The sequence below is a fragment of the Streptomyces lydicamycinicus genome (genome assembly GCF_000829715.2).
GTDB lineage: Bacteria > Actinomycetota > Actinomycetes > Streptomycetales > Streptomycetaceae > Streptomyces > Streptomyces lydicamycinicus.
Map to the genome: position 1 here is coordinate 380,982 of NZ_BBNO01000002.1, position 113,302 is coordinate 494,283.

General features: G+C 70.8%; 104 protein-coding genes, 1 tRNA gene and 3 pseudogenes (1 of these 108 running past the window's edge). 51 read left to right on the forward strand and 57 right to left on the reverse strand.

The window, feature by feature from the left end; translation table 11 throughout:
* Together TU31_RS07060 and TU31_RS40550 are read left to right on the forward strand one after the other, a co-directional pair.
* Positions 1-2,895 (forward strand): HAMP domain-containing hybrid sensor histidine kinase/response regulator (locus TU31_RS07060; protein ID WP_245698445.1); only part of this gene is annotated, 2,895 nt, incomplete at its 5' end.
* Positions 2,892-3,806 (forward strand): response regulator, encoded by a 915-nt coding sequence (locus TU31_RS40550; protein ID WP_042150763.1) that lies wholly within the window; start codon positions 2,892-2,894, stop codon positions 3,804-3,806. The genes TU31_RS07060 and TU31_RS40550, both read left to right, overlap by 4 nt.
* Before the next feature lie 72 nt (positions 3,807-3,878).
* On the opposite strand, the gene TU31_RS07070 is transcribed toward TU31_RS40550, so the two are convergent.
* From TU31_RS07070 to TU31_RS07080, 3 genes are all read right to left on the reverse strand, one after another.
* Positions 3,879-4,061 carry a hypothetical protein gene (locus TU31_RS07070; RefSeq protein WP_042150766.1) on the reverse strand — a complete coding sequence of 61 codons (183 nt, stop codon included), beginning with the start codon at positions 4,059-4,061 and terminating at the stop codon, positions 3,879-3,881.
* 16 nt (positions 4,062-4,077) lie between these two features.
* Positions 4,078-4,437 carry a hypothetical protein gene (locus TU31_RS07075; RefSeq protein ID WP_158894281.1) on the reverse strand — a complete coding sequence of 120 codons (360 nt, stop codon included), beginning with the start codon at positions 4,435-4,437 and terminating at the stop codon, positions 4,078-4,080.
* 248 nt (positions 4,438-4,685) lie between these two features.
* A complete protein-coding gene (locus TU31_RS07080) occupies positions 4,686-5,234 on the reverse strand; it encodes a YciI family protein (RefSeq protein WP_042150770.1) in 549 nt (182 codons plus the stop codon).
* Positions 5,235-5,336: 102 nt separating this feature from the next.
* Between TU31_RS07080 and TU31_RS07085 the strand changes: the two genes are divergently transcribed.
* The gene (locus TU31_RS07085) at positions 5,337-5,810 is read left to right on the forward strand and encodes an OsmC family protein (protein WP_042150772.1); all 474 of its coding nucleotides are present in this window, start codon (positions 5,337-5,339) and stop codon (positions 5,808-5,810) included.
* Positions 5,811-7,133: 1,323 nt separating this feature from the next.
* On the opposite strand, the gene TU31_RS07095 is transcribed toward TU31_RS07085, so the two are convergent.
* Positions 7,134-7,547 (reverse strand): ATP-binding protein, encoded by a 414-nt coding sequence (locus tag TU31_RS07095; protein ID WP_042150777.1) that lies wholly within the window; start codon positions 7,545-7,547, stop codon positions 7,134-7,136.
* Positions 7,548-7,660: 113 nt separating this feature from the next.
* On the opposite strand from TU31_RS07095, the gene TU31_RS07100 reads away from it, so the two are divergent.
* On the forward strand, positions 7,661-8,509 hold the full coding sequence (locus tag TU31_RS07100) for a helix-turn-helix domain-containing protein (protein WP_042150780.1): 849 nt from the start codon (positions 7,661-7,663) through the stop codon (positions 8,507-8,509).
* Positions 8,506-8,718: a DUF397 domain-containing protein gene (locus TU31_RS07105; protein ID WP_042150781.1), complete on the forward strand. Its 213-nt coding sequence runs from the start codon at positions 8,506-8,508 to the stop codon at positions 8,716-8,718. The genes TU31_RS07100 and TU31_RS07105 overlap by 4 nt, the downstream gene beginning before the upstream one ends.
* Position 8,719: 1 nt before the next feature.
* Here the strand turns inward: TU31_RS07105 and TU31_RS07110 are convergent, their stop codons facing one another.
* Positions 8,720-9,091: a cupin domain-containing protein gene (locus TU31_RS07110; protein ID WP_042150782.1), complete on the reverse strand. Its 372-nt coding sequence runs from the start codon at positions 9,089-9,091 to the stop codon at positions 8,720-8,722.
* Positions 9,092-9,140: 49 nt separating this feature from the next.
* Here TU31_RS07110 and TU31_RS07115 point away from each other — a divergent pair, with 49 nt between their 5' ends.
* Complete coding sequence (locus tag TU31_RS07115; protein ID WP_042150784.1) at positions 9,141-10,013, forward strand: helix-turn-helix domain-containing protein; 873 nt, start codon at positions 9,141-9,143, stop codon at positions 10,011-10,013.
* 84 nt (positions 10,014-10,097) lie between these two features.
* Here TU31_RS07115 and TU31_RS07120 read toward each other — a convergent pair whose 3' ends face one another.
* The 10 genes and pseudogenes from TU31_RS07120 to TU31_RS07160 form a co-directional block, all read right to left on the reverse strand.
* Entirely contained in the window at positions 10,098-10,370 is a 273-nt protein-coding gene (locus TU31_RS07120; RefSeq protein WP_078885595.1) for a peptidase inhibitor family I36 protein, read from the reverse strand.
* 113 nt (positions 10,371-10,483) lie between these two features.
* A complete protein-coding gene (locus TU31_RS39595; RefSeq protein WP_245698446.1) occupies positions 10,484-10,720 on the reverse strand; it encodes a hypothetical protein in 237 nt (78 codons plus the stop codon).
* 176 nt (positions 10,721-10,896) lie between these two features.
* Positions 10,897-11,337: pseudogene (locus TU31_RS40555) on the reverse strand (methyltransferase domain-containing protein); the annotation flags it as partial.
* A complete protein-coding gene (locus TU31_RS07130) occupies positions 11,312-11,848 on the reverse strand; it encodes a SigE family RNA polymerase sigma factor (RefSeq protein ID WP_042150786.1) in 537 nt (178 codons plus the stop codon). The pseudogene TU31_RS40555 and the gene TU31_RS07130, both read right to left, overlap by 26 nt.
* Positions 11,849-12,012: 164 nt before the next feature.
* Positions 12,013-13,179 carry a lipid-transfer protein gene (locus TU31_RS07135; protein ID WP_042150788.1) on the reverse strand — a complete coding sequence of 389 codons (1,167 nt, stop codon included), beginning with the start codon at positions 13,177-13,179 and terminating at the stop codon, positions 12,013-12,015.
* Positions 13,180-13,319: 140 nt separating this feature from the next.
* Positions 13,320-13,703: pseudogene (locus tag TU31_RS07140) on the reverse strand (MaoC family dehydratase); the annotation flags it as partial.
* Positions 13,700-15,175: an acyl-CoA dehydrogenase family protein gene (locus TU31_RS36575; RefSeq protein ID WP_042150790.1), complete on the reverse strand. Its 1,476-nt coding sequence runs from the start codon at positions 15,173-15,175 to the stop codon at positions 13,700-13,702. The pseudogene TU31_RS07140 and the gene TU31_RS36575, both read right to left, overlap by 4 nt.
* A gap of 1 nt (position 15,176) precedes the next feature.
* Positions 15,177-16,295: a bifunctional MaoC family dehydratase N-terminal/OB-fold nucleic acid binding domain-containing protein gene (locus TU31_RS07150; RefSeq protein ID WP_042150792.1), complete on the reverse strand. Its 1,119-nt coding sequence runs from the start codon at positions 16,293-16,295 to the stop codon at positions 15,177-15,179.
* Entirely contained in the window at positions 16,292-17,623 is a 1,332-nt protein-coding gene (locus tag TU31_RS07155; RefSeq protein WP_042150794.1) for an acyl-CoA dehydrogenase family protein, read from the reverse strand. Before TU31_RS07155 ends, TU31_RS07150 begins: the two co-directional genes overlap by 4 nt.
* A gap of 238 nt (positions 17,624-17,861) precedes the next feature.
* Entirely contained in the window at positions 17,862-18,170 is a 309-nt protein-coding gene (locus tag TU31_RS07160) for a hypothetical protein (protein ID WP_042150796.1), read from the reverse strand.
* A 433-nt stretch (positions 18,171-18,603) separates the two neighbouring features.
* Between TU31_RS07160 and TU31_RS07165 the strand changes: the two genes are divergently transcribed.
* Complete coding sequence (locus tag TU31_RS07165) at positions 18,604-19,764, forward strand: bifunctional DNA primase/polymerase (protein WP_078885598.1); 1,161 nt, start codon at positions 18,604-18,606, stop codon at positions 19,762-19,764.
* A gap of 32 nt (positions 19,765-19,796) precedes the next feature.
* Here TU31_RS07165 and TU31_RS36580 read toward each other — a convergent pair.
* A pseudogene (locus TU31_RS36580) lies at positions 19,797-20,656 on the reverse strand (IS5 family transposase).
* A 123-nt stretch (positions 20,657-20,779) separates the two neighbouring features.
* Here TU31_RS36580 and TU31_RS38480 point away from each other — a divergent pair.
* Complete coding sequence (locus TU31_RS38480) at positions 20,780-21,037, forward strand: hypothetical protein (protein WP_158894284.1); 258 nt, start codon at positions 20,780-20,782, stop codon at positions 21,035-21,037.
* A gap of 127 nt (positions 21,038-21,164) precedes the next feature.
* Here TU31_RS38480 and TU31_RS07180 read toward each other — a convergent pair whose 3' ends face one another.
* The 4 genes from TU31_RS07180 to TU31_RS07195 all read right to left on the reverse strand — a co-directional run bounded on the left by TU31_RS07180 (position 21,165) and on the right by TU31_RS07195 (position 24,902).
* Complete coding sequence (locus tag TU31_RS07180; protein WP_042150800.1) at positions 21,165-21,923, reverse strand: class I SAM-dependent methyltransferase; 759 nt, start codon at positions 21,921-21,923, stop codon at positions 21,165-21,167.
* A gap of 215 nt (positions 21,924-22,138) precedes the next feature.
* Positions 22,139-22,669, reverse strand: a complete 531-nt coding sequence (locus tag TU31_RS07185) for a GNAT family N-acetyltransferase (RefSeq protein WP_042150802.1) — start codon at positions 22,667-22,669, stop codon at positions 22,139-22,141.
* A gap of 204 nt (positions 22,670-22,873) precedes the next feature.
* Positions 22,874-23,338, reverse strand: a complete 465-nt coding sequence (locus TU31_RS35815) for a LysM peptidoglycan-binding domain-containing protein (protein ID WP_052718841.1) — start codon at positions 23,336-23,338, stop codon at positions 22,874-22,876.
* Positions 23,339-23,630: 292 nt separating this feature from the next.
* On the reverse strand, positions 23,631-24,902 hold the full coding sequence (locus tag TU31_RS07195; protein WP_245698467.1) for an SGNH/GDSL hydrolase family protein: 1,272 nt from the start codon (positions 24,900-24,902) through the stop codon (positions 23,631-23,633).
* Between the two features lie 340 nt (positions 24,903-25,242).
* Between TU31_RS07195 and TU31_RS35820 the strand changes: the two genes are divergently transcribed.
* Positions 25,243-25,752, forward strand: a complete 510-nt coding sequence (locus tag TU31_RS35820; protein WP_052718843.1) for a hypothetical protein — start codon at positions 25,243-25,245, stop codon at positions 25,750-25,752.
* A 202-nt stretch (positions 25,753-25,954) separates the two neighbouring features.
* Here the strand turns inward: TU31_RS35820 and TU31_RS07205 are convergent, their stop codons facing one another.
* Positions 25,955-26,293, reverse strand: a complete 339-nt coding sequence (locus tag TU31_RS07205) for a peptidase inhibitor family I36 protein (protein WP_042150803.1) — start codon at positions 26,291-26,293, stop codon at positions 25,955-25,957.
* A 750-nt stretch (positions 26,294-27,043) separates the two neighbouring features.
* On the opposite strand from TU31_RS07205, the gene TU31_RS36585 reads away from it, so the two are divergent.
* Genes TU31_RS36585 through TU31_RS07215 form a run of 3 tightly spaced genes read left to right on the forward strand, consistent with a single transcriptional unit; the run spans position 27,044 to position 28,787 of the window.
* On the forward strand, positions 27,044-27,724 hold the full coding sequence (locus TU31_RS36585) for a dual OB domain-containing protein (RefSeq protein ID WP_078885601.1): 681 nt from the start codon (positions 27,044-27,046) through the stop codon (positions 27,722-27,724).
* A 29-nt stretch (positions 27,725-27,753) separates the two neighbouring features.
* Complete coding sequence (locus tag TU31_RS07210; protein WP_219819188.1) at positions 27,754-28,353, forward strand: DUF488 domain-containing protein; 600 nt, start codon at positions 27,754-27,756, stop codon at positions 28,351-28,353.
* Entirely contained in the window at positions 28,350-28,787 is a 438-nt protein-coding gene (locus TU31_RS07215; protein WP_042150809.1) for a DUF488 domain-containing protein, read from the forward strand. The genes TU31_RS07210 and TU31_RS07215 overlap by 4 nt, the downstream gene beginning before the upstream one ends.
* Positions 28,788-28,977: 190 nt before the next feature.
* Here TU31_RS07215 and TU31_RS07220 read toward each other — a convergent pair.
* Positions 28,978-29,064 (reverse strand) — tRNA-Ser (locus tag TU31_RS07220).
* A 52-nt stretch (positions 29,065-29,116) separates the two neighbouring features.
* The gene (locus TU31_RS07225) at positions 29,117-30,583 is read right to left on the reverse strand and encodes a S1C family serine protease (protein ID WP_042150811.1); all 1,467 of its coding nucleotides are present in this window, start codon (positions 30,581-30,583) and stop codon (positions 29,117-29,119) included.
* Between the two features lie 585 nt (positions 30,584-31,168).
* Here TU31_RS07225 and TU31_RS07230 point away from each other — a divergent pair.
* The 3 genes from TU31_RS07230 (at position 31,169) to TU31_RS07240 (ending at position 33,840) form a co-directional block, all read left to right on the forward strand.
* On the forward strand, positions 31,169-32,029 hold the full coding sequence (locus TU31_RS07230) for a glycerophosphodiester phosphodiesterase (protein ID WP_045867298.1): 861 nt from the start codon (positions 31,169-31,171) through the stop codon (positions 32,027-32,029).
* Between the two features lie 53 nt (positions 32,030-32,082).
* Positions 32,083-32,757 carry an ATP-binding protein gene (locus TU31_RS07235; RefSeq protein ID WP_245698447.1) on the forward strand — a complete coding sequence of 225 codons (675 nt, stop codon included), beginning with the start codon at positions 32,083-32,085 and terminating at the stop codon, positions 32,755-32,757.
* 114 nt (positions 32,758-32,871) lie between these two features.
* On the forward strand, positions 32,872-33,840 hold the full coding sequence (locus TU31_RS07240; RefSeq protein WP_042150816.1) for a DUF5926 family protein: 969 nt from the start codon (positions 32,872-32,874) through the stop codon (positions 33,838-33,840).
* 249 nt (positions 33,841-34,089) lie between these two features.
* Here the strand turns inward: TU31_RS07240 and TU31_RS07245 are convergent, their stop codons facing one another.
* A complete protein-coding gene (locus TU31_RS07245) occupies positions 34,090-34,701 on the reverse strand; it encodes a hypothetical protein (protein ID WP_042150819.1) in 612 nt (203 codons plus the stop codon).
* 221 nt (positions 34,702-34,922) lie between these two features.
* Entirely contained in the window at positions 34,923-35,633 is a 711-nt protein-coding gene (locus TU31_RS07250; RefSeq protein WP_042150820.1) for a bifunctional DNA primase/polymerase, read from the reverse strand.
* 696 nt (positions 35,634-36,329) lie between these two features.
* Here TU31_RS07250 and TU31_RS07255 point away from each other — a divergent pair.
* Entirely contained in the window at positions 36,330-37,973 is a 1,644-nt protein-coding gene (locus TU31_RS07255) for a PP2C family protein-serine/threonine phosphatase (protein WP_063770778.1), read from the forward strand.
* A gap of 235 nt (positions 37,974-38,208) precedes the next feature.
* Complete coding sequence (locus TU31_RS07260; protein ID WP_042150822.1) at positions 38,209-39,672, forward strand: aminopeptidase P family protein; 1,464 nt, start codon at positions 38,209-38,211, stop codon at positions 39,670-39,672.
* A 37-nt stretch (positions 39,673-39,709) separates the two neighbouring features.
* On the opposite strand, the gene TU31_RS07265 is transcribed toward TU31_RS07260, so the two are convergent.
* Positions 39,710-40,462, reverse strand: a complete 753-nt coding sequence (locus TU31_RS07265; protein ID WP_042150824.1) for a TetR/AcrR family transcriptional regulator — start codon at positions 40,460-40,462, stop codon at positions 39,710-39,712.
* A gap of 443 nt (positions 40,463-40,905) precedes the next feature.
* A complete protein-coding gene (locus TU31_RS07270; RefSeq protein ID WP_042150826.1) occupies positions 40,906-41,403 on the reverse strand; it encodes an ATP-binding protein in 498 nt (165 codons plus the stop codon).
* 246 nt (positions 41,404-41,649) lie between these two features.
* On the opposite strand from TU31_RS07270, the gene TU31_RS07275 reads away from it, so the two are divergent.
* The 9 genes from TU31_RS07275 to TU31_RS07315 all read left to right on the forward strand — a co-directional run bounded on the left by TU31_RS07275 (position 41,650) and on the right by TU31_RS07315 (position 52,419).
* Positions 41,650-42,483, forward strand: coding sequence for a hypothetical protein (locus tag TU31_RS07275; protein WP_042150828.1), 834 nt, complete (start codon positions 41,650-41,652; stop codon positions 42,481-42,483).
* Between the two features lie 114 nt (positions 42,484-42,597).
* A complete protein-coding gene (locus TU31_RS07280) occupies positions 42,598-43,386 on the forward strand; it encodes a YcnI family copper-binding membrane protein (protein WP_181018558.1) in 789 nt (262 codons plus the stop codon).
* An 84-nt stretch (positions 43,387-43,470) separates the two neighbouring features.
* Positions 43,471-44,115, forward strand: a complete 645-nt coding sequence (locus TU31_RS07285) for an SCO family protein (protein ID WP_042150830.1) — start codon at positions 43,471-43,473, stop codon at positions 44,113-44,115.
* Positions 44,112-44,555, forward strand: coding sequence for a copper chaperone PCu(A)C (locus TU31_RS07290; RefSeq protein ID WP_042150832.1), 444 nt, complete (start codon positions 44,112-44,114; stop codon positions 44,553-44,555). The genes TU31_RS07285 and TU31_RS07290 overlap by 4 nt, the downstream gene beginning before the upstream one ends.
* A gap of 127 nt (positions 44,556-44,682) precedes the next feature.
* Positions 44,683-46,947, forward strand: coding sequence for a copper resistance CopC/CopD family protein (locus TU31_RS07295; protein WP_042150834.1), 2,265 nt, complete (start codon positions 44,683-44,685; stop codon positions 46,945-46,947).
* On the forward strand, positions 46,944-48,422 hold the full coding sequence (efeB, locus tag TU31_RS07300) for an iron uptake transporter deferrochelatase/peroxidase subunit (protein ID WP_042150836.1): 1,479 nt from the start codon (positions 46,944-46,946) through the stop codon (positions 48,420-48,422). The genes TU31_RS07295 and efeB overlap by 4 nt, the downstream gene beginning before the upstream one ends.
* A gap of 258 nt (positions 48,423-48,680) precedes the next feature.
* Positions 48,681-49,607: a prephenate dehydratase gene (gene pheA, locus TU31_RS07305; protein WP_042150838.1), complete on the forward strand. Its 927-nt coding sequence runs from the start codon at positions 48,681-48,683 to the stop codon at positions 49,605-49,607.
* Between the two features lie 695 nt (positions 49,608-50,302).
* Positions 50,303-51,592, forward strand: coding sequence for a serine--tRNA ligase (gene serS / locus TU31_RS07310; RefSeq protein ID WP_042150839.1), 1,290 nt, complete (start codon positions 50,303-50,305; stop codon positions 51,590-51,592).
* Entirely contained in the window at positions 51,589-52,419 is an 831-nt protein-coding gene (locus TU31_RS07315) for an HAD family hydrolase (RefSeq protein ID WP_042150841.1), read from the forward strand. The genes serS and TU31_RS07315 overlap by 4 nt, the downstream gene beginning before the upstream one ends.
* On the opposite strand, the gene TU31_RS07320 is transcribed toward TU31_RS07315, so the two are convergent.
* Both TU31_RS07320 and TU31_RS07325 read right to left on the reverse strand, forming a co-directional pair.
* Positions 52,407-53,153, reverse strand: coding sequence for a rhomboid-like protein (locus TU31_RS07320; protein WP_370682707.1), 747 nt, complete (start codon positions 53,151-53,153; stop codon positions 52,407-52,409). The genes TU31_RS07315 and TU31_RS07320 overlap by 13 nt on opposite strands.
* A complete protein-coding gene (locus tag TU31_RS07325) occupies positions 53,150-54,202 on the reverse strand; it encodes an Lrp/AsnC family transcriptional regulator (RefSeq protein WP_078885602.1) in 1,053 nt (350 codons plus the stop codon). Before TU31_RS07325 ends, TU31_RS07320 begins: the two co-directional genes overlap by 4 nt.
* A gap of 183 nt (positions 54,203-54,385) precedes the next feature.
* On the opposite strand from TU31_RS07325, the gene TU31_RS07330 reads away from it, so the two are divergent.
* Positions 54,386-55,933 carry an MFS transporter gene (locus TU31_RS07330; RefSeq protein WP_042150843.1) on the forward strand — a complete coding sequence of 516 codons (1,548 nt, stop codon included), beginning with the start codon at positions 54,386-54,388 and terminating at the stop codon, positions 55,931-55,933.
* A gap of 166 nt (positions 55,934-56,099) precedes the next feature.
* Positions 56,100-57,023: a LysR family transcriptional regulator gene (locus TU31_RS07335; RefSeq protein WP_042150844.1), complete on the forward strand. Its 924-nt coding sequence runs from the start codon at positions 56,100-56,102 to the stop codon at positions 57,021-57,023.
* 165 nt (positions 57,024-57,188) lie between these two features.
* On the opposite strand, the gene TU31_RS07340 is transcribed toward TU31_RS07335, so the two are convergent.
* Positions 57,189-58,109 (reverse strand): MerR family transcriptional regulator, encoded by a 921-nt coding sequence (locus TU31_RS07340; RefSeq protein ID WP_042150845.1) that lies wholly within the window; start codon positions 58,107-58,109, stop codon positions 57,189-57,191.
* A gap of 461 nt (positions 58,110-58,570) precedes the next feature.
* Between TU31_RS07340 and TU31_RS07345 the strand changes: the two genes are divergently transcribed.
* From TU31_RS07345 to mltG, 5 genes are all read left to right on the forward strand, one after another.
* Positions 58,571-58,885, forward strand: a complete 315-nt coding sequence (locus TU31_RS07345) for an SAV_915 family protein (protein WP_042150847.1) — start codon at positions 58,571-58,573, stop codon at positions 58,883-58,885.
* A 16-nt stretch (positions 58,886-58,901) separates the two neighbouring features.
* Positions 58,902-60,305, forward strand: coding sequence for a diaminopimelate decarboxylase (gene lysA, locus TU31_RS07350; RefSeq protein ID WP_042150849.1), 1,404 nt, complete (start codon positions 58,902-58,904; stop codon positions 60,303-60,305).
* Between the two features lie 310 nt (positions 60,306-60,615).
* Positions 60,616-61,326, forward strand: a complete 711-nt coding sequence (locus tag TU31_RS07355; protein ID WP_042150851.1) for a FadR/GntR family transcriptional regulator — start codon at positions 60,616-60,618, stop codon at positions 61,324-61,326.
* 131 nt (positions 61,327-61,457) lie between these two features.
* On the forward strand, positions 61,458-62,729 hold the full coding sequence (locus TU31_RS07360) for a CynX/NimT family MFS transporter (RefSeq protein WP_042150853.1): 1,272 nt from the start codon (positions 61,458-61,460) through the stop codon (positions 62,727-62,729).
* A gap of 171 nt (positions 62,730-62,900) precedes the next feature.
* Positions 62,901-63,701 (forward strand): endolytic transglycosylase MltG, encoded by an 801-nt coding sequence (gene mltG, locus TU31_RS07365; RefSeq protein ID WP_042150854.1) that lies wholly within the window; start codon positions 62,901-62,903, stop codon positions 63,699-63,701.
* A gap of 62 nt (positions 63,702-63,763) precedes the next feature.
* Here the strand turns inward: mltG and TU31_RS07370 are convergent, their stop codons facing one another.
* From TU31_RS07370 to TU31_RS07385, 4 genes are all read right to left on the reverse strand, one after another.
* Positions 63,764-64,483: an ABC transporter permease subunit gene (locus TU31_RS07370; RefSeq protein ID WP_042151825.1), complete on the reverse strand. Its 720-nt coding sequence runs from the start codon at positions 64,481-64,483 to the stop codon at positions 63,764-63,766.
* Between the two features lie 79 nt (positions 64,484-64,562).
* Positions 64,563-65,474: an ABC transporter ATP-binding protein gene (locus TU31_RS07375; protein WP_042150856.1), complete on the reverse strand. Its 912-nt coding sequence runs from the start codon at positions 65,472-65,474 to the stop codon at positions 64,563-64,565.
* A 103-nt stretch (positions 65,475-65,577) separates the two neighbouring features.
* A complete protein-coding gene (locus tag TU31_RS07380; RefSeq protein ID WP_042150859.1) occupies positions 65,578-66,489 on the reverse strand; it encodes an ABC transporter permease subunit in 912 nt (303 codons plus the stop codon).
* 4 nt (positions 66,490-66,493) lie between these two features.
* Positions 66,494-67,549 carry an ABC transporter ATP-binding protein gene (locus TU31_RS07385; protein ID WP_107070635.1) on the reverse strand — a complete coding sequence of 352 codons (1,056 nt, stop codon included), beginning with the start codon at positions 67,547-67,549 and terminating at the stop codon, positions 66,494-66,496.
* 207 nt (positions 67,550-67,756) lie between these two features.
* Here TU31_RS07385 and TU31_RS07390 point away from each other — a divergent pair, with 207 nt between their 5' ends.
* From TU31_RS07390 to TU31_RS36590, 3 genes are all read left to right on the forward strand, one after another.
* The gene (locus TU31_RS07390; protein ID WP_042150863.1) at positions 67,757-68,626 is read left to right on the forward strand and encodes a M24 family metallopeptidase; all 870 of its coding nucleotides are present in this window, start codon (positions 67,757-67,759) and stop codon (positions 68,624-68,626) included.
* Positions 68,627-68,814: 188 nt separating this feature from the next.
* A complete protein-coding gene (locus TU31_RS07395; RefSeq protein WP_042150865.1) occupies positions 68,815-70,545 on the forward strand; it encodes an SDR family oxidoreductase in 1,731 nt (576 codons plus the stop codon).
* Between the two features lie 304 nt (positions 70,546-70,849).
* Positions 70,850-72,142: a MerR family transcriptional regulator gene (locus TU31_RS36590; protein ID WP_078885604.1), complete on the forward strand. Its 1,293-nt coding sequence runs from the start codon at positions 70,850-70,852 to the stop codon at positions 72,140-72,142.
* A 142-nt stretch (positions 72,143-72,284) separates the two neighbouring features.
* Here the strand turns inward: TU31_RS36590 and TU31_RS07405 are convergent, their stop codons facing one another.
* Positions 72,285-73,634 carry a carotenoid oxygenase family protein gene (locus TU31_RS07405; protein ID WP_042150867.1) on the reverse strand — a complete coding sequence of 450 codons (1,350 nt, stop codon included), beginning with the start codon at positions 73,632-73,634 and terminating at the stop codon, positions 72,285-72,287.
* Positions 73,631-74,221 carry a hypothetical protein gene (locus TU31_RS07410; RefSeq protein ID WP_042150869.1) on the reverse strand — a complete coding sequence of 197 codons (591 nt, stop codon included), beginning with the start codon at positions 74,219-74,221 and terminating at the stop codon, positions 73,631-73,633. Before TU31_RS07410 ends, TU31_RS07405 begins: the two co-directional genes overlap by 4 nt.
* A gap of 117 nt (positions 74,222-74,338) precedes the next feature.
* Here TU31_RS07410 and TU31_RS07415 point away from each other — a divergent pair, with 117 nt between their 5' ends.
* Entirely contained in the window at positions 74,339-74,944 is a 606-nt protein-coding gene (locus TU31_RS07415; protein WP_052718844.1) for a PadR family transcriptional regulator, read from the forward strand.
* 160 nt (positions 74,945-75,104) lie between these two features.
* A complete protein-coding gene (locus TU31_RS07420; protein ID WP_042150872.1) occupies positions 75,105-75,647 on the forward strand; it encodes an RNA 2'-phosphotransferase in 543 nt (180 codons plus the stop codon).
* A gap of 24 nt (positions 75,648-75,671) precedes the next feature.
* On the opposite strand, the gene pspAB is transcribed toward TU31_RS07420, so the two are convergent.
* The 3 genes from pspAB to TU31_RS07435 form a co-directional block, all read right to left on the reverse strand.
* Positions 75,672-76,235, reverse strand: a complete 564-nt coding sequence (gene pspAB, locus TU31_RS07425; protein ID WP_042150874.1) for a PspA-associated protein PspAB — start codon at positions 76,233-76,235, stop codon at positions 75,672-75,674.
* A gap of 65 nt (positions 76,236-76,300) precedes the next feature.
* On the reverse strand, positions 76,301-77,200 hold the full coding sequence (gene htpX / locus TU31_RS07430; protein ID WP_042150876.1) for a zinc metalloprotease HtpX: 900 nt from the start codon (positions 77,198-77,200) through the stop codon (positions 76,301-76,303).
* 219 nt (positions 77,201-77,419) lie between these two features.
* Positions 77,420-78,319 carry an LLM class flavin-dependent oxidoreductase gene (locus TU31_RS07435; RefSeq protein WP_042150878.1) on the reverse strand — a complete coding sequence of 300 codons (900 nt, stop codon included), beginning with the start codon at positions 78,317-78,319 and terminating at the stop codon, positions 77,420-77,422.
* A 156-nt stretch (positions 78,320-78,475) separates the two neighbouring features.
* Here TU31_RS07435 and TU31_RS07440 point away from each other — a divergent pair, with 156 nt between their 5' ends.
* Positions 78,476-79,402, forward strand: coding sequence for a Cof-type HAD-IIB family hydrolase (locus tag TU31_RS07440; protein ID WP_042150880.1), 927 nt, complete (start codon positions 78,476-78,478; stop codon positions 79,400-79,402).
* 41 nt (positions 79,403-79,443) lie between these two features.
* Here the strand turns inward: TU31_RS07440 and TU31_RS07445 are convergent, their stop codons facing one another.
* From TU31_RS07445 to hisC, 5 genes are all read right to left on the reverse strand, one after another.
* A complete protein-coding gene (locus TU31_RS07445) occupies positions 79,444-81,123 on the reverse strand; it encodes a sensor histidine kinase (protein WP_042150882.1) in 1,680 nt (559 codons plus the stop codon).
* A 216-nt stretch (positions 81,124-81,339) separates the two neighbouring features.
* The gene (cydD, locus tag TU31_RS07450) at positions 81,340-85,011 is read right to left on the reverse strand and encodes a thiol reductant ABC exporter subunit CydD (protein WP_042150884.1); all 3,672 of its coding nucleotides are present in this window, start codon (positions 85,009-85,011) and stop codon (positions 81,340-81,342) included.
* A 39-nt stretch (positions 85,012-85,050) separates the two neighbouring features.
* Entirely contained in the window at positions 85,051-86,052 is a 1,002-nt protein-coding gene (gene cydB, locus TU31_RS07455; RefSeq protein WP_042150886.1) for a cytochrome d ubiquinol oxidase subunit II, read from the reverse strand.
* Positions 86,053-86,061: 9 nt separating this feature from the next.
* On the reverse strand, positions 86,062-87,570 hold the full coding sequence (locus TU31_RS07460; protein ID WP_042150889.1) for a cytochrome ubiquinol oxidase subunit I: 1,509 nt from the start codon (positions 87,568-87,570) through the stop codon (positions 86,062-86,064).
* A 231-nt stretch (positions 87,571-87,801) separates the two neighbouring features.
* Positions 87,802-88,881: a histidinol-phosphate transaminase gene (hisC, locus tag TU31_RS07465; RefSeq protein WP_042150891.1), complete on the reverse strand. Its 1,080-nt coding sequence runs from the start codon at positions 88,879-88,881 to the stop codon at positions 87,802-87,804.
* A 403-nt stretch (positions 88,882-89,284) separates the two neighbouring features.
* Between hisC and TU31_RS07470 the strand changes: the two genes are divergently transcribed.
* The 3 genes from TU31_RS07470 (at position 89,285) to TU31_RS07480 (ending at position 92,867) form a co-directional block, all read left to right on the forward strand.
* Entirely contained in the window at positions 89,285-90,385 is a 1,101-nt protein-coding gene (locus tag TU31_RS07470) for a LacI family DNA-binding transcriptional regulator (RefSeq protein ID WP_042150893.1), read from the forward strand.
* Positions 90,386-90,609: 224 nt separating this feature from the next.
* On the forward strand, positions 90,610-91,752 hold the full coding sequence (locus TU31_RS07475) for a metallophosphoesterase (protein ID WP_078885605.1): 1,143 nt from the start codon (positions 90,610-90,612) through the stop codon (positions 91,750-91,752).
* A gap of 224 nt (positions 91,753-91,976) precedes the next feature.
* Positions 91,977-92,867, forward strand: a complete 891-nt coding sequence (locus TU31_RS07480; RefSeq protein WP_042150896.1) for a DUF4126 domain-containing protein — start codon at positions 91,977-91,979, stop codon at positions 92,865-92,867.
* A gap of 96 nt (positions 92,868-92,963) precedes the next feature.
* On the opposite strand, the gene thiC is transcribed toward TU31_RS07480, so the two are convergent.
* Positions 92,964-94,742, reverse strand: coding sequence for a phosphomethylpyrimidine synthase ThiC (gene thiC, locus TU31_RS07485; RefSeq protein WP_042150898.1), 1,779 nt, complete (start codon positions 94,740-94,742; stop codon positions 92,964-92,966).
* Between the two features lie 221 nt (positions 94,743-94,963).
* On the opposite strand from thiC, the gene TU31_RS07490 reads away from it, so the two are divergent.
* Positions 94,964-96,382: a YibE/F family protein gene (locus tag TU31_RS07490; protein ID WP_042150900.1), complete on the forward strand. Its 1,419-nt coding sequence runs from the start codon at positions 94,964-94,966 to the stop codon at positions 96,380-96,382.
* 39 nt (positions 96,383-96,421) lie between these two features.
* Here the strand turns inward: TU31_RS07490 and TU31_RS07495 are convergent, their stop codons facing one another.
* From TU31_RS07495 to TU31_RS07510, 4 genes are all read right to left on the reverse strand, one after another.
* Positions 96,422-96,844: an SsgA family sporulation/cell division regulator gene (locus TU31_RS07495; RefSeq protein ID WP_042150901.1), complete on the reverse strand. Its 423-nt coding sequence runs from the start codon at positions 96,842-96,844 to the stop codon at positions 96,422-96,424.
* Between the two features lie 104 nt (positions 96,845-96,948).
* Positions 96,949-97,719 carry an IclR family transcriptional regulator gene (locus TU31_RS07500; RefSeq protein WP_042151836.1) on the reverse strand — a complete coding sequence of 257 codons (771 nt, stop codon included), beginning with the start codon at positions 97,717-97,719 and terminating at the stop codon, positions 96,949-96,951.
* 400 nt (positions 97,720-98,119) lie between these two features.
* Positions 98,120-98,344 carry a DUF5326 family protein gene (locus TU31_RS07505; RefSeq protein WP_042150902.1) on the reverse strand — a complete coding sequence of 75 codons (225 nt, stop codon included), beginning with the start codon at positions 98,342-98,344 and terminating at the stop codon, positions 98,120-98,122.
* Between the two features lie 223 nt (positions 98,345-98,567).
* Positions 98,568-98,885 (reverse strand): cupin domain-containing protein, encoded by a 318-nt coding sequence (locus TU31_RS07510; RefSeq protein ID WP_042150903.1) that lies wholly within the window; start codon positions 98,883-98,885, stop codon positions 98,568-98,570.
* A gap of 48 nt (positions 98,886-98,933) precedes the next feature.
* On the opposite strand from TU31_RS07510, the gene TU31_RS07515 reads away from it, so the two are divergent.
* The 5 genes from TU31_RS07515 to TU31_RS07535 all read left to right on the forward strand — a co-directional run bounded on the left by TU31_RS07515 (position 98,934) and on the right by TU31_RS07535 (position 102,803).
* Positions 98,934-99,311, forward strand: coding sequence for a phage holin family protein (locus TU31_RS07515; RefSeq protein ID WP_042150905.1), 378 nt, complete (start codon positions 98,934-98,936; stop codon positions 99,309-99,311).
* Positions 99,312-99,371: 60 nt separating this feature from the next.
* Positions 99,372-99,944 carry a low molecular weight protein-tyrosine-phosphatase gene (locus TU31_RS07520; protein ID WP_370682713.1) on the forward strand — a complete coding sequence of 191 codons (573 nt, stop codon included), beginning with the start codon at positions 99,372-99,374 and terminating at the stop codon, positions 99,942-99,944.
* Positions 99,941-101,068, forward strand: a complete 1,128-nt coding sequence (locus TU31_RS07525) for a cystathionine gamma-lyase (RefSeq protein WP_042150909.1) — start codon at positions 99,941-99,943, stop codon at positions 101,066-101,068. The genes TU31_RS07520 and TU31_RS07525 overlap by 4 nt, the downstream gene beginning before the upstream one ends.
* 310 nt (positions 101,069-101,378) lie before the next feature.
* Positions 101,379-102,275 (forward strand): LysR family transcriptional regulator, encoded by an 897-nt coding sequence (locus TU31_RS07530; RefSeq protein ID WP_042150912.1) that lies wholly within the window; start codon positions 101,379-101,381, stop codon positions 102,273-102,275.
* A gap of 48 nt (positions 102,276-102,323) precedes the next feature.
* Positions 102,324-102,803 (forward strand): NUDIX domain-containing protein, encoded by a 480-nt coding sequence (locus TU31_RS07535; RefSeq protein ID WP_042150914.1) that lies wholly within the window; start codon positions 102,324-102,326, stop codon positions 102,801-102,803.
* Between the two features lie 47 nt (positions 102,804-102,850).
* On the opposite strand, the gene TU31_RS07540 is transcribed toward TU31_RS07535, so the two are convergent.
* The 3 genes from TU31_RS07540 to TU31_RS07550 form a co-directional block, all read right to left on the reverse strand.
* Positions 102,851-103,786 carry a pyridoxamine 5'-phosphate oxidase family protein gene (locus tag TU31_RS07540; RefSeq protein ID WP_042150915.1) on the reverse strand — a complete coding sequence of 312 codons (936 nt, stop codon included), beginning with the start codon at positions 103,784-103,786 and terminating at the stop codon, positions 102,851-102,853.
* Between the two features lie 49 nt (positions 103,787-103,835).
* Positions 103,836-105,668, reverse strand: a complete 1,833-nt coding sequence (locus TU31_RS07545; protein WP_042150917.1) for a globin domain-containing protein — start codon at positions 105,666-105,668, stop codon at positions 103,836-103,838.
* Between the two features lie 448 nt (positions 105,669-106,116).
* Positions 106,117-106,752, reverse strand: a complete 636-nt coding sequence (locus TU31_RS07550) for an HAD family hydrolase (protein WP_042150919.1) — start codon at positions 106,750-106,752, stop codon at positions 106,117-106,119.
* Between the two features lie 196 nt (positions 106,753-106,948).
* Here TU31_RS07550 and TU31_RS07555 point away from each other — a divergent pair, with 196 nt between their 5' ends.
* Positions 106,949-107,506, forward strand: a complete 558-nt coding sequence (locus tag TU31_RS07555) for a hypothetical protein (RefSeq protein ID WP_042150921.1) — start codon at positions 106,949-106,951, stop codon at positions 107,504-107,506.
* 24 nt (positions 107,507-107,530) lie between these two features.
* Here the strand turns inward: TU31_RS07555 and TU31_RS07560 are convergent, their stop codons facing one another.
* Together TU31_RS07560 and TU31_RS07565 are read right to left on the reverse strand one after the other, a co-directional pair.
* A complete protein-coding gene (locus TU31_RS07560; protein ID WP_042150922.1) occupies positions 107,531-107,980 on the reverse strand; it encodes a GlcG/HbpS family heme-binding protein in 450 nt (149 codons plus the stop codon).
* A gap of 99 nt (positions 107,981-108,079) precedes the next feature.
* Positions 108,080-109,300 carry an MFS transporter gene (locus tag TU31_RS07565; protein WP_042150924.1) on the reverse strand — a complete coding sequence of 407 codons (1,221 nt, stop codon included), beginning with the start codon at positions 109,298-109,300 and terminating at the stop codon, positions 108,080-108,082.
* Positions 109,301-109,431: 131 nt separating this feature from the next.
* Between TU31_RS07565 and TU31_RS07570 the strand changes: the two genes are divergently transcribed.
* Positions 109,432-109,959 carry a MarR family winged helix-turn-helix transcriptional regulator gene (locus TU31_RS07570; RefSeq protein ID WP_042150926.1) on the forward strand — a complete coding sequence of 176 codons (528 nt, stop codon included), beginning with the start codon at positions 109,432-109,434 and terminating at the stop codon, positions 109,957-109,959.
* A gap of 95 nt (positions 109,960-110,054) precedes the next feature.
* A complete protein-coding gene (locus tag TU31_RS07575; protein ID WP_042150928.1) occupies positions 110,055-110,507 on the forward strand; it encodes a GNAT family N-acetyltransferase in 453 nt (150 codons plus the stop codon).
* 33 nt (positions 110,508-110,540) lie between these two features.
* On the opposite strand, the gene TU31_RS07580 is transcribed toward TU31_RS07575, so the two are convergent.
* From TU31_RS07580 to TU31_RS07590, 3 genes are all read right to left on the reverse strand, one after another.
* Positions 110,541-111,287 (reverse strand): TetR/AcrR family transcriptional regulator, encoded by a 747-nt coding sequence (locus tag TU31_RS07580; RefSeq protein ID WP_042150930.1) that lies wholly within the window; start codon positions 111,285-111,287, stop codon positions 110,541-110,543.
* A 497-nt stretch (positions 111,288-111,784) separates the two neighbouring features.
* Positions 111,785-112,930, reverse strand: a complete 1,146-nt coding sequence (locus TU31_RS07585) for a pyridoxal-phosphate-dependent aminotransferase family protein (protein WP_042150931.1) — start codon at positions 112,928-112,930, stop codon at positions 111,785-111,787.
* A 92-nt stretch (positions 112,931-113,022) separates the two neighbouring features.
* Positions 113,023-113,302, reverse strand: the end of a protein-coding gene (locus TU31_RS07590; RefSeq protein WP_078885606.1) for a serine hydrolase domain-containing protein. The gene runs 1,169 nt beyond the window's last position; the window shows 280 of its 1,449 coding nt (coding positions 1,170-1,449); the start codon falls outside the window, past its right edge — the gene reads right to left on this strand; the stop codon is at positions 113,023-113,025.

Here is a 113,302-nt window from a genome sequence, read left to right on the forward strand (position 1 = left end):
AACCTGGGCGGTCAGGCCCAGGTCAGGGGCGTATCCGGCGTCTGGAAGGACCTCACCGAGAGCGTCAACTTCATGGCGCTCAACCTGACGTCCCAGGTCCGCAACATCGCCCAGGTGACCACGGCGGTGGCCAACGGCGATCTGTCCAAGAAGATCGATGTGGACGCCCGCGGCGAGGTCCTGGAGCTGAAGGACACCGTCAACACGATGGTCCAGCAGCTGCGGGCCTTCGCCGACGAGGTCACCCGCGTCGCCCGCGAGGTCGGCACCGAGGGCCGGCTCGGCGGCCGGGCGCAGGTCCATGGCGTATCCGGCGTCTGGAAGAACCTCACCGACAACGTCAACTCCATGGCGGACAACCTGACCTCCCAGGTCCGCAACATCGCCCAGGTCGCCACCGCCGTCGCCAAGGGCGATCTGTCCAAGAAGATCGACGTGGACGCCCGCGGCGAGATCCTGGAGCTGAAGACGACGATCAACACGATGGTCGACACCCTGTCCTCGTTCTCGTCCGAGGTGACCCGGGTGGCCCGCGAGGTCGGCAGTGAGGGCCAGCTCGGCGGCCAGGCCCGGGTCGAGGGCGTCTACGGCACCTGGAAGCGGCTGACCACCAGCGTCAATGAGCTGGCGCTGAATCTGACCACGCAGGTCCGGGCGATCGCCGAGGTGGCCAGCGCGGTCACCCAGGGCGATATGTCCGGCTCGATCACCGTCGACGCCCAGGGCGAGGTCGCCGCCCTGAAGAACAACATCAACCTGATGGTCGCCAACCTCCGCGAGACCACCCGCGCCAAGGACTGGCTGGAGTCCAACCTGGCCCGTATCGCCAGCCTGATGCAGGGCCACCGCGACCTGGTCGAGGTCGCGGACCTGATCCTGCGCGAGCTGACCCCGCTGGTGAACGCGCAGTTCGGCGCGTTCTTCCTGGCCGAGGCGGGCGCCGAGCCGGGCGAGGGCCTGGAGCTGATCGCCGGTTACGGCACCGGCCAGCCCGAGGGCCGCCGCTCCCTGCCGCGGCTGCGGCTGGGCACCCCCGGCTGGGGCCTGATCACCCAGGCCGCCACGGAGAAGAAGCGCATCGTCGTCGAGGCCGTTCCGCCGGACTACATCACCATCAGCTCCGGACTCGGCGCCTCGGCCCCGGCCAGCATCGTCATCCTGCCCGTCCTCTTCGAGGACCAGGTGCTCGGTGTCATCGAGCTGGCCTCGTTCAGCCGGTTCAGCGAGGTCCACCTCGCCTTCATCGACCAGTTCGTGAACACCATCGGCGTCTCGATCAACACCATCATCGCCAACTCCCGTACGGAATCCCTGCTTTCGGAATCCCAGCGGCTGACCGCGGAGCTCCGGCAGCGCTCCGACGAACTCCAGCTGACGAACGCCGAGTTGGAGGAGAAGGCGGCCCTGCTCGCCACCTCCTCCCAGTACAAGTCGGAATTCCTGGCGAATATGTCGCACGAGCTGCGCACCCCGCTGAATTCCCTGCTGGTGCTCTCCCGGCTGCTCGCCGACAACCCCGACGGCCGGCTCTCCCCGCAGGAGGTGGAGTTCGCGGTCACCATCCACCGCGCGGGCTCCGACCTGCTCCAGCTCATCAACGACATCCTCGATCTGTCGAAGATCGAGGCCGGCCGGATGGACGTCCACCCCAAGACGCTGCCGCTGATCAAACTCCTCGACTACGTCCGCGCCACCTTCCGGCCGCTCACCCTCGACCGTGGTCTCAGCTTCGATGTCACGGTCGGCGAGAACGTCCCCAAGGAACTGTTCTCCGACGAACAGCGCCTCCAGCAGATCCTGCGCAATCTGCTGTCCAACGCGGTGAAGTTCACCTCCTCCGGCGGCGTGGAACTCATCGTCCAGCGCGTTCCGGGCTCGGATTTCGAGGAGGAGTCCCTGCGGGCCGCCGACGATGTCATCGCGCTCTCCGTCAAGGACACCGGGATCGGCATCTCGCCGGAGAAACTCGACGGCATCTTCGAGGCGTTCCAGCAGTCCGACGGCACCACCAACCGCAAATACGGCGGCACCGGCCTCGGCCTGTCCATCAGCCGCGATATGGCCGCACTGCTCGGCGGCCGGATCATCGCCGAGAGCGAGCCGGGCGTCGGCTCCACCTTCACCCTGTACGTGCCCGCGCGCTATACGGGCCCGTTCCCCGCCCCGAGCCCCACCGCCGCCACCCGCCCCGCAGACAGCACCGCCCAGTCCGGCCCCGTCCTGGCCGAACAGCTCACGGCCGAGCGCGAACCGCAGCGCAGCGCGCCGGCCGGTGACCTCTTCCCCACCCCGGCGGACCAGGAGCTGACGTCCCCCACGGGAGGACCCTCCCCCGACGGCGGCGCCGTCACCTGGCCCGAGACCACCCGCCTCAAGGACTGGCTCAGCGGACGCGCCGGCGAGGTGCTGGCCCAGCGCCGGATCCTCATCGTCGACGACGACATCCGCAATGTCTTCGCGCTCACGCATGTACTGGGCCGGGTCGGTATCAGCGTGAAGTACGCGGAAAACGGCCGTGAGGGCCTGGAAGTCCTCGACCGGACTCCGGATGTCTCGCTGGTGCTGATGGACATCATGATGCCCGAAATGGACGGCTACGAGATGATCAAGGCGATCCGGCACGCGCCTCGGTTCGCCGACCTGCCGGTCATCGCCCTCACCGCGAAGGCCATGCCCGGTGACCGGGAAAAGGCGATCGAGAGCGGGGCCAATGACTACATCCCCAAGCCGGTCGATGTGGACCGGCTGCTGTCCGTGATCTGCCGCCTTCTCGACCCGGAGCACGGTGATCCGTCGCCGCACCCCGAGCCCGGTGACCCCGATATCCCCCATGCCGCCGAAGGCAGCGGCGGCATCGGCCAGGACGACCAGGGAACGGCGGGGCAGGAATCATGACGACCACACCCGACACCTCATCCAGCATTCTCATCGTCGACGACATGGAGGAGAACCTCGTCGCGCTGGAGGCCGTTCTGGGCTCCCTCACGCAGAAAGTGGTCCGCGCGCGATCCGGCGAGGAGGCCCTCAAGGCCATGCTCCGCGAGGAATTCGCGGTGGTGCTCATCGATGTGATGATGCCGGGCATGAACGGTTTCGAGACCGCCGCCAATATCAAGGGCCTCGACCAGACCAAGGACGTCCCGATCATTCTCCTCACCGGTGCCTCGGTCGACCCGAACTACGCCTATCGCGGCTACACGGTCGGCGCCGCCGACTTCCTCATCAAGCCCTTCGACCCCTGGCTGCTGCGCACCAAGGTGAACGTCTTCCTGGACCTGCACCGCAAGAACCGTCAACTGGCCGCCCAGGCCGAGCAGTTGAAACGCCTGCTGACCTCGGACGAACAGCCCCGCGGCGAGAGCGCACCGGCCGCCCCGGCGCCGGGTGCCGCGCCCGCACCACCGCCCGCCACGACGGTCTCGGCCTCGGCCGCCCCTCCGCCGCCGGTTGCGCCCGAAGGCGCCCGGGAGACCGGAGAACCCGGGGAATCCGCAGAAGCCGGGGAAGTCGGAAGGGCCGGGGAAGCCGGGGAGGCCGGTGCCCCCGGGCAGCCCGCCGCGCCCCCTGTCACACCCTCCGTCACACCCCCCGAAAGCCCGGAATTCCGGGCGCATTCCGGGCCCGTGCCGCCGCCCGTTTCCCCCGGGGCCGGCGACGCCTCCCGGCTGGCGGATATCGCCGGTCAGCTCGCCGAGGTGGAACTCCTCCTGCGTGACGCCCAGGGCACCGACAAGAAACGCCTGGCCGACCGCATCGCGGAATTGGAACAGGCGGTGGGCAGGCTCCTGGTGAGCCGGGGCACCTGAATCCACGTGCCGCACAGCCGTGTCGGCGGCGCCCGGTGGACACCGCCGACACGACCTGCAACGCCAAGAACGCTACGCTCCTGGACCTTCTTGGGCGCTCTTGCCCCGGATCCCCGGAATCTTGTTGACAGTAAAGGCGTACATTCCCCCGAGGACGAATATCGCCAGATACTGAGCCCAGGTGATGTCATCGAGCACACTGTTCACCGCGACGACCACACCGGCCCAGAGAAGAGTGAATACGATCTTGGCCATCAGAATTCCCTAACCGTCAGGAGAGCGAAGCGAGGCAGCCGGTGGCTCCGGCGACCACGGTCTTCTTCGCGATGTCCGAGGCCACGTCCTTGCTGACGTAGCGGCCGACGACCAGCGCGCCGGCTCCGCCGATCGCCCCCTTGATCAGGCAGTTCTTCACCATCTTCTGCATCTTGGTGTGGTTCATGAGGTAGGCGCAGTCGTCCTTGCTCTTGGACATGGTGCACATCGAACGGGCTTCTTCGATGGGGTTCACCATGCTCGACTGAGCCGCTGGCCGCGGGTCCGACTCGGCGTGGGCCACTCCGGCGCCACTGGCGAGGACGATGCCTCCCACCATGACGGCCGACATCGCACCCGAGACAAGGCTCTTCATTGAATTTCCCCGATTCAACGTTCTTATGCGGCGCGGGTATGGGTCAGATACCGCGCTCTCTTTGCCACTCACAAACGTAGTTGCCGATATGCACTCAGGGAACCCTGTTGAGCCGATCTTGAGCTTGACGATTTTGTGAAACTCGCACGCGGCATTCGATGTTCACGTTTCGGTCGACTGATACGCAATGTCCAAACATCGGCGGACGCGGGAACATTGCGGCCGCGGCAAGCCGGATCCCCGGCTCCTCACGACCGTCCGCCGAACTGCCAGTTGTGCACTTCGATATCGGCGTACCGGTCCGCCGTCAGGACGGCGCGCGCCGTGTCCGGGTCCGTCGCCCGCACCAGCGCCGCCGTGCCCAGCCAGGCGGCGCCGTCGTCGGACAGCAGCGGCCCGTACGCGATCAACTCGTCCCGCGCGGGTGGCAGATCGAGGTCTCCGGCCGGCCCGGCGCCGAGGCCGAGCACCAGATACCGGTTGCCGCCGGTCTCCCCACCAGGAAAGTCCCACATGGTGCGGCCCAATGTGTTGCGCCACCGGCGCAGCATCACATCGCGGTACACACCCGCTTGGTAGCCGGGCTCACCGAAGGCGAAAGCGCGGGCCGCGGCCGGATCCGGCAGGTCGACGATGTGCACACTGCCGGTGGGCGTCTCGCCGTCGCCGGCGAGGGTCGGACCACGGGCGATCATCTCCGCCCCGTACCCGTCCATATAGGACCAGTGCTCTTCCAGCAGCTCATCACGCAGCGCCAAGGAATCGGACCGATCGCGGTGATAGCAGAAGAATTCCATGCGCACAGTCTTCATCACCGTGCGCCACTATCGCCCAACAGGCGCTGAGAGTCGCGGAGTTCGGCAGGTCCGCTGCGGCCCGGCTCTCCCCATCCTGGCCGCATGGCTGAGACGCACACTTATGACGTAGCGATCGAATGGACCGGCAACCTCGGCTCGGGCACGGATACCTACCGTTCCTTCAGCCGTGCTCATGAAGTCCTGGCGACGGGAAAGCCGCCCATCGCGGCCTCCTCCGATCCCGCCTTCCGCGGCGACCCGTCCCGCTGGAATCCCGAGGAACTGCTCGTGGCCTCGGTGGCCCAGTGCCACATGCTCTGGTACCTCCACCTCTGCGCGGTGGGCGGAGTGACCGTCGTCGACTACGAGGACCGCGCACACGGGGTCATGACCATGGACGCGAGCGGCGGCGGTGGCCAGCTCACCGAGGTCGTACTCCGCCCCGAGGTGACCGTTGCCGAGGCGTCGATGGTGGACACGGCTCGCGCACTGCACGGCGAGGTGCATGCGGTCTGCTTCATCGCTCGCTCGGTGAACTTCCCCATCCGGCACGAGCCGGTCATCCGGGTCCAGTAGGGAGGCGCTCCGCTGCCGTCGCCCTGCGGCGGCAGTCGCGGCAGCGGCCCGGGACGGGAGCGCGGAAGGCGCGGTCGCAGCCGTCGCAGGTCTGGAGCGGGGACGGGTGGTCGCGGGCGGGGGTGGCCGGGAGGATTGGCGGCACCAGGTCCGTGAGGCGGTGGGCGAGCAGGGCCGCCGGGTGGCGGAGGGTGTCCGGGAGGCCGGTCGTCAGGGCTCTGCGTACGGCGTCCGGGGTGGCCCCGCGTTCCAGCCAGGCGGCTACGGGCGGGGTGAGGCGGTGGATGTCCCGTACGGAGAGCAGTAGGCGGGGGTCGTCCTGCCGGAGGTTCGCGAGGAGGGCGGCGGCCGCGGTGTGGTGTTCGCGGGTGCGGGGCTCGGGCGGTGGCGGCGCGGGCTCGGCTCGTACGCGGGGAGTTTCGGCTCGTACGGGGGGGAGCCTCCGGTCGTACGGGGCGGGGGCTGGTTCGTGCGTGGGGTGGCTTCGGGGCCGGAGTGGGGGTGCGGGCCGGGTCCGGCGAAGAGCAGGGTGGTTCGACGGCGGTGCGGCGTTTGGCCTGCTCGGCGGTCTCGCGGGCGCGGCGGGCGCGGGTGGCTGCCGGGTTGTTGTACGAGATCGTCACCGTGACCATCCGCCCGTCGTCGGTGCGCTGCCGGACCCGCTCCAGGTAGCCGTACGCCTCCAACTCCCGTAAGGCGGCGGCGATCCGGTCCCGCCCCTCGGGGAAGCGCCTGGCCAGCGTACGGATGTCGGCCGGCGCGCCCTCGGGCAGCGACTGGATGTACGCGGCGAGCCCGATCGCCAGGCCCGACAGCGAGCGGTGCTGGGTGAGGTGGTTGCCGACGATCGTGTAGCCGGGGTCCTGGAACTCGGTGACCTGGTGGACACCGGCCGGGCGGGGCGACGGTGATCGGCGAGGCGACGGTGATCGGAGGGGCGACGGTGATCGGCGAATCGCGTACCGGTCGCGCGCAGGCGCATTAGGCTTCTCTTCAGCCATCGGGAAGGTCTCTTCTTCCTCGTTGGTCAGGCCCTCGATCGGGATGCCAGTCCCGGCCGGGGGCCGTCGCATGTGTGCGGGTTTTCGGGGGTGTTGCTGCCGAGAGTGCATGGGTGGAAGCAGCGGAAGCCAGTCCTCCGGTCATGGATCACCCAAGCGAGTGACGGCGGGTGCAGCGGGCCGGGTCGGGCTGGGTGGGTTCGGTTTCTGTACCTGGGGTTATGGGTTCTTTTACGGGCCGAACCCCCGGCTCTCGGCACACCGAAGTCCGGTGTCCCGGCCGCCGGTTGACGGGCGCCTGGTTGACGGGCGACCGGCCGCCTCAACGGCCCCACATCGGCAGATCGAATTCCGCCCAGACCGTTTTGCAGGGGACCGGCCCCGGCGTGGTCCCCCAGCGGTCGGCGAGCGCGTCGACCACTACCAGGCCATGGCCCGAGTCCCGTACGCCCGGCACGTACCGGGCCGGGAGCCGGTCGCCGCGCGCATCCGTTACCTCGATACGGAGCGTGTCCGCGTCAGACAACACGGCGAGCCGGAAGTCCCGGCCCGGTACGCGCCCGTGCGTGGCGGCGTTCGCGGCCAGCTCGGCGATGACATGGGCCGGCTCCTCGAACGACAGGCCCCAGGAGCGCAGCTCCTCCGTCGCGAGGAGCCGCGCCAGGCGAGCGCCCCGGCGAGTGGCGGACAGCTGGACCCTGAACTGGAGCTTGTACGCGGCGAATTCCTGATTCATGTCACTCAGCGTGGTCGTACGTGCCTACGCTGAAAAGTGATGAGGCCAGTACGTACGGTGACTGTCCCGTGGGCTGTCCAGGGACGTCCCCTGCTGTCCAGGAGGTGGAGCGGATGAGTGTTGACGGCGCGGACGAGGCCAGTTGGGACCTTGATCCGGAGGATGAGGCGCAGGCCCTAATCGAGGCGGTCGGTCGCCAGCTCAAACTGTGGCGGGAGGCGGCGGGACTACGTCCAGCCCAGTTCGGGGCGCTAATCGGCTACGGAGAGAACCTGATCTACAAGGTCGAGCGCGGTGCGCGCATTCCTCGCCCCGAGTTCCTCGACAAAGCGGATGAGGTGCTGGGTGCAGGCGGGAAGATCTCCGCGATGAAGAAGGACCTTGAGCAGGCCCGGTACCCCAAGAAGGTGCGAGACCTGGCGAAGCTGGAGGCCAAAGCAGTTGAGATTGGCACGTACGGCAACCACAACATCGCTGGGCTGTTACAGACAGAGGAGTACTCGCGAGCTCTGATCCAGACATGGCGTCCTGCCTACTCACAGGACGAGGTGGAGCGCATGGTGGCCGCCCGCATGGCACGAGGATCGATCTTCGAGCGTTCACCGGCGCCCACGCTCACGTTCGTCCAGGAAGAGGTAACGCTCTCCCGCCCCATTGGGGGCAGAATGGTTCTACGCCGACAGCTCGAACGCCTGTTGGAAGTTGGACAGTTGCGGAACGTCGAAATCCAGGGGATGCCGACCGACTGCGATGACCACGCCGGGATGGGCGGTCGGATCCAGGTCTTGAAGTTCGGGGATGGTTCAGCGGTAGGCCACGACGAGGGCCAGGTCACCAGCCGCCCGATCTCCGATCCGAAAGAGATCCGGATCCTTGAGCTGCGCTATGGCATCATCCGGGCCCAGGCTCTCACTCCACGGGAGTCCGTGGCCTTCATCGAGAAACTGCTGGGAGAGACATGATCTGCAAGCCCTCGGCCGGGAGTCCTTCCGAGCTGGAGTGGTTCAAGAGCAGCTACAGCGACAGCAGTAACGGCCACGACTGCATCGAAGTCGCCCCCACCCCCTCCACCATCCACATCCGCGACTCCAAGAACCCCGACGGGCCGCAGCTGCACCTGCGGCCCTCCGCCTGGGCCGACTTCGTCGCGTACGCCGCCGACCAGGGCTGAGTCAGACGAGGGGCTCGGGGGCCTTGGTCCTCGCCCCTCCCGCGTCGCCCGTGTTGGCCGTGCCCACCGGCTCGAAGAGCAGGATCGCGGTCTCCTCGTCCGCCACCGGGCAGTGTTCGACGCCTTGCGGGACCACGAACAGCTCGCCGGGCCCGAGCGTCACCTCGCCGTCCCTGAGCTGGAGGGTGAGCCGGCCGCTGACGACCATGATCAACTCATCGGTCTCGTCGTGCTTGTGCCAGACGAACTCGCCCTTCAGCTTGGCGAGCTTGATCTCGTAGTCGTTGAGCTGGGCGATCTTCTTCTGCGACCACAGGTCGCTGAACTGCGCGAGCTTGTCGGCGATATTCACGGGGACGGGCTGCTGGTTCATGCCTTGAGACTGCCGTGACCGGAATCCGGCGGTCTTGTACGTTCCTGGCATGACAGACGGCCCGCCCCGTACGACGGTCAGCGCCTGGCGCCCGTCCGTGCCGGGAATCGCCGAGGTCTTCCACGCGCACTTCACGGAGCACGCGTATCCGTCCCACACCCATGACACCTGGGCCCTGATGATCCTCAATGACGGCGCGGTCGACTTCGCCCTGGACCGCCACCGTCATGACGCGACCGGCTCCGGCACGGTCGTACTCCTGCCGCCCGGTGTCTCCCATGACGGCCGGACGGTCACCGCGAACGGCTTCCGCAAGCGCGTGCTCTACCTCGACACGAGCGTGCTCCCGGCGGAACTGACCGGCCGGGCGGTGGACGGTCCGGTGTTCGGGGACGAGCTGCTGCGCCACCGCATCCACCAGCTGCACACGACCCTCGGGCACCCGGGCGACGGGTTCGAGGCGGAATCCCGGCTGGCCTTCATCCGGGAGCGGCTGCACGGGCACCTGGACGCGCTGCGGCCGCCGCGTACACCGGGCCGGGAGGCGAACCGGCTGGCCGCCACGCTGCGCGAGCTGCTGGACTCCCGGCTGGCGAGCGGTATGTCGCTGGAGGAAGCCGCCGCGCTCCTGCACGCCCACCCCACCCACCTGATCCGCTGCTTCAAGCAGACCTACGGCCTGCCCCCGCACGCCTACCTGACCGGCAAGCGCATCGAACGGGCCCGGGGACTGCTGCTCGACGGCAGACGCCCGGCGGACGTCGCGGCCGCCGTGGGCTTCCACGACCAAGCCCATCTCCACCGCCACTTCACCCGGCACGTGGGCACGACACCGGGGCGCTACGCGGCCACGCGACGGCACCCCCGACGGAGCGGCCCCGACCCCGGCGTCCGCACCGCGGAGTCCCGCGACCAGCGCTAGTCGCGGGACTGCGGTTCTTCTCTTGTGCGCTTGGCATCGGACCGCCCGAACCGGGCCGGTGCGTCCGCCACTTGGGGTGGCGCCTCAGCGCCAGCTGACAGCGGTGAGGTTGGGGTTCTCCTGACCCGGGCTGAGGGTCACCTTCGCGCCACCGCACTTCTCGTGGTCGTAGAACGAGTAGACCTCGCCGGTGTGGTTGACGACCGACTTGGCGATGTTCGGGGTCGCACCGCATATCGGCATGTTCGCCGGGTCGACGTTCTCCGGCGTCCCACGGAAGTCGGACTCGGGGAAGAAGCACACATTGTGGACCGGGCAGGCCGCCTTGGCCCCCGGCGCGCTCCCGCATGACGGCAGATGATGTGGCCTGGGTCACCCTGCGGTGGCCGAGTGACGGATGCGAATGCCGACGGCGCAGGCGCCTCGGACGACGAAGCCGCCTCGCACCACACGAGTTGGGGCCACGGCCCTCAGCTCAGGGTCACGTGGTGGCGGGTCCCCGAACCGTCAGGGGAAATCCGCAGCCGGTGCCGTGGCACTCCCGGGCGGCCGGCGGCCACGTACCCCTCGTACGCAAGGGCCACCTCGTCCCACAGCCTCCTGGGGCCGTACTGAGCGACCGCGAACGTCGACAGCTGCCGGCCGTCGTAGTCCACACTGGCCCAACTCGTCGCCTCGACATCGGCCAGCCACAGCCGCGTATGCACCCCTTGCGCCCCTTGCGTCTCGGTGTCCCACGCATGCCACGTCCCCGGCACCCGGAGGCCGATGCGGTGCCGTCCGCACGCTTCGTGGCGATGAGCGTCCCGAAGTTGCACCAGGGGGTGTCCCACGGGATGACGAGGAGACCGCCGGTCACGGTCTGCTCCAGCCAAGGGAGCGGCATGGTGCGGACGGAGCAGGTGGCGATGATCCGGTCGTAGGGGGCGTTCGGCGGCCAGCCGCTCGCGCCGTCCGCGCACACCACGTGCGGCTGCTGTCCACCGGCCTTCAGCGCCCGCTGTGCGCGGCGCGTCAGCTCGGGGTCGACATCGAGCGAGGTCACGTTGTCCGCGCCGCAGAGGAAGGCGAGCAGAGCCGCGTTGAAGTCGGTGCCGGTACCGATCTCCAACACCGCATGCCCCGGGCGCGTGTTGAGCGCCATGAGCATCCGTACGACCACGCTGGGCATCGACGCGGAGGAGGACGGGGCACGGTGGCCGTCGGGGCCCTCCGCGAACTGGGTGACGAGGGGGGCGTCGCGGTAGGCGGCGCGCCACCAGCGGTCGGGCCCGTCCGGGGCCGCCCCGGCGTCCCGATCAGGACGAGAGCATCGCCAGCTCAGGGTCTTCCCGGAGTTTGGCCAGGGCGCGGGAGACTGCGCTCTTGACCGTGCCGATCGAGACCTCCATGACCTCGGCGGTCTGGGCCTCGCTGAGGTCCTCGTAATACCTGAGGACGACCATGGCCCGCTGACGGGCGGGCAGCCGCATCACCGCGCGCCACATCGCGTCGCGCAGGCCCTGGAGTTCGGCCGGGTCGGGGGCCGGCAGCGGGTCCGGCTCGGGGAGCTCGTCGACGGCGAATTCCTCGACCTTGCGCTTGCGCCACTGGGAGGTGCGGGTGTTGATCAGCGCGCGGCGGACGTAGCCGTCCAGGGCGCGGTGGTCCTCGATCCGGTCCCAGGCCACATAGGTCTTGGTCAGCGCCGTCTGGAGGAGGTCCTCGGCGTCGTTCGGGTTGGGGGACATCGACCGCGCGGCGCGCAGCAGGACCGGCCCCCGGGCCCGTACATAGGACGAGAACGTCGGGAACACAGCGGCGGTCGAAGCGCTGGTGCACACTGGCGTGGTCATGGGCACCACGCTAGGAGCGAGGGTGGGGTGAAGGGATCGCCCCCAGGTGCCGAAGCCCATCCGTCTGAAGTTGTACGGGTGAGGTCTGCCTCACCTCCTCTAGGGGGACAGGCAGGTCGTACCCGTCAGACCTCTGACCACGGTTCCGGCCCGCGACCGCCCCGTCAGCCGTCCGCGCCGAGAACCAGCCCCGAAGTCGGCACCCCCGTACCCGCGGTGACCAGCACATGTGCGGGTGTGCCCGCCTGGTTGACGGAGGTGCCGCGGAGCTGGCGGACGGCCTCGGCGATGCCGTTCATCCCGTGCAGATAGGCCTCGCCGAGCTGGCCGCCGTGGGTGTTCAGCGGGAGGGTGTCCGCGGCGACGAAGTCCGAGGCCTCGCCGGGCGCACAGAAGCCGAACTCCTCCAGCTGCATCAGCACGAACGGGGTGAAGTGGTCGTAGAGGATCGCGACATCGATATCGGCGGGGGTCAGTCCGGCGGTCCGCCAGAGCTGGCGGGCGACCACGGTCATCTCGGGGAGGCCGGTCAGACCGTCGCGGTAGAAGCTGGTCATCTGCTCCTGGGCGCGGCCCGCGCCCTGTGCGGCGGCCGTGATCAGCGCCGGCGGGTGCGGCAGCGTCCGGGCCCGCTCGGGCGAGGTCACCACGATCGCCTGGGCGCCGTCCGTCTCCTGGCAGCAGTCCAGCAGCCGTAGTGGTTCGACGATCCAGCGGGCGGCGGCGTGGTCGGCGAGGGTGATGGGCTTCTCGTAGAAGTAGGCGGCCGGATTGCGGGCGGCGTGGCGGCGGTCGGTGACCGCGACCGGGCCGAAGGCGTCCGGGGTCAGCCCGTAGGTGTGCAGGTAGCGCTGGGCGGCCATGGCGACCCAGGAGGCGGGGGTGAGCAGGCCGAAGGGGAGGTTCCAGCCGAGCGCCGCGCCCTCGGCGGACGGCTCCCGCTGCTGTACGCCGGAGCCGAAGCGGCGGCCGGAGCGCTCGTTGAACGCCCGGTAGCAGACGACGACTTCGGCGATTCCGGCAGCGACGGCGAGGGCGGCCTGCTGGACGGTGGCGCAGGCCGCGCCGCCCCCGTAGTGGACCCGGGAGAAGAACGAGAGCTCGCCGATACCGGCCGCCTGGGCGACGGTGATCTCGGGGTTGGTGTCCATGGTGAAGGTGACCAGCCCGTCGACGTCCGCGGGGGTCAGCCCGGCGTCGTCGAGGGCGGCGCGTACCGCCTCGACGGCCAGTTGCAGCTCGCTGCGGCCGGAGTCCTTGGAGAACTCGGTCGCGCCGATGCCGGCGATGGCGGCCCGGCCGCCCAGGGAGTCGGGGCGACGGACGCTCATGCGGTGACCTCCGGGGTCCCTTCCGGGGTCCCTTCCGGGGAGCCTTCCGGGACACCCTCCGGGATCCCTTCCGGGGAGCCTTGCGGGACGCCCGCCGGGATCCCTTCCGGGACGCCCTCCGGGACGCCGCCTTCCGGGACGCCCTCCGGGATGCCCACGGTGACGGTGCCGGTGACGTGGTGGCCGATGCCGTTCGTGCCGACGACCCGCACCACCGCCGTACCGTCCGTGACCTCGGTGACGGTGCCGCGCAACACCATGGTGTCTCCCGGGTAGTTGGGGGCGCCCAGACGGATGGCGACCTTGCGCAGGGTGCAGCGGGGGCCGAAGTGGTCGGTGATGTAGCGGCCGACCAGCCCGTTGCTGGTGAGGATGTTCATGAAGATCTCCGGGGAGCCCTTCGCGCGGGCCGCCTCGGCGTCGTGGTGCACGTCCTGGTAGTCACGGGAGGCCAGGGCTCCGGCGACGATCAGGGTGCGGGTCAGGGGGATGGTGAGGGCAGGGAGCTCGTCACCGGCTTTCACGGGGCCTCCGTCCGGGTCCGGGTCGGCTGGTCCGGGCGGGCGGCCGGCGTCGAGCGCTCCCCGGTGAGCAACTCCCCCAGATCCTCCAGGGCTTCGGCTCCCGAGCCCAGATATCCGGCGAGCTGTCGGCCCCAGAGGAAGTGCCGGTGAACGGGGTGGTCGAGGTCGGCGCCGATGCCCCCGTGCAGATGCTGGCCGGTGTGCACCACGCGGGTGCCCGCCTCGGACGCCCACCAGGCGGCGGTCAGCGCATGCGGTCCGGCATCCAGGCCCGCGTCCCGGCGCCAGGCCGCCTCGTAGGCGGTGAGCCGGATGGCCTCGATGTCCATGTGGGCGTCGGCGGCGCGCAGCAGCACGCCCTGGTTCGTGGAGAGCGGGCGGCCGAACTGCTCGCGGGTGGTGGTGTGGGCCACCGCGCGGGCCAGGGAACCGGCCGCGACTCCGGCCTGGAGACCGGCGAAGGCCGTCCGGGCGAGGGCCAGGATGTCGGCGTAGGCGTCGCGGACGGCGGGCCGGGCGGGGTGGGGGAGGGCGCTGGGGGCCGGGGCCAGGCATTCGGCTCGGGCGTCCGGACCCAGGCGTTCGGCCGGGGCATCCGGGCCCAGGCGTTCGGCCGGGGCGTCCGAGCCCAGGCGTTCGGCCGGGGCATCCGGACCCAGGCGTTCGGCCGGGGCATCCAGGCCCAGGCGTTCGGCTCGGGCATCCGGACCCAGGCGTTCGGCCGGGGCATCCGGGCCCAGGCGTTCGGCCGGGGCGTCGTCCAGGGTGAGGCGGCCCGCCGACCACGGTGCGGTGGTCTCGACCGGGTCCCACCGCACACCGGGAGCGTCGGTGCGTACGAGCCACAGCGTCCGCGTGACCCCGTCCGGCACCAGCACATGGGTGGCCGCGCACAACCACGGCACCACGGGCACGACGCCGGTCAGCCGGCCCGTCCCGTCCGCCGTCCTGTCCGCCGTCGGGTCCGCCGTCGGGTCCGACCTCCCGTCCTTCGTCCCGTCCGCCGTCGGGTCCGACCTCCCGTCCGACCTCCCGCCCGACCTCGGCACGTCCTTCGCCCCGTCCGCCGTCCCGTCCTCCGCCCCGTCCGCCGTGCCCTCGGCCCGTACGCCGCCGCGTCTCGCCGGGAAGGCCCCGGTGGCGACCGCCTCGCCGGTCCGCAGTGGCGGCAGCAGCCGCGCCCGCTGCTCCGCGCTGCCGTGGGCGCCGATCGCCAGCAGGCCGTACACACAGGTGGCGGCGAACGGCACCTGCGCCGTCGTACGGCCCTGCTCCTCCAGCATCAGGACGAGCCCGAGCAGACCGGTCTCCTCCGCGGCGCCTGGCAGGCCGGCCGCGCACAGCGCCTTCCAGAGGGCGGCATCGGTACCGCTGCCTCCTGCGGCGAGGCGCTCCGGTGTGGACAGGTCGCCGAAGATCTCCGCGGCCAGCTCACGGGCCGCCGCCTGTTCCGGGGTGGGCGTGAAGTCCATCTCACCCCTCACCACCCTCGGTCACCCGGAAGACCGGCAGCTCCAACTCCTCATCCGCGCACAGGAATTCGAGCCGTACGGGCATCCCGATCCGGACCTTGTCATACGGGACGCCGACGATGTTGCTGACCATCCGCACCCCCTCAGCGAGCTCGATCAGCCCGACCGCGTAGGGACTCGCCGTGCCGGAGTCCGCTGCGCCGGGGGCCGTTGCGCCGGGGGCCGTCGCGTCCGGGCCCGCCCCGTCGGCCGGGGTGTCGGCCACCGTGAACGCGGGGAACGGCGGATGGTGCATCACGACGTAGGAGAAGACCGTCCCCGCGCCGCTCGCCTCGACGGTGTCCCACTCCGGTGACCCACAGGTGTTGCACCCCGGCAACCAGGGGAAACGCAGCGTCCGGCAGCCCGTGCAGCGCTGGATCAGCAGCCGGTGCCCGCGAACGCCCTCCCAGAAGCCGGCGTTGTCGCGGTTGATGACGGGGCGGGGGCGGCGGGGCCGGGGGTGCTGGAGGGGCTGGGGCTGGGGCTGGCCGACCGTCTCGGGGGGCCGCTCGTCCGTCTCGGGAGGCCGCTCCGCCGTCTTTGAGGACCGGTCGACCGTCTCGGAAGGCCACTCGTCCGTCTTGGGGAGCCGTGCAGCCGGTGCGTACTTGAGGACCCGGAAGCGATGTGTCCCGGCCGGTTCGCCGTCCGCCCGGATATCCATCCGCGTCGTGATGAAGTGCCCGACACCCAGCTTCGTGGTCTTGCACTCCGACACCGATTCGATCACCGAGTCGAAGGTGATCCGGTCACCGGGCCGCAGCGGCCGCAGATACTCCTGCTCGCAGTCGGTGGCCACGATGGATGTGTACCCGGCGCTGTCCAGCAACCCGGACAGCTCGTCGTACGCCCCCGAGCGGTCCGCATGGCCGGACAGGCCGCCCATCGTCCAGGCCTGAAGCATGGTCGGCGGGGCGACGGCATCCGGCCCCTGGTAGGCGGGGTTGGTGTCACCCACGGCCTCGCACCAGTGCCGGATCATCGGCTCGTTGACCAGGTCCTTGCCCACGCCGGGAGCCGAGGTCGGCCGGCCCTCATAGGTCTTGAGCTGCTCGTATACGAGCCGCACCGGGTTCATCGCCGCCCCCTCCGCATCCCCAGCCGCATCGTCGCGACGAGCTCCCGCTGGACCTCGCTCACGCCGCCCCCGAAGGTGTTGATCTGCGCCGCACGGTTCATCCGCTCCAGCTCCCCGTCCCCGAAGACGCCCGGCGAACCGGCCCGTACCAGGGCGGCGTCACCGGCCACCTCCTGGCACATCCGGTAGACCTCGACGGTGCTCTCCGTTCCCGCGAACTTGACGCCGCTGGCGTCCCCGGGGCTGAGCGTCCCGGCGCCCACCTCGTCGACCAGCCGCCAGTTCAGCAGCCGGGTGGCGGCCAGCCGGGCGTGCGCCTCGGCGAGCCGGGACCGCACCCAGGGTCGGTCGGCGGGCCGCTCGCCGGTCTCCAGGTCCGGTGTACGGGCGTACGTCAGCGCCGCGTCCAAAGCGTCCTCGGCCTGCATACCGAGAGCGGCCAACGCGACGCGTTCATGGTTGAGCTGATTGGTGATCAGCTGCCAGCCGCCGTTCTCCTCCCCTACGAGGTTCCCGGCCGGGACGCGGATGCCGTCGTAGTACGTGGCGGTGGTCGTCAGCCCGCCGACGGTTTTGATCGGCGTCCACGAGAAACCAGGGGCGTCGGTCGGCACCAGGATGATCGAAATCCCCCGGTGCTTGGGCGCGTCGGGGTCGGTGCGACAGGCGAGCCAGATCCAGTCGGCCCGGTGGGCGTTGCTGGTGAAGCTCTTGGTGCCGTTGATCAGCCAGTGGGCGTCCTCGGGGCTGCCGCCGGGGCCCGAGGCGTCCTGGGTGGCGGCGCTGATGCTCGCGGCGCCCTTGGGGGTGCCTTCGGCGCCCGGGGCATCTTCGGTGGCGCCGGCGGTGCCCTCGGCGTCCTCAGTGGCGCCTCCTATGTTCTCGGCTCCCGTGGTGGCGCCGACGGCGCCCGGCTGCTTCACCGCGCGGGTACGGAGTGCGGCGAGGTCGGTACCGGCCTCGGGCTCCGTATAGCCGATCGCGAAGACGAGCTCGCCACTGAGGATGCGCGGCAGGAAGTAGTCCTTCTGCTGCTGGGTGCCGTACTTCATCAGGGTCGGGCCGACGGTGTTGAGCGTGACCATCGAGACCGGCGCGCCCGCACGATACGCCTCGGCGAAGAACACGAACTGCTCGTCGGGGCCGCGGCCCTGTCCGCCGTACGCGGTCGGCCAGCCCAGCCCCAGCATGCCGTCGGCGCCGATCCGGCGCAGCACCGCACGCTGCGCCGCGGCGTCCTCGACCGGCCCGTCCGGCAGCAGCTCCCGGAAGTACGAACGGAGTGCGGCGCGCAGCCGCTCCTGGCGCGCGGTGGGGGCGAGGTGCACGTCGGCGGCCTCCCCTTCTGGTGGCCGTACGCCCGGTGCGCTGGGTCCGGACGTACGAACGAGCGAGCGGGTTTCTGACTGTCCGTCAGAAACCCGCTCGCTGTCAAGGTCGGCGCAGTGAACCCCGGAGAAGCCCCATTCCCTCCGTGCCGCCCCTGACGTCTCCCCTACCGGACGGCCGCAGCACCCCCTGGCCGCCGCGCTCCCCGGGCGGCGGACCCCTGGGCGGCGGGCCGGATCACTCGAAGTTGTTGAAGGTGACGGTGGAGTTGGTCTGGTCGATGTCCGTGGGACCGGCGGAGCCGTTCACACTCGCGGTGTTGTTCTGATTGGAGGCGCCGGCACCGTTGGCGACCTGCTGGCCGGTGGTCGAGTTACCGAGGTTGTCGCCGCCGACACCGGTCCCCGTCTGGCTCGTCGCCGCCGAGCTCGACCCACTGGTCGCGAAGCCACCGTTGTCGGCCTGCGCGACACCGGTGAAAAGGGTGGCCGCAAAGGGCAGCGCGGCGGCAACGGCGAAGACGCGGGCGGTACGGATGCTTGCCATGTCTCTTCTCCTCCTACGGAACACGACTGTTGAACTCCGCTTTCTCATCCGGCAGTTGGCCGACCACCGCGATCCTTGCCTCGACGTCGCGAACTCAGCTTTGCCCATGAACCTCCGCCGAACCCGCCACGAGGCGTGATTCCCCCGCAAGCATGAGAAACCTCGGGTAAACCCCTGTCGCACGCGTACCGCCGGTCACACCCTTGCGGCGATGCCGAGCCTGGCGGGCAGGCCCGCCCGGGCGCGGCCGACGAGCCCCACCCCCGGCGCATCGACGCACCGGCGCGCGGGTCAATGCACACACGCCCCCCTTCCCTTCGTCGAACATTCGTACGAAAATAGAGCCATGGCCATGCACCGCCGCCATGCCGGAAGACCGACCGACCACCCGCCCGACCCATGGGCCAACAGCCGACCCCATCCACGGGGAGGCATGCCGCCTGCCCCATGGCGCGGCACGCCGCCCGATCCGTCGGGCGGCAAGCAACCCGACCCGTGGGCCGAGCGGCAACCCAATCCGGGGGCCAAGCGGCAACCCGATCCGCGCGCCGGGCAGCAGCGCGACGCGTGGGCCGAGCAGCAGTCCGACCCTTGGGCCGAGCCATGGGCCGACCTGCGCCGCCGCACCCTGCCCACGGAGGCGCCCAGCACCACACCGGTGGACCGGCCCGCCACCGCGCCCACGGACCCGTCCGCAACCACACCCACGGCCCCGCCCGCCACCAGGCCCATGGACGCCCCCACCGCGCTCACGGACCCGCCCGCCGCCGCGCTCACCCAGGCACTCCTCGCCGCCGAGGCCGGCTACCCCGTCATGCCGCTGACCCGCAGCAAGCTCCCCGCCATCCGGTCCCCGCACCGCGGGCACCCCGAGACCCCGACCTGCCGCGGCGCCTGCGGCCGGCTCGGGCACGGCGTACACGACGCGAGTACCGACCCGCTCACCGTCCGCCGTATGTTCGCCGCCGCACCTTGGGCCACCGGCTACGGCATCGCCTGCGGGCGGCCCCCGCACCACCTCATCGGCATCGACCTCGACACCAAGAACGGCGCCGACGGCCTGACCGCCCTCCGGTTCCTCGCCGAACAGCACGGCTTCCCGCTCCCGCCGACCGTCACGGTCCTGACCCCCAGCGGCGGCCGCCACCTCTGGTTCACCGGCCCGCCGTCCCCGCCCGTACCGAATTCGGTCGGCCGGCTCGCCCCCGGCATCGACGTCCGCGGCGCGGGCGGCTATCTCGTCGGCCCCGGCTCGCTCACCACCCACGGCCGGTATGTCCTGGCAGCGGACACACCACACCTCCCCGCCCCCGTGCCGGACACCCTGCTCACCCTGCTCACGGCCCCGCCCCCGCCCGCCCACCGCGAGCCGCCGTACGGCGTCCCGCCCCAGCCCGCCGCGGCGCTCATACGCTTCGTCCGGTCCTCCCCGCGCGGCCAGCGCAATGCCCGCCTCTTCTGGGCAGCCTGCCGCGCCCAGGAGTCCGGCCTCGGCCAGGAACTCGCCGCCAGGCTGACAGAGGCCGCCTGCCACACCGGCCTGTCCGCAGAGGAGGCCCGAGCAACGATCGCCTCGGCGGCCCGCCACGGCTAGCCCGCCGCGGCTAGGTTCTGTCTCTCTGGTCATTAGCGCCGTGTCCAGATGAGGATGGCGGCGAGGTGGAGAGCGGCTTGGTAGGCGATCGCGAGCTTGTCGGTCCGTGTGGCGAGGCCGCGCCACTGCTTGAGGCGGTTGATGCACCGCTCGACGGTGTTGCGCTGTTTGTAGGCGTCCGCGTCGAAGCCGGGTGGGCGGCCGCCTCGGCGGCCTCGCCGCAGGCGGTGGCCGATCTGGTCGGACGGCTGCGGGATGACCGCGCGGATCGTGCGGCGGCGCAGGTGGCTGCGGATTGAACGGGATGAATAGGCGCGATCTGCCAGGACCGTGACGAGGCGGGTCCGGGGCCGGCCGGGACCGGTTCTCGGCACGCGGATGCGGGCCATGACCGTCTCAAAGGCGGGCGCGTCACCGGCCTGGCCCGCGGTGACGGTCAGAGCCAGGGGTCGTGCACGGCTGTCCGCCGCCAGGTGGATCTTGGTGCTCAGCCCGCCGCGGGAGCGCCCCAGCGCGTGGTCGGCTGGCTCGTTGCGGCAGGCTGCCCCCTTTTGAGGGCTCCTGCGGCGTGTTGGTGGGCTCGGACAACGGTGGAATCGACCGACACGGTCCAGCCGATGTCGGCATCGGCGTCGGCCGCGGCCAGGACCACGGCGAGGATCTTCTCCCAGGTGCCGTCGACTGCCCACCTGATCAGGCGTTTGTGAGCGGTCTGGAAGGAGCCGAGTTCGGCAGGCAGGTCCCGCCATGGCGAGCAGGTGCGGTACTTCCACGCGATGGCTTCCAGCATGCGACGGTGGTCGGCTCACCGTCGGCCCCGGGGCGGATTGGCCGGCATCAGCGGCTCGATCCGGTCCCACATCGCATCACTGATTACTAGCCGGACGGACATATCCGATCAACCGTCCAGCCCACTGGAGAGACACGCGCCCCTCGCGAGTCCCGCAACAGCACCCGTTGACCCGTTCGCGTGACCCGACGAGTAGCTTTGCAACAGCCGCACTTGGGGGGAACGATGGCCTTCGGTGAACTCTTGACGCTTGCGCTCCTCGCCATGGCAGTTCTGGGGATGACCGGTGCAGGGCTCGGTATCTACGCCCTGATCTGCAACCGAGTCCCTGGACGATGGCTCGGCAAAACAGTACGCAACCCCAGACTTTGGGGAATCGGCATGCTGTTCATGGTCTCCAGCTTGGCCTTCGTCTCATGGACGCCCCTCATCATCGGGCTTGGGATCACTGTGACCGGACACGCCGTCAAGCCCACCGGGTGACCCAAGCTCGTCACTCATGCGACGGCGCCAGCGCCGCCAGAGCGGGTCAAAGAGACAGGCCCTAGGGGCCCGTCGGTCAATTGCCCGTCCAGAAGGGGAAGCCTGAGGAGAGAGGGCCCGGCGCGGCCTACCCCTTCCGCGCCTCGATCAGGAACCGGGTCGTCTGTGCCACGAACGGCCCTTCCTCGCGGATCTGCGCATCCAACTCCCGCAGCCGATCCCCGTATTGGGCGACCGTGAAGCCGGGCACCATCCACACCACCTTCCGCAGGAAGTAGATGACCGCCCCGATGTCGAAGAACTCGGTCCGCAACGACTCCGCGCGCAGATCGACCACCTCAAGGCCCGCCGCCTCCGCCGCCCGGCGCGCATCCTCGGGATGACGGCCCCGCCGTACGTGCTCCGGCTGCGGCCCCAGGAAGTACTCCACCAGCTCGAACACACTCGCCGGACCGACCTGTTGGGAGAAGTACGTGCCCCCGGGCCGCAGCACCCGGGCGATCTCCTCCCACCACACCGTCACCGGATGGCGACTCGTCACCAGGTCGAACGCCTCATCGGCGAACGGCAGCGGCGGCTCATCCGCATCGGCCACCACCACGGCACCGAGCGGATGCAGCAGCGCGGTGGCCTTGGCGACATTCGGCGGCCAGGACTCCGTGGCCACCATCACCGGCGGCAGCTTCGCCGCGCCGGCGAGCACCTCGCCGCCGCCCGTCTGAAGGTCCAACGCGGCCGACGCACCCGCCAACCGCTCACTCATCGCCCGCTGGTATCCCCACGAGGGCCGTTCCTCCGTGGCCCGCCCCGCCAGCCACGAGAAATCCCACCCCTCGACCGATACGGCCTCGGCCTCGGCCACCAAGTCCTCAAATGATCGCGCCATACCCCCACGATCACCGCAAGAGACCTACCCTGCCAGCGATTTTCCCCACCCGCCCCGCAACCTGCCATCCCGCCCCGCGAGCCCTGCACCCAGGCCCCGCGCCCCCGCCCCGCGCGCTGCACCCGGGTCCGCACCCCTGCCCCGAACCCACTGCACCCGGGTCCGCACCCGCCCCGCGACCACAGGGTCAGCGCTCCTCGCCGGGCTCCACAGGGTCAGCGCTCCTCGCCGGCCTCCACCAGGAAGGCCAGCTCCGGCCGGTCCCACATCACCGCGGGCGGATCGGCCCGCACCACACCGACCGGCCGGGCGCCCACGCTCCGGTAGAAACCCTCGGCGGGCGGATGCGACACCACGCGCACGCGGTCGAGCCCGGCCCGCCGCGCCTCGTCCCGCATGTGCGCGATCAGCCGGCGCCCGATGCCGTACCCCTGCGCCTGATCCGCCACGAACATCAGATCCAGCTCGGCCGGCTCCACGAGGAGCGCATAGAAGCCCCACACCCGCTCCTGCTCACCGGGGCCCGCACCACCGGCGGCCTCCTCCACGGCAACGAACACCCGATGCGCCGCGATGTAGTCCGGCCCCACCCGATACCCCTCGACCATCGAGGAATACCGCCCCTCGTACGCGCGAGAACTCCGCACTAGCCGAGTGAGCCGTCCGGCATCCCGCCCTTCGGCCCGCCGGATCACCACAGCCCCCCGCCGGGACCCACCCTTTTCCCCCGCCCTCCGCGCACCCACCGTGACCCCTGCCCACTTTCCGCATCATGCCGGGAAGACAATTCCGAATTCCACCACCACTTTACCGCGCCCTTCTCACGGCAATCCCACAGCAACCCCACCCCCGCAACAATCCCCACCTCACAGCAATCCCCGCCCCGCAGCCGCCGTTCTTCTTCCCGGCAGCCACACGGCAGAGATTCCACGCGATGCCACGTAATTCGGCTAGCCCTCCTCCGGGAACGGAACACGCAGCTGGTCCCAGGACTTACGCCCCGGCCACCCGTCCGCATCCGAGCCCGAGTATCCCAGCGCACTCTGGAAGGCGGCATAGGCCTGAAGGTGCTTGTCATTCCACTTCGGCCCGGGGCCACTGAACCCGTAAGCGGCGCCGCACCCTTCCTCCACGAGGCGCAACCCCATCATCTGGATGATCGGGCTGGTCGGCAGGGTCTTGAACCATTCGCCACCGGGGAACGGAACGAAGCTGGGATCGCCGGGCTGCGGCTCTCCCGTCGTCGCCTTGGCGACAAGAAGCCGCTGGCCCACCTTGATGACGTTCGGATCCGGAATGTTGTTCCAGATCTGAAGCTGCTTCACGGTGGTACGGAAACGGGAAGCGATACCGGAAAGCGTGTCACCGGCAACCACGACGTAGTACTTGTCCTGTGTCGTCTGTTGAGTACCCATGACACTCACGCTAGAAGCGTTTCCAGACACCCGCATGTTTTCCCACGGCAGCCCCCGACCACCCAACTCCCTCCCTGGACGAACCCCACCCCACGACAGCCCCAGACCCAACCCAATCCAACCCAACGAAAGAAAGAATGCCTCAATAAAAAGTGGCGCATTAAAAAGTGGCGCCATAAACCAATCCAGCTGGGTGGCGATCCGGACCATCGATCACCGCGGTCGCAGCGGTCGCAGCGATCACCGTAACCGCCGTGACCGCGTGACCACCGCAACCGCCGCAACCACCCCGTCAAAGAACCGACAGCTCAAAGGCGTTGGCAATGGCCTGGTATCCGGCGTCGTTGGGGTGCAGCCCGTCCTCGTAGACATAGCCCGGCCGTGGCCGCTCCGGGTGGGCCGGGTCCGCCAGGGCCTTGTCGAAGTCGACGACCGCGTCAAACGCCCCGCTGGTGCGTATCCAGTGGTTGACCTGCGTACGCAGCCGCTCCACCTTGGCGGCATGGTCCGGGTAGCCCGGATACCCGCTCAGCGGCACCAGCGTGGCCCCGATGGCCTTGATCCCCCGCCCGTGCGCGGCGCGGATCAACGCCCGGTACCCCTCAGTGATCTGGCGCGCCGAGACCGGCTTGTGCGACGACGGGAAGCAGGGGCCCGTGGACCAGTTGGCCCCGACATCATTCGCCCCCAGCTCGACGATCACCGTACGCACCCCCGGCCGGTCCAGAACGTCCCGCCGGAACCGCGCGATGCCCTTCTCCCCGAAACAGGAACTGCTGGTCAACAGCATGTTCCCGGCAATGCCGGCATTGACCACACCAAGGTTCCGGCGGCCGGCGATCAGCCGCTCGCCGAGAACGTCCGTATACCGGCCGTTGGCCTCCGCTGTGGCCCCCACCCCATCAGTCGCCGAATCCCCCAACGCCACGACCGTGTTCCGCGACGCCCGGAACGGCCCTGAGACATCAACCCCGCTGAGGAAGTAAGACGACTGCGACGACTCGCGGTACGCCTTGGCCAACACATCGTTGAGATGATTCCCGGCAGCCCGGTAGGACCCGGCCAACCCAACCCGGTGGAAGGTCGCCGGTCCGGTCTCTCCGGCGAAGTACAACGTGACCACCAGATTCTCCAACGGTGACGTGGACAGCTTCACCGGATCGCCGACCGCCTCCCCGCCCGCCGGGATCACCGTCGAACCAGCGTGCCGGAAGCTCACCTTCCGCGCGGTCCCTGGCCATGCCTGCGCCCCGCCCCCGGACCGCGCGATCACCGCCCCGTCCACCCGCAGCGGCTTCTTGCCGTACCGGTTGGACAGCCTGATCCGCACCCGGTCCCCGCCGACACCGACCCGCAGGACCTGACGCACCGACTGATGACGGAACCCCTGCCTCGACCAGTTGGGAACGTCATCCACATCCCCCTCAAGAGGCTGCTGCACCGCGGCCCCCCAAGCCTGCGCCCACCGCGAGCCCCCGTCCCCCGCGGCATACGCCTCACCTCCGGCCCCGCCCGCCGCCGGGACCACCACCCCCATCAGCGCCATCACCGTCACCACCGCCATCGCCACCCCAGGAACCCCACGCCTGGCAGCCGGCACGCACCGAAAGAGACCCATAGACCTCTCGCCTTCCCCTCGTCAGCACATGCGCCCCGTTCGACCACAACCGCAACCGACTTCGGCCGCCGCTCCCCGAGGCACATCCGCAGTCTCAGCCCGGCCCATGGACCACCACATCTGCCATTCGGCAGAGAAGCCACCCATTCCGCTTCTCCGGCAAACGAACCGGTTCGTCGCGCCGCCGGGACCTCGGACCGGAGGATTCCTGTGGACGAGGTTCCAACTCCCCACCCGAAAATGGTGGTTACTGCTTCCCTCAAGACGGACCGATACGGTCTCAGTCATGGACATCAGCGAAGACGAGTACGAGGAATTGCGTCGGCTCGACCGGCTCAGGTCCGACAACTCGGCCCTGAATGCCTGGCTGACCATCCAGCACGCAGAATCCCCCGCTTGGGCCGAACAGGCCCCTGGCACCTGGGACTTCAGCCTCGGCTCCCTCGTCCGCCTCGAAGCTCTGATCCGCGGCCGATACTCCGACGTCGAGCAGGCCCACCAGCACGAAGGGGGCGACTTCCTCCAGACCGCCTCCTGGTACGTCGGGGAAGTCCACAACCGGCACTTCGGCACCGTGTGGCAGTACCACCCCGATTTGATGGAGATCCCCGGCGCGTGGCCGTTCGTCACCGTGCCCTTCGACCGGCTCTTCGAATTTCCCGACGAGGACGGCATCGAACCCGACGGCCGGCCCCTCTACACGCCCGTGAAACGGCTCTGCGGAATCCTCACGCCCGACAATGGCCACCTCGCCACCGACCCGGGCATCTACACCCCGACTGACGCCGCTACCTAAGGGCTGTCCCCCAGGCGCGGCCGGCATGCGCAAGATCAACGTCGGCACCGCGCTGAACGCCGCGTCGACCGGCGCGGTACGGAGTCGGCCCGACGCCGGCCCCGCAGCGGTCGGCCCCCGCACCTGCACGGCCCCGGGCCGGGATGCGAGGGCCGGGACCGTGTCTCGGTTCTGCGGGTGCCGAGTAGCTCCTAGCCGGAGGTCACGAGCCGATGACCGCGATGGACTTGATGGTCGCCCCCGGCTTGGTCTGCCCCCAGTGGTGGCTCTTGATGTCGACGCGCTTGCCGGTGCACGAGACGTCGCTGTACACCCGGATCGTCCTCTTGGTCTGGTTGGAGACGGTCTTGCCGCTCCACGGGTAACAGCCGTGCGAGGGGTTCACGCCGCTGGTGCGCTTCGTTCCGCCGAAGTCATTCTTCGACCAGGTGCAGACCGAGCCCTCCCGGCAGACGGACGAGGCGGATGCGGTTTGGGCGGTGGCGAGCGGCAGCGTCGCGATGAGAGCGGCGCCGCCGAGCGCGATGAGCTTCGTCCTCAAGAGTGGTACTCCTGTTCCCCTATGGATCATGGTCGGGGACGAGCATCCCAGCGCTTGCTCGCCACAGCCAATCGCATTTCAGCCAAGCTCCGCGGCGCCACGCTCGGCTCTACTGCTTCCCCCAGCTGTTGGCCGGCCACATAGTCCCAGGTAGGGGGCCTCCGGCAGGCCGCGGATGCTGGTCATGGTGCATCGCCTGCGGCCGCGAACACCGAGCAAAACCAGCTCTTTTGACGACCCGCCGAGGGCACTGGACTGGTGAAAGGCTGTACGCCCGTCACTGGCCAGCGGCTTGGCCCACACATCGCCCACAGGGCAACAATCGTCCACAGGGCAACAACCGGCGTGATGCACCCGGACAGGGCGACAACATCAAGCGCAGGACAAGAACTGAGCCATTGTTAGGCCGCCCCTGTGGTGGGCCGACGGAGTTCAGGGCTTACGTGAACCGGCCCACCGCCGCCGGCTGACCGGGACGTGCATGCCTGTAGCACGCCCGGCTCAGGGCTGTGCCTGACCTGAAGGTTGTGGCTGACCTGCGAGAGGAAAAATCCGCCATGATCGAAAAGGAGGGACCCGCCAAGGATCAAGGCCACGGGCGGCTCAGCGAGCCTCTTCCTCGAGGCGCGAATTCTCGACCCGGGCCTGGCTGATAGCGGCGGTTACTTCACCGGTAACCGTCGCTCTGTGTTAGCGCGCCGCGTTATCGTCACGAACGAGCCGGCACATCAGCTTTTTTTGGGGGGACACATGGCAACTGTCAAGACGCTCGTGTGCTTAGCAAACTCGCGCAAGAATGCGGGCCGATGTGTGGCGGGCATGGTTGACGGGGGTTCAAGGCAATGGATACGCCCGGTCAGCACCCGCCCGAACCGTGAAGTATCCGAATACGAGCGGCAATATGCAGACACATCGGACCCAAGGGTCCTCGACATTATCGCCGTGCCACTCCGCCACCCTCAGCCACGCAGCTACCAGAGCGAAAACTGGCTCCTTGATCCCCATTACTACTGGGAGAAGACCGGCCGGGCCAAGTGGGACACGCTGCTCATGCTGGAGCAGCATCCAAAAACCTTATGGATCAACGGACACAGCACATTTCACGGCAACAACAACCGTGTGGCAATTGAACAAGCGCACACTTTACCGGACTCACTCAAGCTCATCCGCGTTGACGGCGTAACGTTACAGGTGCACGCCCCTAGCGCAGCGTTCGGCGACATGCGGCTGGTCGTGGACGCACACTTTCGCTATGCCGGATGCACATACATACTGCGACTGACTGATCCCGAGTATGAACAAACGTACCTGGCCAAGCGGGAAGGGACCTACGAACTGAGCGAATCTTTCCTTACGGTGAGTCTGGGTGAACCGTACGAAGATTACGCCTACAAATTAGTGGCAGCCATCATCGAGCGAGCAAAGATTTAAGCAGGCAGCAAGCAATGACACTGAATACCGTGTTCACCGTCGGCCACTCCACGCACAGTGTTTCACATTTCCTGAGCCTACTTCACAAGCATGAAGTCACGGCGGTCGCCGATGTGCGGTCGACACCCGCCAGTCGGTTCACCCCCCAGTTCAACCGAGATGCAGTGAAGCGTAGTTTGTGCGAGTCCGACATCAAGTACGCCTTCCTGGGCAAGGAGCTCGGAGCGCGTACGAAAGACGCCACATGCTATGTCGACGGACAGGTACAGTACAGCCGTCTCGCCCGGACCCCGGATTTCGTCAGCGGCATCAACCGCCTACTGAAGGGTGCACAGAATGAGCGAATCGCCATCATGTGCACTGAACAAGAACCACTCGAATGCCATCGCTGTGTCCTCGTCGCGCGAGCGCTCGAAGAACGCGGGATCACCATCGACCACATTCATGGCGACGGGCATATCGAGAGCCACGCCATGGCAATGCAACGCTTGATGGCCAGTTTCGGGTTGGACCAGGACGAACTATTCCGCACGCCGGCTGAGCGCCTCCAGGAGGCGCTCAGCCGCCAGGAAGACCGGATTGCGTACGTCAATGAGGAGCTTCGCGTGAACGGGACGTCGGGAAAATGAAACTATACACAATCGGCTTTACGAAGAAGTCCGCAGAAAAGTTCTTCGGGCTATTGCGCAAAGCTGAGGTGACAACGTTGATCGATGTCCGGCTGAACAACGTCTCACAATTATCCGGCTTCGCCAAGCGCGACGACCTGAAGTACTTCCTCAGCGAGATCTGCGACGTGCAATACGCCCATCGTATCGATCTGGCGCCAACCCAGCCCCTGCTCGACGACTACAAGAAGCACGGCGCCAGCTGGACATCCTACGAAGACCGCTTCCTGGAATTAATGAAGACCCGTCACATTGAGAACACCGTCCCACGGGAACTACTCAACAACGCAGTCCTGCTTTGCAGCGAAGACAAGGCGCAGCATTGTCATCGCCGACTGGTTGCCGAATACATGGCGCAACAGTGGGGCGACGTCTCGATCGAGCATCTGACATAACCCCCGCTCCGGGAGGACGCACGAAACGGCGCCTGCCCCCCGAAACCCCGGCCCGCCACTGGCCCGTAACCCTGGTCAGCGCCTGGGTACAGGCGAACCAGGGTGAGACAGGGGGAGACACGACGAACGCAGAAGGGGTGCCCCGCCGAAGCGGGACACCCCTTCTGACCAGCTAATTCGCTGACCTCTGCGGAGGCTGTGGGATTTGAACCCACGGTGACGTTGCCGCCACGACAGTTTTCAAGACTGTTCCCTTAGGCCGCTCGGGCAAGCCTCCCCGCGGCACCTGTGCGCGGGGCGCGTGGGTGTCGCGGGATCAGACTAGCGCGTCACTTGTCGCCCGTGCGCTGGCCCAGGGTGACATGGGCCGTGTGCTCCTTGCCGTCGCGCTTGTAGGTGAGGGTGACCTCGTCGCCGGGCTTGTGTTGCCAGATCTCGCTGATGAGGGTGGGGCCGCTGTCGATCACCGTGTCGTCGAGCTTGGTGATGGTGTCGCCGGGGCGGAGGCCGGCCTTGTCGGCGGGGCCGTTCGGGGTGACGGCCTTGGAGCCGTTGTTGCCGGTCTGGGCGATGGTCGCGCCGTCGCCGGTGTCCCGCATGCCGACCTGGACGCCGATCTGCGGGTAGACCGGCTTGCCGGTCCGGATCAGGTCCTGGGCGACCCGCTTGGCCTGGTCGATGGGGATGGCGAAGCCCAGGCCGATGCTGCCGGACTGCTGGGACTCGCCGCCCAGGCCGCCGCCGTTGCCCGCCGACTGGATCGCGGAGTTGATGCCGATGACATTGCCGGCGGCGTCCATCAGCGGGCCACCGGAGTTACCGGGGTTTATCGAGGCGTCGGTCTGCAGGGCGCTCATGTACGAGGCGCTGGTGCCGCCGCCGTCGCTGGAGGCCACCGGGCGGTCCTTGGCGCTGATGATGCCGGTGGTGACCGTGCCGGACAGGCCGAAGGGGGCGCCGATGGCGATCGTGGCGTCGCCGACCTGCACATTGGAGGACTTGCCGAGCGGGAGCGGGTTGAGCGGGGCGCCGGAGGCGTTCTTCAGCTTGATCACGGCGACGTCGTAGCCCTGGGCGTTGCCGACGACCTCGGCGTCGTACTTCTTGCCGTTGGAGAACGTCGCGGTGAGCTTGCCGCCGCCGGCCGCACTGGCGACGACGTGGTTGTTGGTGAGGATGTGGCCCTGCTTGTCGTAGATGAAGCCGGTGCCGGTGCCGCCCTCGCCGGTGGCACCCTGCGCCTCGATCGTCACGACGCTCGGCAGCGCCTTCTGCGCTATCCCGGAGACGGAGGTGGGCTTGCGGTTCAGCGCCCCGGGGTCGCCGGGCGCGGAGACCGTCGTCGAGGCGCTGTCGTTCTGGCCCGCGGCCCAGAAGCCGATGCCGCCGCCGACACCGCCGGCCACCAGCGCGGCCACCAGGACCGCCGCGATCAGGCCGCCGTTACGCCGCTTGGGCGCGGGGCTGCCGACGCCCCAGGGATCGCCGCCGTACGGAGGCTGCTGGCCCCAGCCGCCGCCCGCTCCGGGGGCGCCATGGCCGGTGCCCGGGTACGGCGGGATCTGCGCGGTCTGCTCGGTGGTGGGGTCGTCGCCGGGGTGGCCGAAGCCGGGCTGCGGAGGGTGTCCGGCGCCCGGGGCCGAGCCGACGCTCGGGGCGAAGCCCGGCGGGGGCGGCGCGTACGGGCCGTCGGGAGCCTGGGCGCCGGAGGCGGACGCGGGGGCGCTGTCCGGCTGCGGCCCGGCCGGCGGCTTGGCCTCCGACGGGACGGCGGCTCCCTCGTTCTCGGTGCTCACAGCTCTCTCCTCAGCTTCATGACTGTCGGCTCCCACGGCCTTGGCAGGCTGCTTCCCTGTCGCCCCGGATCTCATCCATGGCCGAGATCGGGGCGGGCCGTTTCTTCCGGGGCTTGCAGGTCGGCCGGACCCTGGGGGTGCGTCCGGGTGGTGCGGTTCTTCTGGGGCCGGCGGGCCTCGCGGTCCGCCGGGTGATGCGGTTGTGCCGGTCCGGCGGGCCTGGGGCCCTCCGGGTCGTACAGCTCCTCGTGCCGGTGGACGGGGAACCCCGTACTCCAGGATCAAGGATCCCGGCGATACGGGCGAGTCCCGGTCCGCCGGTCCGGGGCCGCCGCCGTGGTCCGCAGGTCCCGTCCCGCACACCCGGCCGTGCGCGAGCCCCGGCCGCGGGCCCGTCCGGTGATCCGGGCGGGCGGCATGAGCGAGTCTCCCTACCACCCTTTCCCACCGCGCGTCAGAGCACCGTAAGTCGAGGCTGTGACTGTCCCCTCATCCTTTATGCCGGACAAAACCGGCGCATCCCCTGTTCCGGCACCTTGGGGAAGCGCCCGGCGGCCCCTCGGTGGCGGATGGCACGATAACGCGGTGACCTATGCACGCCCCGCCCAGGACGCCCGTCCGGGCCGTCCCGCCATGTCCGTCATCGCCCATCGCGGTGCCTCGGAGGACGCCCCGGAACACACCCTCGCGGCCTACCGCAAGGCGATCGAGGACGGGGCGGACGCCCTGGAGTGCGATGTCCGGCTGACCGCGGACGGGCATCTGGTCTGCGTGCACGACCGGCGGGTGAACCGCACGTCCAACGGGCGCGGCTCGGTTTCCGCCCTGGAGCTCGCCGACCTGGCCATGCTCGACTTCGGCTCCTGGAAAGGCGACGGTTCCGCGAACGACGGATTCGCGAACGAGGCGCCGGACCGGCAGCACGAGGACCCCGAGCTGACCTCCGTCCTCACACTGGAGCGACTGCTGGAGCTGGTCGCCGACGCGGACCGCCGGGTCGAGCTGGCCATCGAGACCAAACACCCGACGCGCTGGGCCGGACAGGTGGAGGAGCGGCTGGTCGAGCTGCTGACCCGGTTCGGGCACACCAATCCGGCCATGCGCAGCGACTGGACGCCCGCGGTCCGGGTCATGAGCTTCTCGGCGCGCTCACTGCATCGCGTACGGGCCGCGGCGCCCTGCATCCCCGGCGTCTACCTGATGCAGTTCCTCACACCGCGGCACCGCGACGGCCGGCTCCCGCCCGGCGTCGGCATCGCGGGCCCCGGGATACGCATCCTCCGCTCGCACCCCGACTACGTCGCCAAGGCGCATCGCGCCGGCCACCTCGTCCATGTCTGGACCGTCAATGAGCCCGCCGATGTCGAGCTGTGCCAGGAATTGGGGGTGGATGCGGTGATTACGAACCGCCCCAAGCAGGTACGAATCCAACTCGGCCTTGGGTAGAGCCCCTCACAGGGTGTGCACCGGCGCATTCGGCCCGTATTCGATCGTGTCCAATGCGTCACCATGTGCGGCTTGGCCGGTTTCCGGTCCAGTCCATTGGGGCATTCATCCCGTGGCGTGGGGCAAAGGAGGTCTCGGGGGTGGCGTTGGTGGTGGCACAAGAGGTGCCGACGTCGTCGATCATGGCCGTACCCCATGGTCCTGTGGGTGTCGGCATGGCCAGGCGGCGCATGCGTGAAGAGCTGTTGGCAAGTGGAGTTCAGGACACAGTCGTCGATGACGCGGTCCTCATTCTTTCGGAGCTGCTGAGCAATTCGTGTCGCCATGCGCGTCCGATATACGAAAACGGATCACCGGGCTCCGCAACGGTCGAGACGCACGAGGCTCCGGTGGCCTCCGTCCGGGCGTCCTGGCGCATCGACGCACAGGGCAGACTGACCGTCGCGGTCACGGACGGCGGCGGCCCGACCCGGCCACTTCCGGCCACTCCGTCGGTCACGGCGCGCGGCGGGCGCGGGCTGGCGATCATCCGCTCGCTCGCCAAGGACTGGGGTGTACACGACTCCGTCGTCGGCGAAGTCACGGTCTGGGCGGCCCTCTCGCTGCAAGGCGCATTCGCTACGCGCGTGGATCTGACGCCCGATCTGCCGCCCTCGCTGACCACGGGAGCCGGAGTGGGCACGGGGCTGCCGCTGCCGGGCTTCCCGGACTTCGACGATCTGCCATAGCGGCACGGCGGGACACGGCGGGCGCGCGGCCGAGCGCGACCTCGTACGCAATCCTCTAGGCTCGCGCCGAAACGCGTCCGTACCGCCCAGGATCGACCAGGAGACACCGTCGCCATGGCCAAGAAGCGCCGTCCCCAGCCCCAGGCCGCAGCATCACGGATCAAGGACGGCGAGGTGCCGGTCGTCGGCGCCCGTGAGCCCTGCCCGTGCGGCTCCGGCCGCCGGTACAAGGCCTGTCACGGGCGACAGGCGGCGCATGCCGCCACCGAGCTGGTGCAGCGCCCCTTCGAGGGCCTGCCCGGTGAGTGCGACTGGGTGGCGCTGCGCGAGCTGGTGCCCGCCGCCACCGCCGAGTTGACGCTGAAGGGCGGGCTGCCCGAGGGCGTCCCGTCCGTGACGCTGGCGACGGTGCTGCCGATGGCCTGGCCCGCGCTGCGCCGCGACAACGGCGCGGTGATGCTCGGCCTCCAGAACGACACCGCCTCCGGCGACCTCAGCCGCGCCCTCGCCGACACCCTCCAGCGCGCGCTGGCCGCCGAGCCCGGCACTCCGGTCGCCGCCGGCCGCCCGGCCCCCGAAGGTCCGCGGCTCCAGGATCTGCTCGACCCGGACGCGGTCTTCGAACCGGCCGTCCACACCGGCTTCGAGTTCTGGGTGGAGAACGCCGAGAACGCCACCGGCGAGGTCGCCGCCTCCCTGGAGCGGGCCAACGCGGCGGCCATTCCCACCGCCCGGATCCCCGGCCTGGAGGGTGCGTACTGGTGCGAGGCCCCGGAGAAGAACCACCTGCGCTGGGTCACCGGGCACCCCGAGGAGCAGCTGCTGGACGCGCTCGCCCGGCTGCACGCCGCGGGCGCCTCCTCGCTCGGTGAAGGCACCCGGCTGGTGGGTTCGTTCCGCGCCCACGGCCTGGTCGTGCCGGTCTGGGACCTGCCCTCGTCGATGAGCGCCGAGGACGTCGCCAAGCCTGCCGCGGCGTTCGCCGAGCGGCTGGCCGAGGCGCTCGCGACGGACGCCCCGCTGACCCCCGAGGAGCGCCGGGCGCGCGGCGGGCTCACCAACCGCCAGGTCACCCTGAGCTGACCGGACCGGCCGGCCGCGCGGACCGGATGCCTCCGGGGACCTCCGGCGTGACACCTGTCACAACTCCCCGTACCTGCCGGTAAATAGGCGTCCGGAATTCCACGATCGAATTTGCGAACCGCCGATCTCTTGTTACGGTTCTAGAAGCCCGGTCGCTGGTGCATCCCCCGTCGCCAGCGACCGGGCGCTTCCATGTCCGGAGTCAGGTGCTCCGCGCGGCCGGCCCCGGCCGCCTGCGGCCCGGCGCCCTCAGCGGCCCGAACCCCTGCCTCCCACGGACGAGTTGCTGCCGGAGCGCAGCAGCAGCCGCTCCCCCGCCGCGTCGGAGAACTCCGCCACCGCGCGGTACGGCCCGCCCCGGCGCACGGTCGTCCCGGTCGGCGTCTCGCACAGGCCCGGCGCGTCGGCCGCCGGGACCTCGCAGTTCACCTGGACGGTCGTGCCGTCCGGCCGCAGCAGCGTCAGTGCGGCGCGCAGCGGACCGCCGGTGCGATTGCGGTAGTACGTCCGCCCCCAGGTCAGACCGTCCCCGGCGAGCACACAGGTCTGGGCCTCGATCCGCTGGGGAGCGATGAGTTGGGGTCCGCAGCGGGAGGTGCGGGCGGAGCGGGGCGGCAGGCCGGGGCCGGCGGGGGAGGCCGCGGCGGTCCGGGCGCGGGCAACGGCGGGGCGCATGTCCAAGTTGGCACCATTATCGGAGCTGATGCCGCTTTTGGCCGTAGAGCGGTTTTCGGACGTGGCGGAGACCCCGGGCGCCGCGAGGTCGGCCGGACCGGCCATTGCGGCACCCAGCGGCACGGCGATGGCGAACACCACCACGCCGGCAAGACCGGTCATGCGGAGTTTCTGCGCACGCTGCATGGCCCCCACCTGCGATTGAGATGCCGCTGACGGCGGCTTGACGGTGGGCCGAACCTATCGGGCGGTGGCGGTGCCCCCGGGCACCCGGACGCTGCTTCCCCGTAGTTGTCCGGGCCGGTCACACCCGAACGGGTGATCCGCCCGCGCGTTGTTTCCGATCATCCGCCGGCCGGGTCATCCACCGGCCGGGCGGGGCGGTCGCACGGGCACATCCGCGGGGGTCAGTACGCGAGCCGGCTGCCGCCGTCGGGAGTGCTGGTGCTCGCCATGACCAGGGCGTCCACGATCGTGCTCACCTTCGGCAGCCAGGGCGCGGCCGGGACGGCAGCCGGCGGCCGCTCCCAGCGGACCCGGCCCGCGCCGATCTGGGAGGGCGGAAGCACCAGATAGCCGCCCTCGCCGTGGAACCGCAGCGAGCTGGGCACCCAGTCCTGGGAGTGCAGCAGCTCACCCAACTCCGCGAGGTCGTAGGGCGATACGAGCAGGGACCAGCGGGTGGGCGTGGCCACCACGGGGCCGAGGCGTACACCGAAGTGGTCCAGGGCCGCCAGGGCGCGGGCGCCGGCGACGGCGGGCAGGCTCACCGCGCAGGGCGCGCGGCCGCCGGTGGCCAGCACGATCGGGGCATCGGGGCGGTTCGCCCACCACCAGCGCACCATCCGGGCATCGGTCGTGGCGGCCAGCAGGCCGGGGTCGAAGGGGTGCGCGCCGGGCACCACACAGTCGGGGTCGGGGCAGCTGCACCGGCGGCCGGCCCGCTCGCCGAGGCCGAGCCGGGCACCGGCCGGCTGCCGGCCGGCGGGCCTGATCCCCACACCGGGAAGTACGGGCCACTGCCACTCGGTGGCGCAGTGGAGCGCCGCACCGAGCAGCGCCGACCTTCCGCCGCGCCGGAACAGGAGCTTGCGTCGCCTTCCGAGGATCTCGCGCATGAGCGCTCGTTCCTTTCCGTTAACGCCGAGGGCTTCGTCCATCGCACTACATGGCACTTCTCGCCGGTTCGCCGTTGTCCGTGCCGTGCCGCTTCATGCCGTGGTGGGGCGTCTTCTGCGGCCCGGCCGTGCAACCCGGGGTCGATCGCATCTCGATCACGCCACGTGGATCACTGGTCACCGCGTGTACAAGGCAGCGCATCACGCCGTACGCCGAGCGTGGAACATGGCGGGGGGTGGCGCACGCTGGCGATTGCGCCTCCGTGGTGCAGTCCCCGCCTCTTGGGAGTGCGTCGCGGCCGTCGCCGTATTAGACGCCGGTGTCCGCCGGAGAGTTCCGGTGCGGCCCCAACTGGCCCCGCACCTTTCCGAGTACGTACCCGCCACTGTGGTGAAGACGCGCTGCTGATCGCCGTCAGTCGACCTCAAATTGACGCTTGGGGGGCCTTTTTCAGGCCAATCTACAGACCTCGCTGACACCACAAACCCCACGGGGAGAGTGCTGGACATCACATCGTTGATGCGTGTACATCTGGAGCATTGATAGCGGAGCAGCACGACATGGGGGTTTGCGATGCTATTGAGGAAATTGAGCGGCCAACCGCACCGCACAACAGCACTCAACAAAACGCCGCACTCCCTACCAAAAAGCGGCCTGACCTGGGTCATTACCTGGCGCAACGAGAGACGCCAGCCATGACCGCCCCGCACGTACCGAAAGTGGCTGGAATCGAACCAGCTCTTCCCGCCCCCACGCACACTGTCGACCCGCGCGTGGGGAAAGCCTCCGCGGCCCCCACCGCCGACACCCCGTCCGACGGCTCGCCCCCCACCCCTCCGGGCGCCCCTCAGGCCCCCGTACTCGACGCCGCGTCAGACGCCGCCCCCGGCGATGCCCCCGACCTCTCCGCCGTCGACCAACTCGCTGTCGTGCAGGACCGGCTGGCCGGCTGGATCTCCGACCTCAGCACCCTGCACGACCTCACCGAACAGCTCGCGCGCACCCGCACGGTGGAGGACGCCCTCCACGAGCTGCTGCGCGCCGGCGCCTCCCTGGTCGGCGCGCGGCGCGGGCTGGTCGTCCTCGCCCCGGCCGACGGTTTCGGCCCGGAGACCACGGTCGGCCTCGGCCTCGGCCACGCCGAGATCGGCACCATCGAGACCATCCCGCGCCGCGCCCTGTCGTACGCGCGGATACTGGACGGCCTCCCGGAGCCGGGCGCCACCGGCGACGACACCCGGCGCGCGGTGGGCGATGCGAGCCGTCCTCCCGGCGCCCGCGGCGCGGCGGCGGCCGGACCGTGCACCGAGATCTCCGAACCCGACATCCCCGGCGAGAAGGACCTCGACCCGCGCCTGCGCGAGGTCGCGGCCCGGCTCGGGTACGCGGCCAGCTACGCGGTGCCGCTCACCGCCGAACCCATCGGCCGGACCGGCGCCGCGGTCTGGCTCTACGACGAACCGGCCGAGCCCACCGAACGGCAGCGCCACCTCATCGGCCTCTACCGGGCGCACGCCGCCGAACACCTCGCCCGCCTCCTTGAGCTGCACCGCACCCGGCAAGCCGTCCGGATCCTGCGCGAGGAGCTGCTGCCGCACCGGCTGCCGCGGGTCCCCGGCATCCGCCTCGCGGTGCGGCACAGCAGCGGGCCGCGCGGGGGCGGGGACTGGTACGACGCGCTGCCGCTGCCCGACGGCGCGCTGGGGCTGGCCATCGGTTCGGTGACCGGCTCCGGGCCGAGCGCGGTGGCGGCCATGGGACGACTGCGGGCGTCCCTGCGCGCCTACGCCGTCATGGAGGGCGAGGATCCGGTCGCGGTCCTCTCCGACCTCGAACTGCTGCTGCGGCTGACCGAGCCGGCCCGCAGCGCCACCGCGCTGTTCGCCTTCACCGAGCCGCCGCCCGGCGCGCCGGGCGGGCCGCCCGCACCCCCGATGCCGGGCGGTATCACCGACCCCTTCGCCCGCAAGGTCGTGCTGGCCGGGGCCGGCCACTGCCCGCCGCTGATCCTCGGTGATCTGCGGACCGAGTACGCGGAGACCTCGCTGTCCGCGCCGCTGGGCATGCTGGCCTGCTGGGAAGCGCCCAGCGTGGAGATCGAACCGGCCGGCGGCGAGACCCTGCTGCTCTACAGCGACGGGCTGCTGCACCGCACCGGCGAGCCCATGGACCGCGCCTTCACCCGGCTGCACGCGGCCGCCGCGGGCGTCCCCAGGGCCGCCCGGCACGATCCCGAGGCGGTCGTCGACCACATCGTGCGCACGATGCTGCCGCAGGGTCTGGACGACCCGCTGTCGGAGGAGGACGTCGTGCTGCTCGCGGCGTATTTCGAGGAGTAGTCCCCGGTCCGGCGGCTCGGGGCCGGTCCGGCGGCCCCCGGCCCTGGTTTGCAGGGCCGGCCCTGAGCACGCCCCATACGGCGGGCGGACATCCCGCCCGCGCGCCCGTTCACACCCCCACCGGGCGCCATGCCTCCTATGGCCGGAGTACCGGAGAGGTCACACCTTCCTGCCCCTGGACCGTTTTCGATCCGCACATACGATGGAATGCGGTTCAGTCTTTAAAGGAGGCACGGTGACCGACGAGCTCACTCCGGAGACCCCGGACGAGGACGAGCAGCCGATCAAGCAGCGCAAGAACGGCCTTTACCCGGGCGTCTCGGACGAGCTCGCGGAGAACATGAAGAGCGGCTGGGCCGACACCGAGCTGCGCGATCTGGAGCCGATCGAGCAGGCCCCGAACGCCGCCCGGCGCCGGGCCGCGCTCTCCGCGCGCTTCCCCGGTGAGCGGCTGGTGATCCCGGCGGGCAATCTGAAGACCCGCTCCAACGACACCGAGTACCCGTTCCGCGCCTCGACGGAGTACGTCTACCTCACCGGCGACCAGACCGACGACAGCGTCCTGGTCCTGGAGCCGACGGGCGACGCGCACGAGGCGACGCTCTACCGGCTGCCCCGCTCCAACCGTGAGAACGGCGAGTTCTGGCTCAATGGCATGGGCGAGCTGTGGGTCGGCCGCCGCCACAGCCTCCAGGAGGCCGAGGCGCTCCTCGGCATCCCCTGCAAGGACGTCCGCGAGCTGGCCGACGCGCTCAAGGAGGCCACCGGCCCGGTGCGTGTGGTGCGCGGCCATGACGCCGGCATCGAGGCCGCGCTGACCGACAAGGTCACCGCCGAGCGGGACGAGGAGCTGCGCGTCCACCTCTCCGAAGCGCGCGCGGTGAAGGACGAGTTCGAGATCGGCGAGCTCCAGAAGGCCGTCGACTCGACGGTGCGCGGCTTCGAGGACGTCGTGAAGGTCCTCGACAAGGCCGAGGCGACCAGCGAGCGCTATATCGAAGGAACGTTCTTCCTGCGCGCCCGCGTCGAGGGCAACGACATCGGCTACGGCTCGATCTGCGCCGCCGGCCCGCACGCCACCACCCTGCACTGGGTCCGCAACAACGGCGAGGTCCGCTCCGGCGAACTGCTCCTGCTGGACGCCGGTGTGGAGACCCACACCCTGTACACCGCGGACGTCACCCGCACCCTGCCGATCAACGGCCGCTACACCGACCTCCAGCGCAAGATCTACGACGCGGTGTACGAGGCCCAGGAGGCGGGCATCGCGGCGGTCAAGCCGGGCGCGGCCTACCGCGACTTCCACGACGCGGCGCAGCGGGTGCTCGCCGAGAAGCTGGTCGAGTGGGGCCTGGTCGACGGCCCGGTCGAGCGGGTACTGGACCTGGGGCTCCAGCGCCGCTGGACCCTGCACGGCACCGGCCACATGCTCGGCCTCGACGTCCACGACTGCGCCGCGGCCCGCACCGAGCACTATGTCAACGGCACGCTGGAGCCCGGCATGGTGCTGACCGTCGAGCCCGGACTGTACTTCCAGGCGGACGATCTGACGGTGCCGGAGGAGTACCGGGGCATCGGTGTCCGCATCGAGGACGACATCCTCGTGACGGCCGACGGCAACCGCAACCTGTCGGCCGGCCTGCCGCGGCGCTCGGACGAGGTCGAGGCCTGGATGGCCGGGCTGCTCGGCGGCAAGTAGCAGCGCGGAGCAGGTGCGTGTACGTCCCCCGGTGGCTTCAAGTGCCGCCGGGGGACGTGTCGTTGGGCGGGACGCCCTCGCCGCGAGCCGTGCCGTCAGCGGCGTCGCCACCGCCGGGGGACGTGCCGTCGGCGGCGTCGCCACCGCTGGGGGACGTGTCGTCAGCGGCATCGCCACCGCCCCTCGTCCCATAGGCGCCCGCGCGGGCCGCCGCCCAGACGGCGGTGGCGGCGGACTCGGCGAGGCGCCGGTCGACGGGCCGGCGGGCGATCAGAATCCGGTAGTAGAAGGGCGCGCCGAGCGCCGACATCACTTCCTCCGGGTCGGTGTCCGCGGGCAGTTCGCCGCGGTCGACGGCCCGCCGCACCATCTGGCCGGCCAGCGTCAGCCGTTCGCCGAAGAAGGACCGCAGCACCGCCGCCGCCTGCGGGTCCCGCGCCGCGGCGGAGACCACTGCCTCGATCAGCGCGCGCATCCGTGCCTCACCGAAGAAGGCGGCCACCGAGCGGGACAGCGCCCGCAGATCCTCGGGCAGGCTGCCGGTGTCCGGCAGCGGCACATCGGAGCTCAGCTCGGTCAGCAGCTCGCACACCAGGCCCTCGATACAGCGCCAGCGGCGATAGAGCGTCGCCACATGAATCCCGGCGCGCTGCGCGACCTTCTCCATGGTCAGCCCGGCGAAGCCGCCGTCGTCCAACTCCTGGAAAACGGCGGCCAGTACGGCCTGGCGGGTACGGGCCGTACGCCCGCCGGGCCGGGTCTCGCCCGGGGCATGGTGCGCTGTCGTCACGGTGGCTCCGTATTGCAGTGCGGGTTCACGCCAAGTATTGTCCAAGACGAGTTAACGCGAGCAACTTCGCGTTAATCGTGGTGCGCGCTGGTCTCGCAGGGACAGGGGACGCCGCGGGGGAGGTCCTCCCACCGCGAGACCGCGCTGCCCCTCTTCCCCGAGAGGCGATTTCCGGCCAACTATCCGTCTGCCGACGTTCGCCTGAATTGACACTTCGGTTCTTGGTGAGCTGCGCGGAGTACGAACGGGATCCGACGGGCCGGGGAAGCCAGGGGTACGCACCGAAGCGGCCGGCGGTTTCGCGCCCGTGCCGATGAGTTGAGGATCTGAACACCTCTCTCATCGCGACAGGGCCTCGTGTGTTGTGTGTCCCGCCGCCTGCCCCTGAAGGGTGGCTTCGGGGTCCGCGCGGCCGTCGGAGCCCGGTTAACCGTGACTGCTGATCACGACGCCATCGGGAGGGCCGCGCCCTCCCGCCACTTGAGGATCTTGTCGAAGCTGACCACTGCGCCGGGGCGGCCCGTGCGGTTGCGGTAGCGGACGTGGTCGGTGAGGGCCTCGATCAGAAAGAGCCCCCGGCCGTCCTCGGCAAACTCGGGAGCCTGCGCGGGGGTGGGCACGGGGGCCGCCGGGGGGAGGGGGCGGTCCGTGGCCGTATGGGGTGGCGCGGGGGGTGCGGGGCGGTGGTGGAAGCCGGGGCCCGAGTCGGTGACTTCGATGCGGCAGGTGTCGCCGTCGATGAAAGCGGTGACGCGGTAGTCCTCGGCGGTGTCGCCGCCGTGCTCGACGGCGTTCGCGCAGGCTTCGGAGAGGGCCACCGACAGGTCGTAACAGATGTCCGGGTCCACGCCCGCGGTCTCCATCGTGCCCAGCAACAGGCGACGGGCCAGCGGGACGCTCGCAGCCTCGCGCCGCAAATGGAGTGACCACCAGATGCTCATCGCTCCAGCCTCCTGGCCGCGGCTCGACATATCGATACCTATTGCCGCGCCGCAAGGTCCGTAAGCATGTCCGGGACGTGATACCGCTCATTCGGCGGATGCGAAGAGTGAGCGCATCGGTGTAGGTGCCGCGCTGCCCGTGCGCCGTCACGCGCCCTGCCTGCCTCCTCGGACGCCCCGCCGGGCGCCCCTTGACACCGACCTGCCGTCGGGGGTCCGTGGGACCAGTGGGATGATGGCGCGGCCATGACTCCACCGCCCGCCTCCCCAGCGCGCGCAGCCGCCGATCTCCGGCTGTTGAGGGCCGCGGTTTTCACCGCGGTCTGCGTCGCGCTGTCCGCGGGCGGGCACATCCTCGCCTCGTGCGCCACCGTCCCGCTGTGGACGCTGGGCGTCGCCGCCGCCGCGGTGTTCGCGGTCGCGGCACCGCTGGCCGGGCGGGAACGCAGCCTGCCGGGGATCGCCGTCGGGCTCGCCGTGGGGCAGCTCGCCCTGCATGCGCTGTTCGCCTGGGGCCAGGCGCCCTCCGTGGCGCGGAGCGGACCGGGCGTCGGCGGGCTCTCGGACCGGGCCGCGATCAGCCTGGCCCGGCACCTGACCTGCGGGCTCGGCACCGGCCGGATGGACGGTGCGCAGGCGCGCCGGGTGCTCGGCTCGGGTGGCTTCGACACGGCCTCCGCCGCCGGGGTGGCCGCACCGGCGGGGCACGGGACGGCCGGGGCCACGGCCACCGCCGACCCGGTGGTGCACGGTCTGCTGCCGTCGCTGCCCATGCTGCTCGGGCACCTGCTGGCGGCGCTCGCCGTCGGCTGGCTGCTGCGGCGGGGCGAGGCCGCGCTGTGGCGGCTGGTGCGGCTGTCGGCCCCGGCGGCGTACGAGCTGACCGTCCGGACCCTGGCCGGTGCGGTGCGCAGGGCGCTCGTGCTGGTCCGCGCCCTGCTCATGGGGCTCGGAGCGGCGCACGACGAGGCGCGGCGCACCCCCGTTTCGTACGGGGATGACAAACCCGGCCCGAAGGACCTCGCCCTCCACCACAGTGTCGTCAGGCGAGGGCCACCCACCCTGGCCCTCGCGGCCTGACTTCGCGCGAAGCACGCTCCCACAGGACGGGGTACGGGCTCGCGCGCCGTCACCGCACGCGCGCCACCTACACCGTCACCAGCACCTTTCTCCTTCCTGTGGAGTGTTTTTCCGATGTCGAAGATCTCGAAGATGACGCAGATGCCGCAGCAGCAGTCGGACGCGTCGCGCACGCGGCGGCTCGCCCGGCGGCTGCCGCTCGTGGGCGCCGCCGCGGTCGGCAGTGTGGTGCTGCTCGCAGCCCCGGCCTTCGCCCACGTCAGCGTGCAGCCCGCGGGCGCCGCCCCGAAGGGCGGCTATGCGACCGTCAACTTCAAGGTGCCCAATGAGCGGGACGACGCATCGACGGTGAAGCTGGAGGTCACGCTGCCGACCGAGCACCCGCTGGCGTCGGTCATGCCGCAGCCGGTGCCCGGCTGGAAGGTGGACGTCAAGAAGTCCAAGCTGGCCAAGCCGATCGAGATGCACGGCGAGAAGATCAACGAGGCCCCCTCGAAGATCACCTGGACCGCGGAGGACAAGGGCGTCGAGCCCGGTCAGTTCCAGCAGTTCCCGGTCTCCGTCGGCATGCTGCCCGAGGACGCCGACCAGGTCGTCTTCAAGGCTCTCCAGACGTACGACGACAAGGAGGTCGTGCGCTGGATCGAGCCGACGAAGGAGGGCGCCCCGGAGCCGGAGAACCCGGCGCCGGTCCTCAAGCTCACGGCGGCCGAGGAGGACGGCCACGGCGCCGCCGGCGCGGACGACAAGAGCGGCGGCAAGGACCACCTCAAGAACGCCGCGGCCACCGAGGACGCCGCCGCCGGCGACACCACGGCCCGCGTCCTGGGTGCCATCGGCATCGTCGTCGGCATCATCGGCGTCGGCTTCGGAGTGTTCGCCGGACGGCGCCGCAGCGCCTGAGCACGGACGGGCCGGCGCCCGACGCGCGCCGGCCCGACGCCCCTTCCCGGACACCCGGGACACAACTCACGGGATTTATCTGCAATGCGTAGAACGACCCTGCTCGCGTCCGCCCTCACGGCGGCCGCGGCACTCAGCCTGACCGCCTGCGGCGGGGACGAGAGCAAGCCCGCCGCGGAGGTGTCCGGCGGCACCGCCACCAAGTCGATCGTCACGCTCGACAGCCCGCTGGCGAAGCCGGACCTGGTCCTGACCGATACCCACGGCGCCAAGTACGACCTGCTGGAGAAGACCAAGGGCCACCCGACCCTGATCTACTTCGGCTACACCAACTGCCCGGACGTCTGCCCGCTGACGATGGCCAACATCGCGGTCGCGGTGAAGCAGCTGCCCAAGGCCGAACAGAAGGACCTGCGGGTCGTCTTCGTCACCTCCGACCCGGAGCGGGACACCCCGGCCGCCCTGAAGAAGTGGCTCGGCGGCATCAACAAGGACTTCGTCGGGCTGACCGGCAAGTTCGACACCATCCAGGCCGGTGCGCGCAGCGCGAACATCGGCATCGAGAAGCCGGTCAAGAAGAAGAACGGCGATGTCGTCTCCACCCACGGCGCACAGGTGCTGCTGACCTCCCCCAAGGACGACAAGATCCACTGGATGGGCATGCAGGACGCCACCTCCGACAACTACACCAAGGCACTTCCGAAGATCGTCAAGGGGCAGAACCCGTGAACCGCCGCATCACCCTGGCCGCCGCCCTCACCCTCACGGCCGGTCTCGCGCTGGCCGGCTGCGGGGACGCCGCCCCGAAGCTCGAGGTCGTCGACGCGTACATGCCGCAGCCGGTCAACCAGGACATGGCCGGCGCGTACTTCACCGTCAAGAACAACACGGACACCGCCGACAAGCTCACCTCGGTCACCAGCAACCTGGCCAAGGACATCTCGATCCACAAAACCGTGGGCTCCAAGATGGAGCGGGTCGAATCGCTGCCCGTCCCGGCCAACGGCACGCTCCAGCTCGGCCGCGGCGGCAACCACCTGATGTTCATGGGGCTGAAGAGCAAGCCGACCAAGAACGACGTCGTCACCATCCAGCTGCACTTCGCCAACGCCGAACCGGTCCGGGTGTCCGTCCCGGTCAAGGCCGCCGACTACCAGCCGAAGCACTGACCGACCCACCGACCGAACCACTAAGGGCTGTCCCGTAGCCGGAGAACACACAGGTCCGAAGAAACCAGCCGCGGCCGGAGCACCGCACCGGCCGGCCGCGACGACGGGAGTAAGGGGAGCGATCACTATGGTCACCACCGGGCTTCGGCCACGACGGTCCGCCGTGCTGCGCCTGCTGGTCGTCGCGCTCGCGCTGGCCGGCACGCTGCTCGGCGGGCTCGGCGGTGCCGCACCGGCCTCGGCGCATGCCGCGCTGACCGGCAGCACCCCCGCGCAGGGGTCGGTGGCGGACCGCGCCCCCGAGCAGGTGACGCTCACCTTCTCCGAGGGCGTCGCCATGGGCGACGACTCGATCCGGGTGCTGGACCCTCGGGGCAAGCGGGTGGACGACAAGAAGCTGCGGAATCTGAGCAGCAACCGCGTCGTCAAATACGGCGCGGGGCTGCCGTCCGGGCTGCGTGACGGTACCTACACCGTCGCCTGGCAGGCGGTCTCCGCCGACAGCCACCCGGTGTCCGGTGCCTTCACCTTCTCCATCGGCGCGCCCTCCAAGACCACCGCCCCGGTTACCCAACAGGAGGCCGGCGGCGGCCTGGTGGGCGCGCTCTACGGCATCGCCCGCTATCTGGCCTACGCCGGGTTCGTGCTGCTGGCCGGCGGCGCCGCCTTCGTGGTGGCCTGCCGGCCCGCCGCGGCCCTCGTACGGTCCGTCCAGCGGCTGGTGGTGTACGGCTGGGCGCTGCTGACCGGCACCACCGTCGTGATGCTGCTGCTGCGCACCCCGTACACGGGCTCCGGCGATCTCGCCGATGTCTTCGACCTCGGCGGCCTCCAGCAGGTCCTGATCACCAAGCCGGGTGCGGCGCTGGTCTCCCGTCTGTTGCTGCTCGCCGCCGCGGCGCTGTTCGTGGCGGTGCTCTTCGGGGCGTATGCGCGGGCGCATCAGCCGGCGGGGGCGGACGAGCCGGAGGAGCCGGGGGAGCCGGGGGAGGAGCACGGTCAGCAGGGGGAGGCTGACGAGCGCGGTGCGGCCGATGCGTCGGATACGGCGGATACGGCCGAGGAGGCCAGGCGGCGCAAGGACCTCACCTTCGGCCTCGGCTTCGGCGGCGTGATCGTCGCCACCGGGCTCGCCGCGACCTGGGCGATGGCCGAACACGCCTCGACCGGGCTCCAGCCCGCCGTGGCGATGCCGGTCGATGTGCTGCATCTGCTGGCGGTCGCGGCCTGGCTCGGCGGGCTGGCGGCGCTGGTGGTGTCCCTGTATTGGGGCCCGACCGTCGAGCGGGCCGCGGTCCGCCGCTTCTCACGGATCGCGTTCGGCTCCGTAGTGGTGCTGGTGGCGACCGGCCTCTACCAGTCCTGGCGGCAGGTCGGCACCTGGAGCGCGCTGACCGACACCGCCTACGGGCGGCTGCTGCTGATCAAGGTGGCGCTGGTCGTGGTGCTCGTCGGGATCGCCTGGCTGTCGCGACGGTGGACGGGGCTGCTGGCGGAGGTACCGGCGGGGCAGGTAGCGGCGGCGGAACTGCGGGCGGCGGAGGAAGCCGCGCAGGACGCCGGGCGGGAAGCAGAGCAGGACGCTGAGGAGAGCGCCGGCCGGGAAGGGCAGGAAGAGCGGGAAGCGGAGAAGGCGGCCGTCGGTGCCTCGGCCACCGCGGCCACCGCTGCCACTGTGGCCACCGCTGCGACCGCGGGCCCGGTCCCGAAGAGCGGCTCCTCCCCCGCCTCCAACGGCACACCCGCCCCCCGCGACACCACCCCCGCTACCGACGACGGCCCTTCGGCCGGCCATGACGCCTCCGCCCCCGACCCCACCCGCGCCGCCCAACTAGCCCGGCAGCAGGCCGCAGTGCGTACCGCCCGGACCAAGCGGCAGCGTGACGCCGACCCCGAGCGGCTGGGACTGCGCCGGTCCGTGCTCGCCGAAGCGGCGGTCGCGGTCGTCGTGCTCGTGGTCACCACGGCGCTGACCGCCACCGAGCCGGCCCGTACCGAAGCGACGGTCAAGGCCACCTCGGGCGGGCAGTCCGCCGAGGCCGGGCGGCCGCTGGCGCTGACCATCCCGTTCGACACCGGTGGCCCGGACGGCAAGGGCACCGCGCGCGTCCGCCTCGCCCCCGGCAGCAGCGGCCGCACCAATACGCTTCAGCTGCGGATCACCGACCCCTCGGGCAAGGTCAGGGACGTCCCCGAGGTGAAGGTCTCCTTCACGCAGAAGGCCAAGAAGCTCGGACCGCTGTCGGTCACCACCCGGCACACCGGCAAGGGCCAGTGGCGCGCGAGCGGGATCCAGTTGCCGGTGCCCGGGAAGTGGCAGCTGTCGCTGGTCGTCCGCACCTCCGACATCGACCAGGTGACCGAGATCAAGAACGTGAAGATCGGCTCATGAGCAAGCAGACCCCCCGTAAGCAGTCCGCCCGCAAGCGACCCGCCGCGAAGCAGGCCACGTCGCAGGAGGCGGCGGCGCAGCAGGCGGCGGCAAAGCAGGCCGACGCGGCGCAGGCCACCGGCCGGAAGACCACCAGCCGGAAGACCCCCGCCACGGACTCCGGCGCCGGGTCCGCCGAGGCGGGCGGCGGGCGCGTCCCCGCCCCGGCCGCCGCCCCGGCACCGGAGACGGACGGGTCGCCCGCCAAGGAGCTCTCCCGCCGCCGGCTGCTCGGCACCGTCGGCGCGGCGGGCGCGGCCGGGCTGGTCGTCGGCGGGGCCGCGGGCGCCGCCGGGGTCGCGGCGGCAGGGGACGACACTCCCGAGGCCCTGACCACCGTCGGTTCGACCGGGGTCCCGTTCCGGGCGGCGGGCGGCGGACATCAGGCGGGGATCACCACCCCGTTGCAGGCCAAGGGCCATCTCGTCGCCTTCGACCTGGTACCGGGCACCGACCGCAAGGCCGCCGCCGCGCTGCTGCGCCGCTGGTCGCGGACGGCCGAGGAGTTGATGGCCGGCCGGGCCCCGGACGCCGACACGGGGGTCGCCCTCGACGCGGGCCCGTCCTCGCTGACCGTCACCTTCGGCTTCGGCCACAGCTTCTTCGGCCGTACGGGCCTGACGGAGCGGCGCCCCGTCGCGCTCGACCCGCTGCCCGACTTCTCCGCCGACGCCCTGGACCCCGCGCGCAGCAACGGCGATCTGTGGATCCAGATCGGCGCCGATGACGCGCTGGTCGCCTTCCACGCGCTGCGCGCGCTCCAGAAGGACGCGGCCGGCCGGGCGCGGCTGCGCTGGCAGATGAACGGCTTCAACCGCACTCCGGGCGCCACCGCGCAGCCGATGACCACCCGCAATCTGATGGGCCAGATCGACGGCACCAACAACCCGAAGCCGTCGGACCGGGACTTCGATGAGCGGATCTTCGTGGGGCGGGACGCCGACCAGGCGTGGATGCGCGGCGGCTCATACGCCGTCGTACGCCGGATCCGGATGCTGCTGGACGACTGGGAGAAGCGTTCCCGGCACGATCAGGAGAAGGTCATCGGGCGCCGCAAGGACAACGGGGCGCCGCTGACCGGTGGTTCCGAGACCACCCCGATGCGGCTGGACGCGAACCGCCCGGACGGGCTGCCGGTCATCCCGGCCAACGCGCATGCGCGGATCGCGGCGCCGGAGTCCAACCAGGGCGCGGCGATGCTGCGCCGCCCGTTCTCCTACCACGACGGGTTCCGGGAGGACGGCGCCCCGGACGCCGGGCTGCTCTTCATCTGCTGGCAGGCCGATCCGCTGCGCGCCTTCACCCAGGTCCAGCGGAAGCTGGACCGCGGGGACGCGCTGTCGCCGTTCCTACGGCACGAGGCGAGCGGACTGTTCGCGGTGCCGCCGGCCGCGGAGCCGGGCGACTACGTCGGGCAGCCGCTGCTGGAGGGGTAGACACCTAGGGCCTGAGGGACGGCCCTGGGACCTGGGGGGGGGAGACGCCCTGGGGCCTGGGGGCGGCGGGCGGCGGGCCTTAGGGAGGGGTCGAACGGATGCCGTAGGGGAGGGGAGCGCCCCCTCGGGGGCCACAACGGGGTGGGGGGTGGCGGTATTCCCGTGTACCGGCCGGGTGCCGGAGCGGCTGGGTATCGTGGCAGGACAGGGAGAAGATCGGCGGGGTGCCCCCGCAGTTACGCGAGGGAGTCCTTATCCATGTCGGCCAGCCGCTATACCTATCTGGGCCCCGAGGGCACGTTCACGGAGGCCGCGCTGCGCACCCTGCCCGAGGCGGCGACGCGTGAGCTGACGCCGATGGTCTCGGTACCGGCCGCCCTGGACGCGGTGCGGGCCGGTGAGGCCGCCGCGGCGCTGGTGCCGATCGAGAACTCCGTCGAGGGCGGGGTGACCACCACCCTGGACGAACTGGCCTCCGGCGAGCAGTTGATGATCTACCGCGAGGTGCTGCTGCCGATCGCCTTCGCGCTGCTCGTGCGGCCCGGTACGGCGCTCAGTGACGTGAAGACGGTGACCGGGCACCCGGTCGCCCAGCCGCAGGTGCGCAAGTGGCTGGCGGCGCAACTCCCGGAAGCCGTATGGGAGTCGGCGGCCTCGAACGCCGATGGCGCACGGCTGGTGCAGGAGGGCCGCTACGACGGCGCGTTCGCGGGCGAGTTCGCGGCGGCCACGTACGGCCTGACGCCGCTGGTCACCGACATCCATGACGCACAGAACGCGGCCACCCGCTTCGTGCTGGTGGGCCGCCCGGCCCGGCCCGCCGCGCCGACCGGCGCGGACAAGACCTCGGTCGTGCTGTGGCTGCGCGCCGACCACCCTGGTGCCCTGCTCGAACTGCTTCAGGAGTACGCGGTGCGCGGGGTGAACATGATGCGCATCGAGTCCCGGCCGACCGGTGAGGGCATCGGCCGCTACTGCTTCTCCGTGGACTGCGAGGGGCACATCACCGACCGGCGGGTCAGCGAGGTGCTGATGGGCCTCAAGCGGGTCTGCCGGGAAGTGCGGTTCCTCGGCTCGTATCCCCGGGCGGACGAGGTGACGGCGAGCGTACGGCCGGAGATGACCGACGCGGCGTTCACCGACGCGTCGGACTGGCTGGCGCGCTGCATGGACGGACGGAGCTGAGCCGCGGACCTGGCTTCACGGCCGGGCCGGCGGGCCCTGCGGAAGAGCACGACCTGCGGCTTTGGATGACCTCCGGGTTATCCACAAAGTTATCCACAGGCCCGGTTCTCGACCTGTGGGTAAGTCGACATGAGAGTCGGACACAGTCGACATATCGCCCTACTGACCCCACACCGTTCCACAGCACCCCACGCCGGGCACCGTCAGCACAATTCACCTGATCAATCCTTTAGGGCGAGGCAATCCCACACGAAAGAGTGCGTGAACAGTGTTTGGACAGGGAATCCATAGCCGAGCATTTCGGGAGCGGAATGATCACCTCCGACTTCCACAGATCTCACACACAGCCTGTGGATAAGAATCCCGAAAGCCCTGCCCCCTGTGGACAACCGGCGGTTCACGGGGGATAACCCAGGGTTCGCACCCCGCCCCGGCGCCCACTCAACTCCCGCTGTCCACACAGTGGATCATCGTCGCGGATGCCGCGAAAACCCCGTCACGGACGCCGTGAAGGAGTCGCAACGGACCTGGCGAAGAGGTCGCGCCGACCACCCCCGCGACACGGAATGCACGGGAATTCCACACCGCCTTTCACGCCCCACCCCTAAGGGAATAAACAACCCCAAAACGGACAAATTGGGATGCTGGGGAATATGGCGTCGAGTGGCGGGGCGTGGCCCCGGTAGCCTGGGGGGGTGATTGACCTTCGCCTGCTCCGTGAGGACCCCGACCGTGTGCGCGCGTCCCAGCGCGCCCGTGGAGAGGACGTCGAGCTCGTCGACGCGCTTCTCTCCGCCGACGAGCGGCGCAGGTCGTCCAGCGTCCGCTTCGACGAGCTGCGTGCCGAGCAGAAGTCGCTCGGCAAGCTCATCCCCAAGGCCGCCGGCGACGAGAAGGCCGAGCTGCTGAAGAAGGCCGCTGAGCTGTCCGCCGCCGTCAAGGCCGCCGACGCCGCCCAGGACGAGGCCAAGGAAGAGACGCAGGCGCTGCTGCGGAAGCTCGGCAACCTCGTCCACCCCGACGTTCCGGTCGGCGGCGAGGAGGACTTCCGCGTCCTGGAGACGCACGGCACGATCCGTGACTTCACCGCCGAGGGCTTCGAGCCCAAGGACCACCTGGAGATCGGCGAGCTGCTCGGCGCCATCGACGTCGAGCGCGGCGCCAAGGTCTCCGGCTCCCGCTTCTACTACCTCACGGGCGTCGGCGCGCTGCTGGAGCTCGCGCTGGTCAACGCCGCCATCGCGCAGGCCACCGCGGCCGGTTTCACGCCGATGCTGACCCCCGCCCTGGTGCGCCCGCGCGCCATGGAGGGCACCGGCTTCCTCGGCCAGGCCGCGGAGAACGTCTACCACCTGGAGAAGGACGACTACTACCTGGTCGGCACCTCCGAGGTCCCGCTCGCCGCGTACCACATGGACGAGATCGTGGACGCCGCCAAGCTGCCGCTGCGCTACGCCGGATTCTCGCCGTGCTTCCGCCGCGAGGCCGGCACCTACGGCAAGGACACCCGCGGCATCTTCCGGGTCCACCAGTTCGACAAGGTCGAGATGTTCTCCTACGTCGCGCCGGAGGACGCCCAGGCCGAGCACCAGCGGCTGCTGGACTGGGAGAAGCAGTGGCTGACCGGTCTGGAGCTGCCGTTCCAGGTCATCGATGTCGCCACCGGTGACCTCGGCGCCTCCGCCTCCCGCAAGTTCGACTGCGAAGCGTGGATCCCCACCCAGGGCAAGTACCGCGAGCTGACCTCGGCGTCGAACTGCGACGAGTTCCAGGCGCGCCGCCTCTCGGTCCGGATGCGGGAGAACGTCGACGGCAAGCAGAAGGTCTCGCCGCTGGCGACGCTGAACGGCACGCTCTGCGCCATCCCGCGCACCATCGTGGCGCTCTTCGAGAACCACCAGCAGGCGGACGGCTCCGTGCGCGTCCCCGAGGTGCTCCGCCCCTACCTGGGCGGCCGGGAGATCCTGGAGCCCGTCGCCAAGTGAGCGCACCCGCTCCGGCCGCGGGCGCCCCGCTGCCGTACAAGCTCATCGCGACCGACCTCGACGGGACGCTGCTGCGCGCCGACGAGACCGTCTCCGAGCGCACCCGCCGGGCGCTCGCCGCGGCCACCGCGGCGGGCGCGGCCCACATCGTCGTCACCGGCCGGGCCGTCCCCTGGACCCGGCACATCCTCGACGCCCTGGACTACCAGGGCCTCGCGGTGTGCGGACAGGGCGGTCAGGTCTACCACGCCGGGGAGCACCGGCTGCTGACGTCGGTGACGCTCGACCGCCAGCTCGCCGGTCTCGCGCTGGCCAAGATCGAGGCCGAGGTCGGCCCGCTGTATCTGGCGGCGAGCCGGGACGGCCTGGCGGGCGAGGTACTGGTCGGCCCCGGCTACCGCGTCCAGGAAGGCCCGCTGCCCAACGTCCTCATGGACGACCCGGGCGACCTGTGGGCGGCCCCGATCAACAAGGTCTACATCCAGCACCCGACCCTGGACGACGATGCGCTGGCCCTGGCCGCGCGTCAGGTCGCCGGGGATCTGGTCGGGGTGACGGTGGCCGGCGAGGGCATCGTCGAACTGCTGCCGCTGGGCCTGTCGAAGGCCACCGGACTGTCGCTGGCCGCCCGCCGGCTGGGCCTCACCGCCAAGGACACCATCGCCTTCGGTGATATGCCCAACGACATCCCGATGTTCGGCTGGGCCGCGCACGGGGTGGCGATGGCCAACGCCCATGACGAACTGAAGGCCGTCGCGGACGAGTTCACCGCCTCCCACGAGGAGGACGGCGTCGCGGTGGTGCTGGAGCGGCTCTACCTCTCCTGAGGACTTTCCGGCCGCTGCTCCGGCGGCGGCCCGGCGGCCCGGTCCGCGGGGCCCGTCCCGTCCTCCGGCGGCAGCTCCCCGGCAGCCGCCGCCGGGGTCAGGGGCCAGGCCGCGAAGCCCATGACCAGCGCGATGGCATGGCCGAAGTCGGTGAAGGTCGCGCCGGTCAGCAGCGGAATGCCGAAGAAGACCAGCACCCCGGCGAGGTAGCCGTAACGCCAGGGCGGCCGCAGCCGGTACGTCAGCACCCCGGCGGCCGCCGCCAGCCCGTACGAGACCCCGATGTCCACGACATGGGTCATCGACCGCGGCAGCCGGTGCCCCTCGATGGCCAGCAGGACCAGTTCCTGGCTGGCGAGGGTGGCGGCGATATGCGCGCCACCGACGGTCAGCAGCCAGCGCGTGGTCCCCGTCCAGCGCTCCACATTGGCGTGCAGCAGCTCGAACATCACCGCGTAGAGCAGAAATGACTCGGGACGCTCGATCCAGAAGCCGCTGATGAGCAGCGACGGCAGCGGATGCTCGTTCAGCTCGTGGATATTGCTGCTGGTGCGGTGGACCAGGAACTGCCCCAGCCCCTCGGAGGCGGCGGCGATGACCAGGCTGGTGATGCCGATGACCAGCAGCCAGATATGGGTGCCGGGGCTGCTGCGTACCCAGTCCTTCGCCCAGGTCAGGGGGTTGACAGCGGGCGGGCGACGGCCGCCCGGCGGCGGCTCGTCCGGCGGCCTCACCGGCGGCGCCCCGGGGCGGCGGAGAACAGCGGTCCCGGCCCCTTGAGGTGCCGGATGCGGGGCGCGCTCTCCATCGCCCGTACGCCGGGCAGCGCCGCCACCCGGGTCGTCAGATAGGTGTAGACGGCGCCGACGTCGCGGCAGAGGACCGAGGCGAAGAGGTTGTGCGGGCCGGTGGTGGCACAGGCGTAGCCGACTTCCGGATGGGCCGCCATCGCCTCGCCGGCGGCGGCGAGCCGGGCGGGCTCGACGGACAGCCAGAGGGCCACCATCACGCCGTACCCGAACTGCCCCAGGTCGTAGTCGACGTCGTAATACAGGGCGCCGGTGGCCCGCAGTTCCGTGAAGCGGCGGCGGACCGTGGTGGGCGACCAGCCGGTGGCGGTGGCGAGTTCGGCCAGAGGGGCGCGGCCGTCCCGGGCGAGGGCGTCGAAGAGCCGGCGGTCGGCGTCGGTGAGCGTGACGGGGGCGGCGGCCGGGTCCGGCGGCGGTGGGCTCAGCCGGGCGATCTGCTCGTCGGTCAGCGCACCGGACTTGTTGATCAGGCCCTGGGGGCCGCCGAAGAACTGGTGCAGCTGACAGTGTGCGGTCACCCCGATGACGCTCGGGGTGCGGGGCAGCTTCTGGAGCAGCAGCACATCGCTGTGGTCACGGTTCGCCGCCCGGCACATCGCGGTGATCTCGGTGCCGCCGGACATCAGGCTGACCCAGGAGGTGTCCGGGCGGCGGGCCAGCGCCTCGGCGACGGCGACCGCGGCGTCCGGTGTGCACTGGACCCGCACCAGCCACTGCACCTCGCCCAGCGCCTGCGCGCCGGGCAGCCCCAGCACCTTGAGCGCGCCGTGGGTGCGGTGCCGGGTGTAGCGCCGGGCGACGGTCTGGTCGGAGACCCCGAGCACGGCGGCGATCCGGCTGAACGGCGCCCGGCCGTCGAGCTGAAGCGCATGGATCAGCCGGTGATCGAGTTCGTCGAAACCGGTGCGGCCGCCGGGAACCGCACCGGCGCCGCTCCCCCGGTCCGCCGCCTCGGACTTCCCGTCGGATTTCACCGTTCGAGGCTAACCCGTGTCGGATTGCGCCGCCGGGCGCGCGATGGCTGGGAGCGCGGGCGGGGCCGACCGCACCGTGGCGTCGGCAATACGGGACACCGGCCGGTGAACCGGCGGGCCGGGCCGGACCTTCGAGCGGCGCCGGGCGCGCCGGTACCGGCTGATACGAACGGAGGAAAGACCATGCGGAGCGCACCCGAGCGGGGGACCGCAGCGGGCGGCCGGGCGCCGGACGCGGGCGGGGAACCGAGCAGGGGACCGGCCGGGAAGTGGTGGCCCCTGGCCGCCGTCACCTTGGGCAATTTCCTGCTGCTGGTCGATGTGACGATCGTGAACACCGCGCTGCCCCGGATAGCCGACGGCCTGGGCGCCACCTTCACCTCGCTCCAGTGGGTGATGGACATCTATGCGCTGGCGCTGGCCGCGCTCCTGATGGTGGCGGGCTCGGCCGCGGACCTCTACGGGCGGCGGCGGCTGTACGTCGCCGGGCTGACGCTGTTCGCGCTCGCCTCGCTGGTCTGCGGGCTGGCCCCGGACGCGGGCGTTCTGGTCGCGGCCCGTGCCGTGCAGGGGGTGGGCGCGGCGGCGATGTTCGCCACCAACACCCCACTGCTGATGGCCGCCTATCAGGGCCGGGACCGGGGCGTGGCGTTCGGCGTCTGGGGCGGCACGAGCGGCGCCGCGGCCGCGATCGGCCCCGTACTGGGCGGCCTGCTCACCGAGTATGTGGACTGGCGGGCCATCTTCCTGGTCAATCTGCCGCTGACCGCCGTCGCGGTGTGGCTCACGGTGCGCCGGGTGCCCGAGTCGCACGGCGACCCCACCGCCCGGATCGACTGGCCGGGCGCCGCGTCCTTCACGGCCTGCACGGGCGCGCTGACGTACGGGCTGATGCGCGGCGGCGAGCAGGGCTGGACGGAGTCCGGGACGCTCGCCGCGCTCGGCGGCGCGGCGCTCGCACTGCTGGTGTTCCTCGTCGTCGAACGGCGGGTGCACCGGCCGCTGCTGGACCTGGGGCTGCTGCGCCGCCCGTCGTTCGCGGCCCTGATGGCGGCGGCGCTGCTGCTCCAGGCCGCGGCCTTCCCGTATCTCACCTTCGTGGGGCTGTGGGTGCAGAACATCCTCGGCCTGAGCCCCGTACGGGCGGGCCTGGCGGTGACGCCGATGGCGCTGATGTCCCTGCTGGTCGGTGTGCTGGGCGGCCGTCCACTACAGCGGGTGGCGCCCCACCTCCCGGTCGGTATCGGCCTGTTGCTGGTGGGCGCCGGGGTACTGCTGGAGTACGCGCTGCTGGACGACGGGGCCGGCTGGGCGGCACTGGTCCCCGGCCTCGCGGTGAGCGGACTGGGCATCGGGGCGGCGATGCCGGTCCTGGTCTCGGCGGCACTCGGCGCGGCGCCCCCGCAGCGGGCGGGGATGGCGAGCGGTGCCGTGAACACCTTCCGGCAGCTGGGCTACGCCCTGGGCATCGCGGCCCTCGGCACCGTCTTCGCCGATGCGCTGCACGGCGTCCGGCCCGGGGCCTCCCGGGCGGCCGTGGCAGCCGCCCATGTCGCCGGGCTGACCGACATCCTGCTGATCTCGGGGGTGGTGGCGTCGGCGGGCGGGGTGCTGGTGCTGACCGTCGTGCGGGGTCACCGGCCGGGGACGGGCGGGCGGCGGGACCGGGCCGGGGCGGATCGGGGCCGGCTCGGGGTCGCGTCAGGGGCGCCACGGGGCCGCTCGGAGTAATCGCCGGGTATACGGGTCGGCACCCGGAACCGTACGGCCGTACGCGGTTCCGGGTTGCCGCCCTGGGCCCTGTGACGATCTTCGCCGCGTCCTCACACCCAAGTCAATCCTCTGATCCCCTTTCACATCCCTTAGCAATAGCTTGGGTTGGCGTTACCGTGTGCCAGTGACCCTCGATGACCTGCGCGCTTTCGTGGCCGTGTGCGAGGCGGGCAATCTCAGCGCCGTCGCCCGCGATCTCGGCTGTACGCAATCGGCCGTCAGCCAGCGCATCAAGCGCGTCGAACGGGCGGCGGGCATCGGCCTGTTGGAACGCCGGCCGCGCGGTGTGGCACCGACCCAGGCGGGCCGGATCCTGCACCGCGCGGCCGCGGACGGCCTCAGCGGGCTGGATGTGGCGCTGCGCCGGCTGGCCGATCTGCGCGCGGGCGACGGCGGCACGGTCCGCGTGACCACCGGCGCCACGACCGTGCGGCACTTCATGGCCGACGCGGTGGTCACCTTCCGCGCCCGCCATCCGCACGTCAACCTGGAGTTCCGGACCGAGAGTTCCAGCCGCCGCTGCTTCGAGGCGGTCGCGGACGGCAGCTCCGAACTGGCCTGGATCACCATCGGCCCACCGGTACGCGGTATCGAGCAGCACCCGGTGGTCCGCCTGCCGTGGGTGCTCGCCGTACCCGCCGACGACCCGCTCGCCGACCGGACGTGCATCGAGCCCGGCGAGCTGGCCGGCATCCGGCACATAAGGCTGCCGGAGAACTCCACCTCCCGTATGCGCCTCGACGGCCACCTCGGCCACCAGGACACCGGCCCCGTGCCGCCGCCGAGCACCACCAGCGTCGCCGACTGGGACACCGCCCTGCTGCTGGCCGAACTCGGTGTCGGCCACGCGGTCGTTCCCCGGCTGCCCGGCCTCCAGGCCACCGCCCGGCCGGCCCTGCGGCTGATCCCGATCGCCGACCTGCCCCCACTGGCCACCGGCTGGGCGGTCCGCCGGTGGGCAGCGCTGAGCCCGGCGGCGGTGGCCTTCGCGGAGACGGTCACCGCGGGTCTGGGCGGGGCGGCAGTGGGCGGACAGATGACGGGCTGAGGGTGGTGGGGGCGTGGCGGGCACGCCTTGAGCTCCGGGCCGGCGTCCCGCCGTGAGGTCCGGGCCGGGGTCATGCCGGGGGCCGGACCGGTTTCCGGCCTGGCCCCTGGTCCCGTTTCCGGCCTGGCTCCCGGTCCGGTTTCCGGCCGGGACTCCGCTGCCGCCTCAGGCCCTGACCACCGGCTCCTGGATCTCCGTGACCCACTTCTCCTGGTCCGGCGGGCACTCCAGATACAGCTCGCGGGCGTACCCGGCGGAGCGATAGCCGTTGGCATCGATCCAGTGCGCAAGATTCTGGGCGGTCGGCAGAATCCGGCTCATCGGGCCGCGGTGCACCACCGTGGCGGCACCGTCCAGGCCGGGGAGGGTGACGACGTCGAAGCCGAGGCCGGTGGCGGCGGGGGTCCCGGGGCGGCCGGAGGCATCGCCGACCGTCGCACCCGCCTTCGCCAGCGCCTCCTCGGTGATCACCATCCCCGCGTGCACGACGATGGCGTCCTTTCCGTCGCTCCCCTCAGCCGGCCGCCTGCTCCCCCCGCTCGGCTCCGGTACGTCCTCGTAGTACGCCAGCCCCGGCCCCGCCGGCGTCACCCCCGCCGTCTCCAGCAGCCGGCACAGCTCGGCGTAGAGCGGCGTGATCACCGGGCCGATGTCCTCCGGCCCGTAACTGGCGGCGGTCCCGCTCAGCTCGGCGAGCAGTACCGTTCCGGTGCGCTTGACCACCACATCGTCGGCAGACATGCGTCCCTCACTCTCGATCGTCCGGAGCCTCGCCTCGACCTGCGCCAGCCGCGCGTCCGCCGCCGTCCGCGCCGCCTCCAGCTCCGCCTGCCGCAGCCGCAGCATGCCGCGCAGTTCCGGCACGCTCACCTCCTCGGCCAGGATCGCCCCCACCTGCTGGAGGCTGAATCCGAGGTCCTTGAGCGCGATGATGCGGTTGAGCCGGGCGAGCTGGGCCGCCTCGTAGAAGCGGTAGCCGCTGACGGGGTCGGTACGGGCCGGGCGCAGCAGTCCGATCGCGTCGTAGTGGCGCAGCATGCGGGCCGACACCCGGCCGTACTGGGCGAAGTCTCCGATGGTGAACATGACGCCTTCCAGTGGAGTGCTTTCCACAGTGTCAAGGTCAAGCGTGGCGGTCCACGGACGATGGACCGGGTGGCGGACGGGGGCCATCGGGCGGGCGGACGAGGGACCGGGCGGGCGGCGAGCGGGTCCCGTCCTGTGCCGGCCCGGCCCGTGACTGCCCGGCCCGTGACGGATGCCGGATGCCGGATGCCGGATGCCAAGGGCTGTCCCTTAGGTGCCTGACGGATGGAAGCCGGAGCCGGGCGCCGAAACCCGGAGCCGGATACCGGATGCCCGGAGTCACCGCCGCCGCACAATCGGCCACCGGGCGGCAGCATCGCGTCAAGTAGCGGCCGCAACCCGTCAATGACGCGTCAGCGACCGGCGGAGTGTCCGGTTCACCGGGCATAGCGTCAGAGCCGAGCCCCGGCGTATGCGTTTTCCACCGGTCCGGGGCCGAGTTCCGTCCGAGGAGCAACGCCGTGTCCCACCACCTGTACGCGGAAGATCCCGAGCCTGCCGATCGCGTCCCGGCCGGGCCGCTGTTCGTCCCCGTCCGGTCGGGCCCCGCGGGCTGCACGGCCCGCCTGTTCCGCACTCCGCTCGGCGGCCGTACCGCCGTCGCCTTCACCTCGCCCCAGCGGCTGGCCGCGGCCCTCGGCGGCGGCCAGCCCTGGATCAGGCTCGCCGAGCCCGCGCTGCGGGCGCTGGCCGAACCCGTCGGGGCGATGGCCCTGACCGTCGATCCCCGATACGTCCCCGACGTACCCCGTGGCCGTCACCTACGGGCCGCCTGAGGGAGGGGGGACCGCGATGAGTCACAGCACTCTGCCGCCGGCCGGCCACGAGGCCGGACCCCCGCCACCGGCCACCGCCGTGACGCCCCCGCCCCGCACCGCCGCCCGGCCCCCGTCCGGCAGCGAGCCGCGGTCCATCTGGCCCGCTTCCACGGCGCCGGTCGGCCATGACGACCTCGCCGTCGGCGGCGTCCCGCTCACCGAGCTGGCCGACCGCTTCGGCACCCCCGCCTACGTCCTGGACGAGGACGAAGTGCGCCACCGCTGCCGCGCCTACCTACGGGCTTTCCCTGACGCCGACGTCTACTACGCGGCCAAGGCCTTCCTGTGCCGCGCGATGGTGCACTGGGTGCAGGAGGAGGGCCTGGGACTGGACGTCTGCTCCGCCGGCGAGCTGGAACTGGCCGTCACCACCGGCTTTCCGCCCGAGCGGATCGTGCTGCACGGCAACGCCAAGAGCCCGGCCGACCTGCGGGCCGCCCTGCGGCTGGGCGTCGGCCGGATCGTCATCGACAGCACCTCGGAGATCGCCCGGCTGGCCGCCGCGGTCCCGGCGGGCAGCCGCCAGAAGGTACTGATCCGGGTCGTGCCGGGGATCGCCGCCGGCGGCCACGCCAAGATCCGTACCGGGACCGACGACCAGAAGTTCGGCCTGTCGATCGCCGACGGCTCCGCGCAGCACGCCATCGCCCGGGTGCTCAGCCAGCCACGCCTCGAACTGACGGGACTGCACTGCCACTTGGGCTCGCAGATCACCACCGTCAAGCCCTATCTGTCGGCGGTACGACGGCTGATCGGCCTGCTGGCCCGCATCCGGGAGCACCACGGCAGCACGCTGCCCGAACTGGACCTCGGCGGTGGCCATGGCGTCGCCTATCGCCCCGGCGAGCCCGCGCTCGACCCCGGCACCCTCGGCACCAAGATCCGCGCCGAACTGGCCCGCGGCTGCGCGGCGGCCGGGCTGCCGGTGCCCCGGCTCGCCGTCGAACCGGGCCGCGCCATCGCGGGCCCGGCCGGGGTCGTCCTCTACCGGGTGCTGTCCGTCAAACGGACCGGCGACCACACCTTCGTCGCGGTGGACGGCGGGATGAGCGACAACCCGCGGCCCGCGCTGTACGGGGTGCGCTACGCGCCACGGCTGGTCGGCCGCGCCTCGGCGGCCGCGCCGGAACCCGTCACCGTCGTCGGGCGGCACTGCGAGGCCGGCGATGTCCTCGCCCCCGATGCCCAGCTCCCCGGCGACATCCGCCCCGGCGACATCCTGGCCGTCCCCGTCGCCGGCGCGTACCACCTCTCCATGGCCTCCGGCTACAACCTCGTCGGCCGCCCACCGGTCGTCGCCGTCACGGGAGGACATGCCCGCCTTCTCGTACGGCGCGAATCCCTCGCGGACATCCAGGAGCGCGATATCGGGGTGTGAGGGTGGGGCGGGGGCGCTGTCGAGGGTCGCTGGCGGGGTGAGGGGCGGGGGCGGGGGCGAGCCACGGGGCCGCGCCCTTGCCCGTCCCCGCGTCCCCGCCCCGTCCCCGTGTCCGTGGCCATGCCCGTACCCATGTCCGTGTACGATGAATCGATCAGTTGTAGGATGACTGGGCAACTGGCCGGGGACGGGGCCGCACCGACAGTCCGGGTTCCTAGGGTCCCTAGGGGGCCTACGAGCCCTACGGGTCCTTAAGGGCCCCTACTGGTCCTACGGCACCTACTGGTTCATCGGCGCGGACGGGATCGACGTGGCACTTCAGGCAGCGGGACGGCAGTCCCTGGTGGATACCGTCGTCGACGCCCTGCGGTCCCAGCTGACGGCCGGGGAGTGGCAGGTGGGGTCCCGGATCCCCACCGAGCATGCGCTCGCCGAGCAGCTCCAGGTCGGCCGGAACACCGTTCGCGAGGCGGTGCGGGTCCTCGTCCACGCCGGGATGCTGCGTTCACGCCAGGGGGAGGGCACCTTCGTCGTCTCCACCACGGACCCGGGCGACATCATGCGCGGCATCCAGCGGGCCGGTATCCGCGACGTACTGGAGCTGCGGATCGCGCTGGAGGCGGAGGCCGCCCGGCTGGCCGCGCTGCGCCACCGGCCCGACGATCTGGACCGGATGCGGGCCGCCCTGGACGCCGTGGCCGAACTGGCGGACACGGACGGAGAGCCCGACTCGGGAAGTCTGGAGCTCTACGCCGATCATGACGTCGCCTTCCACAGGGCCGTCGTCGAAGCCGCGCACAACACGGCGCTGACGGCGACCTACGGCTGGTTCAGCAGCTCGGTACGGGAGGCCCTGGTCAGCGCGCTCGACGACCGGGCGATGCCGAGGATCGTGCACGGCGATCACCGCGCGGTCCTGGACGCCATCGCGGCCGGCGACCCGGAAGCGGCGGAGCACGCGACCCGCGCCCTGCTGGACAAGCCGAAGCGGGCCGTGGAAGCCCTGCTGGCCGACCACTGAAGCCGCCCCCTTCCCCCTCCCTCGGCCCCGGCCCTTTCCTCCCTCCCCCACACCACCCTTCTAGTTCCCTCTTCCTTCTTCCTTCTTCCCGATCACCATCCCGATCCCGACACCTGACGAGGTATGCGCGTATGGCAGGGCCCCGGTCCGAAGCACCCTTGATCGACGCCGAGGAGGATCTGGTCCCGGCACCGCCGGTCGCCACGGCCCGCCGCCGGCTGCGGGCCCACCCGGTGCTGGTCATGGCCGGGATCGTGCTTGCCGCGCTCAATATGCGTACGGCGCTGGCCGGGGTCTCACCGCTGCTCGGCGAGATCGGCGCGCACTACCGTCTGACCGCGACCGCCAGCAGCCTGGTGACGACCATCCCGCTGATCTTCATGGGCCTCGGCTCGATCGTCGCGCCGAAACTGGCGCGGCGCTGGGGGACCGAGACGGCGCTCTGCGGGGCGCTGGTGGCGCTGTGCGGCGGCATCGTGCTGCGGATCGCTCCGCCGGTGGTCGCGCTGTTCGCCGGGTGTGCGGTGGTCGGCGGCTCCATAGCCCTGCTGAATGTGCTGATGCCGGGCCTGATCAAGCGGGACTTCCCGGAGCGGGCCGCGGGCATGACGGCGCTGTACTCGACCGCGATGATCCTGGGTGCGACCGTCTCCGCCGCCTCCGCGGTGCCGATGGAGAACGCGCTCGGCAGCTGGCAGGGCGCACTGGTCTCCTGGGCGCTGCTGGCCGCCGTCGCCGCGGTCGTCTGGATCCCGCAGACGCTGATGACCCGCCGCGGGACCCGCCATGGCACGGCCGCGGCCACCCCCGTGCACCTCGCCGAGGACGGGCCGCGGCTGAGCCGCTCCCCGCTGGCCTGGCAGGTCACGCTGTTCATGGGCTCGCAGTCGCTGATCGCGTATGTGAGCATCGCCTGGATGCCGACGATCTTCACCGATCACGGCATGGGCAAGGGCGAGGCGGGTCTGGTCTTCGCCTTCAGCACGCTGGTGCAGATGGTCGGTTCGTTCGTGGTGCCGATGCTGGCGGGACGGATGCGGCAGCAGCGGCTGCTGGGGGTGGCGGTGTCCGCGCTGATGGCCTGCGGCGTCACGGGGCTGCTGGTGGCACCGGTGGCCGGGGCCTGGCTGTGGGCCGCCCTCCTCGGCATCGGGCAGGGCGGCGCGCTGGGCCTGGCCCTGACGATGATGGTCCTGCGCTCGGGCGACGCCCACACCGCCGCCCGCCTCTCCGGCATGGCCCAGACCGGCGGCTACCTCCTGGCCGCCGCCGGCCCCCTGGCCCTCGGCGCCGTCCACCAGGCCACCAACGGCTGGACCGTCCCCCTCGTCCTGCTCCTCACCGTCTGCGCCGGCCTGGCCCTGCTGGGCCTGGGCGCGGGACGGGATCGCCGGATCGGCTGAGGGGCGGGGTGAGCGTGTGCCGTGCCACCCGCCGGGCGTGGGCCTACGGCGGGTGGCACGGCAACGTCGCAGGTGGCGGGGGCATGGCGAGGTGGTGAAGGATCTTCGCGGTGGGCAACGATCCGGCGGCGGCCGCCCTCGCGTACGGCGCTGTCGCCTACCGTGCTCCCCATGAGCGATGTTCCGCACACCGTTCGCCGGCCCGGACCGCGGCTCCCCCGCACCGGCCGGCTCCTTCTTGTTGCCCTGCTGTGTGTCCTGGCCGTGCTGGCCGTTCTGCTGCTGCCGCGGTTGCTGCGCGGGCAGCCCGAACGGACGCTGACCGTCCCGGAAGGGCAGCGGGCCACCCAGATCTACGCCGCCGCCGACAAGGCCCTGCACCTGCCCGCCGGGTCCACCGCGAAGGCCGCCAAGCGCACGCATCTGCCGCTCCCGGCCGAGGCGAAGGGCAACCCGGAGGGCTACCTCTTCCCGGCGACCTATCCGATCAGCTCGGACACCACCCCGGCGTCGCTGCTCACCTACATGGTCAAAACCGCCAAAGAGCGCCTCGCCGCCGACGGCATCAGCTCCTACCGGACGGTCCTCATCGCCAGCATCGTGCAGGCCGAGGCGGACCGGCCGGCCGATATGGGCAAGGTCGCCCGGGTCATCGACAACCGGCTCGCGCACCATATGCCGCTACAGATGGACTCGACGATCAACTACGCGCTGGGCCGCAGCACGCTCCACACCAGCCACGCCGACACCAGGACCAAGAGCCCGTACAACACCTACCGCTACCCGGGCCTGCCGCCGACTCCGATCGACAATCCCGGTGCGGACGCGCTGAAGGCGGCCGGCGCGCCGCCCGCCGGCGACTGGCTCTACTTCGTCACCGTCAAACCGGGCGACACCCGCTTCACCGCCGACTACCAGAAGCATCTGCGCAACGTGCGGGAGTTCAACGAAGCGGCGGCGGGGCGCCGGTAGCAGTAAAAGCGCCGGGAGTGGCGGGGGCGGGGCTCAAGGGCCGCCCCGTCCCCCGGGCGTCCTTACTCCTCGCCCGCCAAGGTGAGCGCCTTCAGACGACGGCCGGCATACCAGGTGGCGACGCCCGTGAGCCCCACCAGCAGGCAGAGGGCGAGCGGCAGTTGAACGTCGGAGGTGAGTGCACCGTCCGCGGCCGCCTTCTGGCCGACCGCCAACGCCCACTGCTGGACGCTGAGGGTCTTCGCGCCCGGGATGAGCGTCCCCACGAACGCCTCCCAGATCAGGGCATAGACCAGACCGAACACGACGGCATGCCGGGTGATCGTGCCGAAGAGCAGGAAGAGGGCGCTGTAGGCGACCGAGGCGACGGCCGCCGCCACCGCGTACCCCACGGCCATCTGCTGGCTGTTGCCGTTGAGCAGGAAGCCGGCGAGCAGGACGGGGAGGGCGGAGAAGGCGACCGTGACGCCTATCGCGACCAGGAGTTTGGTGAAGATGATCGTCGGCCGGGGCACCGGCTTGGCCAGGAGATAGACCACCGAGCCGTCGTCGATCTCCGGGCCGATCGCGCCCGTACCGGCGATGACGCCGATCAGCGGCACCATCGTGCCCAGCGCGAAGCCGCCCAGGATGCCGCCGGCGGTGGCATCGTCGGCGCCGGTCAGCACGCGGACGGCCACCGCGAGCAGCACCAGCAGGGCGGGTAGCACGAAGAGGATCAGGGCCCGCCGCCGGCCGAGCAGGGCGCGGTAGGTGAGCCGGGCGACGGTCGGGTGGAACAGCGAGACCTTGGGTGCGCCGGGGGGCGCGGTTCGGGCCGCCGGAGTGGTCGTGGACATGCGTCAGGGCTCCTTTCAGGCCTCAGGCCGCTACGAGGTAGGAGAAGACGGATTCCAGCGACTCGTCGGAGGGCGAGACCGTCAGAAGGCGGATGCCGTGGTCGCGGGCGACCCGCGGCAGGAGTTCGGTGAACCGGCCGAAGTCGATCGCCTGGATGCGCAGCGCGCCTTCGGTGAGGTCCACCTCGATGCCGGCCGTCGAGGGGTCGGCGATCAGCGCGCCGGCCAGCGCCCGGTCGTTGTCGGACCGGACGAGATAGCGGTGCGGGCGGTCCGTCATCAGCCGGCGGATCTTGCGGAAGTCTCCGGACGCGGCATGCCGCCCGGCCACCACCACCTCGATGTGCGTGGCGAGTTGCTCGACCTCTTCGAGGATGTGCGAGGAGAACAGGACCGTACGGCCCTCGTCGCCCATCCGCCGCAGCAGCTCCATCAGCTGCATCCGCTGGCGAGGGTCCATACCGTTGAACGGCTCGTCCAGCAGCAGCACCGACGGGTCGTGGACCAGCGCGGAAGCCATCTTCACCCGCTGCCGCATGCCCTTGCTGTACGTCGCGATCTTGCGGTCCTGGGCGTACTCCATCTCGACGGTGGCCAGCGCCCTGGCCGCCTCGGTCCGGCCGAGGCCGTGCAACTCGGCGTTGGCGAGCACGAATTCGCGCCCCGTGAGGAAGTCGTACATCGCCTCGCGCTCCGGGACGATGCCGATGTGGCGGTAGATGCCGGCGTTGCGCCAGATCGTCGTCCCGTCGAGGGTGACGGAGCCGTTGGAGGGCGCGAGGAAGCCGCCCATCATGTTGATGAGGGTGGACTTGCCGGCGCCGTTGGGGCCGAGCAGGCCGGTCACGCCGGGGCCGATGGTCATGGTGATGTCGTTGACGGCAACGACATTGCCGAACCAGCGGGAGACATGGTCGATGTACAGAGTCGTCATGGGCGCGGCCCATTCCTTCGGAGGGTGGTGGCGGGCGACAGACAGAAGGCGCGGGGGCGCAGCCCATCCCTGGGAAGGGCGGTGGTGGGTGACGGGTGGGAGGTCACAGGCCGGCCTTTCGGTAGCGGCGCATCAGGAGGGCGTAGCAGCCGACGATGACGGCCAGCGTCACGAGGAGATAGACGACACCCGCGCCGGTGGTCGGGGCCAGGCCGTTGGGGAAGGAGCTGCTGCCGCCGAGGAATGTCGACTGCACCCCGTCGATCAGCGTGATGGGGGAGAACAGCCCCAGCCAGCCGACGGCGGACTCATTGCCCTGGACGAAGGCGATGCCCTGGACCGCGCTCACCGCGCCGTACGGAATGGTGAGGACGGCGATCACGGCGGCGACACCGAAGCCGCGGCGCGGGGTGACCGCGGAGACGACCAGGCCGATCCCTGCGAACAGCAGCGAGAGCAGCACCACGGTCACCAGCCCTTGCGCCAGGCCCTTGGTCTGGTCGAGGAAGTCCAGCTTCGCCAGCAGCGCCCCGACGTAGAGGATCAGCAGCGGTGCGCCGGTGAGGATGAACAGGGCGGCGGCCATGGCCGCGAACTTCGAGGCCACATAGTCGACCCGCTCGATGGGCCGGGAGAAATACAGCGGTATCGACTTGAACCGCAGGTCGCGGGAGACCGACTGCGGGGCCTGGGCTGCCAGATAGAGGCCGATGACGACCTGGAGGTAGATGGCGTAGCGGGAGTAGCCGACCGGGAGGGCGTGGGCCTTGGTGTACACCGCCACCGCCACCATGATCGTGGCGGGCAGGCACATCGCGACGAGGAGCAGCAGCGGCAACACCTTGCTCTTGGGCGAGCGGCCCAGACCGTAGGCGCCGCGCAGGCTCTGTGCGAAGAGCGACCGGCGGGCGTAGGCGCGGCCCAGGCGGGGGCCGTCGTAGTGGCGGTAGCCGATGTTGTGGATATAGGCGCCGCCCGGTGCGCCGGAGGGGGACGCCGGGTGGGCGGACGTCATGGGCTCAGGCGACATCGTGGGCGCCTCCGTCCTGGGTGGCATACGGGGCGCCCGGGGCGCCTGCGGTGGCGGTGGCGGCCTGCGCCGCTTCCGCGTCGCGGAAGACCTCGGCGATCTGGTGGCGGCGCTGTTCCATCCGGATCAGGCCGAGCCCGAGTCCGGCGACGGTGTCCCGCACCAGGTCGTACGTCTCCTCGCCGGCCGCCTCGACATACAGGAGGTGGCCGGAGGCGGCGAGGCCCTCGGAGCCGGCCGCGCGGGTGGTCACCGCGGCGCCGGCCGCGGTCAGGGCCGCACGCAGCGCCTCGGTGCCGTCCGGATGGGTGTCGGTGTCCGTGACCTCGACCGCCAGCGAAGCGGTGACCTGCGTGAACTCATCGGTGGAGGAGGACCGCAGGAGTTTGCCGCCGTCGATGACGACGACATGGTCACAGGTGCGCTCCAGCTCACCGAGGAGGTGGGAGGTCACCAGGACGGAGATCCCGAAGTCGCTGTGAACGCGCCGGATCAGGCCGAGCATCTCGTCCCGCCCGGCCGGGTCGAGGCCGTTGGTGGGCTCGTCGAGGAACACCAGCTGCGGGTCGTGGACCAGCGCCTGGGCCAGTTTCACCCGCTGCTTCATGCCGGTCGAGTAGCCGCCGATGGGGCGGTAGCGCTCCTCGTAGAGGCCGACATGGCGCAGGGTGTCCGCGGTGCGCTCGCGGGCGGCGGTCGGCGGCAGCCCGGACATCCGGGCCATGTGCACGACGAATTCCGTGGCCGAGACATCCGGCGGCAGGCAGTCGTGCTCGGGCATGTAGCCGACCCGCTCACGGATGGCGCCGCCGTCCGTGGTCACGTCCAGGCCGAGGACATGCGCCGTCCCTTCGGTCGCCGGGGCCAGCCCGAGGAGGATCTTGATCAGGGTGGACTTTCCGGCACCGTTGGCACCCACCAGGCCCGTTACGCCGGGGGCGATGTCAACGGAGAGCCGGTCCAAGGCGGTCACCCGCGGGAACCGCTTGCTCAGGCTTTCGGTCACGATCACAGTCACGTCATCGACGGTAGTGGCACCCGCCACACCGGTCGTCAACCCAAACGATGGGATGCGCATCCCCCTGCGGTATTACGTGCCCGTAGGGGTCTCCTGCTGTGAGCTGCCCCGGCCTCAGGGCTGCCGGTGCATGTGTGCGCGCCTCTTGACGCAGCCGTCAGTCATTGTCACATTCATCAGTGACAAGTTACGGGCACGTACCGCGATGGACGTCTCACGGACGGACGGTTGGCGATGGCCTCAGTCACCTCAGCGACCCCACCAGGAGCAGCCGGAGAACTCACCGCCGGGCTAAGGGGGTTCAGAGAGGTCCAGCGGCTCGCCTATGCCTGCGCGGAAGCGGTGGCCGCCCAGCTCAAGCCCGGGGTGACCGAGCGCGCCGCGGCGCGGATGCAGCGCGAGTGGCTGCGCGAGCGCGGCGTACGGGACTGGTTCCATCTGCCCTTCGCCTGGTTCGGCGACCGCACCGCCTTCGTCAACTTCCGGGTGCCGCTCCAGTTCTTCCCCACCCGGCGTGAGCTGGAGCCCGGAATGGCGTTCATCCTCGACCTGGCCCCCATCCACAACGGCTATACGGCCGACATCGGCTACTCCGGCTGTCTGGGCCTCAATCCCGTGCACGACCGGCTGCTCGCCGACCTCGAAGCACACCGGGAGCTGATCCTGCGCGAGGTGCGCGAACGGCGCCCACTGCGGGAGATCTACGCGGACGTCGACCGGCTGATGGTGCGGCAGGGGTACGCCAACCGTCACCGCGCCTACCCCTTCGGCGTCATCGCGCACAAGGTCGACCGGGTCCGGCAACGCCGCTGGTCCCCCACGCTCTTCGGGTTCGGCACCCAGTCCCTCAGGGGCCTGGCCTCCGACGCACTGCACGGCCACCGCGACGGCTGGTCCCCGCTGTGGAGCCCGTACCGCTTCTCCGACCACCCGCCGCAGCCCGGACTGTGGGCGGTCGAACCCCACCTCGGGTTCCGGGGAACGGGCGCGAAGTTCGAGGAGATCCTGGTCGTCACGGACTCCAAGGACCCACAGGAAAGCGCTTTTTGGCTGGACGACGATCTGCCGCATGTGCGGCGCCGGCAGGAGGAGAAGGCCGCGTGAACACGGGACGTGGACGGGGAAGGGGAAACGGCCGGGGGATAGGCGACGGCCGGGGTCCGGGGAACGGGCGGGGCCCGGGGCGGGGCCAGCGGCCGGGATCCGGGGCGGCGTCCGGGGCTGGGGCCGGGGCTTCGGCTGGGGCCGGGGCCGGGGTCGCTACGGGGCTCGCCGGGGCGCGGGAGCGCTGGGTGCGGACCGGTGGCATCGAGCTGTGCGTCGCCGAGCTGGGCGATCCGGCGCAGCCCACGGTGCTGCTGGTGCACGGCTACCCGGACAGCAAAGAGGTGTGGTCCGAGGTCGCCCGTGGTCTGGCCGACCGGTTCCATGTGGTGCTCTACGACGTCCGGGGCTGCGGCCGGTCCACCGCCCCGCAGCCACTCCGCGGCGGCTTCACCCTGGAGAAGCTGACGGACGACTTCCTGGCCGTCGCCGACGCCGTCAGCCCCGACCGCCCGCTCCATCTGGTCGGTCATGACTGGGGCTCGGTGCAGGGCTGGGAGTTCGCCACGGTACGGCGTACGGAGGGCCGGATCGCCTCCTTCACCTCCATGTCGGGCCCGTCCCTCGACCACTTCGGCCACTGGATCAAGAAACGGACGGTGCGCCCCACCCCCCGGCGCGCCGCCCAACTCCTCAATCAGAGCGCCAAATCCTGGTACGTCTACATGCTGCACACCCCCGTGCTGCCCGAGCTGGCGTGGAAGGGGCCACTCGGCAAGCGCTGGCCGAAGATCCTCCAGCGGGTGGAGAAGGTGCCGGGTGGTGACTACCCGACCGCTTCGCTGCCGACCGACGCGGCCCATGGCGCCTGGCTCTACCGCGACAATGTGCTCCCCCGGCTCCGCCGCCCGCGCGCCGACGCCTATGCGCACTGCCCGGTCCAGCTCATCACCCCCACCGGCGATGCCTTCCTCTCGCCGCGGCTGTACGACGATCTGGAGCAGTGGGCGCCGCAGCTGGTACGCCGCACCCTCCCGGCCAAGCACTGGGTGCCCCGCACCCGCCCCGACCAGCTCGTCTCCTGGATCGGCGAGTTCATCACCGCCAAGGAGGACGGCGATCCGGCGCGGCAGGTCGTGGCGTCCGGCGCCTACGCCGACCGGTTCGGCGGACAGCTGGTGCTGGTGACCGGCGCGGCCGGCGGCATCGGCCGGGCTACGGCGTTCGCCTTCGCGGAGGCCGGCGCGCGGGTCATCGCTGTCGACCGGGACGCGGAGGGCGCGGCCCGGACCGCCGAGATGTCCCGGCTGATCGGTGCACCACAGGCCTGGGCGGAGGTCGTCGATGTCGCCGACGAGGCGGCGATGGAGAAGCTCGCCGACAAGGTGCACGCGGAGTACGGCACCGTCGATGTGCTGGTGAACAACGCCGGCATCGGCCTGGCCGGCTCCTTTCTCCAGACCGGGACCGAGGACTGGAAGAAGGTCCTGGACGTCAATCTGTGGGGCGTCATCCACGGCTGCCGGATCTTCGGCAAGCGGATGGCGGAACGCGGCCAGGGCGGCCATATCGTCAACACCGCCTCGGCAGCCGCCTTCCTGCCGTCGAAGTCGCTGCCCGCCTACAGCACCTCCAAGGCGGCCGTCCTGATGCTCAGCGAGTGTCTGCGCGCCGAGCTGGCAGATCAGGGCATCGGTGTCTCTGCCATCTGCCCCGGGCTGGTCAACACCGGTATCACCAACACCGCCCGCTTCACCGGCGTCTCGCCCGACGAGGAGAAGCGCCGCCAGGCCAGGGCCGCGCGGCTGTACGGCCTGCGCAACTACCCGCCGGAGAAGGTCGCCGACGCCATCCTCCGCGCGGTCGTACGCAATCAGGCGGTGGTACCGGTCGCCGTCGAAGCCCGCGGCGCCCATCTGCTCTCCCGCTTCGCTCCACCCGTCCTCCGCGCCGTCGCCCGCTTCGCACCGCGGCTGTAGGAAGCGGCGGGGTGCGTGCGGGGGCTCCGGACGCTGGGGCCGTCTGGCCGTCACGCCGCCCCTTGGCCTCTGGGGCCGGAGCCCCGGCCCCAGCCCGGCCCCAGCCCGGCCCGGGCCCAGAGGGAGAGCTCGATGTGGCAGAGCCGACGGTAGCGAGGGCGGCCGTACCATCCCTCGCAGGAAGGGACACTGCGCACGGTCGTCGCCTGCTCGGCGTCCTCCCCGGCCGCACTGGGCCGGGGGCGGGCGCGGCGGGCCATGTGGCCGGCTCGTAGCGTGCGGCCATCTCGTAAGGAGCACCACAGTGACCGAGCAGCCGCCAACGGCCGAGGCCCGCACCGCCGAGTACCGCATCGAGGACTTGGCGCACCTCAGCGGCGCCACGGTGCGCACCATCCGTGCCTATCAGGACCGCGGACTGCTTCCCCGCCCGGAACGCCGAGGCCGGGCCAATGTCTACGGCGATACCCATCTGGCCCGGCTGCGCCAGATCGCCGATCTGCTGGACCGCGGCTACACCCTCGCCAGCATCAAGGAACTCCTTGAGGCCTGGGACGCGGGCCGTGACCTCGGCGGGGTCCTGGGCCTGGTCGCCGAGATCGACGGGCCGTGGACGGACGAGGAGGCGTCCCGCGTCAGCCGCACGGAGTTGGACGCCGCCTTCGGGGGCAGCCCCGACGAGACAGCGCTCGCCGAGGCCGTCGAACTGGGCGTCCTGGAGCGCATCCCGGGCCGGGACGACGAGTTCCTCGTCCCCAGCCCGCAGGAACTCGCCGTCGCCGCCGAACTGCACTCCGCCGGCGTCCCGCTGACGGCGATCTCCGGTCATCTGCGGGAGGTGCGCGGCCAGGTCGAGCACATCGCCGCCCGCTTCCTGGACTTCACCACCGAGCATGTCTTCCAGCAGTTCCTGGACCACCCACCCACCGAGGCCGAGGCCGCGGAGGCCGCCACTCTCGTACGCCGACTGCGCCCCCTGGCCCAGCAGACCATCGACGCCGAACTCGCCCGCGCCATGCGCACCCTGGCCACCCGCTATCTGCGCCACCACCTCAGCGAGGCACTGCCGACCGAGCCACGGCGACCCGCCGAAACGGCTGGGGAAGCAGGGGCAGCGGCCGGGGCCGGGACAGCAGCCGGAGCCGGGGCAGGGACAGGAGCCGGAGCCGGTGCAGAGGCCGGGGCAGCAGCCGGAGCAGGGACAGGGGCCGGGGCAGGGCCCAGGAGCGTCCCCACGCCTAGGGCCGCTTCCGGCCTGCCGCCCGCGCCGCTGCCCGCCCCCGGGCCGGTCGCGGACCCCCGTACCGCGGCCGCCCCGGCGCCGGCCCCGACGGCCGGCCCGGAGACGGTGCTGCTCCCCGCTGAGGCAGTGCGGGCCGTGCGGAACCTGGTCGGTACGGAGAACACGGCCGCCTTCATCGCCGCCGCCGCACACCGGGAGGTACAGGCCCGCACGATGGACGCCCTGGTGGCACTCACGCCGGACCGGGCCACAGACCAGGCCTCCGAACAGCCCTCCGGCCGGACGCCGGACCGGACCCCGGACCAGCCCGTCGGCCGGGCCAATGGCACCAGCTCCCGGCACCGCAGGGACTGACCCCGCCCCGGTCTGCAACGCAGCCCCGGCCACGCGCCCGTACCGCCCGAGCCGAGCCCGCCCCCCACCTCATTCTCATTCCCACTCTTCAGCTATCAAGGATCAAGCGATGCGCGGCCCCCCGCCGCGCCCTCTCCTCAGCTCAACCGACCGAATCCGGCAGCCAGTTGCCATGGAATCCGTACGGCACCCGCTGCGGAAGATGGACCGTGGCGACCGGGTCCGCGGAGATGTCCTCCGAGTCGAGTACGACGAGGTCGCTGGTATCGGTGGAGGCGTCGTAGACATAGGTGATCAGCCAGCCCGGCCCGCCGGGACGGTCGTCCGCCGGGGCGAAGACCGCCTCGCCCGGTGTGCGTCCCGGGCCGAAGTCATGCCGGACGGCCGCACCGGTCCGGAGGTCGTAGCGGAGCAGGGCGCCGGGTATATGGCCCGTGCCCGGCAACTCGCCGACGGTGGCGTGGCCGAAGCGGGCCGGCTGTCCGGTGAGGCGGTCGTCCACCCTGGGGAACTCGCAGAACTGGTCGTCGAGTTGTTCTTCGGCGACCGTGCCCGTCACCAGATCAATCGTCCAGCGCCAGAGATGGGCCGGGGTCCGGTCGCCGTAGTCGGCGTAGCGAGAGACATGGAGAACGATCCGCTGATCACCGTCGTCGTGGGCGTTCAGGGCGTGGAAGACATAGCAGGGGTCGATGGGCAGCCAGCGGACCTCCCCATAGGGATCATCGCGGCGCAGCACACCGAGCCGGGCCCCGTACTCCGGGTTCCACTGATACGGCATACCGGGGCGGCTGCGGTCGAAGACGACCGGGAGGTCCATGAAGATGACATGGCCTGCGGTCAGATGGAAGTCATGCATCATCGTGTGCCCCGGAACGTCGATGGGGCGGCTGATCACCAACTCCCCTGCGGCATCGGCGCGGTGATAGGTCAGATAGGGCGGGGTGGGGCCGCCGTATCCGAAGAAGTGCAGCTCGCCGGTCGTGGGGCAGGTCTTGGGATGAGCGGTCATGGCGGTGGTGAGCCGACCGCCGAAGTCATGGGCGCCGAGGGTCTCCAGCTCATGGCTGGGGCGGCAGTCGATTTCGTACGGGAACGACGACTCGACCAGGGCGAGGGTGCGTCCGGCATGCCGGACGACATGGGTGTTGGCCACGCCCGCCGCCAGATTGCGGCGGCCCTGCGCGTCCACCGGACGCGCGCCGTCGGTGAAGGTGGCGGTGCGGACCCAGCGGTTGCGGTAGGAGACGGCCCGGCCGCCCTCCAGGCGCAGGCCGTGGACCATTCCGTCGCCGAAGAACCAGTGCGGAGTGGCGGCATCCTTCGGATTGGGGCCGTTGCGCAGGAACCAGCCACTGAGTTCGGGCGGGATCGCGCCCGTCACCGGCAGGTCATAGGCGGTCAGCTCGTCCGTCACCGGGGCGAAGTTGCCGGCCATGTGCGGTGCGGGGGCGTGGGATTCGGATGCGGTGGTCGGGGATGTGGGAGTCATGAGGTCAGGCCTCCTTGGATGTCGGTCCGCGCGCCGGAGGTCGCCATGAAGCGGGCACGGGCTCGCTCCGGGTACGAAGCGGTGAAGCGGGCGGGAAGGATGAATCCGGCGAGCTGAAGGGCGATCGAGAAGGCCACATGCCACCCGTAGGCGGAGGCGGCGGTCTGGGCGAGCGCGGTGAGGGTGAAGGACAGCGCCCACGCGGCCGTGAGCACCACGTTGATGTGGCGGAACAGCGGGGTGTGCCAGACCTCCGGCGGGGCCATCCGGCGCGCGATCCCCATCGTGAAGGGCCGTCGCACGGCGATCGACACCCAGGCGATGAGCGCCAGCCATCCCATCGACAAGGCGCTGCCGTACATCTTGAGACCGCTGTCGGGGCGAATGAAGGCCAGCAGGCCGAGGGCCGCGAAGAACACGATCGTGCCGTACTCCAGCAGGCGCAGGTCGAGCGAGAGTCCGCCGGCGCGGTCGGCGATGAGCAGCGCGACGGCCGTTGCCAGACCGGCGAGCGCGCCCCACTGCCAGCCGATCGAGGACACCCCCGCAAAGACCAGCCACGGGATGAAGCCCCGCAGATAGTTCATGACTCCCCCTCTTCGCTCACGGTCGTCGCCCAACCGCGGCTCACATTCCAACTTCGACATGTCGAACATAGAAGCTCCACCTTTGACATGTCAACAGTGGAAGGTAAAGTGCGGGTCATGAGCCTGAGACATGCCGTGCTGGGCCTGCTGGCCGAATCCCCCGCGAGCGGCTACGACCTGATGAAGCTGTTCAACGCCTCGCTCGCCAGCGTCTGGCCGGCCACCCAGAGCCAGGTCTACGGCGAGCTCACCAAACTCACGACCGCCGGCCTGGTCGAGGTCGCCGCCCACGGCCCCCGCGGCCGCAAGGAGTACGCGATCACCGGTGATGGCCTGGCGGAGCTGCGCCACTGGCTGACCGAGGTCGAGCCCAGCGGTCCCCAGCGCCATGACGGCCTGCTGCGCGTCTTCTTCCTCGGCATCGTCACGCCGCTCGAGGCGCAGACGTTCCTCCTGCATCAGGCCGAGCGCGCCGCGCGTACCCGCGCCACGCTGGAGCACCTCGAAGAGACCGCCGAGTGGGACGAGGAAATGATTTCGGTCTACGGACGGATCGCGCTGGAGTACGGCCTGCGGATCTCGGCGATGCAGGAGGAGTGGGCCCGTTGGGCCGCCGACGAGGTGACCAGCGCAAAGGCGCGCAAGGCGAGCGAACTCGCCCGGGCGCAGCACAAGGAGCAGAAGGGCCAGAAGGAGGAAGTCCGGCCGGGCGAAGGGGAGTGACGCGCCGGGAGCCCCGCCGGAGGACCGCTCCCGGCCACCGGGCTCCCGGCAGCACGGCTCCCAGCCGCAGGACTCCCGATCCCAGGGCTCCCGGCCGCGAGGCCGCCTCCCCGCCGGCAATTCAGGTGCCGCCCCGCACCCCGCGCGGCACTCTGGAGACATGAACAACCAGCGCTCGGTGCGCCTCTCGAAGTACCTGGCGAAGCATCTGCGCCATGAACCGGAACGGATCGGCATCACCCTCGACGCCCAGGGCTGGGTGCCCGTGGCCGAGCTGATGGCGGCGGCCGCGCGGCACGGATTCCCCTTCACCCGGGACGAGTTGGCGGCCGTGGTCGCCGGCAACGACAAGCAGCGTTACGCCATCGACGGCGACCGGATCCGCGCCAACCAGGGCCATTCGGTACCGGTCGACCTCGATCTGCCGCCGGCCGTACCTCCCGCCCATCTCTTCCACGGGACAGTGGCCCGCAGCGTGGCGGCCATACGGGAGGAGGGGCTGCGGCCGATGTCGCGGCATGCCGTCCATCTCTCCCCCGACCGCGAGACCGCGACCCGGGTGGGCGCGCGACGCGGCAAGCCCGTGGTCCTGACCGTCGACGCGGGCGCCATGCACCGCGCCGGCCATGTCTTCCGGGTCAGCGCCAACGGGGTCTGGCTCACCAGCCGGGTACCGGCCCGGTTCCTGCGTTTCCCGGGCTGACCCTGCGCGCGTGAAGCCGCCGGCTCAGAGCCCCGGCGCACCCCACACCGGGAACCACCGCGTCAGATCCTTCTCGATCGTCAGATCGTCCCCGAGCATCGCCCGCACCTGTAGTTCGAGCGGGTTGTCGCGCTTCTCGCCGCCCTCCCGCTGCGGCGCGAAGGGGTAGAACGTGCCCCGCTTGTAGAGGTAGACCAGCGCCAGCGACCGCTGCTGTTCCTCCCGGAAGCCGACCAGCGAACACAGCAGCTGGGGGCCGAAGCCCGCTTCCTCCAGGGACGTGTTGACCGCATGCAGGTCATTGACCAGGCCCGCCACGTCCTCCGGCGGATGCCGTACGAGCAGCCAGGTATAGCCGTACGCGTCCTGGGTGAACTCCACGGAGCCGTCCAGCAGGGACCGTGCCTCCTCCTGGATACGGGCGAACGCCCCGCCCTCGACGCTCGCGAAGCACACCGACCCCCGTCCGGTGGGTACGAAACCGGCCGCGGCCTGGAGGGTCACCGCGGCGGACGGCAGCGCGAAAAGCTGGTCGAGGTCGGGGCGGACCGGCTTGCTGCGGCCGAGGATGACGTCCAGAAATCCCATGTGCTGCTTACTCCTTGATCGTCACGGCCGGCCGGTCACCAGCGGGACCCCACGCGCACCGTGCCTCACGCCCGCCCCAGCTCTGTCGCGATCCGGGCCAGCTGGTCCAGCCGCTGTTCCAGCGTCGGGTGCGAGGACAGCAGCCTGCTGAAGCTCTCCTTGTTGAACGCGGGGGCGAAGTAGAAGGCGTTGAACGGCTGGGCCTTGCGCAGATCTTCGGTCGGGATCCTCGCCATCTGACCGGTGACCTTGGTCAGCGCGGCGGCCAGAGCGGACGGCCGGCCGGTCAGCAGGGCGGCGGCCCGGTCCGCGGACAGCTCGCGGTAACGGGACAGCAGCCGGGTCAGCAGGAAGCTGATCGCGTAGACGACCACGCTGACGGCGGTCACGATGAGCACGGCGATGGCCGCGTTCTGGTCCCGGTTGTTGCGGCCGATACCGCTCCACAGGGCGGCCCGGGTGATGATCCCGGCCAATACGCCGAGGAACGAGGCGATGGTCATCACGGCGACATCGCGGTGCGCGACATGCGAGAGCTCGTGGGCCAGCACCCCCTCCAGCTCCGCCGGCTCCAGCCGCCGGAGCAGCCCCGTGGTGGCGCACACCAGCGAGTTCTTCTGACCGCGGCCGGTGGCGAACGCGTTCGGCACATCCGACTCGGCGATCGCGACCCGTGGCTTGGGCATGTCGGCCAGCGCGCACAGCCGGTCGACGGCACCGTGCAGTTCGGGCGCCTGCTCCGGGGTGACCTCCCGCGCGCCCATGCTGAATGCCGCGATCCGGTCGCTGAACCAGAACTGCGCGACGAACAGGGCACCGGCGATCACCAGCACCACCACCCAGGCGCCCTTGAGCAGCACCACCAGCACGCCGACGACCACGACGTACAGCAGTCCGATGAAGAACATCGTCGTGACCATGCGTGAGGTCAGCCCGCGATCCGGGGCGAATCGGGTCTGTGCCATGGCTCCTCCACGAACGCCGCACTTCGCGCAGTGCGCCGACCCGCCCGCGCGCCGTCCTTGCACCGCGCGTCGCGTGCCGCCCACTGCGCCGCTGTCCCGATTCTCCCTCTTCAGGGCTATATGTGGAGTAAAGCCCAGGCCAGGGGATGGCCCGGCGCGTCGGACGCACGGGAGCAGTGGGGCGCGCCGGCCCCGTAGGGAGGCCGGGCCGGGAGCTGTCTACCGGGCAGCGAGTTGCGCCAGCCCCTCCGTGGCGATCCGCTCGAAGACCGCGACATCGGCCTCGAAGAGCGAATCGGCGATCGGCCAGTGGAGGACCAGTTCATCGATGCCCAGCTCGGCGTGGTGGCCGGCGAAGTCGACGAAGGCGTCCACGGAGTCCAGCGGACGGTCCGGGGTGAAGCCGGTCAGCATGATCTTCTGCAGGTCGGCGACATCGCGGCCCTGGTCGGCACAGGCCTTCCCCAGTCGCTCGAACTGCCCGCGGATCGCCTCGTGCGACTCCGCCGGGGTGCCGCCCCCGTTGGACACCTTGGGATCGCCGGTCGTCACCCAGGCCTGGCCGTACCGGGCCGCCAGATTCAGCCCGCGCGGGCCGGTGGCCGCCACCGCGAACGGCAGCCGCGGCCGCTGCACACAGCCGGGAATGTTGCGCACCTCGTGGGCGGAGTAGTGCACGCCCTCGTGGGAGACGACGTCCTCGCTCAGCAGCCGGTCCAGCAGCGAGACGAACTCGCCGAAGTGGTCGGCGCGTTCGCGCGGCGCCCAGGGCTCCTGGCCGAGCGCGGTGGCGTCGAAGCCATTGCCGCCGGCGCCGACGCCGAGGGTGACCCGGCCGTCGCTGATGTCGTCGAGCGAGATCAGTTCCTTGGCGAGGGTGACCGGGTGCCGGAAGTTCGGCGAGGTGACGAGGGTGCCCAGCCGCATCCGGGAGGTGACGCCCGCCGCCGCGGTCAGCGTCGGCACGGCGCCGAACCAGGTCCGGTCGCGGAAGCTCCGCCACGAGAGGTGGTCATAGGTGTACGCGGCGTGGAAGCCCAGCTCCTCGGCGCGCTGCCACACCTCCCGTCCGCCTTCGGACCAGCGGCGGACGGGGAGTATCAGGGTGCTCAGTCGCATACCCCGAGCGTACGGCCGTCCGAAGGAGCCGACGATTCTCCTCGGTGCTCCGGACGGCTCGGTCCACCTGCCCGTACGTCCTCGGACCGGCGGCGCGCGGGCTCATACGCGCAACCCACCGCACTCCTGTGCACAGCGGTACGGGAAGATGGCCCCGTGACCGATGCCTCCGCCCCACCGTCCCGGGCGCCCGAAACGGCCGTTACGCCCCGGCTGATCGCCACCGACCTCGACGGCACCCTGCTGCACGACGACAAGACGGTCTCCGACCGCACGATCGCCGCGCTCGCCGCCGCGGAGCGGGCCGGCCTGGAGGTCTTCTTCGTCACCGGACGCCCGGCCCGCTGGATGGGCGTGGTCAGCGACCATGTGCACGGTCACGGCCTGGCGATCTGCGCCAACGGCGCGGCCGTCGTCGATCTGCACCGCGGCGGCCGGATCGTCGAGGTCAGCCCCCTGGAGCGGACCACCGCCCGCCAGGTCGTGGACGCGCTGCGCAGCGCCGCGCCCGGCACCTCGTTCGCGGTCGAGCGGACCGGCGGCATCCACTACGAGCCGCAGTACCCGCCGCTGCTCCTCGATCCGGCGGCGGTCGTCGCCCCGGCGGAGAAGCTGCTCGCCGACGACTTCGTCCCGCCGCTGGGCCCGGAGGACACCGAGCCGGACGGCCCGGACGGCGGCGCCGGGCCGGCCTTCCCCGACCAGCCCGTGATCAAGCTGCTCGCGCACCACCCCGAGCTGGACCCCGACGCCTTCCTCGCCCTGGCCCACACGGCGGCCGGCGATCTTGCGACCTTCACCCGGTCCAGCCCCACCGCCCTCCTGGAGATCAGCGGACCCGGCGTGAGCAAGGCCGGCACCCTGGCCCGCTGCTGTGCGGAGCGCGGTATCGCGCCGGAAGAGGTCGTCGCCTTCGGGGACATGCCGAACGACATAGCGATGCTGTCCTGGGCCGGCACCTCGTACGCCATGGCCAACGCGCACCCGGATGTGCTGGCCGCCACGACGCGCCGTACGGCGTCCAACAACGACGACGGTGTCGCGGCGGTCATCGAGCGGATTCTTCAGGACGGCCACCTCTAGGGCGGCGTGTCCGGCGTCCGGACCGTCGGCCCCGTGCCGTCTTACAGCGGCGCCTCCCACCGCACCATCGTGCCCGTGCCGCCCTCGCCCAGCCCCGGGCCGTACATGCTGGAGCCGCCCAGCGCCTCCGCCCGGTTGGCGAGGTTCTTGAGGCCACTGCGACGGCCGCTGTCCGGGATACCGATGCCGTCGTCGGCGACGGTAAGGCGGACGCCGTCGGTGCCGTCCGGGAGCCTGATCGTGGCATCGACGACGACCTCGATCCGGGAGGCCTGGGCGTGCCGGAAGGCGTTCGACAGCGCCTCCCGCAGCGCGGCGATCAGGTTCTTGCCGGTCAGCTCGCCGACCCGGGTGTCGACCGGGCCGATGAAGTGGGCCGAGGGCTGGAAGCCGAGCGGTACGGCAGCGGTGCCGGTCTCGCGCAGGACCCGGGTGCGCAGCCCGGACGGCGCCTCGGCCGGGCCCTGTTGGAGGGCGAAGATCGCGGTACGGATCTCCTGGATGGTCACATCCAGCTCGTCGACGGCCTTGCCGACGCCCTGGGACACCTCCGGCACGATGGTCCGGCGCTGTGCGCTCTCCAGCATCATGCCCGTCGCGAACAGCCGCTGGATGACGAGATCGTGCAGGTCACGGGCGATCCGGTCGCGGTCCTCGTACACGGCGAGCCGCTCGCGGTCGCGCTGGGCGTCGGCCAGCACCAGCGCCAGCGCGGCCTGCGCCGCGAACTGGGTGGCCAGCGTCCGCTCCGCGGCGGTGAACGGGCGGGCGCCCCGGGAGCGCGGGGTCGCGAGGGTGCCCAGCACCCGGCCGCCGCTCTTGAGCGGCAGCATCATGCTGGGGCCGAAACGCTGCGCGATGTCGGTGACCATGCGCGGATCGGTGGCCGAGTCGTCCACGAACACCGGCTCCCCGGCGAGGAGTTGTTCCACCACCGGGCTGTCGGGCGGGATCTGCGTCCCCATGATCCCGGCGGGCTCGTCCGCCGACACCGCGACGATCTCCAGACCGCCCTCCTCATCGGGCAGCAGCACGATGCCGGCCGCCGAGTCCGCCAGCTTCCGGGCCTGCTCGGCCACCACGGCGAGCGCATCGTCCACATCGCTGCCGGCGAGGAGTTCGGTGGTCACCGCCACGGAGCCGTCGATCCAGCGCTCCCGCTGCCGGGTCGCCTCGTTCAGCCGGGCGTTGCCGATCGCGATCCCGGCCTCGGTGGCCAGCACCCGCACCATGTGCAGGTCCTCCTCGCTGAACACCCCGCCGTCGCGCTTCTCCGTCAGATAGAGGTTGCCGAAGATGTCGCCCTGGACGCGGATCGGCACCCCGAGGAACGTCCGCATCGGCGGATGCCCCGGCGGGAAACCGGCCGAGCGGGCGTCCTTCGTGAGGTCGTCAAGGCGCAGCGGCTTGGGATCGTGGATGAGCGCACCGAGCAGCCCCTTGTGGCCGTCGGGCAGCGCGCCGATCCGCTCGTGCTGCTGCGCGGTCACGCCGTACGTCACGAAGTCCGACAGCCCCTCACGGGCCTCGTCGATGATCCCGATCGCCGCATAGCGGGCGTCGGCGAGCTCGGCGGCGGTCTCCACGATCCGGTCGAGGGTGCTGTGCAGATCGAGCCCCGCGCCGACCGTGCGCATCGCCTCCAGCAACTGCGGCACCCGGGCGGTCAGCTCGGTCGACAGACCGCGCAGACTGCGGGTCGCCTCGGTGGCGGCGTCCATGGGGTCGGGGACCGCACCCGGGCCACCGCTCCCGAGGTCCCTGGGGTCTGAGGGTGGTGGTCCTGCCGTGGCTGCCATGCCATGAGCCTAATAAGGGCGGTTTTCCGGGGAAAGTCCAGTTTGCGGGGGCGGCTGTCGGCCGGCCCGTGCACGCCGCCGCCCGGCCTCGCAGGCCACCGGCCGGCCTCCGCTCCACGCCGCCGCCCGGCCCCGGTGCTACCCCACCGGCTGGGCCTCGCCGTACGCCGCGTCCACCGCCCGCTCGCGCTCCAGCATCCGCCGGAACGGGCCGTCGGCCGCGGCCAGCTCCGCGTACGTCCCGCGCTGCACGGCCCGCCCTCGGTCCAGGACCAGCACCTCATCGACCGCGTCGAGGCCGGTGAGCCGGTGGGTGATCAGGACCGTCGTACGGCCCTCGGTCGCGGTCAGCAGATCGGCGGTCAGCGCGTCGGCGGTGGCCAGGTCGAGATGCTCGGCGGGCTCGTCCAGGACGAGCACCGGGAAGTCCGCGAGCAGCGCACGGGCCAGCGCCAGCCGCTGCCGCTGGCCACCGGACAGCCGGGCGCCACGCTCCCCGATCATGGTGTCCAGCCCGGCGGGCAGCCCGCGCACCCAGTCCGCGAGCCGCGCCCGGCCGAGCGCCTCCCACAGATCCTGGTCGGCGTCCGCGGCACCCCGCCCCTCCGGGCGGGCGAGCCTGAGGTTCTCCCGCAGCGAGCTGTCGAAGAGGTGCGCGTCCTGCGCACACAGCCCCACCAGCCGCCGCACCCCGTCACCGGCCATCTCCCGGGCGGCCGTGCCGCCCAGCGTGTAGGTGCCCGACTCCTCGTCCAGGAAGCGCAGCAGCACCTGCGCCAGCGTGGTCTTCCCGGAACCGGACGCGCCCACGACGGCCAGCCGGTGCCCGGCCGTCAGGGTGAACCCGATGCCGTCCAGCGCCGACCGGTCCTGTCCCGGGTGGCGCGCGGTCAGCTCCCGTACGGCCAGTGGGAACGGCGTCGCGGGAGCGGCGGCCGGGGTGGCCGGCTCGGACACCGGCTCCGGCGCGTCCAGCACCTCGAAGACCCGCTCGGCGGCGTGCCGGGTGCGCCGGCGGTACTGCACCGCGAGCGGCAGCCCCGCCACCGCCTCGAACGCGGCCAGCGGCGTCAGCACGACGACGGCCAGCGCCACCCCCGTCAGCCGGCCCGCGTGCACGGCCTGGACACCGGCCACCGCCGATGCCGCGACCGTCAGCCCGCACAGCAGCGCCGACAGCCCGGCGCCGGTCCCGGCCACGGTGGCCGAGCGGGAGGCGATCCGGGTCAGCTCCCGGTCCGCGCGCCGCACCGATTCCGTACGGGCCCCCAGGGCTCCGGCCACCGTCAACTCGGCGGTACCGGTGAGCACATCGACGACCCGGGTGGCCAGCCGTCCGCGGGCGGGCGCCAGCCGACGCTCCGTACGGCGGGCCAGCGCACCGGAGAGCAGCGGCACCGCCACCCCCGTGAGCAGCAGCCCGGCGGCGAGGATCGCCCCGGCCTCCGGCAACAGCCATCCGGTGAAACCGACCGCACCCGCGCCGACCAGCACCGCCGCACCGACGGGCAGCAGCCAGCGCAGGAAGTAGTCCTGCACCGCGTCAACATCGGCCACCAGCCGCGACAGCAGATCGCCCCGGCTGCGCTCCCTGAGCCCGGCGGGCGCCAGTCGCTCCAGCCGCCGGAAGACGGCGACGCGCACGTCGGCGAGCATCCGGAACACCGTGTCATGGGCGACCAGCCGCTCGGCGTACCGGAAGACCGCGCGCCCGATGCCGAACGCCCTGGTCGCGGTCACCGCCACCATCAGATACAGCACCGGCGGCTGCTGCGCCGCGCGCGAGATCAGCCAGCCGGAGGTCGCCATCAGGCCCACCGCGCTGCCCAGCGCGAGGCTGCCGAGCAGCAGCGCCAGCGCGAACCGTGCCCGGTGGGCACGGGCCAGCCGCCGCAGCCGGGTGAGCGCCGCCCTGCGGGCGCGGTCAGCAGCGGCCCCGTGCGCGGCTTCGGACGCGAGATCCGCGGAAGCGGCCGCGGCGGCTCCGCCGTCCCCGGGCCCCGCGTCCCCGGCCGTCTCCGGGCGCACCGCCACCGACGCGTCCGCTCCGGCACGCCGCACCGAGCCTGCCGCCTCGACCGCCGCGGCCCCGACCGCGGGTTCCGGCAGCCGCACCACCCGGTCCGCCACCGCCAGCAGTGCCGGCCGGTGGACGACGAGCAGGACCGTACGGCCGACCGCGAGGCGACGGACCGCGGCCACGATCGCCTCCTCGGTGGCGCCGTCCAGGTTCGCGGTGGGCTCGTCCAGGAGCAGGATCGGGCGGTCGGCGAGGAAGGCACGGGCGAGCGCGAGACGCTGGCGCTGGCCCGCGGAAAGACCGGCACCGGACTCGCCGAGCCGGGTCGCCATACCGTCCGGGAGCGCGTCGACGAAGTCCAGCGCGCCCGCGTCGCCCAGGGCGGTGCGCACCGCGGCGTCCTCCGCGTCCGGCCGCGCCAGCCGTACGTTCTCGGCGATGGTGCCGGCGAACAGATGCGGGTGCTGCGGCACCCAGGCGATCCGCTGCCACCAGCTCTCGGGGGAGAGGGACGCGATGTCGTGGCCGTCGGCAAGGGCCCGGCCCTCGGACGGCGCGGTGAGGCCGAGCAACACGCTCAGCAGGGTGGACTTGCCGGCGCCGGAGGGTCCGACCAGCGCGACGGTCTCCCCGGGCCGGACCTCGAAGGAGGTCGCGGGGAGCGAGTCGGCGGCCCGTCCCGGGTGGCGGACCACCAGTTCCTCGACGGCCAGCGCGGTGCCCTGGGGCGCGGGTGCGGTGCCGGGCGTCCGGAGCGGGGTCTCCAGGACAGCGAAGATCTCTTCGGCGGCCGAGAGCCCCTCGGCCGCCGCGTGGTACTGCGCCCCGACCTGCCGCAGCGGCAGATACGCCTCGGGCGCCAGCACCAGCACCATCAGGCCGGTGTAGAGGTCGAGTTCACCGTGCACCAGCCGCATGCCGATGCCGACCGCGACCAGTGCGACGGAGATGGTGGCGAGGAGTTCGAGCGCGAAGGAGGAGAGAAAGGCGATCCGCAGGGTGCGCAGCGTCGCCCGGCGGTACTCCCCGGTGATGGACCGGATGGCGGCGGCCTGGGCCTTGGCCCGGCCGAAGACCTTCAGGGTGGGCAGGCCCTCGACGACATCGAGGAAGTGGCCCGACAGCCGGGCGAGCAGCCGCCACTGACGGTCCATCCGCGACTGGGTGGCCCAGCCGATCAAGACCATGAACAGCGGGATCAGCGGAAGGGTGAGCACGATCGTGAGCGCCGAGATCCAGTCGCCGGTGACGATCCGGGCCAGCACCGCGAGGGGAACGACGACCGCCAGCCCCAGCTGCGGCAGATAGCGCGCGAAGTAGTCGTCCAGGGCGTCGATACCCCGGGTGGCGAGGGCGGTGAGTTCGCCGGTGCGCATCTCCAGGGTGCCCGCACCGGAAGCGCCGCCCGCGTCGGCCGCCTCCGGTACCTGCGCGCCGCCGTCCGTGCGGCCGATCACCGCGCCGGGCCCCAGCCGCGCCGCCCGCTCGATCAGCCGCATCCGCAGCTCGGACTTGGCCGCCGCACCGGCGCGGTGGGCGGCCAGTTCGGTCAGCCAGGAGACCAGTCCGCGTCCGGCGGAGACCGCGGCGAGCAGCACCAGGGGGGTGGCCAGGGCGCCGAGGGCGAGATCGTGCTGGAACGCTCCGACCACGACCTCGGCGATCAGCATCGCCTGGCCCACGACCAGGCCCGCTCCGGCAAGCCCGAGCACCACCACCGCGATCAGAAAGCCGCGGGTGGCGCGGGCGTAGCGGAGCAGACGCGGGTCGACGGGTTTCACGTGAAACATGTCCTCCTGCTGAGGCCGCCCCGAGGGGCGGCGGCTCAACTAGTGGGCTTCGGCTATGTGTTGGGTGCCGATGCGCTTACGGAACACCCAGTACGTCCACCCTTGGTAGAGCATCACGAGCGGTGCGGCGAAACCGGCACCCCACGTCATGATCTTCAGGGTGTAGGGGCTGGAGGCGGCGTTGCTGACCGTGAGATTCCAGCTCTCGTTCAGCGTGGACGGCATGACGTTCGGAAAGAGCGTCAGGAAGAGCATCGTGACCGCGGCCACGACGGTGAGGCCGGAGAAGGCGAACGCCCAGCCCTCGCGCCCGAGCCGGTTGGCCCCGAGGGCCGCGACCAGCGCGACCACCGCCACGATCATGGCGACCAGGCTGGTGCTGTCCCCCTTGTCGGCCTGCGTCCAGCCCAGGAACCCGACCGCCACCACCGCGGCGACCGGCCCGAGGACGGCCGCCATCCGGCGCGCCCGCTCCCGGATGTCACCCACCGTCTTGAGCGAGGCGAACACCGCGCCGTGGAAGGTGAACAGCGTCAGCGTGACCAGACCGCCCAGGATCGCGTACGGGTTCAGCAGATCGAGCAGGCTCCCCACGTACTCCTTGTGGGCGTCGATCTTGACCCCGTGCACGATGTTGCCGAAGATCACGCCCCACAGCACCGCGGGCAGCAGCGAGGTCCAGAAGATCGTGTGCTCCCAGTTCCGCTGCCAGCGCTCCTCGGGCCGCTTGACGCGGTACTCGAAGGCGACACCGCGCAGGATCAGGCAGATGAGGATCAGCAGCAACGGCAGGTAGAAGCCGGAGAAGAGGGTGGCGTACCACTCGGGGAAGGCCGCGAAGGTCGCACCGGCCGCACTGATCAGCCAGACCTCGTTGCCGTCCCAGACCGGCCCGATGGTGTTGATCAGCACCCGCTTCTCCGGCCGGTCACGGGCGAGGAGCTTGGTGAGGACGCCGATTCCGAAGTCGAATCCTTCGAGGAAGAAGTACCCGGTCCAGAGAAAGGCGATAAGGACGAACCAGACGTCGTGGAGTTGCACAGTCGCCTCCTAGTACGAGAAGGCCATCGGCCGGTCGGCGTCCGTGCTGTCGCCGCCGATCTTGGTGGGCGGGTTGAGGTCGGAGTCGTTGAGCTCCGGGGGGCCGGCCTTGACGTACTTCACCAGCAGCTTGACCTCGACCACGGCGAGGATCGCGTAGAGCGTGGTGAAGACGATCATCGAGGTGAGGACCTCGCCCTGCGAGACGCCCGGGGACACCGCGTCCGAGGTGCGCAGCACGCCGTAGACGGCCCAGGGCTGGCGGCCCATCTCGGTGAAGATCCAGCCCCAGGAGTTCGCGAGGAGCGGGAAGCCCAGGGTGACGAAGGCGAGCGACCAGTACCACTTGCTCAGCCGGGCACCGAGCTCCCTGTTCTTGGTGAGCGCGAGCCGGGGTGGTTCCTCGTCCCCCGTACGCAGCCCCGGCGCCAGCCAGAACTTCTTACGGGTGAGCCACAGCCCGGCGAGCCCGAGGGCGAACGACGACATCCCGAAGCCGATCATCCAGCGGAAGCCCCAGTAGGCGACCGGGATGTTGGGCCGGTAGTCACCGGGCCCGAACTTCTGCTGTTCGGACCGGTTGACGTCGTTGATGCCGGGGACCGGCGAGGTGAAGTCGTTGTGGGCGAGGAAGGAGAGCAGACCGGGAACCTCGATGGCGACCTTGTTGTGGCCCTTGTCGACGTCCCCGTAGGCGAAGACCGAGAACGGTGCCGGCTTCTCCGTTTCCCAGAGCGCCTCGGCGGCGGCCATCTTCATCGGCTGCTGCTTGAACATGACCTTGCCGAGCGAGTCACCGCTGATCGCGGTGAGGACACCGGCGATGACCAGCGTGATCAGCCCGAGCCGCAGCGAGGTCCGCATGACCTTGATGTGCTTCTTGCGCATCAGGTGGTAGGCGGAGATGCCGACCATGAACGCGGCGCCGGTCAGGAAGGCCGCGGTCAGCGTGTGGAAGACGACGACCAGGGTGGTGTCCTGGGTCAGCACCTTCCAGAAGTCGGTCAGCTCGGCACGGCCGTTCGCGGCGTTGTACTTGTAGCCGACCGGGTGCTGCATCCAGGAGTTCGCGGCCAGGATGAAGTACGAGGAGAGCAGTGTGCCGATCGAGACCATCCACATGCAGAAGCAGTGGATCTTCTTCGGCAGCTTGTCCCAGCCGAAGATCCACAGGCCGATGAAGGTGGACTCGAAGAAGAACGCGATGAGCGCCTCGAAGGCCAGCGGAGCACCGAAGACGTCTCCGACGAACCGCGAGTAGTCGGACCAGTTCATACCGAACTGGAACTCCTGGACGATGCCGGTGACGACACCCATCGCGATGTTGATCAGAAACAGCTTGCCCCAGAACTTGGTGGCCTTGAGGTACTTCTCCTTACCCGTACGCACCCATGCGGTCTCGAGTCCGGCCACCAGAGCGGCGAGGGAGATCGTCAGGGGGACGAACAGGAAGTGGTAGACGGTCGTGATGCCGAATTGCCATCGCGCCAGAGTCTCTGGCGCCAACGCCAGTTCCATGTCGTGCTCCTTACGTCGCCGTGCGGAACCACGGCAATGCCCCTTATGCACCCAATAAAAGACGCATAACGGATAGGCTTGTGAACGCGTTCACATTCACAAGCAATTATCTCCTACGACTTTTCGGCCAATCCCCGGGGGGTACGTGACCGCGGTCACGTCGGCGCAAAAACGCCCCGAGGCCGCGGGTCGGCAGACCCACGGCCTCGGTACGGGCGTCCTGACGACGGCCTACAGCGCCTTGCGGAACTCCTCCGCGGCCTGAAGGAACAGATCCATCGCCGAGCTCTCGCCGATCGTCACCCGCACCCCCTCACCGGGGAACGGCCGCACGACCACCCCGGCCCGCTCGCACGCCGCGGCGAAGTCGACCGTACGGTCCCCCAGCCGCAGCCAGACGAAGTTGGCCTGCGACTCCGGGACCGTCCAGCCCTGCCCGAGCAGCCCGTCCACCACCCGCGCCCGCTCGGCCACCAGCGCATCGACCCGCTCCAGCAGCGCGCCCTCGCTGCGCAGCGACGCCACCGCCGCCTCCTGCGCGAGCTGGCTGACCCCGAACGGCACCGCCGTCTTGCGCAGCGCGGCGGCCACCGGCTCATGGGCCACCGCGAAACCGACCCGCAGCCCCGCCAGGCCGTACGCCTTGGAGAAGGTCCGCAGCACACACACGTTGGGGCGGTCGCGGTAGAGATCGATTCCGTCCGGCACCTCGGCGTCCCGGATGAACTCGCGATAGGCCTCGTCCAGCACCACCAGCACATCGGCCGGCACCCGGTCCAGGAAGGACTCCAGCTCGGCACGGCGTACGACGGTGCCGGTGGGGTTGTTGGGGTTGCAGACGAAGATCAACCGGGTCCGGTCGGTGATCGCGGCCAGCATCGCGTCCAGGTCGTGCACCTCGCCGGAGGTCAGCGGGACCTGCACGGACGTGGCACCGGAGACCTGGGTGATGATCGGGTACGCCTCGAACGAACGCCAGGCGTAGATCACTTCGTCACCGGGCCCGGACGTCGCCTGGACCAGCTGCTGCGCCACCCCGACCGAGCCGGTACCCGTCGCCAGATGCTCCACCGGCACCGAGAACCGCTCGGACAGCTCCGCCATCAGGCCCGTGCAGGCCATGTCCGGGTAGCGGTTGAAGGACCCGGCAGCGGTCACCGCGCTCTCCAGGACCCCCGGCAGCGGCGGATAGGGGTTCTCATTGGAGGACAGCTTGTACGTGACGGGGCCGCCGACCGCCGCCGGCCGACCCGGCTTGTAGGTGGGGACGCCGTCCAGCGCAGCACGCAGCTTCGGGGTCTTCTCGCTCACCGCAGGTCCTCCTCGACCGTCCGCTCATCTCCAATACTGCACACCCTATGAGGATTAACCCGTTCGGCGGCAGCCCCGACCCGCTGGCGACGCCTCTCCACCGCCTGGACGGACCCTCCGGCGAGCCCCGCGCAATCCCTCCTGGGAGCGCTCCCCGGGCCGACGCACGCCGGTGGCTTACGCCGTGGCGCGCATCCCCCGTCAAGGTGACTTGAGACCACTTCGGGACCGGAACGGATCGACAGGTGAAGGCGGAAAATCTCCCCCGGAATGATCACCGCACACGCCAACTCCCTTTATTTTGCAGGGAATTGCTGACCGATCACCGTGCAGAAACGTGCCTTTCCACAGCCGTTGGTCGACCCCCGTGAATTGCCGTGACGAGCCCTACTATCGGCTCGCCATGACAGCAGCAGGGAAGCACCAGGTGAGCCGGTCGACCGGTCGCCGGCTGGGGCGGGCGGGCATCCGGGACGTGGCCGCCGCAGCCGGTGTGTCGATCACGACTGTCTCCGACGCGCTCAACGGCAAGGGCCGGCTTCCGGATGCCACCCGTAGCCATGTCCGCGAGGTGGCCGACCGGCTGGGCTACCGCCCGTCCGCAGCCGCCCGCACGCTCCGTACCGGCAAGTCAGGGCTCCTCGGCCTGACCGTGACCACGTACGGGGACGAACCCTTCACCTTCACCGAATTCGCCTACTTCGCCGAGATGGCCAGAGCCGCCACCTCCGCGGCCCTGGCCCGCGGATATGCGCTGGTCATCCTCCCGGCGACATCGCGCCACGACGTGTGGTCCAACGTCGCCCTCGACGGCACGGTCGTCATCGACCCGGCCGACGGAGACCCCGTCGTCACCGAACTCGTCCGGCACGGCATCCCCGTCGTCTCCGACGGCCGCCCCGGCGGCGCGCTGCCCGTCACCGGCTGGGTCGACAACGATCACGAGGCGGCCGTCCTCGGCCTGCTCGACCATCTCGCCGACGCCGGCGCCCGCCGCATCGGACTCCTCACGGGCAACACCACCGACACCTACACCCGGCTGTCGACCACCGCCTATCTGCACTGGTGCGAGCGGGTCGGCCAGGATCCGGTCTACGAGTCCTACCCGGCACACGACCCGTGCGCGGGGGCCGTCGCCGCCGACCGGCTGCTGGCCCGCCCGGACCGCCCGGACGCCGTCTACGGGCTCTTCGACCCCAACGGCACGGACCTGCTCGCCGCCGCCCGGCGCTACGGCCTGCGGGTTCCGGAGGACCTGCTGCTGGTCTGCTGTAGCGAGTCCACCCTCTACGCCGCCACCGAACCGCCGATCACCACGCTGTCCCTCAAACCGCGCCGCATCGGCACCGCCGTCATCCAGATCCTCATCGACGCCATCGAAGGGCTGGACAACGGGCGGCCCATCGAACAGGTGATACCTACCGATCTCATCGTCCGTGCCTCGTCCCAGCGAAGGTCACCGAGAACGACCGTCAGCCCGCCACGGGGACCGACCGGCGACTGAGGGTGCTCCCACATACGGACGACCGGGCGTTCTCTTCTCCGCGGAAAAAACAGGGCGATCCCGGTGCAAATCAGCCGCGAACGCCGGGCTCTGGCCGATTGACCACCCCCGGGTGCGTCACAACCCGCGACCAGCATTCCTATGATGGGCGCACGACACCGCGGACCGCCGTCGACCAGGCAAAGGTCCGAGAGGTGCACGGCGGCGCAACGGTGGAGGGGTCGATGACTCAGGGGGCCAGTCTGGGACCCATGGTGCGGACCATGGCGGGAGAAACTCCGGCGCCTGCTCCGCCGCCCGGAGTGCCTTCCGGCACGCCCGCAGGGTCCCCCGTGCCGCCCGCCGGCCCGCCGCTGCATCTGCCCGCCGGTGCCCCTGCCGCACCTCCGGCCGCGCCTCCCGTGGCGCCGCCGGCCGAGCTGCCCGAGGAGTACACCCCGACCGCGCGGGACCTCCCGGTCATCACCCCGGGCCGTACGGACACCCTCATCGACAGCCCGGCGGTCGTCCCGGTGCCCGAACCAGCCCTGGACCCCGACGCGCCCGAGGGCATGGGCCCGCTGTACGTCGTCGGCGATGTCCACGGCTACTACGACGAGCTGCGCGAGGCGCTGGCCGCCGAAGGGCTGATCGACGCCGACGGCAACTGGGCGGCGGGCAACGCCCGGCTCTGGTTCCTCGGCGACTTCACCGACCGCGGCCCGGACGGGATCGGCGTCATCGACCTCGTCATGCAGCTCTCGGCCGAGGCCGCGGCGGCCGGTGGCTACTGCAAGGCCCTGATGGGCAACCACGAACTCCTGCTGCTGGGCGCCAAGCGGTTCGGCGACACCCCCGTACAGTCCGGCGCCGGCACCGCGTCCTTCCAGGCCGCCTGGCTCCTCAACGGCGGCCAGAAGAGCGATATGGACCGCCTGGAGGACCACCACCTCCAATGGATGGCCCGGCTGGACGCGGTGATGGAAGAGGACGGGCATCTGCTCGTGCACTCCGACACCACCGCCTACCTCGAATACGGCGACTCCATCGAGGCCGTCAACGACACCGTCCATGACGTGCTCACCCGCAGCGAAGCGGATGAAGTCTGGGATCTGTTCCGCAAGTTCACCAAGCGCTTCGCCTTCCGCGACGAGGCCGGTTCGGACGCCGTCCGGGAACTCCTCGACGCCTATGGCGGCGACCGGGTCGTCCACGGCCACAGCCCGATCCCGTATCTGCTGGGCGAGGTCGGTACAGAGGACGGCGAGAGCGAGAGCGTCGCGGTCGACGGCCCGCATGTCTACGCCGACGGTCTGGCCATCGCCATGGACGGCGGTGTCACGATGGCCGGAAAGCTGTTGGTCGTGCAACTTCCGTTGGCTGGCTGAGGGTTGGCCCGTTAGTCGTACGCCTGTCCGGCCTACGGACGGTCAGCACGAAAACGGGGAGCGACACCGGCGGAAACCGGTCGTGGCATTACTCAATTTCCGCAAACTCTCTGTCACGCCGTGCCGGAGTCGCTCTACCATCGGTCTATCCGTAGCAGGCTCTCCTCCGTTTCCGCCCACTGCCCGGCCAACGCCGGCCGTACGGCCCTACGGAGCATCGGGGGATGCACATGAACAGCGCTCCGCACCTGCTGAACGAGGATCGCGCGGAATTCGCGCGGCTCCTCGATGAGGCGCTGCGTACCGCCCCATACCGCCCGGACGACCTGACCACCGCCGCGGGACACCCTTTCAACACCGAGCAGTTGCGCACGATGGCGCTCAGCGCGACCACCGCCATCGCCGCCTGCGCCACGGCCGAATACCAACGCTATGTGCAGCTCCGCGCCGAGTTGCGCGCGCCGACGCCCCTCGCTGCGGTCGCCGATGCGGACGGCGAGGAGCAGAAGGCGGCCGCCGACGGGAGACCGGGACCGGACAGCACACCGGCCCTCGACGAGGCCGAAACCACCGGCGCCGGGCTGACCGCCATGATCGCCGTGCTCGCCCCCGTGCTCGCCGGTATCGCCGCCGTGCTCTTCCTCCTCCTCGGGTATGTGCTGCGCGCCGTCAGCCCCGACAAGTCCCTGGCCCAGCCGCTGATCAGCGTCGGCTGGATCTTCGCGGCGCTGACCGCGGCGGGCATCCTCGTCGCCATGGCCGGCCTGCTCATCACGGCGCTGCGCAACGGCGCCTCCGCACAGGTCGCCAGAGCGGATGAGCCGTCCGAGGCGCTGGACCAGGCCCACGAGGCATGGCGCCGCGCCCTCCTGGAACGCGGTCTGCTGCCCTTTCTCCGTGCGGCCCTCACCGACCCCACCGCCACCCCGGACGACGACCCCGCCCGCTACGTCCCTCGCAGCACCACGTCCCCGGAGAGCCGGATCCCCACCCTCGGCTACACCCGCCCCCAGTTCACCAGCCCCGACAGCGGCTCCTCGGGATCCCGCCCGCGCTACTCCAGCCCGGACTTCACCAGCCCGGACTACGGCGGGCCGGACCACCGGACGGATTAGCGCGGCTCTCTCGGATCAGAGCCGGTGCGGGTGGCACCAGGAAGGCCCCCGCCCGTCGGGCAGGGGCCTTCCACCGGGTGCGACCGGGCGGACCGGCTAGTCCGCGATCGGCAGATACACGCGGTTGCCCGCCGCCGCGAACTCCTTCGACTTCTCGGCCATTCCGGCCTCGGGGTCGAGGGCCAGGTCGCCACCGTGTTCGCGGCGGATGTCCTGGCTGATCTTCATCGAGCAGAACTTCGGGCCGCACATCGAGCAGAAGTGGGCCGTCTTCGCCGGTTCGGCGGGCAGCGTCGCGTCGTGGAAGGCGCGGGCCGTGTCCGGGTCGAGGGCCAGGTTGAACTGGTCCTCCCAGCGGAACTCGAAGCGGGCGTCGGAGAGCGCGTCATCCCATTCCTGGGCGCCCGGGTGGCCCTTGGCCAGGTCCGCCGCATGGGCCGCGATCTTGTACGTGATGACGCCGGTCTTGACGTCGTCGCGGTCCGGCAGGCCCAGGTGCTCCTTGGGCGTGACGTAGCAGAGCATCGCGGTGCCCCACCAGGCGATCATCGCCGCTCCGATACCGGAGGTGATGTGGTCGTAGGCGGGCGCGATGTCGGTGGTCAGCGGGCCGAGTGTGTAGAACGGCGCCTCTTCGCAGATCTCCTGCTGGAGGTCGATGTTCTCCTTGATCTTGTGCATCGGGACATGCCCCGGGCCCTCGATCATGGTCTGAACGCCGTGCCGCTTGGCGATGGTGTTCAGCTCACCGAGCGTCCGCAGCTCCGCGAACTGCGCCTCGTCGTTGGCGTCCGCGATGGAGCCGGGGCGCAGACCGTCACCCAGCGAGAAGGTGACGTCGTAGGAGGCGAGAATCTCGCAGAGCTCCTCGAAGTGCGTGTAGAGGAACGACTCCTGGTGGTGAGCCAGACACCAAGCGGCCATGATCGAACCGCCGCGGGAGACGATGCCGGTCTTGCGGCGGGCCGTGAGCGGCACATAGCGGAGCAGCACCCCGGCGTGCACCGTCATGTAGTCGACGCCCTGTTCGGCCTGCTCGATGACGGTGTCCTTGTAGATCTCCCAGGTCAGCTCCTCGGCCTTGCCGTCGACCTTCTCCAGCGCCTGGTAGAGGGGGACGGTGCCGATGGGGACGGGGGAGTTGCGCAGCACCCACTCGCGGGTGGTGTGGATATTGCGGCCGGTGGACAGATCCATCACCGTGTCGGCGCCCCAGCGGGTCGCCCAGGTCATCTTCTCCACCTCCTCCTCGATGGAGGAAGTGACCGCCGAATTGCCGATGTTGGCGTTCACCTTCACCAGGAAGTTCTTGCCGATGATCATCGGCTCGATCTCCGGGTGGTTGATGTTCGCCGGCAGCACCGCGCGGCCGGCCGCGATTTCGTCGCGGACGAACTCGGGCGTGACCTTCTCGCGGACGGCGACGTACTCCATCTCCGCGGTGATCTCGCCGCGCTGGGCGTACGCGAGCTGGGTGACCGGGGCGCCCGCACGGCCGCGGCGCGGCTGACGGGGGCGGCCCGGGAAGACCGCGTCGAGGTTCTTGAGTCCGCCGCGCGGCGAGGTGTGCTTGAGGCCGTCGTCCTCGGGCCGCATGGGGCGGCCGGCGTACTCCTCGGTGTCGCCGCGGCCGATGATCCAGTTCTCCCGCAGCGGTGCCAGACCACGGCGGACGTCGGTATCGATGTTCGGGTCGGTGTACGGCCCTGACGTGTCGTAGAGCGTCACGTCCTTGCCGTTGGTGAGGTGCACCCGCCGGACCGGGACCCGAAGATCGGGGCGCGATCCGGAGACATAGCCCTTGTGCCAGCCGATCTGCGGCTTTTCGCCACCGTTGGCACCGTTTTCGGGCGTGCGTGCATCCTGCAGAGTCATGAGACCCAACTCCCTACGCCGGCATTACCCGGTAACAGGTTCGGCGGTCGACGCAGCGGCTTCCGTCCGCCGGCGTTTCACGTGAAACGCCGCTGGGACGGAGGTCAGCGCCCTCTCAGCCCGGTGCTCCGAGCTCCCGCGATTGCAAAGGTGCCACCACGGTAGCGGCCGATGTGGCGCGGTGAACAGTGGGCCCCTGGAGTTCTTGCGATGATCGGGCGGTGTCCGCTCACGAGTCCCACCACCACCCCACCGCGCACTCCCATGGGCACGGCCATGGTCCTGCTGCGCCCGTCTCCCGGCATCTGCGCAAGGTCATCGCGGCCGTACTGATCCCGTTCGCGGCCGCAGTGGCGGTCGGCCTGGTCGTGCTCTGGCCGGGCGGTGCACCTCCGCACAAACCGTCCGGGGTCGGCTTCGATCAGCCCACGGAGAGCGCCCGAGTGGTCAAAGTGGCGGAGGTGAACTGTGCGGATGTCCATGCCGAGCAGCAGCCCCAGCCCCCGTCACCGACGGGGCAGCCACCGGCCAAGGGAGCGGACAAGGGCAAGCCCTGTCAGCAGACGACGATCGAAGTCACCACCGGGGAGCACAAGGGGCGCACCTTCCAGACGGTGGTGACCCCGGACGCGCTGCGGCACTACACCACCGGCCAGGAGGTGGTGGTGGCGTACTCCCCCAAGGCACCGAAGGAGTTGCAGTACTCGGTCAGCGATGTCGACCGGTCGCTCCCGATGTGGCTGCTGGCCGCGATCTTCGCCTTCGCAGTGGTGATCGTCGGCCGGCTGCGTGGCGTACTCGCATTGGTGGCACTGGCGGCCAGCTTCGTGGTCCTGACGCTGTTCATCCTTCCGGCGATCTTGCAGGGATCCAATCCGCTGGTGGTGGCGGTGGTCGGGGGCAGCGCGATCATGCTGATCGCGCTCTACCTGTGCCATGGGCTGACGGCCCGTACGTCCGTGGCCGTGCTCGGCACCCTCGCGTCACTGCTGCTGATCGGGCTGCTCGGATCGGTCTTCATCGGCTGGGCGCTGCTGACCGGCAATACGGACGACACGACCGGGCTGGTGCACGGCCTGTATCCGGACATCGAGATCCGCGGTCTGCTGCTGGCGGGGATCATCATCGGCTCCCTGGGCGTCCTCGACGATGTGACGGTGACCCAGACCGCGGCGGTCTGGGAGCTCAAGGAGGCGGACCCGTCGGCCGGCTGGCGCAAGCTGTACGGCGCCGCGATGCGCATCGGCCGGGATCACATCGCGTCCGTCGTCAACACCCTGGTGCTGGCCTACGCGGGTGCCGCACTGCCGCTGCTTTTGCTGTTCTCGATCGCACAGAGCAGCGTCGGGACGGTTGCGTCGAGCGAGGTGGTCGCGGAGGAGATCGTCCGCACGCTCGTGGGCAGCATCGGGCTGGTTGCCGCGGTACCGCTGACCACACTGCTGGCCGCGCTGGTCGTCTCGGCGGACCGGAAGGAGCAGACCGTGCCGGCGAGCGGCGACACCGGAGCCGGACGGGGAGCCGGGGCCGGCGCCACGGTGGGTGCCGGGGCCGGGGTCAGCGGTGGCGTGCCGACGAGCCCCACGGGAGGCCGACCGGGACGCCGTGGGGGACGCGGCAAGCGACGTAAGCAGGGATGACGGGGAGGCGGGAACAGGGGAGGGGAACGACGGGCGGGGTCAGCCGGCGGGGGCTTCCGTGAGGATCCGGTCGAGTACGGCCTCCAGGGTGTCGCAGACCTCTTCCTTGCCCAGCGGCACCAGCCGGTCCGTACGGTCCAGGAAGGCGACCAGCGGCGCCGCACTCACCCGGAACAGCGCACGCTCGGCGCCGACTTGAAGGCTGATGAGGACATCGCTGAGGTGCTCGGGGGAGGCCGGCTCGATACGCACATCACCCTCACCGGACGGCCGGCTCAGCCCGTCCAGCAGCAGCTCCCGGCCGAACGCCCAGGTCACCGGCGCATCGCCGGGCAGATCGAAGGTGAGACGGACGGCGTACGGATCGGCGCTGGCGAAGTCCAGCTCCACCGGGATCCGGAACGCAAGCTCCTCCGAGACGACGAAGCTCATGATCACTTCTGCCTGAACTGTGTCGGTCATCAACCACTGCCCCGCACTTGATCGGAGATGGCCGGGAAACAACGCCCGTAGCCCTGTTGGCGCCATCGTCTGCCACGTGCCAGCAGATCACAAGGAGTGAGTTTTCAGATACTGATAGAGAAGGCGAGTGTCGTTAGTGTCGCCTCCGCCATTTTCCGTAGTCGGTCTGTAACGGACCGCAATCGACGCAGTTCGTCCACGGGCAGGGATACCGCCAACGTCGCCGCGGCCGCCCCTACCTGGACGGGAATGGCGGCGCACACCGTGCCTAGGGCATATTCCTGGCGCTCATAAGCGGCATGGCCGCGACGCACCGTATCCAAACGATGCAGCAAATCGTCCTCAGTTCGCACGGAAAAAGGCGTTATCGACTGGACGGGATGGCGCGCCAGATGCTCTTTCCTCGTTGCCTCGTCAAGCTGCGCGAGCAGACATTGGCCGATCGCATGGGCGTGCGCGGTGGTACGGAAGTCGACCCACTCCACCACCGGTGGCCGCGCCGGGTCATCGGTCACCGCCACCACCTCGACTTCACCCTCCCGGTAGACAGCGAAGTAGACGGCGGCGTCCAGCTCCTGGCCCGCCACGGCCAGCGCTTCGGAGAGATGGGCCCGCTGCCGGCGCCTGGCCCCGGCCCGACCGATGTCCTCGGCCGCCACACCAAGGACGAAGACCCCGTTCTCCCGCTGGAGATAGCCCTCGTGCGTCAGGGTCCGCAGCAGGTGGTAGGCCGTCGGCAGCGGCAGCCCCGCCTCTCTGGCCAGCTGCTTGGCGGGCGCACCATCGGCGTGCGCACCCACCGCCTCCAGCAGCCGTAGCGCCCGCTGCACCGATCCGATCAAGGTGGGATGGGAGGCGGATTCGCCGTTCACGATTGCCAACGCCAACCCCCAGGTCCGCTCGCCGCGGGGCACGGGCCCCGGCCACGGGACCAACTCCCGTGACCGCGCACGTCTCCCCGGCGCCCGATGACGCCCGGACCGGGCTCGTCTCGCCCGGGTTTCCGGAACGCCATCGTCCGGAAGACGCCTGCGAGCGGCACTCTAGCCCGGGAGGTCGGGACGAAAGGCCGAAAGCCGGAGGAGTTACCCCGCCCGCGCACCGCCGAGCGGGGCTGTGCGGGCTGGGTTCGACAGCGGCCCCAACTACGTCGCGATGCGGCGTTTTTGGGGGATTTGCGAGTTGAGCTGTGCCGCAATCCTCGCCGGGCCGAGCGGACCCCGGCCGACGACCGCCGGCGGTCGAGCACCGGCGGTCGGTCGTGCGGGCTGTGCCCTACCAGTCGCTCTTCGACGAGGAAGAGGACGCGCCGCTGGCCCTGCGGACGAGGTAGATGACTCCGGCGATCAGGGCCGCCGCGATGAGGACCTTGAACAGCACGCCGATCAGGAAGCCGAGTGCGGTGGCGATCAGGCCGCCGAAGACGACGATCACGACGACGGGCACCACGACCCAGGTGACCCACCACGGAAGCCCTGCGAATATCCCCTTACCGGCCACTGCTCTCCCCTGCTTTCTGTCTTTCGCGCTGTCGTTGTCCGTACCGGCTATCCGTCCGCCGCGCTGTGTTGCGCTGATGGCATCGTCCGCGCGCTGCCAGCCTGGCGCCTCACGCCTCAGGCTTCCCTTCACCAACGATGCTAGGACGCGGACCACGGCCATGGGGGCCTCGCAGCCCCGGTCCTCCCCTGACGCTTCCCCTACGGGTTCCGGGGTCCGACCCTTAGCTCTCAGGAGGAGAGAAGACCACCATCACCCGGAGGTCCTCGCTGATGTGGTGGAACTTGTGGGGCACCCCCGCCGGCACGTAGACCACGCTGCCCCGTGCCACCGACTGCGTCTCCTGCCCGACCGTGATCGCCGCCCGGCCGCTGACCACGAGATAGACCTCGTCCTGCGCGTGCGGCTGCTGTGGATCGACGCTGCCGGCATCCAGCGCATACAGCCCGGCCGACATGTTGCGTTCCCGGAGGAACTGAAGATACGCACCGTCGTTCGCGGCCCGCTCCGCTTCCAGCTCTTCCAGTCGGAAAGCCTTCATGCCGTTCGCACCCCTCGATGATTCAGACTCGTCTGCGACGATCTCACCATGAAGCATTTTCTGGTCAAGACGATCGCCAATGCCGCGGCGCTTGCCGTGGCCATCTGGCTGCTCAAGGACATCACGCTCACCGGTGAGAACACCGGCCGCCAAATACTGACCCTGATCCTCGTCGCGCTGATCTTCGGGCTGGTCAATTTCCTGGTCAAGCCCCTGGTGAAGTTGCTCTCCTTCCCCCTGTTCATCCTCACGCTCGGCCTGATCACGCTGGTCGTGAACGCGCTGATGCTGCTGCTGACCTCCTGGCTTGCCGGCCAGGCCGACCTCGCCTTCCATGTGGAGGGCTTCTGGACGGCACTGCTCGGCGGCGTGATCATCTCCATCGTCGCCTGGGCGATGCATGTGATCCTTCCCGACGAGGACTGACCCTTGACCGCTCCCTTCCGCATCTGCTTCGTCTGCACCGGCAACATCTGCCGGTCGCCGATGGCGGAGTCCGTCTTCCGTGCCCGCCTCACGGAGGCCGGGCTCGACGGCCTGGTCGAGGTCGACAGCGCGGGGACCGGCGGTTGGCACGAGGGCGATGGAGCCGACCCGCGCACGGTCGCCGTACTGCGCGCGGGCGGCTATGAACACGCTCACACCGCCCGGCAGTTCCAAGCCTCCTGGTTCGACCGCCTCGACCTGGTCATCGCGCTCGACTCCGGCCATCTGCGCGAGCTGCGTCGGCTGGCCCCTACCGCACAGGACGCCGCCAAGGTCCAGCTGCTGCGTGCGTACGGGACGGGCGCGGCGACGGGCCCGATGGCGGGCGGCGCCTCGGGCCCGGCGCCCGCCTCCGACCTCTCCGACGATCTCGACGTCCCCGATCCGTACTACGGCGGTTTCGAGGGCTTCGAGGAGTGCCTGGAGATGGTCGAGACGGCGAGCGAAGGCCTGCTGGCCGCGGTCCGCGCCACGCTCCCGGCCCGTACCGTCGTCACGGCCCGCGTCCCCGACCACGACCACCGGCGCGCTGCCCAGGAACCACAGCAGCCGCAGGAGAAGGAGAGCGCATGACGGGCGACGGCACCCGCGCCGTACGAGCCGGGCTCCCGGGGCCCGCGGCCTATGAGCCGGCCCTCCCCGGGCCGGTCTTCGCGGCCCACTACCACCTCCCCGGCGACGCCGTCGGCCCCTACACCTACGGCCGCGATGCCAACCCGACGTGGACCCGTCTGGAAGAGGCCATCAGCGCACTCGAATCGCCGGACGAGAGCGCCCATACCGTCGCCTTCGCTTCCGGGATGGCGGCGATCAGCGCGGTGCTCTTCTCCCACCTGCGCTCCGGTGACGCGGTGGTGCTCCCCAGCGACGGCTATCAGCTGCTGCCTGCCGTGCGCACCCGCCTGGAGAGCTATGGCATCGAGGTCCGTACCGCGCCGACCGCACACGACGCCCAGCTCGATGCGCTGGACGGCGCCCGGCTGCTGTGGATCGAGACACCCTCCAACCCCGGCCTCGATGTCTGCGACATCCGGCGGCTGGCCGACGCGGCGCACCGCCGGGGCGCGCTGGTCGCCGTCGACAACACCCTCGCCACCCCGCTCGGCCAGCGCCCCCTCGACCTGGGCGCGGACTTCTCGGTGGCCAGCGGCACCAAGGCGCTGACCGGCCATGGCGATGTCCTGCTGGGGTACGCCAGCACCCGTGATGCCGCGCTCGCCGATTCCGTACGGCTGTGGCGCAAGACCGTGGGCGCGATCCCCGGCCCCATGGAGAGCTGGCTCGCGCATCGCTCACTCGCCACCCTCGCGCTGCGCGTCCGCCAGCAGTCGGCCGGTGCACTGGCGCTGGCCACGGCCCTGGCCGACCGCCCGGAGGTCGCCGGCCTGCGCCATCCTGGTCTGCCGTCCGATCCGTCCCATGAGCTCGCCACCCAGCAGATGCGCGCGGGCCGCTTCGGCTCCGTGGTGTCCTTCGTGCTGCCGGACAAGTCCTTCGCAGAGCGGTTCCTGGACGCGCTGACCCTGGTCGACGATGCGACCAGTTTCGGGGGCGTACGGTCCAGCGCGGAGCGGCGGGCCCGTTGGGGCGGAGACGCGGTGCCGGAGGGCTTCATCCGCTTCTCGGTCGGCGTCGAGGAGCCCGAGGATCTGGTCGCGGATGTCCTCCGGGCACTGGACCTGGCCGCACAGAGCTGACCCGACAGACCGGGATGAACCGCATCATCGACAGGAGTCGAACAAGCGGGGCGCACCGCTACGTCCGGTACGCCTGAAGACGCAAGGAAGGCCGGCAGGGTATCCCCCCTCGTCACCCTGCCGGCCTGCGGTTCCACATGGCCCCGAGTCCACGCGTTTCACGTGAAACCAGATGTTCCACGTGAAACCAACCGCTCGAACAAGGCTAGTTGACCGAGCGTCAGTGTCCAATCACGCTAGCGACACATCCCTATCGACAAATTTATAGTTGGCCCGCGACCAGGCTTCCGAGGGGCGCAGGAGGTACACAATGGATCTGGCTCTGCTGCGCACCTTTGTCACGGTGCACCGAGCCGGCTCCTTCACCCGCGCCGCGGCATTACTCGGCCTCTCCCAGCCCGCGGTGACCAGCCAGATCCGGGCGCTGGAACGCCAGTTGGGCCGCCCGCTCTTCCTCCGGTACGCCCGCGGTGTCACCCCGACCACCATCGGCGACGAACTCGCCCACAAGGTGGCGCCGCACCTGGACGCGCTCACCGAGATCACCGAGGCGGGCCTGGACAGGGACTCCGTCACCCGCACCCTCCACCTCTCCGGCCCCCCGGAATTCCTCGCCGAGCGCGCTCTCCCGGCGCTGGCCCCGCTGATATCCCAGGGCCTGTCCATCCGCACCTCCTTCGGGCCCGCGAAGGAGATGCTGAGCGGTCTGGCGGACGGTCACCACGATCTGACCGTCACCACGACCCGGCCGCGCGACGGGCTGCTCACCGCCACCCCGCTGTGCGACGAGGAGCATGTGCTGATCGCCGCGCCGCACTGGGCGGATCAGCTGGGCGGCCCCGCGGTACTGGAGGCCGGTGGCGTCCGCCTGTTGGACCCCATACCGATCGTCGAGGTGCACGAGAGTCTGCCGCTGATCGCCCGCTACTGGTCCACGGTCTTCGACACGAAGCCCACGGCCTCCGCGGCCGTGATCGCCGGCGATCTGCGGGCGGTGCTGTCCTGCGTCGCGGCCGGTGCGGGGCTCGCCGTCCTGCCCCGCTATCTGTGCGCCGACGCGCTCGCGGGCGGCGACGTCATCACCCTGCTGGATCCGCCGGTGCCCCCGCTGCGGACCTACTTCCTGGCCGTACGGACCGGGACGCTCGGCCTGCCGCATATCGCGCGGGCGCAGGAATGGCTGCTGCGCACCGCTGTCGACTGGTGACCGAGGGGCGAGGGTTTCACCAGGCCGTGACTGCGGCATCTGTCCCCTATGAACGAACGGCCAGTCGTCAAACGCACCGCCCGCGCGATCCTGCTCGACGGCGCGGACCTCGTTCTGATCAAGCGCACCAAGCCGGGCCGCGCCCCGTACTGGATCACTCCCGGCGGCGGCGTCGAGCCCGAGGACGCCACCGTCATCGATGCCCTCCACCGTGAACTGGACGAAGAGCTGGGCGCGAAGATCAAGGACGTGGTGCCGGTCTTCGTGGACACCGTCGAGCACTTCAGCGACGGCGGGGTGGACGGCGTCAAGGTCCAGCACTTCTTCGTCTGCCGGCTCGACTCGATGGACCTCGCACGCCGGCACGGCCCCGAGGTCGAGGAACCCTGCGGGGACTACGAAATCGTGCGGGTGCCCTTCACCCGCGTCGGTATCGCCTCCGTCGAGGTCGTACCGCTGTCGCTGCGGCACTACCTGGACGGCAACATCGAGGGCGTACGGGCCATGCACGCCCCCGACCTGGGCTGAGCGGCCGCCGAGTCAGCACCACGACGGCCGCTGCCTCAGGCGCCGGGTCAGCCGTCGCGCCGGTCGAACCATCCGCGGAATCCGGCCTCGTCCTCCGCGGGACGGCGGGGCTGGGCGCGGGCGAGCACCCGCTCGACGCGGTCGAGGAACTCCGCGTTCAACTCCTCCACGAAATCCCGCCGGCCGGATACCTCTGTCCCGGCGCCATATCCGGGCTCGGACCGTGGAGCGTGGGGCAGGCCGACGTGCGCGGGATCGCCGCCGTACACCGCAGCCGCGCCCTGGTAGGCCGCCTCGTCCGTGTCCTCGTGCAGTCCGCCCCGTAGATGCTCGTTCGTGCGCGCCGCGCGCCGGAACGGCGGACGCTCACTCGCCTCCGCCGCCGCGCCGAAGAAGTCGCCGCCCTTGCGCTTGCTGTCGTCGGTGCCCCACGCCCGCGCCCCGCGCTGCTGCGCCGGGACCTTCTGGAGATGCGGAATGTGCTTGGCGCAGTGGATGTATGCCTCTTCGACCTCGACCGTGACCCACAGCTGGGCGCGCCGCCCGGGCACCGGGTCGACCGGCAGATCGGGGTGGTGTGCCCGCATCTCCTCGTCCATGACGACCCGCGCGCGGCCGTTGATGTGCAGGCCGATGCGGTCCCGGGTGAAGTCGATCATCAGGATGCCCAGGCGCGGGTTCTCCGAGATATTGCCGATGGACGCCATGACACCGTTGCCACGGTATTCCGGATACGCCAGCGTCCGGTCGTCGAGCACCCGGACGAAGCCCGGCGGGCCGGCCCGGAAGGTCGAATCGCAGTCCCCGTGCCGGTCGGCCGTGGCCAGGAAGAACATCTCCTGCCGGGCCACGAACTCCCGCATCCGGACATTGAGATGGTCCAGGACCTGATCCCCGTAGAAGCGGTCGGCACGCTCGGTCGTGCCGAGCCGCTGCTGCACCAAGTGCTCGCCGTCGCTCCCGGGGCGCTCCTGCCTCGGCATACCCCACCCCTCCCCTGTTGGACCGTCTTCGCCCTGCACTGCCAAGACTTCAATCTCCTGCTGAGACCAGCTCTTCGATGGAGTCGTGCCGTATGCGGTCGGTCGGGATGCCCACCCCCACCAAAGCGTCCACACCACTGCGGATCAACCCTGGCGGCCCGGAAAGATAGGCGTCGTATTCCCGGTATGGACCGTATTGCCGTACTGCGTCCGGAAGTTGCCCGGTTTCGCTGCTCGTCCCGCCCCGCGGCGCCGGTCCGGTGGCGACGACCGGACGGACGGAGAGCCAGGGGTGGGTCTGTTCCAGCCGCAGCATGGTGTCGAGGTCGTAGAGGTCCTGGTCGCTGCGGGCGCCGTAGAAGACCTCGACGGGGCGCCGGACACCGTGTTCCGCGACATCCTCGACCAGGGCCTTGATGGGTGCGATACCGGTGCCGCCGCCGACGCACAGCAGACCGCTGCGCGTGGTGTGGTCGATGGTCATCGAGCCGCCGGGAGCCCCGAGCCGGATGACATCGCCGGGGCGGGCGCGATGGACCATGGCGTTGGAGACCCAGCCGGCCGGGACCGCCTTGACATGGAAGGAGAGCAGACCGTCGGAGCGGGGTGCGGAGGCGAAGGAGTAGTGCCGCCAGATCCGCGGCCACCAGGGGGTTTCCACGCTGGTGTACTGCCCGGCGAGGAACGGGTAGGGCTGGTCGGGACGGACCGTGACCACCGCGATATCCGGCGTACGCAGCTCATGCGAGACGACCTCGGCCTGCCACCAGGCGGGGGCCACTGCCTCGTCCTCGGCGGCCGCGTCGATCATGATCTGCGAGATCGCCGTGTAGGCACGCACCCAGGCGGCCTGGGTCTCCGGCCCCCAACTGGATGTCGCATAGCGCGCGAGCGAGCTGAGCAGGCATTCGCCGACCGCCGGGTAGTGGTCCGGCTGGGTGCCGTATTTGCGGTGCCCGCGGCCGAGGTTCGCGAGGTACGCGGTGAGCACATCGGCGTCGTCGACGTGCTGGGCCGCGGTGAGCAGTGCCTTGAAGAGACGGTCGCGCTGGGTGTCCATCGAGGCGGGGAACAGCGCCCGCAGATCGGGGTACTGGACGAAGAGCAGCGCGTAGAAGTACGAGGTGACCTTGTCGGCCACGGGCTCGATTTCCGCCATCGTGCGACGGATGAGAACCGCGTCGGGAGAGGCGGGCTCCGCGGAGGACACCGAGGCGGTCACGGCCTCTAGGGAGGGCTCCGGTGCGGGAGCCGCGGGGCGGGCCCTGGGGGTGAAAGCGGAGGGCGCGGGGCCCGCGCTCTGGGCGGGCGGCGCCGGGGCGGCGCTCCCCATGGGCGCTCCCGTGGCGCGCGCCGACTGGTGTACGGGCTCGGGCTCCTGGCCGCGGACGGATGCGCGCTCCCAGGTCGGCTGACCTCCCCGGGCCGGCTGACGGTCCCAGGAGGGCTCGGCGTCGCGGCGCGGCGGTGCGGAGGCCGGGGCGGCGTACCCGGAGGCGGCCGCGGGCCGTTCGGTGGAGGCGGGTGCGGTGGGCGCTCCGCCCGGGTGCCGTGCGGGCGGGACCTGCGACGGCTCCGCTTCGCGCACCCGCTCGGCGGCGGTGCCTACCGGCCGGATCGGATTGACCGGCCGACTGGGTATCTGCTCCCGGTCGTTCGGCTCGTCTCTCGCGTCGTGGTCTCTGTAGTCACCGCGGTCGGGGTGCGCACTCCGGTCGTCCGGTTCGGCCCAGCCGTCCTGGCCTTGTTGCCGGTCCTGGCTGTTTTGCCGCTCCTGCTGTTCTCCGGAGGACTTCTTTGCCGGCGGAGTGAACCAACCCCAATCGCCACTGCTCCCATCGGAAGAGCCGTTATCGGCCGACGTAGTGGTCGGAGCGTCCATGGTCTGCCTCGCCTCGAACGTCTTTCAGTCGTCTTCGCACTTCCGTGGATCGGAACTGCCCGGAATTCCCCCGCCTGCCCCGGAATTCTTCATCGACTCAAGCGATTCCGGCAACATCCTCCAAAGCGGACAAATCTCACTTCCCTGCGACATTGTGGAGCAGACGCCGCGTCAGCAGCATGACACCCTGCTCACGACGATGGACAAATAGTCGGAAGTGCGGGTGTCACGGGCCGCTTCGCCGCTAGGCTGACGAGCTTTGCCCGCCCTTCGCGTACCCGCGGAAGCCCTCACTCCGCCAAGCCGGACTCGACCATACCGGCAGTAGTTGAAACCACAAGTCCTGATCTTGGAACACTGTCCGCGACCCTTCCGATAACAGTGATCCTCCCCACAGACTGCAATTTCAGCGCACACAGCGGACGAATCCTCCGTGGAAAGTACGGAATTACTGGCCAGTACGCACCAGTGCGTATGCCTCGCGCAGATCACGGCCCGCATACGCATATGAGGCCAGGTCACTGACATGGTGATCCGCATTCACGGCCACGGACCGCGGAACGGCCGCGAACAGTTCGGTGTCCGACAGGGAGTCGCCGTACGCCACGCAGTCGGCGCGGGTCAGCCCGTACCGCACGCAGAGTTCATCTGCGATACGTACCTTCGCCGCCGAGGTGAGGATGCCGGCCGGCTCCACCGCCTGCCGGATCGGCACCACCGGCCAGCGGGAACCGTGCGCCTCGTCGGCGCCCCAGGCCAGCAGCCGTTCGACAAAGAAGGCCGGGGACAGGGAAATCACCGCGCACCGTTCGCCGCGTGCCCGGATATCCGCCCAGACCTCCCGGATACCGGTCAGCCACGGCGCACCGTCGAAGGCCGCGGCCACCTCACGTTCGGTCAGCTCGGCGGCCCATAGCTCACACGCCCGCTGTGCGAACTGCACGGGCGTCAACAGCCCCGCCGCAAATCCGCGCTCCAGCTCGCCGATCTCCCGGTCCAGCCCGAGCTGCCGGGAGATCTCGACCGCGGCCGCGGACCCGTGGAGCAGGGTCCCGTCCATGTCGAACAGATGCAGCTTGCTCATGGCCCCGGAGCCTAGGGCGCCCGGCGGCGGGAGGCGTGGGCGGGAGGGGGTATGGGTGCAACTGGGTTCGTACGGCCCCAAATCCGACGAAGCGAGGCCCCTCTGCGGTGTGAGCGGGTACGTACTCAAGGCCGCGTACCCGCGGATACTCCCGCCGGCAGATGTACCGCGCCGCGCGGGGCGAGACCGTGTCGGTATGCAGCAGCTCAACCGCCCCGCCCGGCGGGCCGTCCTCGTCCTTCACCTCGCCGTATCCGTCAGCTGGCTCGGTCTCACCCTCGGGCTGCTCACGCTCGGCATCACCGGCTACACCACCGGCTCCCCCGAGATGGCGACGGTCGCCTACCGTGCGATGAAGATCTTCGGTGACTGGCTGGTGCTCCCGCTCGCCTTTGCCTCGCTGGTCAGCGGGCTGGTGCTGTCCCTGGGCACCGCCTGGGGGCTGGCCCGGCACCGCTGGGTCGTCGTGAAGTTCTGGCTGACGCTCATCACCGTGTTGCTGTCGGTCTTCTCGCTCCGGCCCGGCATCAACCGCCTCGCCGCCGAGGCCGCCGCGGGCACGCCGGTCGCCGACATCAGCCTCGTCGTCGCGCCGTCGGTCGCCACGGCCACCTATCTCTTCATCACCACGATCTCCGTCCTCAAGCCCTGGGGGCCGACCGCACGCGGCAGCCGGCTGCGCCAGGCACTGACGGCCGAGGCCCGCGCCGGCCGGGCACGAAGGAACGGCATCGAGGGCGCGGGCGTCCGCTAGCGACGGGCGGGGCCGGGGTCAGGCTCAGGCGAGGTCGGTCTCCGCTATCGCTGCGGTGACGATCCGGTGGTCCTGTTCGGGGGCGCCGCCGCCGAAGCCGAGTGCGCCGATCAGCCGGCCGTCCCGGTGGAGCGGCACACCGCCCGCGACGAAGAGCAGCGGCCGGTCCAGCGCCGTGGGCAGGGTGTGGAAGAGGCCGTCGGGGCGTACGAGGTCGACGAGGTCGGCGGTCGGCGCGTCCAACTGGAGGGCGGTGTACGCCTTGCGGGTGCTGGTTTCGCCGGAGATCAGCACGGCCGTGTCGTCCCGCCGGAAGCCGAGCAGCCGGCCCCCCGCATCGAGAACGGTGACGCTGCCCCGCACACCGAGTCCCTCGGCGGCGCGGACGGCGGCCTCGACCAGGGCGTCGGCCTCGCGGGTGGTGAGGGGGCGGACGGTAGGTGTGGTGGTGGGGGTGGCGGTTGGGGTGCTCATGAGCGTGGTCCTTGGGGTGTGGTGACGACGGCCGCGCCGGTGGAGCGCGGAGCGCCGGTGGTGCGGGTGCTTCGGGGTGGTGCGGTACGGACGTAGCCCTCAGCCGTGTGCGGCCGGTACGGGCTCGTCGGCGATCCCGGTGGGTCCGCCGGCGGCGACCATCCGACCGCGGCCCGCCTGACGCCGCTCCAGGGCGGAGGCGAATATCGCCACCCCGAGCGCCGCGACGGTCATCAGCGCACCGACCCAGTTGGGCGCGGTGTAGCCCAGGCCTGCGGAGATGACGATCCCGCCGAGCCAAGCGGCCAGTGCATTGCCGAAGTTGAAGGCCGCGATATTGCCGGCCGAGGCAAGGGTGGGCGCCGAGGCCGCCTGGTCCATCACCCTCTTCTGTAGCGGCGGCACGGTGGCGAAGCCGAAGATGCCGATCAGCGCGAGGGTGACGGTGGCGGCGATCTTGTCGTGCGCGGTGAAGGTGAAGGCGGCCAGTGAGAGCGCCAGACCGGTCAGCGACACATAGAGCATCGGCATCATGGCGCGGTCGGTGAAGCGGCCGGAGACCAGGTTTCCGCCGACCATGCCGAGGCCGAAGATGGCCGTCAGCCAGATCACGGAGGACGGTGCGAAGCCGGTGACCTCGGTCATCATCGAGGCGAGGTAGGTGATGGCCGCGAAGACGCCGCCGAAGCCCAGGATCGTCATCAGCATCGCCAGGCCGACCTGCGGGTTGCGGAACACCGCGAGTTCGCTGCCTATGGGAGAGGCCGCCTTCGCCCGCTGCGCGGGGACCAGCTTCACGATCCCCAGCAGGCCGATCACGCCGAGCGCGGTGATGGCGTAGAAGGTGGTGCGCCAGTCGAAATGCTGGCTGAGCATGGTGCCGGCCGGTACGCCCACGACGTTGGCGACGGTCAGACCGCTGAACATGAGCGAGAGGGCGGTGGCCCGCTTCTGGGGCGCGACGAGATCGGCGGCCACCAGCGCGCCGATGCCGAAGAACGCGCCATGCGTGAACGCGGCCACGATCCGCCCGGCCAGCATGATCCCGAAGTTCGGCGCGATGCCCGTGAGCAGATTGCCCACGATGAACAGGCCCATCAGCAGCATCAACATCTGCTTGCGGGTGAAGCGCGTGCCGAGAGCGGTCATCAGCGGCGCCCCTACGACCACGCCGAGGGCATAGAGGGTGGTCGCGTATCCGGCGAGGGGGATGGAGACCCCGAAGCCGGCCGCCATGTCGGGCAGCAGGCCCATGACCGCGAACTCTGTCGTTCCGATCCCGAAGGCACCGATGGCGAGAGCCAGGAGTGCGAGTGGCATGACGGATCCCTTCAGATCATTGCGTCCGTCCCTTACGAGCGTTCACAATAATTGCAGACGCGGGTTAATTGCAAGCGCCGTATATTTCGGAGGTGGCCTATCCTGGTCGTGCGCCCATGAGGAGGTCTTGGATGACGCAGCGGACACGGGAAAAGCGGGACACACAGGAGACGGCGGTCCCGCAGCCGGCAGCGGCCGCGACCGACTGCCCCCCGGCGGATGCCCCCGGGCTGGCGCAGGGCTGGTGCGCCCTGTCCGCACTGCACGGCCGTATCGAGTCGCACATCGAACGCGCGCTTCAGGCGGCACACGACCTCAGCGTCCGGGAGTTCTCGGTCCTCAATGTGCTCAGCGAGCAACACGACGGGCCGGGTGGTCATCTGCGGATGCACCAGGTAGCGGACTCCGTCGTCCTCAGCCAGAGCGCCACGACCCGCCTGGTCACCCGGCTCGAGGAGCGCGGCCTGCTCTCGCGCTATCTGTGCCCCGACGACCGGCGCGGCATCTACACCAACGTGACGCCCGACGGCCTCGCGCTCCTGGTGGAGGCCCGGCCCACCCACAACGGCGCACTGCGCGAAGCCCTCAAGGACGCCGCCCAGCGCCCCGAGTTGGCCCCGCTGGTCACCGCCGTCGAGACACTCGCGCCGCCGGAGTGACACGACGGGCGCATGAGGGACGCCGCGTGTGCGGTACGGACGCCAGGGACGCCTCCCCGGCGCCTCTGTGATCGCACGGGCATAAGGTCGCGCCCATGAGCGATATCGAGATACGCCGCGCGACCGAATCCGATCTTCCCGCCATCGTCGCGATGCTCGCCGACGACCCCCTGGGCGCCACCCGCGAGTCACCGGACGACCTGACTCCGTACCGTGCCGCGTTCGAAACGCTGGCCGCCGACCCGCAGCAGCACCTGGTCGTCGCGGTCCGCGCGGGGCAGACGGTCGGCACGCTTCAGCTCACCGTCATTCCCGGCCTGTCCCGGCGCGGCGCCACCCGCTCGATCATCGAGGGCGTCCGGATCCACCGCGACGAGCGCGGCGGGGGCCTCGGCACCCAGCTCATCGAATGGGCGGTCGCGGAATCCCGCACGCTCGGCTGCCACATGGTGCAGCTGACCTCGGACGCGACCCGGATCGACGCGCACCGCTTCTACGAGCGCCTCGGGTTCGAGGCCTCTCACCTGGGCTTCAAGCTCCCGCTCTGAGGAACGGGACGGCCGCCACCCGACCGGGTCCGGTCACGTCCGGCGCGTACGCTCCCGCGCTCGGTGTGCCTTCTGCCGGCAGGCACCACCGCAGTAGCGCGCGGGTCGGCCCGTGCGCGCCGCCGCGATCGTCGCACCGCACACCTCACACCGTGCTTCGTTACGTTTCACCGGCTCGGCTTCGAGTTCCGTTACGGCGCGTTCCGTCCGCAGGGCATCACACATCAGCGCCGTCATCCGGCCCGGAGCCGCGCCCCCGGAACCGTCTCCCGGCACGGCCCGCTCCATCGAAAGACAGCCGACCAACAGCGCCCTGAGCTCCGTTATTCCGACGTCCGGCCGTACGTCGCCCGCCTCTTGAGCCCTTCTGAGCAGGACTTCCAGCGCCTCGTCGAAATTTTGTCCGACCCCCGGCGACGGCTCGAAGCGGCCCGCGCCGGCCTCCTCCAGCGCGTCACACAGCGCCTTGTTCCGTGACGCGAGCCGTACCACCGAGGACAGGAAGCGAAAGAAGACCGGACCGGGATCCATGACCTCGGCCAAGTCCCTTGCGGTGTCCGTGAACAGCTCGATCCGGTCCACGATCGTCGCCCTGAACAGGGCTTCCTTGGACGGGAAATGGCGATAGACGGTCCCGGCACCGACCCCCGCACGGCGCGCGATCTCCCCGAGCGGAACGCCCAACCCCTGTTCCTCGAAGGCGAATCGGGCCGCCTGGAGCACCAGCGCCCTGTTGCGCCGCGCATCCGCGCGGGCGGGTGTCACACCGCCGTCCGTCACTGCCGGGCCTCCTGGGGACGACTGATACCGGGTCAAGCGCTCCGCGTTTTTAAACGGGTCGCTCATTCCGATTCTAGGGGCAGCCCTGAGCAAGATCGTTAAGCGCCGTTTGGCCGTCGCGGCGGCGGCCGGAATCAGCAGCCGACAGACAGCCGTCGCGCGCCGGCAGGCAGCCGGCGCGCGACCGACCGACTCCGCCGCACCGAAACCCGCGACCGACGGCGCGATGGACGTCTTCAGCGTCCAGCCTGACCCCGGAGCCCGGGGCGCGCCACCGGACGGCTCCTCACGGGGACGAGAGTGCCGCCGGCCGCAATGCCGTCGCCATGCCCCTCTCTGCGGCGTACGACAGCTCGCCGGCTCCTCCCCCAACAGCCCCTGCGTGCAAGGGGTTTCACGTGAAACGGTGTCGCGTCCCGACATACGCGTGGGGTCGTGTTTCACGTGAAACACGACCCCACGTCGACAACGCGCCCGCGGTCAGGCGCTCGCTCGGCTCAGCCGGCGACCACCGCGTCCCACGCCGCGCCTGCCGCCTGCGCCGCTCCCTCGGCGTCCACGGACACGCCCAGGACGCGCAGCCCACCCGCCAGCGCCACCAGGGAGGCCGTGACCACCGCCCGGTCGGCGGCGCGGCCATAGTGGTTGACCCGGATCATCTCCTTGGCCAGTGCGCCCGCCGCAGCCTGCACCGGCACCGTCGCGTCCACCGCGACCGCGGCGGTCACGATCTCCCGGGCATCCACTCCCTCGGGGGCGCGGAGCGTCGTGGCGGCCGGCGCCGCGTCCTCGTCGCGCACGACATACGGAGCCAGCCCGCCCAGCGCCCGCACACCGGCCCTGGTCGCCGCGGCCGCCGCCCGGTGCCGGGTGAGGACCGCCTCCAGACCCTCGGCCTCCAGACGGTCCGCCGCCTGCTCCAGTGCGAGCATCTCCAGCTGCGCCGGAGCGTGCGGAAGCGCGGTGCGTCCGCCGTCGATCCAGCGCTCCTTCCAGTCCAGCAGCGAGAGGTACGAGCGCCGCGGAGCCTGCTCGTTGGCGGCGATCCGCTCCCAGGCACGGGCGCTGACCGATGCCACCGACACCCCGGCAGGTCCCGCCATCGCCTTCTGCCCGCCGATCACGCAGAGGTCCACGCCCCACTCGTCGGTGAGCAGCGGCTCGGCGCCCACCGAGGCGACCGCGTCCAGCATCAGCAGCGCTCCGTGCTCCCGCACCACCGCGCCGATCTCGGCCACGGGGTTGGTGTTGCCGGTGGCCGCCTCGGCGTGCACCAGGCTCACGAAGTCGATCTCGGGGCGCTCGCGCAACGCCTCCGCCACCTGCTGCGGGGTGACCGCCCCCGTGAACGGCGCGGTGAGGGTGACCACCTCGGCGCCACAGGAGCGCAGCCAGCCGCCGAAGGTCTCGCCGTACGGACCGGTGATGATGTTGAGCGCGGTGCTGCCGGGCCGCACGGCCGAGCGGATACATGCCTCCAGCGGCAGCAGTGCCTCGCCCTGCATCGCCACGACATCGCAGCGGGTACGCATCAGGGCCGCGACCTTGTCCTCGATCCGCGCGAAGTGGGCCGCGGTCAGCGCAGGCAGGTCGAGCAGGTCCGGGGTGGCGGGGTTCGCGCTCGGGTCAGACACAGCAGTCACAGGGCCTTCCAGCGGTAGCGAGCCGACTCGGTGCGGCTCCTGACATCGGGATCGACTGTACGTCCGTGCGCCGGACCGCCGCCGTACGGGCCTCAGGCCCGCCATCCGTCCAGATCCACCCCGCCGGGCACCGGCGCCGACGGCTCGTACGGCTCCCGGGTGAACACGAAGGTGCCGAGGTCCAGATGGCACACCGCACCGTCCCGGCCCCGCACCACCCGCAGCGTCTCCCCCGCGTAATAGCCGTCCAGTCCGGTCCAGGTGCCGTCCTTCTCAGCCCGGAACCGCGAGGCGCGCCCCGCCCCGGACAACGGGGTGAGCTCCAGCCCGCGTTCGGCCCGCAGCCGCAGGGCATGGGGGTTCGCGCCCCAG

Excerpts from the sequence above, each read along its gene's own strand:
- TU31_RS40550 (WP_042150763.1), top strand. The coding sequence starts at position 2,892 with ATGACGACCACACCCGACACCTCATCCAGCATTCTCATCGTCGACGAC.
- TU31_RS07070 (WP_042150766.1), bottom strand. The coding sequence starts at position 4,061 with ATGGCCAAGATCGTATTCACTCTTCTCTGGGCCGGTGTGGTCGTCGCG.
- TU31_RS07075 (WP_158894281.1), bottom strand. The coding sequence starts at position 4,437 with ATGAAGAGCCTTGTCTCGGGTGCGATGTCGGCCGTCATGGTGGGAGGC.
- TU31_RS07080 (WP_042150770.1), bottom strand. The coding sequence starts at position 5,234 with ATGGAATTCTTCTGCTATCACCGCGATCGGTCCGATTCCTTGGCGCTG.
- TU31_RS07085 (WP_042150772.1), top strand. The coding sequence starts at position 5,337 with ATGGCTGAGACGCACACTTATGACGTAGCGATCGAATGGACCGGCAAC.
- TU31_RS07095 (WP_042150777.1), bottom strand. The coding sequence starts at position 7,547 with ATGAATCAGGAATTCGCCGCGTACAAGCTCCAGTTCAGGGTCCAGCTG.
- TU31_RS07100 (WP_042150780.1), top strand. The coding sequence starts at position 7,661 with ATGAGTGTTGACGGCGCGGACGAGGCCAGTTGGGACCTTGATCCGGAG.
- TU31_RS07105 (WP_042150781.1), top strand. The coding sequence starts at position 8,506 with ATGATCTGCAAGCCCTCGGCCGGGAGTCCTTCCGAGCTGGAGTGGTTC.
- TU31_RS07110 (WP_042150782.1), bottom strand. The coding sequence starts at position 9,091 with ATGAACCAGCAGCCCGTCCCCGTGAATATCGCCGACAAGCTCGCGCAG.
- TU31_RS07115 (WP_042150784.1), top strand. The coding sequence starts at position 9,141 with ATGACAGACGGCCCGCCCCGTACGACGGTCAGCGCCTGGCGCCCGTCC.
- TU31_RS07130 (WP_042150786.1), bottom strand. The coding sequence starts at position 11,848 with ATGACCACGCCAGTGTGCACCAGCGCTTCGACCGCCGCTGTGTTCCCG.
- TU31_RS07135 (WP_042150788.1), bottom strand. The coding sequence starts at position 13,179 with ATGAGCGTCCGTCGCCCCGACTCCCTGGGCGGCCGGGCCGCCATCGCC.
- TU31_RS36575 (WP_042150790.1), bottom strand. The coding sequence starts at position 15,175 with ATGGACTTCACGCCCACCCCGGAACAGGCGGCGGCCCGTGAGCTGGCC.
- TU31_RS07150 (WP_042150792.1), bottom strand. The coding sequence starts at position 16,295 with ATGAACCCGGTGCGGCTCGTATACGAGCAGCTCAAGACCTATGAGGGC.
- TU31_RS07160 (WP_042150796.1), bottom strand. The coding sequence starts at position 18,170 with ATGGCAAGCATCCGTACCGCCCGCGTCTTCGCCGTTGCCGCCGCGCTG.
- TU31_RS07165 (WP_078885598.1), top strand. The coding sequence starts at position 18,604 with ATGCCGCCTGCCCCATGGCGCGGCACGCCGCCCGATCCGTCGGGCGGC.
- TU31_RS38480 (WP_158894284.1), top strand. The coding sequence starts at position 20,780 with ATGGCCTTCGGTGAACTCTTGACGCTTGCGCTCCTCGCCATGGCAGTT.
- TU31_RS07180 (WP_042150800.1), bottom strand. The coding sequence starts at position 21,923 with ATGGCGCGATCATTTGAGGACTTGGTGGCCGAGGCCGAGGCCGTATCG.
- TU31_RS35815 (WP_052718841.1), bottom strand. The coding sequence starts at position 23,338 with ATGGGTACTCAACAGACGACACAGGACAAGTACTACGTCGTGGTTGCC.
- TU31_RS07195 (WP_245698467.1), bottom strand. The coding sequence starts at position 24,902 with ATGGCGGTGGTGACGGTGATGGCGCTGATGGGGGTGGTGGTCCCGGCG.
- TU31_RS35820 (WP_052718843.1), top strand. The coding sequence starts at position 25,243 with ATGGACATCAGCGAAGACGAGTACGAGGAATTGCGTCGGCTCGACCGG.
- TU31_RS36585 (WP_078885601.1), top strand. The coding sequence starts at position 27,044 with ATGGCAACTGTCAAGACGCTCGTGTGCTTAGCAAACTCGCGCAAGAAT.
- TU31_RS07215 (WP_042150809.1), top strand. The coding sequence starts at position 28,350 with ATGAAACTATACACAATCGGCTTTACGAAGAAGTCCGCAGAAAAGTTC.
- TU31_RS07235 (WP_245698447.1), top strand. The coding sequence starts at position 32,083 with ATGCGTCACCATGTGCGGCTTGGCCGGTTTCCGGTCCAGTCCATTGGG.
- TU31_RS07240 (WP_042150816.1), top strand. The coding sequence starts at position 32,872 with ATGGCCAAGAAGCGCCGTCCCCAGCCCCAGGCCGCAGCATCACGGATC.
- TU31_RS07245 (WP_042150819.1), bottom strand. The coding sequence starts at position 34,701 with ATGCAGCGTGCGCAGAAACTCCGCATGACCGGTCTTGCCGGCGTGGTG.
- TU31_RS07250 (WP_042150820.1), bottom strand. The coding sequence starts at position 35,633 with ATGCGCGAGATCCTCGGAAGGCGACGCAAGCTCCTGTTCCGGCGCGGC.
- TU31_RS07255 (WP_063770778.1), top strand. The coding sequence starts at position 36,330 with ATGACCGCCCCGCACGTACCGAAAGTGGCTGGAATCGAACCAGCTCTT.
- TU31_RS07270 (WP_042150826.1), bottom strand. The coding sequence starts at position 41,403 with ATGAGCATCTGGTGGTCACTCCATTTGCGGCGCGAGGCTGCGAGCGTC.
- TU31_RS07275 (WP_042150828.1), top strand. The coding sequence starts at position 41,650 with ATGACTCCACCGCCCGCCTCCCCAGCGCGCGCAGCCGCCGATCTCCGG.
- TU31_RS07280 (WP_181018558.1), top strand. The coding sequence starts at position 42,598 with ATGTCGAAGATCTCGAAGATGACGCAGATGCCGCAGCAGCAGTCGGAC.
- TU31_RS07285 (WP_042150830.1), top strand. The coding sequence starts at position 43,471 with ATGCGTAGAACGACCCTGCTCGCGTCCGCCCTCACGGCGGCCGCGGCA.
- TU31_RS07295 (WP_042150834.1), top strand. The coding sequence starts at position 44,683 with ATGGTCACCACCGGGCTTCGGCCACGACGGTCCGCCGTGCTGCGCCTG.
- efeB (WP_042150836.1), top strand. The coding sequence starts at position 46,944 with ATGAGCAAGCAGACCCCCCGTAAGCAGTCCGCCCGCAAGCGACCCGCC.
- pheA (WP_042150838.1), top strand. The coding sequence starts at position 48,681 with ATGTCGGCCAGCCGCTATACCTATCTGGGCCCCGAGGGCACGTTCACG.
- TU31_RS07330 (WP_042150843.1), top strand. The coding sequence starts at position 54,386 with ATGCGGAGCGCACCCGAGCGGGGGACCGCAGCGGGCGGCCGGGCGCCG.
- TU31_RS07340 (WP_042150845.1), bottom strand. The coding sequence starts at position 58,109 with ATGTTCACCATCGGAGACTTCGCCCAGTACGGCCGGGTGTCGGCCCGC.
- lysA (WP_042150849.1), top strand. The coding sequence starts at position 58,902 with ATGAGTCACAGCACTCTGCCGCCGGCCGGCCACGAGGCCGGACCCCCG.
- TU31_RS07360 (WP_042150853.1), top strand. The coding sequence starts at position 61,458 with ATGGCAGGGCCCCGGTCCGAAGCACCCTTGATCGACGCCGAGGAGGAT.
- mltG (WP_042150854.1), top strand. The coding sequence starts at position 62,901 with ATGAGCGATGTTCCGCACACCGTTCGCCGGCCCGGACCGCGGCTCCCC.
- TU31_RS07375 (WP_042150856.1), bottom strand. The coding sequence starts at position 65,474 with ATGACGACTCTGTACATCGACCATGTCTCCCGCTGGTTCGGCAATGTC.
- TU31_RS07380 (WP_042150859.1), bottom strand. The coding sequence starts at position 66,489 with ATGACGTCCGCCCACCCGGCGTCCCCCTCCGGCGCACCGGGCGGCGCC.
- TU31_RS07390 (WP_042150863.1), top strand. The coding sequence starts at position 67,757 with ATGGCCTCAGTCACCTCAGCGACCCCACCAGGAGCAGCCGGAGAACTC.
- TU31_RS07405 (WP_042150867.1), bottom strand. The coding sequence starts at position 73,634 with ATGACTCCCACATCCCCGACCACCGCATCCGAATCCCACGCCCCCGCA.
- TU31_RS07410 (WP_042150869.1), bottom strand. The coding sequence starts at position 74,221 with ATGAACTATCTGCGGGGCTTCATCCCGTGGCTGGTCTTTGCGGGGGTG.
- TU31_RS07415 (WP_052718844.1), top strand. The coding sequence starts at position 74,339 with ATGAGCCTGAGACATGCCGTGCTGGGCCTGCTGGCCGAATCCCCCGCG.
- TU31_RS07420 (WP_042150872.1), top strand. The coding sequence starts at position 75,105 with ATGAACAACCAGCGCTCGGTGCGCCTCTCGAAGTACCTGGCGAAGCAT.
- pspAB (WP_042150874.1), bottom strand. The coding sequence starts at position 76,235 with ATGGGATTTCTGGACGTCATCCTCGGCCGCAGCAAGCCGGTCCGCCCC.
- htpX (WP_042150876.1), bottom strand. The coding sequence starts at position 77,200 with ATGGCACAGACCCGATTCGCCCCGGATCGCGGGCTGACCTCACGCATG.
- TU31_RS07435 (WP_042150878.1), bottom strand. The coding sequence starts at position 78,319 with ATGCGACTGAGCACCCTGATACTCCCCGTCCGCCGCTGGTCCGAAGGC.
- TU31_RS07445 (WP_042150882.1), bottom strand. The coding sequence starts at position 81,123 with ATGGACGCCGCCACCGAGGCGACCCGCAGTCTGCGCGGTCTGTCGACC.
- cydD (WP_042150884.1), bottom strand. The coding sequence starts at position 85,011 with ATGTTTCACGTGAAACCCGTCGACCCGCGTCTGCTCCGCTACGCCCGC.
- TU31_RS07460 (WP_042150889.1), bottom strand. The coding sequence starts at position 87,570 with ATGGAACTGGCGTTGGCGCCAGAGACTCTGGCGCGATGGCAATTCGGC.
- TU31_RS07470 (WP_042150893.1), top strand. The coding sequence starts at position 89,285 with ATGACAGCAGCAGGGAAGCACCAGGTGAGCCGGTCGACCGGTCGCCGG.
- TU31_RS07475 (WP_078885605.1), top strand. The coding sequence starts at position 90,610 with ATGACTCAGGGGGCCAGTCTGGGACCCATGGTGCGGACCATGGCGGGA.
- TU31_RS07480 (WP_042150896.1), top strand. The coding sequence starts at position 91,977 with ATGCACATGAACAGCGCTCCGCACCTGCTGAACGAGGATCGCGCGGAA.
- thiC (WP_042150898.1), bottom strand. The coding sequence starts at position 94,742 with ATGACTCTGCAGGATGCACGCACGCCCGAAAACGGTGCCAACGGTGGC.
- TU31_RS07495 (WP_042150901.1), bottom strand. The coding sequence starts at position 96,844 with ATGACCGACACAGTTCAGGCAGAAGTGATCATGAGCTTCGTCGTCTCG.
- TU31_RS07510 (WP_042150903.1), bottom strand. The coding sequence starts at position 98,885 with ATGAAGGCTTTCCGACTGGAAGAGCTGGAAGCGGAGCGGGCCGCGAAC.
- TU31_RS07515 (WP_042150905.1), top strand. The coding sequence starts at position 98,934 with ATGAAGCATTTTCTGGTCAAGACGATCGCCAATGCCGCGGCGCTTGCC.
- TU31_RS07520 (WP_370682713.1), top strand. The coding sequence starts at position 99,372 with ATGGCGGAGTCCGTCTTCCGTGCCCGCCTCACGGAGGCCGGGCTCGAC.
- TU31_RS07525 (WP_042150909.1), top strand. The coding sequence starts at position 99,941 with ATGACGGGCGACGGCACCCGCGCCGTACGAGCCGGGCTCCCGGGGCCC.
- TU31_RS07530 (WP_042150912.1), top strand. The coding sequence starts at position 101,379 with ATGGATCTGGCTCTGCTGCGCACCTTTGTCACGGTGCACCGAGCCGGC.
- TU31_RS07535 (WP_042150914.1), top strand. The coding sequence starts at position 102,324 with ATGAACGAACGGCCAGTCGTCAAACGCACCGCCCGCGCGATCCTGCTC.
- TU31_RS07540 (WP_042150915.1), bottom strand. The coding sequence starts at position 103,786 with ATGCCGAGGCAGGAGCGCCCCGGGAGCGACGGCGAGCACTTGGTGCAG.
- TU31_RS07545 (WP_042150917.1), bottom strand. The coding sequence starts at position 105,668 with ATGGACGCTCCGACCACTACGTCGGCCGATAACGGCTCTTCCGATGGG.
- TU31_RS07550 (WP_042150919.1), bottom strand. The coding sequence starts at position 106,752 with ATGAGCAAGCTGCATCTGTTCGACATGGACGGGACCCTGCTCCACGGG.
- TU31_RS07555 (WP_042150921.1), top strand. The coding sequence starts at position 106,949 with ATGCAGCAGCTCAACCGCCCCGCCCGGCGGGCCGTCCTCGTCCTTCAC.
- TU31_RS07560 (WP_042150922.1), bottom strand. The coding sequence starts at position 107,980 with ATGAGCACCCCAACCGCCACCCCCACCACCACACCTACCGTCCGCCCC.
- TU31_RS07565 (WP_042150924.1), bottom strand. The coding sequence starts at position 109,300 with ATGCCACTCGCACTCCTGGCTCTCGCCATCGGTGCCTTCGGGATCGGA.
- TU31_RS07570 (WP_042150926.1), top strand. The coding sequence starts at position 109,432 with ATGACGCAGCGGACACGGGAAAAGCGGGACACACAGGAGACGGCGGTC.
- TU31_RS07575 (WP_042150928.1), top strand. The coding sequence starts at position 110,055 with ATGAGCGATATCGAGATACGCCGCGCGACCGAATCCGATCTTCCCGCC.